Genomic DNA, 115343 nt, shown 5'->3' on the forward strand with positions numbered 1-115343 from the left:
CCGCCGGAGCTACTCAGGCCGATATTGCCAGCCACTTTGTTGCCGTGACCTCCAATGTAGCGAAAGCCACTGAATTTGGTATCGATGCGGCTAACATTTTCCCTATGTGGGATTGGGTCGGTGGCCGTTATTCACTGTGGTCAGCCATTGGTCTGCCTATTGCTATGTTGGTAGGCATGGATAACTTTCGCGCCATGCTGGCCGGTGCGCGGGAAATGGATGAACACTTCCTGAATGCGCCGCTGGAAGTCAACATGCCAGTGATCATGGGAATGTTGTCAGTACTTTATACAAACTTCCACAGTGCTCAGTCTCATGTGGTGCTGACCTATGATCATTACCTGCGCGGCCTGCCCGCTTACTTCCAACAACTTGATATGGAAAGTAACGGCAAGCATGTCACTCTTGATGGCCAAGTTGTCGATTACAGTACTGGCCCGGTAATTTGGGGAGGCGAAGGCACCAATGGCCAACATGCCTATCACCAATTGCTGCATCAGGGTACAGCACTTATCCCTGCTGACTTCATTATGCCACTGCAGAGCCACAACCCGGTCGGCGAACATCATGCTCAACTGGCGTCCAATTGTTTCGGGCAAACTCAGGCACTGATGCAGGGCCGAACCTATGAAGAGGCCTATGCAGAGCTGGCAAGCAGTACCTTGAGTGACGCAGATAAAGCCCTTATCGCCAAGCACAAAGAAATGACCGGTAATAAACCCAGCAACACTCTGTTGATGGACAAATTAACGCCTCAGACCCTGGGGGCACTGATAGCGCTTTATGAACACAGGACCTTTGTCCAGGGCGCAATCTGGGATATCAACTCTTTCGACCAATGGGGCGTCGAGTTGGGCAAAACCCTGGGTAACGATGTCCTCGAACGTTTGGGGAATGATACACCGGCGACTGAGCTCGACTCGTCCAGCAATGCGCTGATAAACCTGTTCAGACAGGGACACATTTAATTTCCCAAAAGCCGGCCATGCCGGCTTTTTCTTTATCCCCAGTCCGTTACCTGTCAACTTTTATATCCCAACGAACCCACAAATAACAATTTTGCAACACTTGTATTGCATCCTGTCCAGCGAGTGTGGTATTTAAATCCCAACAAGATGCAAAACAGGAGGTCGCCATGGACCGTTTGGATTATGGAAGTGCACTGGACTCTGTCGTTGAAAGACCAACTCGCTCCAGGGGGTCAAATAAAAAGCGTAAATGGCGTGAAATTGAGGCCCTGAAAGATAAGCAGCGTCTGTTGCGGGAACTTCAGGAAATCGACAGTAACCTGGATTACGACATCGACGAATTGTTCTGAATAGAAATAAAGCGCGCCTCAAGGCGCGCTTTTTGTCTCATCTTATATCGTATTTAATCAACAAACTCTGAACCTTTAATCAGGCTTCTGAGTTCTTGGCAGTCCCGCTTGATATTGTCTGAAAACAGCGGGTCATCCGTCAGTTGCTGTTGGCATTCATCGGCCAGACATTCCCAATCAGCTTCAACCAGATATTGCTTCAGCAAAGGAAAAATAATCTCCTCCTCATACCTCATATGGGAACGCTGCATACTGATATAGTTTTCCAGCTCTTCCTTTAATCTGTCTATTGGGACAGGATTATCATTCAGCACCAGATTGAGGGTGGTATGGAATGCTTCAGTAATCCGGGTAAGCTGCTTGTGCTCCTCAAACAACCGCTCAGATAGGTCATTCAAGGATGCCTGAGCAGCCAACCGGCGGTAAACAATATCTTCTACCGGGTGATGACTGTGTTCTGCATAGGATTGCATATAATCGAGCACATCCATCATGACGCGGTAATTAACCGCACCTCCTGTCGCCAACTGTCCAGATTGAGCGGCAAGAATATTTAACAACACGCTGATATTCTTATGGTCCAGTTGTAATCGCCTGAGCATATCTGGCCTCCTTGGCCACCATCTGTTGCATTGATATCGTTCAATATAACGGCAGCCAAAGAACATTCAGTTGACAGGGATCAACAAAGTTACAACAACATCGTCTACCTCATCTATCTGAAACTGTTCAAATTTATAAAGTAAAGCCGCCTTCAGGCGGCTTACATCATTAAGATTACTCCTGTCAGCACAAGGCGTTACTGCTTAGCCTCGATTTCACTGATCACGGAATTGAGAGAACGCTGCAATCTGACAAACGCATCACCGGCGGAGTTCGCTTCTTTAAGGTGCCGCTCAACCAGAGTGGAAAAGTAATCCTCTTGCTCCAGTGTCATATCCAGTACATGAAAACTGCTGCGAATATCCGTCGTAATATTGGTAAGCGCCTTACTGAAGCGTTTGTCGTTTTCCATGATGGATTGTTTCACCCCGGACAACAGGCTCTGAATTTTATCCAGCACCATCTGCAGAGTCTGCTGGCGCTGAATATCCAGCACCCGTGCTTCCAAACCTTCGATGATAACCGCAATCACATCTCTTAAGCGGCCATACAGCACCTCATCATCCAGCGGCATGTTTTTAATCAAAAAAGAGACATGCTTGTCGTTACATATCGTCCTGCTGCCAAAGTCAAACAACCGTCCCTGTTTATCCAGCAACTCGAAGATATTGGCTTCAATCGGACTTATCGCCGAGTTTTCCGGCACATAGTACTTTGGCTCTCCGACCCGAATTTCCAGACATGTCTTGAGGTTAAGCTGCTGCATCACGTCAAAAAACGCCTGTGCCAAGTCATCGTAGCTTTGACACAGAAAACACTGGCGAAAGAACTGCATCACACTGCCATACTGAGACGACTCAGTCATCGACTGAAACGCCATGTTGCGAGACATTGACTCTGACTGCATCAACATCTTTTTGCGACTCTGATACGCCGCTACTGCATTGGTCTTGGCAATGAGTTCCTTTAACTCAAAAGGTTTGGCGATGAAATCCACCCCGCCAGCATCGTAGGCCCTTAATCTTTCATCAAGCGTGTTCATCCCTGACACGAACAGTACCGAACTGTCTGTGCCGTTGGCGACCAGCTCCTTGCACAGAGTGATGCCGTCTTTATCCGGTAAGTTAATATCCATCAGTACCACTTCAGGATGAGCATCTTCCAGTGCAAGCTCATAATCCCTGGCCGCATGGAACGTTTTGACCTCAAAATCATCTTCCAGCACTTCTGCAATCAGCTGACAATAATCCCTGTCATCATCGACTACCCACACTGTCTGCTTGCTCATTTAATCACCCTCTCTTTCAACAAAGCTGATCCCGGCTTGTTTCAATGCTTTAGAAAAACTTTCCAAATCAAATGGTTTATTCAATACCTGATAGGGCATTTCCTCTTTTTTGGTTACCCCGATATCGTGAATAAAGCCCGAAATCAATAACACCTTCAGTCCTGGTGAATGATTGTGAACCGTCTTGGCCAACTCATACCCGTTCATACCACCAGGCATCAGCACGTCGGTGATGAGAATGTCCACACCCTGAGCTTCCTGACCGTATTTGGCCTTAACCAGAAGAGGATCACTGTAAGTTTCTACTTCAATACCGAGCATAGCGCAGTAGTCCGACAAGACCTGTAACAGCTCTACTTCATCATCAACAATCACGGCTTTAAAATGCCCTTCGACCCTGAACTTTTGAGTGGAATCCTCTCTGTGCCCGACCGTCGTTTTATTCACCTGCTCAACACCGGAAACCGGAAACCACATGCGAAACTCGGTCCCCTCCGGGCCGGTATCCACCACATTCATATAACCTTTGGAGCGCTTTACAAATCCATAGGTCATCGCCAACCCCAGGCCGGTACCCTTGCTCTTGTCTTTGGTGGTAAAGAAAGGATCGTAGATTTTCTCCAGAATTTCCTGAGGAATACCGGCTCCGGTATCCCGAACAGAAATCCATACGTATCGCCCCTGCCGGATATTGGTACTGCCACCGGGACCGGCAATGATGCCTTCGATGTTTTCCTCACCGGTACGGATAATCAACTCACCCTCACCATTCATGGCATCTCTGGCATTAATAACCAGATTCAGCAAGGCATCCTCCAGATCGCCTTTATCGACCCAAACTTCGGAAAGCACGTCGTCAGCCAGGTCAATGCGGATCTCAATGCTGCTGGTCAAAGACTTGGCAAACAAATCCTCCAGTCCCGAAATCACTTCGTTGACATTGCAATTGCAGGCATTGAATTGCTCCTGTCTGGAGAACTGCAACAAGCGCCGAGTAAGGTCAGTCCCCCGCTGACATGCTTTAAACGCGGTATCCAGATATCGCTCCAGCTTTTCATCCCTGTTCTTCAGCTCCATCAATTCGATATTGCCCTTAAGCACGCCCAGAATGTTATTGAAATCATGAGCAATACCGCCCACCAGCTCGCCAATTGCCTGCATTTTTTGAGTTCTGGCCATGGCTAACTGCATCTTCTTTTGCTCGGTTCTGTCCCGGCCAACCAAGGCAAACAGGCCAGATTGAGCGTCGTTACCCAATTGCACCAAATGAAAAAGCAATAAGGCTTTGTCACCATCAGCCCGCTGAATCCACATTTCGCCATCGAACTCTTCAAGCGCCCGCAATGAATCCATCAGATTAGCCTGCTCAGCACTTTCCTCTCTGGCAGAACCAAAAATGCAACTGACTGAATGGCCGATTAATTGACTGCGGGGATACAGACTGATTGCGGTTGCCGCGCCGTTGGCATATATGATGGTAGGTTCGCCACTGGCACCAACATTCAGCACCAATATCAGATCTTCGCTGTTACTGACCACTGAGCGAAAAATTTCAGCGTCATAACCACACAGATTGGTCGCATCACGCTGTTCACGCCAGCTTCGGGTTTGGGGGGCCAACATCCCCATCAGGCTGGCTGACAGGAGTTCATGATATTCGATCAGAAACTCCAGCAAGCCACTGCGGGGTTCTCGGAAAAACATTAACATACGTGAATTGGCCATGGGCCAGACAACAAAACGCTGCCAGCGATGCACCAGAGGTTGTTCTGCGGCGAACGGCCAATCACGGATTTCCTTCCACAACGATAAAAAACGCACGGAATCATGACACCAGCAGGCCGCACTCTCGGGCATTTCTGCCTCACCTACGGATTGGATATCGACCAACATTACCGAATTCGATTGGCTTATACCGGCAAACTCCTGACAGAGAAGCAGCAATACATCTTCTCCCTTTACAAATCTTGCCTGCAGTTTTCCAATAGTCGCAAACACAGTTGGCACCAACACAGCTTCCGCAGTTTGTGTCAAAGGTTGAATCGCGTTAGAGTCCATTCTGCCTATCCGTTAACTGTCCCAATGCAATAAGCATAGTTCAACTCTTAACCAACGCGACTTAATCAGGAAAAGTAATAAGCTTTACATGATATTAAATGCCTCTCTCAACGATTCCGCGTCTATATTGCCGATCGACCTTTTCGTTGGCGCCCACGTCAGCATGGCCGGCGGCCTGCATAACGCCATCATCAATGCAGTAGGTATAGGCGCCACAGCCCTGGCCCTATTTACCCGCAATCAGCGCCGCTGGCAGCATGAACCGCTTACCGGCAAAGAAATCGAGTTGTTCGTGCAGGCCTGCCTGCAATATGGCTTCAACAGCGCGCAAATTCTGCCCCATGACAGCTATTTGATTAATCTTGGACATCCGGACATAGATGGATTGACGCGTTCACGTCAGGCATTTTCTGAGGAGATGCAACGCTGCAGCCAACTGGGGTTGACCCTGCTGAACTTTCACCCCGGCAGCCATCTGAGGAAAATCAGTATTGATACCAGTTTGCGGCGAATAAGTGATTCCATCAATCTGGCACTTGAAGCCACGCCAGGGGTTGCCGCTGTGATCGAGAATACTGCCGGGCAGGGCTCAAATCTGGGTTACAGCTTCGAGCAACTGGCGCAGATAATTCACTATGTTGAAGATAAAAGCCGGGTGGGAATTTGTCTGGATACCTGCCATCTGTTTGCCGCCGGTTATGATTTACGCACCACCGCAGCCTGCGAGCACACCTTTAAGCAGTTTGACGAGGTCGTCGGATTGCACTTTCTGAAAGGAATGCACCTCAACGACAGCAAAGGCTCGATGGGCAGTCGTCTTGACAGGCATGAGTCACTGGGACAAGGCGATATCGGCAATAGCTGCTTCGAATACATAGTCAAACAACCCTGGAGTCGCGGTATTCCGCTTATTCTGGAAACCATTCGTCCCGAACTCTGGACAGAGGAAATTGCCCAGCTAAGACGCTGGGCAACATGAGCCAATCGAGCTGACTATAAGAGATTATTCGCTAAGCATTAGCCAAGTTTGGCGAACAAAAACTCCTTGAGAAGGTCAAAATCCGCCTGCAGACGCACCGATAATATTGGCTTGCCTGCCACGGCAGCCAACGCCGGTGGCAACGGCAGCTCAACCTGCAATTCGCGATCAACCACGTCTTTAAACTTGGCTGGATGAGCAGTGCCCAAAAACAGCCCCTTTTCATCACCGGTAAGGGTTTGTTTCAATGCCGCGCCCGCTATGGCACCGTGAGGCTCAGACTGATATCCCTGTACCAACAGTTGCCGCATCGCATCCTGGGTCTCTGCTTCAGTCAGGGCGACACCGCTGAGCGTTTCCTCACCCCAGCCCATCCGCTCACACAACGCAGCCACCCTTGGCCAGTTGCTGGGGTCAGACACATCCATGGCATTGGACATGGTGGCCTGAGTGGGATTGACCTGCCATTGCCCCGACGCCAGAAACCGCGGAACAGTATCATTGCTGTTGGTTGCCGCCACAAAACGCTTCACCGGTAAGCCCATCGCCCGGGCAAGTAATCCCGCGGTCAAATTACCAAAGTTACCACTGGGCACGGCAATCACGGGCGCCAGACCGGGATTGGCAACCTGGAACTGGGCAACCGCTTCAAAGTAATAGCACACCTGAGCCAGCAAACGACTGATATTAATGGAGTTAGCCGAATTCAGGCGCAGGCCATGACGGATATCGGCATCCTCGAAAGCCTGTTTAACCAGATCCTGGCAGGCATCAAAATCCCCGGCAATTGCCAAAGTATGAATGTTCTTACCCAGGGTAGTGAACATCTTCTCCTGCAGCAGACTGATCTTCCCTTCCGGATAGAGCACCACCACCTGCACTTTATCCAGTCCATAGAAGGCATCAGCCACCGCAGCGCCGGTATCGCCAGACGTGGCAGTCAGAATGGTCAGTGGCTCATCACCGGCCAGGTGATTAACACACTGAGCCATAAAGCGCGCGCCAAAGTCCTTGAATGCCAGTGTCGGACCATGGAACAGCTCCAGACACCAGCGACTGTCATCCACCTTATTCAGCGGCAAGTCGAAATTAAACGCCTCAGCCACCAGCGCATCGCTGTCAGCACGGTCCATCTCATCCCTGAGCCAAAGATGAACTATCTCCTGACTGCGTTTGACAAATGGCAGCGTCAACAGCGCAGCCATATCCTCAACGACAGGTACTTCAGTGGGAAAAAACAGTCCTCTGTCCTGCCCAAGCCCCAACTTTACCGCTTCGGCAAAACTGACTTTCTGTGACGGGTGCTTTAAGTTATACAGTTGCATTTTTAGTTTCCTTACACCCGTCGGGTGCCTTGCTTATCCAATTGACACACATGAACAAAACCCTCAGGCTCACAAACATAGTGTTCCCTGAGCCATTCGGCCGCGCGCTGCGCCAGTTGAGGGTCACGGGTGACAGAAAACAGGGTTGGGCCTGATCCGGAAATTCCGGTGACATCCATGCCCAGTTCAGCCAGACCTGAACGGGCCGATTCAAACCCCGGGATCGCACCAGCGCGGTAAGGCTCGGCGATCACATCTTTGAGTACAGACAAAGCCAGGGCTTCGTCCTGACGATAACTGGCATGAACAAACGCCGCCAGATTACGGCCAAAATCGATACAGGTTCGTCTGTCATAACTGGCGGGTAAAAGTTGCCGCATTCGCGCGGTAGACAGCGACACGCCTGAGTATGCGACTACCCAATACCAATTATCGAAGCTGGGCAAGGCTTCGCTGATGCGGCCAGACTGCTCCAGCATTAACTGCATGCCACCCAAATAGCAGGGAGCGACATTGTCATAGTGCACGGCGCCGCTGATTTTGCCTTCAAATTCCCCCATCAGCGCCAGCAGTGCCTGTGGCGGATAAGGTTTGCCAAAGGCTTCATTGAGGCCGGCAAACGCCGCAACCACAGAGCTCGCGCTGGATCCCAGTCCACTGCCAACCGGCAGATTTTTCTCCAGATGCAGCGCCACACCCGACTTTATCCCCTGAGCCTTTAAGAAGAACTCGGCGCACTGCCAAACGATGTTTTGTCTTGGCTCTGCCGGTAATTTGTCAGCCCAGGCCCCCCCGACTGTCAGCGTCAGACCATCATCCAGGTGGGTGACAGACACACAATCCCCCAGACGCGAGCCATCAACCGGTGCCAACGCGGCCCCCAGCAAATCAAAACCAACACTCACATTTCCCATAGACGCGGGAGCATATACAGTAACAGTCATTGGCCCACCTCCCGGTTCCAGTTCAGGGTTCTGAGAACATCGGCAAAGACTCCGGCAGCAGTGACCTCCGTGCCGGCGCCATAACCTCGAAGGACAAACGGAATAGGTTGGTAATAACGGCTGTAGAACGCCAGCGCATTCTCACCACCTTTGACACTGAATAAGGGATCGTGTTTATCGACGGCGGCAATAACCACTCTGCCGCCCTGCTCATCAATTTGGCCCACATAGCGCAGAACCTTGCCTTCGGCAGCAGCTTTCGCCACGAGTTTCGCCATCCAGGCATCCGCCTGAGGCAAATCAGTCATGAAGCTGTCGACATCACCACTGTCATCGAAATCCGGTGGCAAAACAGACTGCACCTGAATGTCGGCCAGCTCCAGCTGCATGCCTGCTTCCCGGGCCAGGATCAGCACTTTCCGGGCAACATCCATGCCACTCAAATCATCCCGGGGATCCGGCTCAGTAAAGCATTTTTCGCGGGCGATAGCGGTCGCCTCTGACAGGCTCATGCCTTCATCCAGCTTGCCAAAAATGAAAGACAACGATCCGGACAGAATACCGCTGAACCGCTGCAACCGATCGCCCGACATCAACAGCTTTTTGAGATTGTCTATGACAGGTAAGCCAGCGCCCACTGTGGTCTCATACAAAAACTGACGGCGGTGCTCCAGTGCCGACTGTCGCAGCTGGCGGTAAAAACCATACTCACGGGTATTGGCCTTCTTATTGGGAGTAACCACGTGTAATCCTGCTTTCAGCATCTCAGGATAACGTCCCGCGACCTCTTCGCTGGAAGTGCAATCCACCAGTACGGGATTAAGCAATTGCTGCTCCCGGGCAAACGACACCATGGCATCCAGATTGGCAGACAGCTGACTCTGTGCCAACTCGTCACGCCAGCTCTCCAGCGCAATACCTTCGGCGCGAAGCAGCATCTGTCTGGAATTGAGAATGCCGCATACCCGCACGCTGATGTGCTCCGCTTTTAGTGCTTCCTGTTGCTGACGTATCTGCTCCAGTAACCCGGCACCCACATTGCCACAGCCCACCAAAAATACGTCCAGGTAATGCTGCACATCGAAAAACTTCTGGTGACAGGCGCGGATCGCCTGAGGCACCTTGCGCTGCAGCACCACGGCAGAAATAGAGCGTTCAGACGAGCCCTGTGCCAGCGCGATAATATTGACACCAGCCTGCGCCAACGCCTGAAAGAAACCGGCCGCCACGCCTTTGTGGGTGCGCATGCCATCACCAATCAGTGACACTATCGCCAGCTGATGCTGCTGCGCCAACGGCTCCAGCAACTCGGACTTCAGCTCCAGTTCAAACTCCAGCTCCAGCGATTGCTTCACCCTGCCAGCGTCACTGGTCGCGACACAGAAGCTGATGCTGTATTCAGACGAGCTCTGGGTGATGAGTGAAACCGAAACGCCGATACGGGCAATGGCGCCAAGCACCCGGCTGGCCATCCCCACCATCCCCTTCATGCCTGGGCCGGATACATCAAACATGGTCTGGTTATCCAGATTGGAAATGGCTTTTACCTGCAGTCCGGTTTGATCCGGATCACTGGACACCAATGTGCCCGGCGCGTCGGGATTCATGGTGTTTTTGATATAACAGGGAATGTGATACTGGGCGATGGGAGAGATCGTTTTCGGGTGCAACACCTTTGCCCCAAAATAGGACAGCTCCATGGCTTCCTGATAGCTGAGCTGTGACAGCAGCTTGGCGTCCTGCACCAAACGGGGATCGGTATTGTAAACCCCATCAACATCGGTCCAGATTTCACAGGCGCTGGCATCGATACAGGCCGCGAGTACAGCTGCAGAATAGTCAGAGCCGTTACGACCCAGACAAAGCGGGTTACCGTCACCATCACCGGCGGTAAATCCAGGCATGACCCACACACTGCCATCTTGCAGCGATAAATTGGCAAAAGCGGGTTTGCTGGCATGAATATCCACCATTGCCTCTTTGGCATTGCCGACACCAGCCAGCAATTGACAGGGGTCGATCAGTCCGCCATCCAGCTGACGCTGAGCCATCAACGCCAGCATCAGTGCCGCCGACATGGATTCACCGGCTGTCACGATGCGGGCATACACGGCATCAGGACAGGCTCCCAATAAACTGATACCGCTAAGCAAATTGCGCCAGCGGGTGACCTGGGCAGCCAATTGATGTTGCAGCGTTTCAAAGCCTTCGAGGTCAATCGCCTTATCCTGCAGGGCGCCGGCAAACAGTCCGCTGAACAGAGATTCAACCCGGGCCAGAGCCACCGCATATTCCTGCGTACTTTGGGCAAGTTCCACCAATTCTACCAACGCATTGGTCACGGTGGCGGGAGCCGACAACACCAATGCCACGCCTTCAGATTGCGCCTGCTCCGCAGCCAGTTGGGCAACGGCGCTAAAGCGCTCCCAATTGGCCAGAGAGGTGCCACCAAACTTCATCACTTTCATTACTATCTCCCTATCCCACTCTGTCCAAAGTCACCAGCCCAAACAAAAAGGCCCGCTCCTTTGGGGGAGCGGGCCTGTATTTGATTTGTTGATTTCAGGGTGTTGTCAGCCCGCCCCCACTATGGTGATAGTGGTGGTTGTAATGGTGGTAATTACAACAACTGGCAGATTGAACATAACGGTAAATTTCACGCCCTGATAAAAAGTGATTACAGCATTGCTTGAAAGCTATTGTGCTGTCAACCCCCTAAAATGGATAAAACTTCACAAAAAGATAACCAGCGTAAAAATCACCAATCTGTTGCCATTTTTCGACAACTACAACACCTGATTTCCGGCAACGCCCGGGTAAAACAGCTTTTACGCTTACGTTAACAAACATCTCAATCCAATGATTTAATCTATAATATTCAATTCGATAGCTATCATATAATTTTAGAAAATGTCAAAAATAGGCGCTGACGTGAATTTTACTCATCATCAGTTGTTTGAACTTAAAAATACCACTTCTCAACATAGATGCCTCAATCTCAGTGACATATTCCAACTATCCTGAAGCGTGCAGCAACGCGCAGAAGTGTCGGGTTTCCATCGCCATTCCCCGAAAACCGGAGTATGATGCCGCCCAAAGTCAGATTGGAGGCATTATGAAAATCTCTCAACATACAGTTCCAAGCATTCACTATCGCCTGAGCAACCAACAGGGTGAAGTGCTGGAAAGCTCTTTTGATATGCAACCTATGGTTTACCTGCACGGTGCCAACAACCTGATCCCAGGTCTGGAAAAAGCACTGGAAGGCAAGGCTGTAGGTGAAGTCGTTGATGTAACCGTTGATGCTGAAGACGCCTACGGTCCATATCACGATGGTCTGCGTCAGGAAGTTCCACTGAGTGCCTTTGGTGATATCGAAGACATCGTTCCTGGCATGCGCTTCATTGCCGAAACTGAAATGGGCCAGCGTCCAGTTCAGGTTACTGAAGTCAAAGATGATACCGTTGTCGTTGATGGCAACCATCCTCTGGCCGGTCAGGCGCTGGTATTCCATGTTGAAATCATGGATATTCGCGAAGCAACCGAAGAAGAAATTGCCCATGGTCATATCCACGCTCACGGCGGCTGTGGCAGTCATGGCGGTTGCTGTGGCGGCGAAGGTGACGAAGGTTGCTGCAGCTCTGATGAACAGGGTGGTTGTGGCAGCGGCGGTTGTGGTTGTCACTAATCCGATATATAAAAAAACGCGCCCGAAGGCGCGTTTTTTTAGGCCTTATCAGGCAGAATCAACATCCTGATCTCGTCACGCCGCTCGGCAGACATATGCTTGAGGTAATTGGAACAACGGGTAATAGTGGCGATACTGATTTCATATTCAGAAGCAATCTGTCGCTGGCTCAACTTGCCATCCAGCAACAACTGAAATACTTTCAGTCGGCTGGCCACAGCACTGCGTTCCTCTTCCGTCAGCAACAGATGAAACAGACACTCCAATTCATCAAACTGGCTGTGATTCAGTATTTTTTCCAGGACCAGATCCCAACTTGCTCGCATGCAACGCCCCGCAGTCTCACTTTAAACGCAGACAGTGTATCGATTTAACGGCAAATCGCCAATTGGCCGGGTCACATTCGGTCAATCGTGCAGCAATCAGCTCAACCTATGCCCACAAACTTGTCACGTTATAAACATCTTCTGACAAAAATCCATATTGAACATCACATTACCGCAGGTAATATTGACACCGAAAGTCACAAATAACCCAATAAATGTGAGAATAACAATGAAAAAAATCCTGTTAACAGCGCTGGTCGCCGCCTCATTCAGTTCGGCTGTCATGGCAGACAACTTCAAAAATACCGAAGATGCCATTGAATACCGTCAGGATGTATTCGGCGTCATTGCCCACAATTTTGGCGACATGGGCGCCATGATGAAAGGAAAGAAACCTTTTGATGCCGCGGTATTCGAAATGCGAGCACAGAATGTCGCCGCATTGTCCAAATTGCCACTGGAAGGCTTCGTACCGGGCAGTGATAAAGGTGACACCGATGCCAAAAGCAATATCTGGAGCGATAAAGCCGAGTTTGACAGCAAGATGAAGCAGTTCCAGGTGGATGCCGCCAATCTGGCGAAAGTGGCGGCAACAGGCAACGAAGCGGACATCAAACAAGCCTTCGGAGCTACCGCCAAAAACTGTAAAGCCTGTCACGACACATTCAAAAAAGACTGATGCTCAAACCTGCTGATGTTTGCCTTAGACGGTAAATGGCGGCAGACATTAAAAACGCCGGCATCAGCCGGCGTTTTCACCTATCACTGCTGACGCCTGCTAAAGCGCACTGTAAACGGGCCAAATCAGAAAGTATCCTGATACCCCGCCAATACCGGCCACCAATACCCAGGCAAGCCAGGCCGGACTGAAACGCGCTGATTGGCTGACAATATCTCTTCTGCTGCCACTCAACATTGGCTTTAGCAATGAGTCGCCCTTTATCAGGTGAATGGCAACAGCCAGCAGATGCAGTGCAATCAAAAACAGCAGCCAGTTGACATTCTGCTTGTGCAGCCAGGTCATCCAATCTGCCACATCGGTGCTGACGTAACTATACAAGGGGCCCTCGACAAACACCTCGTCCGTGGCAAACAGCCCGGTGACAAACTGAACGGTCAGTGTCAGCAGCAATATTATCACCATATAACCGCCCAGAGGATTATGTCCAAAATGCGGTTTAATGCCGTTTTCGGGAAGAGTGGCTGCGTATTGCAGCACATCCTTTGGCGTTTGCAGAAAATGCGAGAACCTGGCGGTATCACTGCCAATCAGTCCCCATACAATTCTGAACATCAGCAGACTCCCCAGGCCAAAGCCGAGGATCATGTGCCACTCCATCTCTCCTTCACTGGCAGTCCACCACAGTCCACCGAGCAAACTGACCAAAGACCAGTGAAACAGCCGAATGGGCAGATCCCATACCTTCACACGTTTGTTCATTGCTATTCCCTTAAACATCAACATATGCAACGGCATTCTAATCAAGGTGGGGCGGAAATCTAACGAAATTTACCGATGGAGACGGCGTAAGATGGCTAAAAAATGCTGTTTGAGAGGATGAGTGGCGAGTGCCGGAAGAGTTATCTCATCGAATATGGCCTGTCCACATCGGGATTTCAAGCATATTTGGACGAATTTAGGCAAAACATGCGCAACTGCCCAAATACTCTGCAAACAGCTGCGATTAAGCAAGAAAACGTGATTTTGCGCACGACTTTCACTTTGGATATTGCTAGTCTGAATTCAGGGAAACAACAGAAGGTTCTAAATATGTTAAAAATTACCAGTAAGCACCTTGAAGTCACTGCTCCCATTCGCGAACGCGTTGAAAGTCGTTTGGCTAAGTTGGAGCGCTACGACATCCAGTTGATTAACCCACATGTTATTATCAGTGAAGAAAAACCCCTGTTTAAGATCGAGGCCACGGTAAAAGTGCCGCAGGGAGAGTTGTTTGCCCAAGCCAAACATGAAAATCTGTACAATGCCATCAATGCCATGGGCCAGAAACTGGAGAAACAGTTAAATCGCCTCGCCCACAAAGATGAAGCCAAACGCTATACCGGAAAGCTGCCTGACGATGAAATAACGGAGGATGAGGCAGAGCTTGAGGAATACGTTGCCTGAGCAGACTGAACCACATCAAAGCACGCCCGGCGGCGTGCTTTTTTGATCCTGTAATACAAGGATTTTTTGATTGACAGCAACGCCCCCTGTCCTTACCTTCTAACTCATGAACCGAAATACAGCACACTTTTTTATTTTCTTTTTTACACCCCAAACTCCGGAGGCGGCTTAAGGGTGTCCAAAAGAAAATAAAAGTCAGCCTCCCATCAGGGGGGCTTTTTTATGTCAAATTCAGAGGTAAACATGGATAAACCACCTGCGCTCACAGACATTCGCAATGCCATCAGTGCTATCGACAAAGACATGCTGGCACTGTTGGCACGGCGTAAAGACCTGGCGCTGGATGTCGCCCGCAGCAAAGAAGTTGATGTTCGTCCCATCAGAGATACCCAGCGGGAAAAAGAATTGTTGGCCAGACTGGTCAAACAGGGACGTGAGCAAGGACTGGATGCACACTTTGTACTGACTCTTTATCAAACCATTATTGAAGATTCAGTACTGAGTCAACAGGCATTCCTGCAGGGTCGGGCTAATCCGGAAGCACATAAACAGCAATATTGCATCGCCTATCTGGGTGCCCGCGGCTCGTACTCTCACCTGGCCGCAACCCGTTATTGTCAGCGCCGCACGTTTGAAATGCTGGATCTGGGCTGTCAGAGTTTTGATGAAATTATTCAGTCAGTCGAAAGTGGCCATGCTGACTATGGATTTTTACCGATTGAAAATACCTCATCGGGCTCGATCAACGAAGTCTACGATCTGCTGCAACATACCAGTCTCGCCATTGTAGGAGAAACCACTATCGAGGTTGGGCACTGTCTGCTGGCCAAGCCAGGAACCCGACTGGAGGATGTAACAACGTTATTTGCTCATCCGCAGCCCATCAGTCAATGCAGCCGTTATTTAAGTCAGCACAAAGGCTTCCAACTCGAATACTGTGCCTCCAGCGCTGATGCCATGGACCGCATCATGCAAAGTGAGCGCACTGATATTGCCGCTATCGGCAGTGCTCAGGGTGGAGAATACTATGGTCTGGAGGTACTTCAGCCAAATCTGGCCAATCAGAAAGTCAACCAGAGCCGCTTTATCGTCGTAGCCCGTAAGGCCATTGCCGTGCCAGAGCAACTGCCGGCAAAGACCACGCTGATCATGGCCACAGGCCATAAACCAGGGGCGTTGGTGGATGCTCTGCTGGTATTGAAAAAACACAGACTCAATATGAGCAAACTGGAATCCCGGCCGATTCCGGGTACGCCGTGGGAAGAGATGTTCTATCTGGACATCGAAGCCAATCTGGCCTGCGATGCCATGAAAGCCGCCCTGAAAGAGCTGGCGGAATTGACCCGTTTTATCAAAGTGCTCGGCTGTTATCCCTGCGAGACGGTAGAGCCTACCCAGCTCAGCCAACAACAACTGATGATCGAACCTGATACCTCCAGGGCGGCTTTCCCGTTAGAAACCACCACAGAGTTAAAGGTCAGGCAATTTGTCCTCGGTCAGGGGCATTTGGGGTTACTGGCTGCGTTGCCGGCAATCAATATCAGTAATCCAGAAGGACTGGCAAAGTCACTGAAAGAACAGGGATTTCAGGGGGTAATCATTAATCGTTCCGGCGAGCAGGAAGCAGCAGTCTTACAACAGGCCCTGACAAAATTTGATCTGTGCTGCGTCGCCGATGTTAGCCTTGGAGCCTCCCTGAATGGCACATCAACACCGGATCTGTGGTACGTATCAGCAGACAATATGTACAATACTTCCCTGCTCGAGCAAATAGGAACGCTACCGGTTCCGGTAATTCTCGAGCGCCACCCGGAGGCCGATATCAGCGCGCTGCAGCAAGCGATTGGTGCACTGACAGATAGTGGTAATCGTCAGATCATCATTTGTGAAGCAGGTTTCGAAACCCGCAGCGGTAAGCGCGTGATTGATGTTCTCCACTGCGACGCCATTAAGCAGGCAACCGGACTGCCTGTTATGCTGAAAACTGACAATCCAGTGGCTGCGGCACTGACCAAAGGAGTCGATGGATTGCTGCTGAACATTGCTGTTGATAGAGACTATCGGGAGCAACTGCGAGCACTGTACCGCTGACAGATAGTTCTGCCTAACGGAAATGGAATGTGAGCTGACAGCGATTTCGCTGGTTCATCGGGTGACAAGCTATCTTCGTGATGACAGGTCACAAGCATCAAAAAAGGAACCCTGAGGTTCCTTTTTTACTATTGTTGGCTTCGACTATGGCATTTCCAGCCCATCAACCAATCGCAACCACCCTTTGATAATCCGGTTAACAAACCAGAGGACTGCCAGAGTTATCACCGTCATGGCAAGCCACGCCTGAGGTAACAGCCAGGCTAGGATCCCGGCGCTCATAAAACCCAACATTGACCAACGTTGCCAGCGAAGGTGACTGCCAAGTAAACTCCCCCCTGAACGTTGAGACAGATTTATCACCAGCGCCAGCAGCACAGGTAATCCCGCCAACGCAAACGCCGACATCAATCCATACAGGAGGTGCGCAGGAGTCACATCTTCAGGTAGTGCATTTTCTGTTGTGCTGAATGCCATCCGGCCTCCAAATCTCACCTAAATAAAGATTCTGGTAAACCTTGGATTGGGTACCAAGTTCCTTTAACAATACGATTGAGACCGGAATTAAGCAACATCAGCACCCAAAAACCGTCATATCAGGGCAGCGCCAGCTCCACGTCTGAATGGAGTGTCGAAGCACAGGCCAGCACAATACCGGCATCCACCTCCTGCTCACTAAGCGTCGCATGACTGCTGCTTCTGACCTCGCCTTTAACGACCTTACAGCGACAAGCCCCACAAACACCTGAGCGGCAGGCACTGATGATAGGAAGCGCTAAATCTTCAGCAGCGTCAAGCACCGTGCTGCCTGATTCAACCTCAACTTTAGTGTCTCCCCAGCTTACCGTCACATCAGTGGTAGCTGCTGATGACTCTTGAGGTGTGGATGTGACCGGCGAAAAACTTTCCTGATGAAACTTGTGCATATCAAAGCCAGCATCATCCAATATACTTTGCACTGATTGCATATAACCTTCAGGACCGCAGACGAAAACCTCCCGCTCCAGCACATCAGGTACCAGATCATGCAGTTTTTGCCAGTCCAGTCGCCCATCCATGCACGTCACCCCGGCAGCCGTCAGGGATGAGCACTGCTGTTCAGTCAGCTGTTCCAGCACCAAGGCCAGGCGAAAAGATGGTTTACCGGCGGCCATTTTCAGCAACCGTTTTTTGAAGATAATGTCACTGTCAGAGCGCGCGCTGTGCACAAACGCGATATCACGAGCCAATCGGGTATCAGCAACAAAGGCAGACATGGACATCATGGGCGTAATGCCACTGCCTGCACTTAAAAACAGATACCTGTCAGCATCAAAGTCCGCCAGATTAAAGCTCCCGGCAGGCGGTAATGCCCTGAGTTCATCGCCAATATTGAATTCATCAACCAGATAACCGGATACCCGGCCACCGTCAACTTTCTTGATGGTGACCTCCAGACTGCTGGGACGTGTGGGGGAAGAGCTAATGGTGTAACTGCGCCAGATGCACTCGCTACCCACCGGGACCCCAAGGGTCACAAATTGTCCGGGTTTAAATCGAAAATTCAGGGGCATCTTTGCCTGCAACACCAGCGTGACCGCATCATGGGTTTCCTGGCGCTTATCCCGGCACACCAGTCTTTGCTCACCTTCACGCCACACAGGGGCATCCATCCATGACTGCACATCCGGCGTGGCAAGTGCTTTAGGCTGCTGCATCGCGGCTAGGGAAGCCGCAAAAGAAGATGATGTGAATGGATTCATAACTCAACTCTCCACAAAGGAAAAAGCGCTCGAATGAGCGCTTCGGGGCGAACATAACAATCAGGCGGTCTTCAGAATAGCAGCCAGATCTGACTCAACGTCTGTGGTCCCTTTAAGACCAAATTGCTGCTCAAGTATCTTAAGTAGATTGTCGGTCAGGAATGCCGGGGCGGTCGGACCTGTACGGATATTTTTAACTCCCAGTGACAACAGCGTCAGCAGGATCACTATCGCTTTTTGCTCAAACCAGGACAGCACCAGACTCAGGGGCAATTCGTTGATGTCGCACTCAAACACTTCCGTCAACGCCAGCGCCAGCTGGATCGCACTGTAGGCATCATTGCACTGGCCGATATCCAGCAATCTTGGAATGCCGTTAATGTCGCCAAATTCCAGCTTGTTGAATTTGTATTTACCACAGCCCAGCGTCAGGATCAGGCTGTCCTGCGGCACGGCGCGGGCCAGATCGGTAAAGTAACTGCGCTGCGCCTTGTCGCCGTCACATCCACCAATCAGGAAGAAGTGTTTGATATTGCCGGCTTTGACCTGCTCGACAACAGCGGGAGCCGCCTGCATCAAGGCATTGCGGGCAAAACCAATGGTGATCATATGAGGGATTTCGTCGTAGGGGAATCCATCCAGGCTCATCGCCTTATCAATCACAGATGAAAAATCGTCCCCTTCCAGATGAGTCACTCCAGGCCAACCAACAATGCTGCGGGTGAAAATCCGGTCAGCATACTGACCCACATTGGGATCAATAATACAGTTCGAGGTCATCACAATCGCACCGGGGAAAGTGGCAAATTCCTGCTGCTGATTTTGCCAGGCGCTGCCATAGTTACCAACAAGATGCGGATACTTCTTGAGCTCCGGATAAGCCAGTGCGGGCAGCATCTCACCATGGGTGTATACATTGATGCCCTTGCCTTCAGTTTGCTGGAGGATAAGCTCAAGATCTTTCATATCATGACCGGACACCAGAATCGCTTTACCCTTCACGGCTTTGGTATTGACCTGAGTGGGCTCCGGATGACCAAAGGCATCGGTTTCTCCCCTATCCAGCATGGTCATGATTTGGTAGTTCAGCTGACCGATCGCCATGGCGGTATCAAACAAGGCACCGGCATCAGCACTGTCAGTGGCGAGAAACGCCATCAAACGATGAAACTCGGCCGCTACGTCAGCATCAGTTTGATCCAGAACACGGGCGTGCTCCATGTAAGCAGCCGCGCCTTTCAGACCGTATAAACACAGCAGACGAAGCCCCATGATATCTTCATGTACCTCGGCGGCGCCCCGATTAGGTGCAGCCACAGCCGCCTGATTGAGAACTTCAGCCTTGCTGGTACCCAGCACCATGGAAGCGCTCAATGGCAAGTCAGTCTCAGCGCCCTCGCCCGCAGCTTGCAAATAGGCAGCTTTCAATCGGTCACGGTATATCTGTGCCTGGTTGGTGTAGGCCAGAATACGCTCATCATCGAAGTTTACGTTGGTCAGGGTCGCGAAAAATGCCTTCGGAACGAACGCATCAATTTCGGCATCGACAATGCCAAATTCACGCGCTTTGAGCGCGTAAAAAGAGACACCCTGCAGCATATAAATAAGTACATCCTGCAGATCTGAGGTGGCTGCCAGTTTACCGCACATCCCCTGAGAATATACACAACCGGCACCGGTTGGGGTTCTTACTGTTTGTTCACACTGAATACAAAACATCACAAAGCTCCTCTTTACATGCTTTTTATTTGCATGTTTTAAGAGAGCTTAATGCTGAGACGAACAGAACCCAAATTAAAGATTCAATTTACATGCTAGTTTAAGATCTGAGTCACAGATATGCGATCATTCATCAGGAAAAACAGCCTCTGATGGAGGCTGTATGTGTTGAGATTTGTGTCTGACTGCCGTATCTCGGCCTAACTGTGTGCGGGCTTCATATCATTGACTGACTGCAGCATCGCCCTACTCTCGTTACGAAATTGCGGTGCAAAATCACCAAACCATTGAGAAACTTCTGAAAACCATTGTTTAAAAGTTTCCCTGTCCCCCCGTTTAAGCAACTCCAGCGCCTGACGATAATTGTCCAGATAGTCACCGATCGCCTGTTGGCTGTGATCCTGCGCGAAGATAATATCAGCATAAAGCTCAGGACTCTGAGCGAATAGACGCCCGACCATGGCAAGCTCCAGCCGATAGATAGGCGAGCTGAATTGCAACAGCGATGCGATATCAGCCTCTTCCCTGCATAAATTGAGGCCGTACACAAAGGTTGAAAAGTGGCGCATGGCCTGTACCAGTTGCATCGCCTCATCGTGTTTCTCAGCCTCGGCCTCAACCAGTCTTGCGCCCCAAATGCCAATTTGATCGAGTAGCCACTGACATTGTTCCGGAGCCCGCCCCTGACAGACCACGACAACCTGTTTTGCCAGACTTCCCACATCAGGTCCAAACATAGGATGCAATCCAATAACCGGCCCTTTGTGAGTCTCGAGCATCGCTTTGAGTGGTGCCGCTTTGATGGAGGTTAAATCCGCAAGCACACAATGCTCTGGAAGTCCTGCCAGCTTCTGGCGAATGACTTCGCAGGTAATGCTAATAGGCACACTCACCAAAACCAATCCGGCACCATCTAGAATGGCATCGGCCTCAGCCCAGTCATCTTTGTCCAGTGACCTGACCTGATATCCTGACAATGACAGCATCTGAGCGAATAACTTCCCCAGCGCACCATTGCCGCCAATGATAACCACGGGGCCCAGATCGGGCTTAACCTGCTTAAAGCCCATATCCTTTTCATTGAGATAGGATTCGCGCATCAATCGCCGCAGAATATCTTCAATCAACTGTGGCGGGATCCCCATATCAGAGGCTTCTGCACGTCTTTTGGCCAACATATTGGCTTCCCGGGCCGGCGCATAGATGGGCAATCCGGCACCGTGCTTCACTACTCCGACCCGGGCAACTAAATCCAATCGTTTACGGATCAAATCCAGCAACTGCTGATCGACCTCATCAATCTTGTCCCTCAGCGCTTCCAGCGCCTGCGTGGTCTGCTCACTCATACTGCTAAAGTCCTGTTACTCATTGGCCGCCCTGAGCATAGCAAAACGCCCGGGTAAAATAGAACTGAGTTGTGCAGCCCCGTCTCGCAACACACTCTCGGTTGCAGGCCAGTCAATACAGGCATCGGTAACCGACACACCATATTTCAATTGTGAATAGGGCAAAGACGAGGATTGGTTGCCCTCATTCAGGTGGCTCTCCAACATAATGCCGATAATGGAGGTGTTTCCCCGCACTATTTGCCCAAACACATCCTGACACACCAAAGGTTGCCGTCTGTGGTCCTTATTAGAGTTGCCATGGCTACAATCCACCACCAAACGGGCATTCAGCCCCGCCTGATGCAGACGCTGCTCACACTGACGGATGCTCTGTGCATCATAGTTGGGTTGCTCACCACCACGCAGAATGACGTGTCCGTCAGGGTTGCCATTGGTTTGCAGCAGCGCGACCTGACCGGCCTGATTGATCCCCATAAAACGGTGCGAACTGGCTGCGGCCTGCAGGGCGTTGATGGCGACATCCAGCTTGCCATCGGTGCCATTTTTGAAGCCTACCGGCATGGACAGGCCTGAAGCCATCTCCCTGTGAGTCTGAGATTCAGTCGTGCGTGCGCCAATGGCAGACCAGGTCACCAGCTCTGACAAATATTGTGGACTGATCGGATCAAGTGCTTCGGTGGCCACTGGCAATTCCAGCTCTGCCAGATACAGCATCAGATCCCGTGCCAGATGCAAGCCCTTTTCGACATCAAAGGAGCCGTCCATATCCGGGTCATTAATAAGTCCCTTCCAGCCGACAGTCGTTCTGGGTTTTTCAAAATAGACACGCATCAGTATGAAAAACTGGTCCTGTAACTCATCATGCAGTTTTTTTAGCTTGTGGGCATATTCTTTAGCGGCATCAAGGTCATGAATTGAACATGGGCCGGCAACCACCAGGATCCGGTTATCCCTTTTATGCACTATGTCTGACACAGTTTTTCTGGAACGCAGCACAAACTGCCTGGCATGCTCTGATAAGGGCAAAGCGCTTTTCAACTCTGTGGGAGTAATCAACACATTTTCTGCGGTGATATGTACGTTTTCTATCTGTTCCTGACCCATACTAACTTCCTGCTACGACCTGACTACTGATAATTTATGACATTGCCCGCAACACCGTAATGCTACACCATTACACAATGCCTGAGTTGTTTGGGTTACTCAAGTGTTATTTTACTTTTGACAGAAATGGATCATTGCCTCCGGGCTATGAATGCACAGAGCCAGTTTGGTGAGCTGACACAATAGGCGATAGCTATTGAAACGATGGAACCTGGTCCTGGAACAGATTACTTGCATCCCAACGCATTACCGATGACGAAATGAAGCGATACAGAGAAAGCAAACCGAAACGCAGGCGGACAAACACAGTGACTGTAGCAGTATCAGGCCAATTCCCTCACATTAGCCGGGATTTGCAAATTCAATGCCCGAAGAAAGCGCTGTCCCGGATTTCACAGAGAAAAAATACCGGAATATTGCCCAAACAAAAACCCGCCACAAGGGCGGGTCTTCGTGCGAACACTTAACGTCTTTGTTGTACTGCGAACTAAGTAATTACTTAGCCAGCTTCTCACGGATACGTGCAGACTTACCTGAACGCTCACGCAGATAGTACAGCTTGGCGCGACGAACGCGACCACGACGCTTCACTTCAATGCTGGCGATCAGTGGGCTGTGAGTCTGGAAAGTACGCTCAACGCCTTCGCCATTAGAGATCTTACGAACGGTGAAACCAGAGTGCAGACCGCGGTTACGCTTGGCAATTACTACACCTTCGAACGCCTGCAGACGCTCTTTTTCACCTTCTTTAACACGTACCTGTACAACTACGGTATCACCAGCGCCGAACTCTGGTACGTCTTTTTTCATTTGCTCATCGTTGAGCATCTTGATGATGTTGTTCATAAACACTCCATCCTAGTAATAACTGAGCTACGACTGGATCAACGGTCCGTTTCATCAACGAACTGAGCCAACAGTCTCTTTTGTTCGTCAGTCAGAGCTAGATTTTCAAATAATTCCGGTCGTCTGAGGAAAGTCCTACCAAGGCTTTGCTTCAAACGCCAGCGTCTAATTTCTTCGTGGTTGCCGCTGAGCAACACTGCCGGAACGTCATACCCTTCAAGGCATTCAGGACGGGTATAGTGAGGGCAATCCAGTAAACCGTCAGAGAAGGAATCCTGCTCTGCACTAGCCTGTTTTCCCAGCACGCCGGGAACCAGTCTGGACACTGCATCGATAAGCGTCATTGCCGGTAATTCACCGCCCGAAAGCACGTAATCACCGATTGACCACTCTTCGTCCACTTCCGTCTGAATGATGCGTTCATCGATACCTTCGTAACGACCGCACACCAGGATCAGCTTCTGTGATGTTGCCAGCTCCTGAGCACCGCGCTGAGTCAGCTTGCGCCCCTGAGGAGACAGGTAAATCACTTTTGCCCCTTCGCCCGCTGCCGCTTTGGCAGCATGAATGGCATCTCGCAAGGGTTGCACCATCATCAGCATACCCGGTCCACCACCGTAAGGGCGATCATCAACCGTGTTATGTCTGTCATGGGTGAAATCACGGGGATTCCACGTTTGCAACTCCAGCAGACCGCTTTTAACGGCCCGACCCGTTACTCCGTAGTCGGTTATGGCACGAAACATTTCAGGAAAAAGGGTAACGACCCCTAACCACATGTGTTGTACCTCGACTTAAAAGTCCGGATCCCAATCCACTAAAATCTGTTTGGCCTCACGGTTCACCTCAAGGATGAACTGCTCGGTAACAAAGGGAATCATACGCTCCCCTTTGCCAAAGGCATCTTTGGCGTTGGCTTTGACCACCAGTACATCGTTGGAACCTGTTTCCAGGATCTGATCGACAGTACCCATGTTGTAGCCTTTGGTGTTAACCACCTCACAACCGATAAGGTCGCGCCAGTAGAACTCATCTTCCGGCAGGTTTTCCATCTGCTCGGGCAGGATGGCAATCTCACAATTTGTCAGTGCCTGTGCCTGCTCCCGGGTAGTGATGCCTTCGAGCTCAGCCACTACGGCTTTGCCACCATGAATGCGCCACTGGGAAACCTTAACCTCACGCCATTTCCCCTGTTCAAACAGCAACCAGGGAGAATAGTCAAAAATACCTTCCATCGATTCGGTATAAGCGGTGATCTTCATCCAACCTTTTACACCGTAGCATGCGCCGATTTTGCCCAGTACTATCGGTTGTTGTTGGTTACTGCTCATCAAGCTATACCTTTACGCAATCAAGCAGCTGCTTTACGAGCGTCTTTGATCAGTTTTGCTACGCGATCGGTAGTGCCGGCGCCGTTGGCAACCCAGTGCTCAACACGGTCCAGGTCCAGACGCAGAGTCTCTTCCTGACCACGAGCCAGAGGGTTGAAGAAACCGATACGCTCGATGAAACGACCGTCACGGGCGTTGCGGCTGTCAGCAACTACGATGTTGTAAAAAGGACGCTTTTTAGCGCCACCACGAGCTAAACGAATGGTAACCATGCGTTAGTAATCCTCTAATGATTTGCTTGAAGCAAAAATAAAAACTGGAACCCCGTGTTCGCGAAGAGTCCCAGCAAAGAAAGCCGGAAGATTTTACCTGACTTTTCAGCTAATGCAACCGCCGCGCTCGAAATTTACTCCGGCAGCACGGGGCTTTTTAAACAACGAGTCAGGCAGACAGGTCCGACACCTGCCAATGGCACTGCGCACAGGGCAGCACCGGTTATTCGATTAACGCCCCGGGAACTTCATGCCCGGTGGCATCATGCCTTTCATACCGCGCATCATCTTCTGCATGCCACCCTTGCCAGACATCTTTTTCATCATCTTCTGCATCTGGGTGAACTGCTTGAGCAAACGGTTAACGTCCTGAATTTGGGTACCGGAACCCGCCGCAATACGGCGCTTACGGGAGCCTTTGATGATATCAGGGTTGCGACGCTCTGCCGGAGTCATGGAGTTGATAATGGCTTCCATCTGGCCGGTCAGTTTACCGTTTTGCACCTGCGCCAGGGCTTCTGGTGGCAGCTGGCCAACACCCGGCAGCTTTTCCAGCATACCCATCATGCCGCCCATGTTTTTCATCTGCTGCAGCTGATCGCGGAAGTCTTCCAAATCGAATCCGCCACCGGATTTGACCTTGGACGCCAGCTTCATCGCCTTGTCTTTATCGACGCCACGCTCAACCTGCTCGATCAGGGAAAGCACATCACCCATGCCCAGGATTCGGGAGGCAACACGGTCTGGATGGAATGGTTCCAGCGCATCGGTCTTTTCACCCACACCCAGAAACTTGATTGGCTTACCGGTAATATGGCGGATAGACAGCGCGGCACCACCACGGGCATCACCATCGACCTTGGTCAGCACCACGCCGGTCAGCGGCAGTGCTTCATTGAACGCCTTGGCGGTGTTAGCTGCGTCCTGACCTGTCATGGCGTCCACCACAAACAGGGTTTCGACCGGATTCACCGCAGCATGCAATGCCTTGATCTCATCCATCATACCTTCATCAACATGCAGGCGACCGGCGGTATCCAGGATGACAACATCGATAAATTTCAGCTTGGCATGTGCCATGGCCGCATTAGCGATATCAATCGGCTTTTGGCTGACATCGGATGGGAAGAACTCAACATTCACTTCGCCAGCCAGAGTTTCCAGCTGTTTGATCGCGGCGGGACGGTATACGTCAGCACTGACCACCAGCACAGATTTCTTCTGGCGCTCTTTGAGGAACTTGGCCAGTTTGGCTACAGAGGTGGTTTTACCGGCACCCTGCAGACCTGCCATCATAATCACTGCAGGGGGCTGAGTCGCCAAATCCAGCGCTTCGTTGGATTCGCCCATGGCTTTTTCCAACTCGCTCTGCACAATCTTGATGAACACCTGGCCGGGACTCAGGCTTTTGGTAACTTCCTGGCCAACCGCACGCTCTTTGACGGCATTGACAAATTCCCGTACCACAGGCAGTGCAACATCTGCCTCCAGCAGTGCCATACGGACTTCGCGCAGGGTTTCTTTAATATTGTCTTCGGTTAAGCGACCACGACCGCTGATATTTTTCAGCGTCCGCGACAGTCTGTCAGTCAGGTTCTCAAACATCTTCCGGTGCAATACCTTGTCAGCATCTTCAATATTGGCCTGTATTATAGCGATGCCTGAGTATTTAGCTACTCCGGTAGCCTGCCGTGACCGCCACATTCGGGTCTGGGACGAAAAATATTGGCTAAGCGTCAGAAACTGCTTAAATTTGCCACTTGTATCACTGCCCAAAAGTCTGCGGCTCATGTTATTCTTGCCACATTAGTGTTCATTGCGTTTTTCAGGCTGCCCAGCCAAAACACAGACGATAGGTTATAACTCCATGGTTATCTATTCTGCTTCTGCCATGCTCTTTTACTGCATCGCCTTGGTGCTGGTGACCAGTCGCTTGTTCCATGCCGAAGGTCCCAATCGCACACTGGTTGCTGCATTTGCGTCGGTGGCAGTGCTGTTCCACGCTGTCGCCCTGTATCAGGCTATCAACACACCGGACGGCCAGAACTTCAGTCTGACCAATGTGATTTCATTGGTTAACTGGATTATCGCCCTGAGCTTCACCATCCTGATGTTCCGCCTCAAGGTCATGGTAGTGGTGCCTGTGGTATACGCCTGCTCGGTATTGTCAGTCGCTCTGCTGTGGCTGGTGCCGCCAAGGTTTATGTTGCACTTTGACCTGCACCCAGAAGTGTTGGTACATGTGGTGTTGTCACTGATGGCCTACAGTGCGCTGATGATCGCAGCACTTTATGCCATTCAACTGGCACTTATTCAGAATAAACTCAAGCAAAAGAAGTTAATGCTCAGCCCGGCAATCCCGCCGTTGCTGACCGTAGAGAAACAGCTTTATCACCTGGTGATTATCGGTGTGGCGCTGCTGAGTTTGTCACTGGCGACCGGTTTTATATTCCTGGATGACATGTTTGCGGAAGGCAAGGGCCATAAGGCTATTCTGTCGATGGTTGCTTGGGGCGTGTATGTCATGATGCTGCTGCAACACTATCGAGTTGGCTGCAAAATCCGCACTGCCGTCATCTATACCCTCACAGGTGCAACCCTGCTGTCGCTGGCCTATTTTGGTGCCCGCATCGTCAAAGAACTGATTATTCGCTGACGATACTTCGCGCCGGAGCGTTTCTCCGGCGCTGCTATTCCCCCTTTGGATGACTTGACACCCGTCATTTCTGCCAGTATTTAGTTAATCTCAGGCCATCGCATGGAGCGCCCTTTGTGGAAGACATACCCACAGGTATCCTTTTAATAAGCTTAGTCATTTTACTTATCATCTCCGCATACTTTTCCGGCTCAGAGACCGCCATGATGAGTCTCAACCGGTATCGTCTGCGGCATCTGGCCAATGAAGGACACCGTGGTGCCATGCGCTCCAGGCAATTGCTGGAGCGGCCGGACCGGCTGATTGGCCTGATCCTCATTGGCAACAACCTAGTGAATATTCTCGCCTCTTCAATTGCCACTATTTTGGGCTTGCGTTATTTCGGCGATGTCGGCGTGGCCATTGCCACCGGTGTTTTGACCCTGGTGGTATTGGTGTGCGCGGAGGTTACTCCAAAAACTATCGCCGCTTTGCATCCGGAGCGGATCGCTTTCCCATCCAGCGTACTGCTGCGCATTTTGCTGAAAATTCTTGGCCCGCTGGTGTCCATCACCAACTGGATTACTTCGCAATTTTTGAAATTATTGGGAGTAAACCATGCTACCGCCACCGATGCGTTGAGCCAGGAAGAGCTGCGCACCGTAGTGCATGAAGCGGGCGCCCTGATCCCGCAGAATCACCAGGAAATGTTACTGTCGGTACTGGATCTGGAAAAGGTCACAGTGGAAGACATTATGGTCCCCAGAGCTGAAATTTATGCCATCAACGTCAACGATGAATTCAAGGCCATTAACCGCCAGGTTATCCAGAGTCCACACACCCGGGTATTGGTTTATCGCGACAATATCGATGATGTGGTTGGCTTTATTCATCTGCGTGATGCGTTGCGGCTGCAATCCAAAAACCAGTTTTCCAAATCCTCATTGCTGCGGGCAGTAAAAGAGATCTACTTCGTGCCCGAAGGCACTCCCCTGAATGTTCAGCTGGCCAATTTCAAGCGCAATCGTGAACGTATCGGTCTGGTTGTGGATGAGTACGGTGATATTCAGGGACTGGTAACACTTGAAGATATCCTTGAAGAGATAGTCGGTGATTTCACCACCTCCATGACCCCGGCGCCCAGCGAAGAGATTATCCCGCAGCAGGATGGCAGTTATCTGGTGGATGCCAGTATCAATATCCGTGACATGAACAAAGAAATGAACTGGCTGTTTCCCATTGATGGTCCCAAGACATTAAATGGCTTGCTGCTGGAATATCTGGAAGAAATCCCCTGCGCCAGCACCAGTCTGCGGGTTGCAGGCTATCCGGTTGAGGTCGTTGAAGTCGCTGATAATATGATAAAAATGGTGCGCATTATGCCGGCTTTTTATCAACCGCCCAATGCGTGATATTCCTGTCAAACAACAAAGGCCATCAGTCACGATGGCCTTTTTAGTACTTATTTGTGCTACTTACCCTGCTTTGGCTGTCTCCAGCGCCATCCGCTTACGACGAGCAATCGGCGCGATTTCCTGCTCCAGTGATTTTTCCCATCCCAGCGCAAAATAGACCTCTGCCATCAAAAACAATGGGCCAATTAATAGCTGATTCAAATCATCAACAAAGGCGGGTTTGGCCTTCTCATACTGATGACCTATCAGCTGGAATATCCAGCCGACAACAAATACGCTGACAGCAATCCACAGCGCATGAGGTGAGGCCACCATAGCTTCAGAGGTGTAAAGCACCGGCAAAATGAAAACCACCATGCCGATTGCCAATCTGGCGTGCAGCCACAGGTAATACACCAGCACTATCAGAGTAAACACCATTGCCAAACTAACTTGACCTCCGGGCGTATCAAATCGCACCATACCCAGCAGCAGAAACAATGACCAAATGATCAACGGAATACCCACAAAGTGGGTTTTGATATTGGCCGGGTTCAGATGCACGCTTTTATATGAAGAAAGCTGCTCGACAACATCTTTCATAGCGGAGACTCCTGTCGTTAAAGGCTGAGATAGAAGCTAAGACAATCTATCGCCGTTCATATTTATCAAGTTGTGACTAACAAGTAAACAGACGTTCGACTCAAAATCCCGGCCATTAGCCAGCTTGAATTACACCTATTTTCGCGGTGCCTGAGTGATATTTCAGGTTCTGTATTCCGCCCGAAGAATTATGATATCCCATTGTTTATAAAGGAATAGAGATTCAATAGACATATAAACGTGAAAGAATCGACGCCCTCTCTATTGTTGCCCGCCTCCCGACTCCGTAAAACCAATGTTGCAAAAATGTTTATCGCAACTGATTCAGCAGCGAAACGCATTTTGGGAAGCAAGCAGCAGGCCTGCCCTTCCCCCGTCAAATCAATAACAAACCCCACAGACGGAAGAAAGGGAACATGATGAACAAGAAAAAAATTACCAGCGCGGTACAGGCAGTCATTCTGGGACTGTCACCGGCTATCGCTTTGGCCGCCGATGATGCCATTGAAGTATCCAGTATCGAAAGCAAGCAGCAAGTTGCAGGTCAGGCTGTAAAAGAAGAAAAAATCGAGAAGATTTCAGTCACAGGTTCACGTATTAAACGTGACAGCTTCTCGGTTGCCACGCCTCTGGCAACGCTGGACAAAGATGCCATCGAAGATGCCGGTATTGGTTCGCTGGCGGCCATCCTGGTCGATGAAATTCCACAGATTTCCGAAGGCACAAGTAACTCAAACTCCCAGTCAAGCGTGCAGAATACCGGTCTTTCCACCATTGATTTGCGTGATTTGGGAACCAACCGCACATTGACCCTGGTTGATGGTCGTCGCGTGGTATCCAACAGTTACTCGGGCAACTATGTCAGTCTGAGTACCATTCCCACCAGTTTCGTGGAAAAAGTGGAAATCATTACCGGTGGCGCCTCGGCAACCTACGGCTCTGATGCGGTAGCCGGGGTGGTGAACATTATCACCCAGCAGGATCAGGAAGGTTTCAGCTTCAACGTCCGTGGCGGTCGCACCGAGCAGGGCGGCGACGAGCTGGGTATCGATGCCGACTTCGGTACAACCTACGGCGATGGTGCCGGTTACCTGTTCTTTGCCACCTCCTATGACAAAGACTGGGGACTGGATTACTGGGACAGAAAACGCGCCCAACAGCAAAATGCCTGGGTGTATGATGAAAAACGCATGTGTAACACCATGCAGACTGCCATCTATGACGCTGAACTGAAAACCTCTTATCAGTGCATGAGAGATATTACCCAGGCTGACTGGACCAGTTTGGATGATTCATTGCCCGGCGGTGTATTCGATGAAAAAAGCAGCCTCAGACCCGATGCTGGCTTCTGGTATGACGGCCAGACCCTGAGGGATGACTGGCATGAAGAAAAATACGGTATTGATCTCAACCAATATGATTGGCTGCGGGTACCGGATGAAGCGATCTCGGCCGCAGTGAAAACCGAGTATGAATTCAATACCGGCATCGAAGCCTATTTCCAGTTGCAGTACAGCCGCAACAACTCCAAAAACAACAAATCACCGGAAACCACCGACGAGGGTGAAACTGTATTGGTACGGGATCCTAAAACCGGCGAGTTTTCTGAGTTTGTGGTAGGTCGAATATCTAAAAATAATCCTTTTGTTCCTGATGCCATCAGAGATAAAGCCAGCTCGAAAGGTATTACTTTTGACCGCACTTTCGCCGAAGTCGGCAACATCATCAACGAGAATACCCGCACCACTTATCGTACCTGGGCTGGTCTGCGCGGATATGTGTTTGAAGACTGGGAATGGGATCTGTCAGTAGGTTACGGTAACTTCAAGCAGGAACAGGTTCGCAGCAATGAAATCAACGCTGTGAAACTGCAACAGGCGCTGAATGCGGAAAAACTGGCGGATGGCACTATCCAGTGTAAAAATGAAGACGCCCGCGCCGACGGTTGTGTGCCTATCAACCTGTTTGGTGAAGGCTCCATTACTGCCGATGCGGCGAATTACATCCGCGCCACACCAACCATCGACACTGAAATAACCATGACCAATGTGGTCGGTTATGTCACCGGTGACCTGTTTGAACTGCCTGCCGGGCAGGTATCATCTGCCTTCGGCTTTGAATACCGTCGCGATACCCAAAGCGTTGCCACCAATGCCCCCAATGGCGGCATCACCTTCAACCATGTTCCTGACTTTGAAGGCAGCGTCGATGTGTATGAAGCCTTTGGAGAGGCCTCAGTACCATTGCTGCGCGATATGACAGCCGTGAAAAACCTGTCGCTGGACCTGTCATTGCGCTTGGCAGACTACAGTTGGTCAACCACCAGTCTGATGAACAGCTACAAAGTTGGTCTGGTATATGAGCCAGCTGAAGGTTATATGCTGCGCGCCAACTGGGCGACCGCTCAGCGAGCCCCCACCATCACGGAACTCTTGTCCCCTCCACGTGGTGACTATGACTCGTTCAAGGACATCTGTGGTGGTGTCACCGCTACGTCAACCGAGCCCTGGGCAGCCAACTGCCGTTCTATCCCCGGCATTGCTGAAACCATAGCGACCGAAGGCGAGTTCAAGGATGAGAACAGAGGCTACTCTCCAAATGTGGGCAATGAAGATCTCATTGAGGAGTCAGCAGAAACCCTGACACTGGGTTTCTCCATGGCACCGGATTTCCTCGATGGCTTACAGCTTGCGGTCGACTACTATGATATCCGTATCGACGATGCCATGACGTCACTGGATAACGAAGATATCATCGCATTTTGCTTCAACTCCTCGTTGCCGTTTGGCGAAAGTAACCCCTTCTGTAACGACGTCAAGCGTGATGCCACAGGCCAGATCACTGAAGTTCAGCAACGCGTCATCAATGCCGATGAAACCCGTACCAAGGGTTTTGATGTGGCGATGGCATACAAGTACGATTTGAATGACTGGGGTGATTTGAAGTTCAAGCTGGATTGGACTCACGTGATTGACTACAGCATCACGGCAACAGGTCCGGACGGTCAGTTCACCAAGGATTATGTTGGTCAATTGTCTGCCGATATCTTTGAAGACAAAGCATCAGCATCACTGAGTTGGTCTAAGGATAACTTGCGTTTACGTTGGAGCACCCGCTTCAAGAGTGCTATTCGCCGCAGTCAGGCAGATCATGAAGAGTGGGAAGGCTTTATTGCCGATAATGCCAAGAATTGCGCCGAAGGTGCCAGCACCTGTGTCGCCAATCCTGAGCCGCTGTGGGGTAATGAACTGCCTTCTGTGACCACTCATAACCTGTCAGCCTCCTATGACTTCGAGTTTGACGGCAATACTGAGCTGCGTCTGTACGGCGGTATCAACAACCTGTTTGATGAGAAAGGACCTTTCATCGTAGGCGGCACCGGCAACTATGACAGTGCCTACGGCGGCGGACTGGGACGCTTTATGTTCCTCGGTGCCCGGGTACAGTTCTAACAGCTACCGAGCATGAAGCTCATCCCAACACAAAGCCGGCGCAGTTGCGCCGGCTTTGTGTTATCAGTTCAATTGCTGCTATTTATGACTCAAGAATGACTGTCGCCATCGCATAGTGCTGCTCATCACTGATACTGATGTGCCCCAGATAGCCACCCATCAGCTCAAATCGCTGCGCGGCGCCTTCGGTAAAGCTCAGATTTGGCGCCCCCAACTCATTGTTGTCAATATGAATATGTTGAAATGACACGCCCCGGCCTATACCTGTGCCCAGTGCCTTGGCCGCCGCTTCCTTGGCTGCGAAGCGCTTAGCCAGAAACCGGGCTGGCTGACGACTTTCACGAAAACTCACCAGCTCTACCTCGGTCAGCACTCTGAGCGCCAGGCGCTCACTTTTGGCCAACTGCTCCTCAATACGGGCAACTTCAACAATATCCGTGCCCAGTCCAATAATCGCCATGGAGACTCCGTTTATAGTGAAGCTGACCGCTTATTCGCCCCGGCGACCTTCCAGCATCAGTGCTTTCATGTCCCGCACCGCTTTTTCCATGCCGTCGATGGCCGCGCGGGCAACAATAGCATGGCCGATATTGAGTTCGTACAGCTCAGGGATAGCGGCAATGGCTTTAACATTGTGATAGTGCAGGCCATGACCGGCATTCACCACCAGGCCTTTACCATGAGCATAAGCTGCCATGGTTTTAATGCGCTCAAGCTCTCTGAGTTCTGTCGCCTCATCATGGGCATCGGCGTAACAGCCGGTGTGAATTTCGATGTAAGGCGCGCCTACTTCGACCGTGGCATCAATCTGAGTTTTATCCGCATCAATAAACAGCGATACCTTGATGCCTGCAGCGGCCAGTCTGGATACAGCGGCCTTGATTTTGTCTTTCTGGCCGGCCACATCCAGTCCGCCCTCAGTGGTCAGTTCCTGACGCTTTTCCGGGACCAGACAAACGTAAGTAGGCTTGATTTCACAGGCAATATCCAGCATTTCCTCAGTCACTGCGCACTCAAAATTCATGCGGGTCTTGAGGGTTTTAGCCAGCAGATAGACATCTCTGTCCTGAATATGACGGCGGTCTTCACGCAGGTGAATCGTGATACCATCAGCACCGGCATGTTCGGCCACGGCGGCAGCGTGCACCGGGTCCGGATAGTCGGTGCCCCTCGCCTGACGCAAGGTGGCAATATGATCAATGTTGACGCCGAGCAAAATACCACTCATTCCCGCTCTCCTTCTCAAATACTGAGTTATATCGAATGCTGTAACTGGCGCCTATTGTACTCATACCACGGGAAAAAAATACCCGGCGTCGATTCACATAGCGCGCAATACAGACCACAGAAGTGAGGCAACCGACTCAACTGCCGGCAGAGGGAGAGCGTCGCCCGGCAAACAGCGCGCGACTGCGCAGCGGTTTGTCCCCCAGTAACGGATGCAGCAGCAATCGCATCAGGGCTTTAAGGGCGGGCAGATCTTCAGTCGAAATGTGTGAGTTTTCCAGCGCAAGCAACGCATTGCCACACCAGCAACGCACCTCACCGACACCGTCCATCAGCGGCCAGAATCCCTGCTCCGGCAGATATTGATAGCGTCCGTCAGGAATAATGCGCTGGCCGGCACCATCTACAGTCAATGACGGCATGCATCCCAGCTCTTTGAGCAGCGCAAGTTCCACTAACCTCAGCTGCGTCTCGCCAAACTCGCGAGCGAGCACCATCAACGCTCTGTGGTACACCAGAAATAACGACTCTCCACCATGTTGCAGTAGCCGAATCAACAGCTCATTCAGGTACATGCCGGCGTAAAGGCTGTCGCCATTAAGGGGGATTGCCGGTGACATAGGTTCAACCTGCGACAGGGTTTTAAGGTCGCCGCGGCCGGAAAGGGAAAACAGCAAAGGCTGAAAAGGCTGGATAATACTTTTCAGGCTGCGTTTGCCGCTGCCCAGACGGACAACGGCATCAACACGCCCTACACCGTCAACCAGCAGATTCGCTATCACACTGGATTCACGGTAGGGGCGGGAGTGCAGGACATAGCCACGTTCCATCAGCGCTGTCCCGGATGCAGGTTAGTCTTCGCCATAACCGAGACTGCGCAAAGCGCGCTCGTCATCGGCCCAGCCGGATTTGACTTTCACCCAGACTTCCAGGAACACCTTGTTATCAAACAGGCGCTCCATGTCTTTGCGGGCTTCAGTGGCGATGGTGCGGATACGTTCACCCTTGTTACCGATCACCATGCGCTTCTGACCGGTGCGCTCCACCAGGATCAGGGCGTTAATCTGGTAGACCCCGTTTTCCATCATCTTGAACTGCTCGATCTCCACGGTGGCATCGTAAGGCAGTTCATCACCCAGAAAACGCATCAGTTTCTCACGCACGATTTCTGATGCCATAAAGCGCTGGGAGCGGTCGGTCACATAGTCTTCCGGGAAGAAGAAAGGTGACTCAGGCAGGGATTCCGACGCCAGATCCAGCAAACGCTGAACGTTGGTGCCCTGCTTGGCAGAGATAGGCAGAATTTCATCAAACTGGAACTTCTCACCCAGTTCCTGCAGATAAGGAAACAGCGCTTCCTTGTCCTTAATGTAATCAACCTTATTGATTGCCAGCACAATTTTGCGATCGTCATTGCCACGGCGCAGCTTGTTGAGCACCATGTCATCATCAGCAGTCCAGGTCATGCCATCGACCACAAAGATCACCATGGACACATCCGCCAGAGAACTGGCTGCAGCACGGTTCATCAAACGGTTAATAGCGCGCTTCTCTTCAATGTGCAGTCCCGGTGTATCCACGAACACGATTTGCCGTGGACCTTCGGTATGGATGCCCATAATACGGTGACGGGTCGTCTGCGGCTTGCGCGAAGTGATACTGATCTTCTGACCCAGCAGGCGATTAAGCAGGGTGGATTTACCCACGTTGGGGCGACCGACAATGGCCACCATACCGCAGTAGGTCACCTCATAGTGAGGCGCACCACTGTGACCCTGATTCATCCTTGCCAGCAATTCATCCAGCGAAGGCTCGTTGGCCTGCGCGTCCGGCAATTCCGTATCCGGTTGCTGTGGCAAGTCTTTTTCACTCATTTCTTCAATAACTCCAGTACCTGAGCCGCCGCCATTTGTTCGGCTTTGCGGCGGGAACTGCCGACGCCAACCACAGACTCGGACAGTTCGATGACCCGGCACTCAACAGTAAATGTCTGGTCATGGGCCTCGCCCTCGACCTTCACTACCTGATAGTCAGGCAATGGCTTTTTGAATCCCTGCAGGTATTCCTGCAACTGAGTCTTGGCATCTTTCTGGTTCACACCTGGTTGAATGTGCTCCAATCGGTCACGATACCAGTTAAGCAGCAGCGCCCGACAGGTTTCCAGATCTGAGTCCAGATAGATGGCGCCAATAATGGCTTCCACAGCATCCGCCAGAATGGATTCGCGGCGATGACCGCCACTTTTCAGCTCACCCGGCCCCAGGTGCAAGTACTCACCCAGTTTGAACTCCTGGGCGATTTTCGCCAGGGTATCACCGCGCACCAGGGTGGCACGCATCCGGCTCAAATCACCTTCAGTTGCCTTGGGAAACTGATGGTACAAGGCATCGGAGATGACGATGGACAGAATGGAGTCGCCCAGAAACTCCAGGCGCTCGTTGTGTTTGTTGGCCGCACTTCTGTGGGTCAACGCCTGTGTCAACAGCTCAAGCTGGTTGAACTCGTAGCCGATAATACGACACAGACGGGGAAAATTTTTAATCGGTTCCATAACGCTTAATGAATTGCACCAATACGGTTAAATCTTACACCTGAAGGCACCCAGGTTGGCAGCAGATCGGAAGGCTGGCGATCAAACTCAAAGCTGATCCAGATAGCCACGGCCTTACCCACCAAATTGGCCTCGGGCACAAAGCCCCAGAAGCGGCTGTCACGACTGTTGTCGCGATTGTCACCCAGCACAAAGTACTGGCCTTGCGGCACAATCCACTCACCCACAGGCAAGTCGCCCTGACGGTAGAAGAACTGCTCCATCTCACCGCGGGCAGGGTTAATCAGAATATCATGGGTGACTTCACCCAATTGCTCTTTGTATTTCAGCAGCGGAATACCATCCTGCACAAACTCGCCGCGATTCACTTCCACCCTCGGTACCAGCTGAGGTGGTGGACAATCGGCACCGACTTCACACTTGGGCTGGATCCACAACTGCTTATTACGGTAAATCACCTTGTCACCGGGCAGGCCGATAACCCGCTTGATGTAATCAACCCGGGTATCTTCAGGAAACTTGAATACGGCTACATCACCACGCTCTGGCTCGCCGGTTTCCACCAGCTTACTGCGCCATACCGGATCGCGCAGACCATAGCTGAACTTCTCCACCAGAATAAAATCCCCAACCAGCAAAGTTGGCATCATAGAGCCAGACGGAATCTGAAACGGTTCATAAATGAATGAGCGCAGCACCAGTACAAACGCAATCACCGGAAATACTGAGTGAGAGGTTTCTACCAGTGTGCTTTCACGCAGAATATGCTGCTTTGCTTCATCGGAGATCTCGCCACCGGCCTCAGCCAATGCCAGCTTCTGCCGACGTTTGGGCGCCAGAAACGCGGCGTCATAAGCCCAGATAAGCCCGGTCGCCAGTGTGGCAATCACCAGAATTAATGAAAAATAGGCCGCCATATTATGAAATTACTCCTGCCATCAAAAAATAAGGTCACCCTGACCCGGTATCGGCAATATACCAATTGCATTAGACAGTTATCATTCAGGAATTTGGCTGATTAAGCAAAACCAAATACAACAATCCAATGCTATTGGCATAGCTGGCTCGCAGTTTGCGAAGCCAACTAACCAAAGCGCCGCTTATCGCGGCGCCAGTGTATCAAGCATCAATCGTTCAGCTTAAGTACCGCCAGGAAGGCCTCCTGAGGCACCTCCACGTTACCCAGCTGCTTCATGCGCTTTTTACCTTCTTTCTGCTTCTGCAGCAGTTTCTTCTTACGGGAAACGTCACCACCATAACACTTGGCGGTCACGTCCTTACGAAGCGCTTTTACGGTTGAGCGCGCCACAATCTGGCTACCCACCGCCGCCTGAATGGCGATATCAAACATCTGCCGCGGGATCAGCTCTTTCATCTTCTCCACCAGGGCAATCCCCTTGTGACGGATGTTGGAGCGGTGAATGATCATCGCCAGCGCATCCACACGATCACCGTTGATCAGTACGTCCAGACGCACCATATCAGCAGGTTCAAAGCGGATGAAGTTGTATTCCAGCGAAGCATAACCACGGCTGGTTGACTTCAGGCGGTCGAAAAAGTCCATCACCACTTCGGCGGCCGGAATATCATAGGTCAGCGCCACCTGGTTACCGTGGTAAACCATGTTCTTCTGTATACCACGCTTTTCCACACACAAAGTGATCACGTTACCCAAATACTCTTTGGGTACCAGAATATTGGCCTGCACGATCGGCTCGCGCATCTCTTCGATATAGTTCAGCGCCGGCAGATCAGACGGGTTGTCCACGTACACGGTTTCACCGTTGGTCAGCAGCACTTCGTACTCTACGGTTGGCGCCGTGGTGATCAGATCCAGATTGTATTCACGCTCCAGACGTTCCTGAATGATCTCCATGTGCAGCAGACCCAGGTAACCAATACGGAAACCAAAGCCCAGCGCCGATGACGTTTCCGGTTCAAAATGCAAAGAAGCATCATTGAGGCTCAGTTTATTGAGCGCGTCACGGAAGTTTTCATAATCATCGGTGGAGATGGTAAACACCCCGGCGTACACCTGTGGCTTGGCTTTCTTGAAGCCTGGCAGCGGCTTTTCTGCGCCATGCTTGGCCAGGGTCAGGGTATCCCCCACAGGTGCACCATGGATCTCTTTGATGCCAGCGATCACATAACCTACCTGACCGGTTTTCAGCTCGTCCTGATCTTTCATCTTGGGAGTGAAGATGCCGACGCGGTCCGCATTGTAAGTCTGACCTGTGCTCATCACCTTGAACTTGTCACCCTTCTTCAGGCTGCCATTCTTGATACGCACCAGGGAGACAACCCCCAGATAGGAGTCAAACCAGGAGTCGATGATCAGAGCCTGCAGCGGCGCTTCAGTATCACCTTCCGGAGCTGGAATGTGTGCAACGATGGTTTCCAGCACATCTTCCACGCCCAGACCGGTTTTGGCCGAGCAGCGCACGGCATCCTGAGCTTCAATGCCGACTATGTCTTCAATTTCTTTGGCGACACGCTCAGGCTCAGCCTGAGGCAGGTCGATTTTGTTCAGCACAGGCACCACTTCCAGATCCATATCCAGAGCGGTATAGCAGTTCGCCAGTGTCTGCGCTTCCACGCCCTGACCGGCATCCACCACCAGCAGAGCACCTTCACAGGCAGCCAGTGAGCGGGATACCTCGTAGGAGAAATCCACATGTCCCGGGGTATCAATGAAGTTCAGTTGATAGGTTTCACCATTTCTGGCTTTGTAGTCCAGGGTCACGCTCTGGGCTTTAATGGTAATGCCGCGCTCCCGCTCCAGATCCATGGAATCGAGCACCTGCTCTGCCATTTCACGATCGGTCAGGCCACCACATACCTGAATAAGACGATCCGACAGGGTCGACTTACCGTGGTCAATATGAGCAATAATCGAAAAATTTCGAATATTCTTGTTAATCATGGATTTCTTTTCACTCAACTTGAAAATCTCGGGCCTTGCTGTCAGTGTCACCACACCTGAAGACAGTTTCTTCACCCGGAAAAAAGAAAACTTTTTTGATCAGCAAGTTAGCTATAACCAATCGGTTTTCTTCGACTCCCGAACCACTGCAAAGGCTGAGCTGAAAAATGGATTCTTTGTAAAGGTGCGAAATTGTACCTGATTAGGGGGGCAATACCAATCACAATCAATGACAGGTCAGGAGTCCGACAACACCCGGGCAGCAACCGACCAGCGGCCGCCGCATCCATGGTTAGTGGGCGTTGGTTTCAGCCGCACAGCAGTCCGCTTCGGCCAGTTCTTTTCCCAGATAAGCCAGAATAACTGGCTGAGCATCCGCTTCCAGACGACGGGCGCCACGTTTACCCAGCCACCAGCAAAGCAAGGCACCGGTCAATCCGCCGAACATTGCCAGTGTGTTGGCTGACCATCCGTTGAATGTGGCCAGCCACTGTCCCATGAGACCGCCTGCCAGCAAGCCAAACAACGGCGGTAAATACACCAGCGCTGCAGACTTTAATACTACCGATTCCGGCAAGCCCAGTTTGAGCATATCACCCACTTGATATTGCCTGCCGGCCGGCACCGCAAACTGCTGCAATTTAGCTGAAAAAGCCTTGGCAACCGAGCCGGTTCCGCAATTGTCACTGTTATCACAATGGTTGCAGGCGCTTTTCATTTCGACCTCAACCAATACCCAATCGGGACTGTCCTGACCAATCACCCGGGCCTTTTGCTCCATCATGGCTGAGCATCCAGACGCAGACTATCGGCAATCCGCTTAAGGGTTTCAGGCGGCATTTTACCCATCACCACAATTTCAGCATTACCGCGACTTTCGGTCACCAGCGACAGCCCGCTGCGGGTCACCAACTCTTCGGGTAACTGTGTATCGGAGGCTCTGGCAACATACACGGATACATTCACCAGCCCGTCACTCAGACCGACGTACTCAACGGCTTCCTGGCTGCCGATAAGACGATGATGATCGCGCACAGTGACATCAAACCCGGCCGGCAACCAGGTGAACTGCCAGTTCTGGCCATCGGCACGTTCAGCGCTGTTGATCACCGCAGGCCACTCCTCTTCTGCGGCCTCCTGCAACAATGCCGGTGGCGTTTGCAGCAGGATAAGCTCGACGGCCATCATCTGTTCGATGAGTTGTTTATCGTCCGTCATCAGGTCATAACGTAATGGCAAATAGCTTTCCATATCGACCCACACCTGATGGGCGTAACGATGCTTATCCTTGGGAATAATACGGATCATCTGCCCCGGACGACCGGCAATACGGCTGCGACCACCCAGTACGAATTCATAGCCGGTTTCCAGCGCATCAATATTTTCTGAAAATGCGGCAGGCCAAACCCCCTGAATACGCGAAGCGGTCACGCTGTATGCGGGCTGATCATGTTCCAGAAAGGTCACGGTATCACCGACACGCACGGCATTTTTTGGTGGTCCGTTGAGATGTTCAAGGAAGGCGACGTCTTTGCCATCGACCTTACCATGAAGATAAACCAGTGGCCGGATATGATCCGCCTGAAGATGAATAAGGGAAACTTTGAACTGCTGTTGGCTGAGCGCATCACTCATATGCTCAAGCCAGGATTTGGCGGACAGCTCCTGTTGTGCAGAAGCCGCCGGGAAGGCGGCTATCAGCAGAGCCAGCAAAAAAATACGCAAAACGGCTCCTAAATCAATGTTGGTGGCCAGGCACGATAACGGTATTGTCATCCAGCGCAGTGCCGGAATTCAACCTTTGCTGCAACATATGATCCTGAATATAGGTATTGAGGCGGCGACGCTGCTCATACATCTGATCGTTACTCATACCCTGAGATGTCACCTGCTGTACCGGACCGGTTTGCAGACTCACGGGCGACGCACTGCCCACCAGTGGGCGGGTCGACAATACTGACAAAGGCTCCTGCTCAGTACCGGCTTGCTGATAATTTTGCACGCCAACCACAGCAACCAGTGCCACACTTGCCGCAATGGCATATTGACCAAACTGTTTAAACAGCGGGATCACTTTACCTTTGGGCTGTTCATCACTAGCAACCTGACTCACTGTCACTCTGGGAGCCACGATTGCAGGCTCATCATCCAGTGCCAAAGCAATACGGGCAGAAAGATCCAGATTGATTGTCTGAGGCAGCTCACCCCGCATGGCATCACCGATCAGATGATAGTTACGCCATTTCTCGTGAGATTCAGTATCGGCTGTTAGATCTGCTATGGCCTGTCCATCGACCTCGCCATCTACAGCTGCAGATACCCACTCCTGACCTGATTTATCCATTGTGCACCTGTTTGCTCTTCATCAATTTTCCAGCAACGGCTGGAGCTTTTTGTCTATCGCCTCCCGGGCGCGGAATATACGGGAACGTACCGTTCCGACCGGGGAGTCCATTACTTTGGCAATATCCTCATAGCTCATTCCGTCCAGCTCACGCAGGGTGATTGCCATTCTTAATTCTTCCGGCAGCGTTTCCAGGGTTTCAAACACTACCGCGCGTATTTCGTCCGATAACAACAGGCGCTCCGGAGAGTCCACCTCTTTGAGTGCATCGGCACCATCATAATATTCGGCTTCTTCCGCATCCACATCATTGGCCGGCGTTCTGCGCCCCTGTGCAGCCAGATGATTTTTGGCGGTGTTTACCGCAATGCGGTACAACCAGGTATAAAAAGCACTCTCGCCCCTGAAATTGGGTAAGGCTCTGTAAGCCTTAATAAATGCTTCCTGCGCCACATCGGCTACATCAGCCTGATTGCGAATATACCGGGCAATCAGATTAATCACTTTGCCCTGATATTTATGCACCAACAAATTGAATGCGTTTTTATCGCCGCGCTGCACCCGCTCTACGAGTTGCAGATCACTGTCTTGTCCACTCATCCGAGCCGACTTCTCCCGATTAACTTACTGAATTTCCAGTCGCTCGAATCTCATTCACTTATGTAGACTGACACCTGATGAAAAAGTTCTGGAATCTATTAAAAAAATTTCGCATCCCGAAGCGACAACATGGTTTACCATAAGCAAACCTACAACGCCATCATGATACCCGATGAAACAAGCAGTTGAACACCAATCTGACCTGCTGGTGATCGGCAGCGGTGCCGCCGGTCTGACTCTGGCTCTGCACCTTGCCGAACGCGCCAAGGTGATTCTGTTATCCAAAGGCCCACTGTCTGAGGGCTCAACCTATTACGCCCAGGGCGGGATTGCATCTGTCTTCGATGATGAAGAGGACACCATCGAATCCCATGTCGCTGACACCCTGGTCGCGGGCGCCGGACTGTGCGATGAAACTGTGGTGACCTACACCGCAGCCAACGCCAAAAGCGCCATGCAATGGCTTATTGAAACCGGCGTCGCCTTCGATAAAGAAGAAGGTTTTGCCAACCAGGACGATGCACCTTATCACCTGACCCGCGAAGGCGGCCACAGCCATCGCCGGATTTTCCATGCTGCCGATGCCACCGGCAAAGAAGTCCAGCTGACGCTGCAGGAGCGCGCGCTGGCGCACCCCAATATCACTGTGCTTGAACGCTACAACGCCATCGATCTTATCACTACCAAAAAGCTGGGCCGCAGCGGTAACCGGGTAGTGGGCGCTTACATCTGGAATCGCAACGCCGAACATGTGGAAACGGTCAGAGCACGTTTTGTTGCGCTGGCCACAGGCGGCAGTTCCAAGGTGTATCAGTACACCTCCAATCCGGACATTGCCAGCGGTGATGGTATTGCCATGGCCTGGCGTGCCGGTTGCCGGGTCGCCAATATGGAATTCAATCAGTTCCATCCGACCTGTCTGTACCATGCAGAAGCAAGAAACTTCCTGCTTACCGAAGCGCTGCGCGGTGAAGGCGCTTATTTGCGCCGCCCGGATGGCAGCCGCTTTATGCCGGAATTTGATGAAAGGGCCGAGCTGGCGCCGCGGGATATCGTTGCCCGGGCCATCGACTTTGAAATGAAGCGTCTGGGCGCTGACTGCGTCTATCTGGATATCAGTCACAAGCCGGAAGAGTTTGTGATTAAACACTTCCCCACTATCTATCAGCGTTGTATTGCGCTGGGCATAGACATCACCAAAGAACCTATCCCCGTCGTACCGGCCGCCCACTATACCTGTGGTGGAGTGATGACAGATCTGCATGGCCAGACCGATCTCAACGGTCTGTACGCCATTGGTGAAGTGGCTTATACCGGCCTGCACGGCGCCAATCGTCTGGCCAGTAACTCTTTACTGGAGTGTTTGGTATTTGCCCGCGCCGCCGCCGAAGATATTGAGAGTCAGCTGAATAAAATCCCAATGCCAGGTCCACTGCCTGCCTGGGATGAAAGTCAGGTGTGTAATTCAGATGAAGAAGTGGTTATCGCCCACAACTGGCATGAATTGCGGCTGTTCATGTGGGACTATGTCGGCATAGTACGTACTGACAAACGTCTGGAGCGCGCACTGCGGCGGGTACAGCTGTTACAGCAGGAAATTAATGAGTACTACTCCAATTTCCGGGTCAGCAACAACCTGCTGGAGCTGCGAAATCTGGTGCAGGTGGCAGAACTTATTATTCGCTGCGCCATGTCGCGCAAGGAAAGCCGAGGGTTGCACTGCAATCTGGATCATCCTGAAACACTGGCCAATCCTCAGCCAACCATACTTCAGCCGGTATAAGTCGGTACTGCATATAATTCAGGGAGCCTTGGTGCTCCCTGATTTTTTATGACTATAAAGCCAGCGACACAAACTGCGGTATTCACTGTCACTGAGCATATCCCTGAAAATAAAGCAGGCAGATGTCTGCTTACCATCACTGATGTGCAGCAGTATGATCAGCGGACTAATCCACACCGGCTTAATATCAAGCGGTTTACCATCGACACAAAAGGCACTGCCGTCGGCCGACACCGAAAAATCACACTGCCAGTTTTTCAGATGCTGCCAAAGCCACAGAAAATACCCGAGCGTCAACCCAAACAGCGCCCATTTCAGCCAACCAAACAGAGGAATATAAGCGACAGGCCAAAGCAGATAGCTGGCCAGAGCCAAGAGAGCAACGCCCAGCAGGGACAGGCGCTGCCACAAAGACGGGGTAAAATGAAACTTAAGGCGCGGCGCGACCACGGACTTCGTTCACCATCCTAGCGAGCTCTGGATCAGGACACTGCTCATGCCCCATAAACCAGGCAAACAACTCAGGATCTTCACAGGAAAGGAGTCTGGCAAACAGCTGCTTGTCTTCTGCCGACAGGTCTTCATAGCGATTTTCGACAAAAGGCTGGAACAACACATCCAACTCCAGCATCCCCCGGCGACAAGCCCATTTAATCCGGGAAGTACTCATTAAATCAGACACTTGAAAACTCCTTTTTATTATAGTGCAGCAAGTGTATCAACCTGACAGATGAAAATCGAGCCGGCGTCACAGGGATTTCACCCGGGCATCCTCACCCGCAAACAACACGTTGAATTCGGTACGCAACAAACGCTTCAGCGCAGGATGCTGGATCATTCGCTCGGCGAACATCACATGATACTCCTGCCGTACTTCAGAGGTCTCCCCAATCAGCGCAATATTTTGCTGAAAAATATCCTGTTTATAGATGGATGGTGCGACAAAAATCCCCTGTTTGAAGAAGCCGAAGGCCTTCATCATCGCTGAGTCGTCGAATTCGCCCAGAATGTTAACCTGCAATCCGTTGTCATCAAACCAGCGATAAAGTTGCTGACCAAGCGATGTCCGACGGCTGGGGATCAACAAGGGTTCACTTTCCAGACAAGCGGGAAAATCGCCCTCGACCGGATGAGCACAGAAAAAGCCAACACCGCACTCACCCAGTTTTTTGGACAGAATTTCAGGGTATTTGAGTGATTCTCCGGCACAATCGGACAGGATCATATCCAACTTGTGATCCCGCAGACGCCGCATCAAGTCTTCATGAGTTGACTCATAGCAGGCCAGGCGCAAACTGCCATCGGGTGGTACCACGGACAACAAAATCCGGCTCGACAGCGCTTTGGACAGTGCATCGGCAATGCCCACTTCAAACAGCACCTGCTCATCTTCCTGATAATTCAGCAAATCCAGCATTTCATAGCTGAGATTGAACATCTTATCGGCATAGCGAAAAACCAGCTCGCCCAGCTCTGTCGCCTCGAGATTACGCCCTACCCGTTTGAATAATTCGCCGTTCAGGCGGCCCTCCAGCGCACGGATCTGGCCGGTCACTGTTTGCGGCGTCAGACACAGTGCGTCCGCAGCTTTGGTAACTGACCCCTTACGTTTTACCATCCAGAAATAATACAGATGGTTATAGTTGAGATGTGACATTCCGTATTCCAGCGTCCTGACAGCAAAGAAAAAGCCGCTCAACTGAGCGGCTTGGATAATAGCCTATTCAGGCCCATCAGTTAAGGCGCTGACAATCCAGCAAACTGCGCACGGCCTGCTCAAGTGTCGAAACATCCTTGATTTCCCCGGAGGAGACCACCTCAGTGACCGCTGAAACCAGTGTATCGCGATTGGGCAATCGGTTGGCGCAGAACATGCGGTTGGCCTCCTGATAGCGCTTGCCCCCACGATATTTCAATGCCCTGGACTCATAGCCATCGGTCTCCAGACGAGCTCCCATCGCACTGGTTTTGTAGATCAGCGCACCATCGACAATTCCCTGCAGATAGGCCTGACATTCAGCTGATCTGCTGTCCTGATTACAGGCGCTTAAAGGTTCAGCCTGAGCCAGCGTTGACAGCCCCAACAAACAAGTCGCCGCGAGTATCCTTATTTTCATGCTTTTTCTCCTTGTTCAGGCAGTACTTTGGACAGCCACAGATAACCGATAATGGCTGCCAGCATAGAGCCCATCAGAATCCCCAGTCTCGCCAGATCACCATAGTTATCAGCGCCATGGGTAAATGCCAGTGACGCGATAAACATCGACATGGTAAAGCCAATTCCGCACATCACCGCTACCGGGAAGATGTGGCGCCAGGTGATACCTTCAGGCAATTCAGCCAGTTTCAGTTTCACCGCCGCGAAACTGAACAGCATCACCCCAATCGGCTTACCCAGCAGCAGCCCCATGGCAATCCCCATGGGAACCGGTGAAAACAACGTATCCAGGCTCATATTGACCAATGGCACCCCGGCGTTGGCAAACGCAAAGATCGGCAGGATCATAAAGGTGCTCCAGGGATGCAGGCTATGTTCCAGATGCTCGGACGGCGAACTGCCATCTTTGGCCCGCAGCGGAATGGCGAAGGCGATGATCACCCCGGCCAACGTCGCATGAACACCTGACTTAAGCACAGCGACCCAGAGGATCAAACCAACCACGCCATAGGGGGCCAGCGAAGTGATCCCCCGGCGGTTAAGGGCGAACAAACCTGTCATGGCGATTGCCGCAATCACCAGACTCAACATCGACAATTCGTTGCTGTAGAACAGTGCGATAATCACAATCACACCCAGGTCATCAATGATGGCCAGCGCCAGCAAAAACACCTTGAGCGCCACAGGCACCCGGCTGCCCAGCAGTGCCATGATCCCCAGCGCGAACGCGATATCAGTCGCGGCGGGAATGGCCCAGCCCACTCGGGTTACAGGATCATCAAAGTTAAACAGCAGATAAAAGGCTGCCGGCATCAACATGCCACCGATGGCTGCAATGGTCGGTAATGATGCTTTGGACACGCTGGACAGCGCGCCTTCAAGCAGCTCTCGCTTAACCTCAAGACCAATCAACAGGAAAAACAAGGCCATCAGACCATCGTTAATCCACAGCAATAAAGGCTTATCTATGTCCAGTGCACCAAAGCGCACCTGCATAGGGGTATCCAAAAAACCGGCATACAGCCATGAGAGGGGGGAGTTGGCCATTAACATGGCCAGCGCAACGGCAATCAGCAGCAGAATACCCCCTGCTGATTCCTGACTTAAAAAGTTCCTAATTGCCCTTTCCATAAGACACTCCGAAATTTCAACATGTTGTGAGTCTAGCTAAATTTTGTTTTTATCAAAAATCGCAAGTTTCTACGTAAAACATCGGAAATTCCGAGGTGTCCTCTGGCAGAACACCCAAAAATCAAATGGCGACCGGTGCCTTGATATGGGGATGAGGGTCGTAACCGGTCAGCTCAAAATCCTCAAAGCGATAATCAAAAATTGACTCTGGCTTACGCAGGATGGTCATGGTTGGCAGTGCTCTGGGCTCACGGCTCAGCTGCAACGCCGTCTGCTCCATATGATTTGAGTACAGGTGAGTATCCCCGCCGGTCCAGACGAAATCCCCCAGTTGCAGATCGCACTGCTGCGCCACCATCATGGTCAGCAGGGCATAACTTGCAATGTTGAACGGCAGTCCGAGAAACACATCGCAGCTGCGCTGATACAGCTGACAGGACAACTTGCCATCGGCAACATAGAACTGGAAAAACGCGTGACAGGGTGCCAGCGCCATCTTGTCCAGCTCAGACACATTCCAGGCTGAGACTATCAGACGACGGGAATCCGGCTGCGACTTAATCTGCTCAATCACCTGGCTTATCTGGTCGATGCTATCGCCACCAGGTGTCGGCCAGCTGCGCCATTGGGCACCATAAACCGGTCCCAGATCGCCTTTGTCGTCCGCCCACTCATCCCAGATCGACACCTTATTGTCTTTCAGATACTGGATATTGGTATCGCCATTGAGGAACCACAACAGTTCATGAATGATGGAGCGCAGATGGCATTTCTTGGTGGTCACCAGCGGAAAGCCTTTATTCAGGTCAAAGCGCATCTGATAGCCAAACACTGAGCGGGTACCGGTACCGGTGCGATCAGATTTGTCTGTGCCTTTGTCCAGAATATGCTGCATTAAATCGAGATACTGTTGCATTACTTCGCGTCCTGTTTACGGAAAATCAAGTACAAACCAAAAAGAATCATGGGGATAGACAGGATCTGCCCCATGGTCATAAAACCAAAATAAAAGCCCAGCTGAGAATCAGGCTGACGCACCGTCTCAACGATGCACCGGAAAATACCATATCCCAGCAGGAACATTCCTGAGATAGCGCCCGTCTGTCGTGGTTTGCGGCTGTAGAAATACAGCAGCAGGAACAAGGCAACCCCTTCCAGCGCGAACTGATATAACTGCGATGGATGACGTGGCAACGGGCCTGCGCCTGGGAATACCATGCCCCAGGGAACATCGGTCACCCGGCCCCACAGTTCACCGTTAATAAAGTTACCAATGCGGCCGGCTCCCAGACCAATAGGCACCACAGGCGCCACCATATCGGAGACCTGGAAGAAAGTCCGGCCCTGTTTGCGGGCGATGTAGAACATCGCCAGGATCACGCCGATAAGACCGCCGTGGAAGGACATCCCTCCCTGAGTGATCTGGAACAGATAGAAAGGATTGGCAAGAAACAGATCGAAATGATAGAAAATCACATAGCCAATCCGCCCCCCCAGGATCACCCCAAGGAAGGAATAAAACAGCAGATCTGACACCTGATCCCGGGTCCACTGACCATTTGACCTGTCGGCATAACGGTTCAACAACCACATTGCCGCCACAAACCCAACCAGGTACATAAAGCCATACCAGCGCAGGGCAGGCTCGAAACTGTGTCCAAAAATCTCAAATGGCCCAAAAGACACCATCACAGGGTCAATTTGAGGAAATGTTAACGCCATAATTCATCCAATCCGCCCAAAAGGGCAACACTATACCAAGATCAGCTAAAAATTAATTTAATACCGATCACCATCAATAAGACTGCAAAGATCTTCTTCAGCACAGGTGTCGGCCAGCTTGATGCCGCCGCTACCCCCAGCGGGGCCACCAACACTGAGGAGGTCACAATCCCGGCCAGTGCCGGCAAATAGATATACCCCAATGTGCCGGCAGGCATATCCGGTGCATTCAAACCGGCCACCACATAGCCCAGCGTCCCGCCCATGGCAATAAGCAGCCCCATGGCTGAAGAAATCCCCACGGCATAACGCATGGCCAATCCCCAGAAACTCAGCAGAGGGACCAGCAATACCCCCCCGCCAATCCCCATGAGTCCTGCGACCACAGCCACCAGCAGGGTCACCGGAAAGACTATCCAGTTCCCCGGCAAACCTTTGCCCTGCGTCGGCTTGAACGGGAAGGTCATCTGCAGGGCCATCAAGATCACAAATACCGCAAACGCCTGCTGCAGTGTTTGTGCCGGGATTAACTTGGCCACAAATCCGGATAACAGTGCACCACCCAGAATACCGGGGGCCAATCTGGCCAGGATATGCCAGTCTATATTGCCCCGCTTCTGATGTGCTCTGGCCGAGGAAAAAGAGGTAAGAATAATGGCCGCCAGGGATGTCGCAATAGCAACATGGGGTAAATGCGCCGAGTCGACTCCGGCAGAGGGTAACAGATAAAGCAGTGCCGGTACTATCATCAATCCACCGCCAATCCCCAGCAGACCCGCGGCAAACCCCACTATGCTTCCCAGCAGTACACACAGGGAAAAAATCCAAATCACTGTGTCCAATCCATTCCCCCAAATAATATTGTTTATCAAGCAGCGGTGTAATCAACAAACCGGTTGAGGTTATCCGTCAGTGATTGACCAGGTTACCCAAGCCCAAAGAAATCAGAAATGCCCGGACGACTTCACGCACATCCTGACCGTCAGTTTGAGACAAGACCTGCTGCAGAAGGTTCTGTAACTCTTCACAGGAAACCCGTCGCATCAGGTAGTTAATCATCGCCAGACTGCCCTGGTTCATACTCAGCCGGTCATACCCCATGGCCACCAGCAACAGCGCGCCCATGGGCTCACCCGCCAGCTCACCACAAACACTGACATCCAGGCCATATTTGTCACAGTCGATTCTGGCACGGCGCAATGCCCTTAAGATCCCGGGATGAAACGCATCAAACAGGCCGGAGACTCTGGGATTATTGCGATCCACCGCCAGCAGATATTGAGTCAGGTCATTACTGCCGACCGACACAAAATCCACCAGCTGGGCAATTTCCTCCAGCTGGAACAGCAACACCGGAACCTCGAGCATAATGCCGACTTTAGGCCGGGCAGTGCGGGCACCAAACTCCTGTTTGAGTTCGTCAAATGCCTGGTCAAAATAGGCCATCGCCATGTTGATTTCATCAATACTGGACACCATGGGCAGCAAAATGGACATTGCCGCTTTCTCCAGTGCCGAAGCGCGCATCATGGCCCGTAACTGGATCAAAAACAGTTCCGGATGATCCAGCGAAAAACGCACCCCACGCCAGCCAAGTGAGGGATTCTCTTCTTTGATAGGGAAATAAGGCAACGGCTTATCGCCACCGACATCCAGAGTCCGCATGACTACCGGACGATGGGAGGCCGCTTTCAGCACCTGGCGGTATACTTTGACCTGTGCCGACTCGCTGGGAAAACTGTGCTCCAGCATAAAGGGAATTTCGCTGCGATAAAGCCCTATACCATCCGCCGCCTCGGCCAGCTGATTCTCAACCCCGCTGAGCAGCCCAGCGTTGATAAACAGGTGAATGCGTTTGTTATCCAGCGTAACCGCAGGCTTATCCAGTTCCCTGGCAAATTCCTGCTGCTGCGCCTTTTCCGATGCGATAAGACTGCGGTATTCCTTAATCACCGACGGACCAGGCGCCACCAGCAACTGACCACGGTTGGCATTGATCACCATCAACTGCCCGTCGAGTGGACGACTGAAAATCTGTTCCATACCGATAATGGCCGGAACTCCCAGTGCCCGGGCAACAATCGCAGCGTGTGAGTTCACCCCACCAAGTTCAGTCACCACACCCGCGAGCTTTTGCCTGGGAAATTCGGCAAGCAAGCCGGTATCGGCTTCACGGGCGACCAGAATCACAGGTTCATCCGGGTGCAGCATCAACTTGTCGGGCTCGATGAGCTGACGCAGTACCTTTTGCCCCAGTTCCCGCACATCACGGGAGCGCTCTTTCAGATAAGGATCATCCATGGCGCTGAACTGCTCTATATACCGCAGCGACACCCGGCTGACCGCCGACTCAGCCTGCCAGCCACTGCGAACCTCCGCCAGATAATCGCCTCCCAGACTCTGCTCATCCAGCAGCGCCAGCAGCGCTTTCATTATGTGACCAACTTCGTCGTCTTCCCGCTCGAACCTTTGCAGCAAGGCGTTCAGAGCATCACGACTGCGGTGCAGCGCCTGTTGCAACCGCTTTTGTTCAGCTTCTGTATCGACGCAGGCTTTATCAGGCTGCTCCAGCGGAATATCCCCACCCAGCACCAATGCATGCGCGATGGCAATGCCGCGACTGGCACTGATACCTTCATAAATTACGGTTTGGTTCCCGCTGCTTTGATAGGAGACTTTCTTTTGCAGCGAATGGATAAGCACTGCCAATTGCGCCGCCAGTGTCATCAGAAAGGCCTCTTCCCCTTCGCTGAATTGACGGGCTTTGTTCTGCTGGACCACAATCACGCCCAGCACCTGCTTTTGATAAATAATGGGAGCCGCCAGAAAAGCCTGAAAATGCTCTTCTGCCGCCTCGGGGAAAATTTTGAACCTTGGGTGTAGATGCGCTTTGGCGAGGTTGACCAACTCTTCGCGCTGGGCAACCAAACCGACCAGACCTTCGGATAACGGCATTCTGACCCGGCCAATGGCCTCCTGCGCCAGACCGTCCGTTGCACTAAGCACCAGATCCTGCTGTTGTAGCAGGTAAACCGAGCAGCACTGGGTCATCATCGCCTGCTTGGTGCGCTGCACCAAAGACGTCAGGGCCTCTTCCAGGCTTGATGACATAGCAACCGACTGGGTGATATCCCTGAGTGTCGTCAGCACCGCTCGTTACCCTCTTAATTATGCACTTTTGGTTTTAGACCTTCGCCTACCTGGCTCGCGCGTTTGAAATGGCAATGCAGTTGGGGCGAACTCCTTCATTACTCTTCGGTACACGTCACGCTTAAAGGACACCACCTGGCGCACCGGATACCAATAACTGACCCAACGCCAGTCATCAAATTCCGGATGGCCGGAAGAATTCAGGTTGATGGCGTTTTCATGGCTTTTCAGTTGCAACAAAAACCACTTTTGCTTTTGCCCGATACATACGGGTTTACTGTCCTGACGCACCAGGCGCTTGGGCAATCTGTACCTTAGCCAGGAACGTGTAGATGTCAGAATTTGTACATGCTCAGGCCTGAGCCCGACTTCCTCGTATAATTCCCGGTACATGGCCTGCTCAGCCGTTTCCCCGTCATCCACCCCGCCCTGTGGAAATTGCCATGAATGTTGACCAAACCGCCGGGCCCACATGACTTGTCCAAATTTATTACAGATTATGATGCCCACATTTGCGCGAAAACCGTCGCTGTCAATCACATGGACTCCAGACACATAACTTTCAATAAGTTGATTGTTTCACAAAGCAGCATCCTCGGCAAACGTCTATTTTTAGGGAGCTTTTGGATAAATATTCCGATGTAAATACATTTATCAACAGATTCGAATTCACACGCCTGTGCATTATCCACAAAATCTGTGGATATCTATGTTCGAAACTTGGTGTATTGCTGGAAAAAGCCTCATGCGCGAATAAATAGCGTTCACAAGCGCCCACCACCAAAACACAGTATCAATATGAATTTTATGAATAAAATTACTTTTATGAAAGTTATCAAAACTCTCAAATGACGAAGAGCACACTTTTTGACCACCAAAGATTTTCCTGTGATTTGACCTCAAGCAATGCTCAATTTATTCACAGCCTTGTCCAACAAATGCTCACATCAGTCGTTATAAACCGTTATTTAGTTGATTGACATCGCAATAATTATGATGTTGAGCCTGGTCGGGAAAAGTTATCCCAAAAATCTGTGGATAAATTTGTGAGGAACACAGGGGAAAGCAGCGAGTAATTCGGCACAGAGTTGAATAAATCTCGTAAAAACCATGAATATTCCATATTTTTCATTACGTTACATCATCAGGAATTCAACTCTGCAACTGTTTTTGTGTGTGTTTAAAAAATAGCCACGCCAAGTTCCAGCCATCAACACCCTGAGTCACTCAGGTATCAGTGCCACAACCCCGGGACTTTCCTGATAGAATTGCCTGTCTCCTCCTATTCAAAGGAAAGCAATTTGAGCCAGCATCCCCCAAAAGACATAGATGAGCTGATGGACAGAGTGAACAACATGGCCGGGATCACACTGGGCCAGCTGGCAAACCACGTCGGCGTTCCAGTCCCCGCCAATCTGCGTCGGGATAAGGGCTGGATTGGTCAGCTGATCGAAACTGAACTTGGCGCGACCGCAGGTTCAAAACCCATGCAGGACTTCGCCCACCTGGGGGTTGAGCTTAAAACCATCCCTTTGAGTTATTCAGGCACCCCACTGGAAACCACCTATGTCTGTGTCGCCCCACTTATCAACATTCAGGGACTGACCTGGGAAAGCAGCCTGGTGCGCCATAAACTGCAGCGGGTATTGTGGATCCCCATAGAGGGTGAACGGGACATTCCGGTCGCAGAGCGACGTATTGGTACAGGCATCCTGTGGACCCCCTCGGCGCAGGAAGAAGCGCAGCTGCAACAGGATTGGGAAGAGATTATGGAGCTCATTGCGCTGGGTCAGGTCGAGCGCATTACTGCGCGTCATGGGGATGTATTGCAGTTACGTCCCAAAGCAGCCAACAGCCGGGTAATGACAGATAGCATCGGACTGGACGGGCAAGTCATACAAACCAATCCCAGGGGCTTTTATCTGAAAACAAGCTTTACCGCGAACATACTGAACCGGGCATTTTCGCCACACGCCTGAATTCAAGTCGCGCAAAGGCCTAAAACAGCGCCTTTTCCCGTCGTCTGACAGCAACATTCGGAATAAAGCGCAGGTGTATTACCTGGGAAGAATGTGATATTGCGTCTCCTCATGTTTCGTCATCCGAAGCCTGATATTTTATTGTTAATGTTGCAACTGCCCTAATCCCCTTTGCTTTTCTCAGTAAAGCGGCAGACTGGACCGGTGAATCATTAACGCCAGCGGCGGCATTCGACATTAGCTTGACCTGGATCACGAATGTTACTGGAAAAGCAGCCTTGATATGAATACACTAGCGGCTCCTCCGAGCAGTATCATATATAGAGTAATAATTAGTCAGTGAGAGCGAGTCGACAGGCCAAAAAGCTGGCGTTTGCAGTGCTTGCGTGGACAGCCGCCATGGCTGCCTTCGTATTTTTCAGATATGCGCAAACACCGGATCTTCCCCAATGGGCAGTTGGCTCTGCAGATCTGGCGACCTTAGCTATTTATATGGGGGTCATTTTTGGCAGTCTGCACTGGATGTCAAATCTGATCGCCGACTTCAGCGCCATCAACCGCCTTCCCTATCTGTTTTCCGTTATCTTCAAAGGTCTGTTCCTGCTGCTGGGCGCTACCACTCTGGCGTATATCACTCAATTCCTGAATATGTGGGCCATCGAAAACCATATGGCCACTTTGCGGCAGATGCTGACCGTTCATGTGCTGTACACACCTTCGTTTCAGGCACTGATCGTTTATCTGGTGGTAGTCAGAATAAGTCTGGCGTTTATTGAGCAGATGAGTCTGTTGGTGGGGCCCAGGGTTTTGATCAATATCGGTATGGGGAAGTACCACAAACCCAGATATGAACAGCGACTGTTTCTGTATCTGGACATGGTTTCCTCCACCGCTCACGCAGAGACTCTGGGCGACTATCGTTTCAGTCGGTTAATTCAGGACAGCTTCAGTCTGCTGGCTGAAACCGTTACCCGAAACGAAGCAGAAATCTATCGATATATGGGCGATGCTGTGCTGATCCACTGGCCATTGGAAGAAGGGATTGTGCAGGACCGCTGCATCAACATCTACTTTGAGTTCAGCCAGCAACTTAACTGGCAGCGCCAGTACTTTGAAGAACACTACGGCTTCGTGCCCAAGTTCAAAGCCGCCGCTCACTGTGGCCAGGTGGTTGCCGCCGTCGTAGGTGTCAACAAACAGGAAATCAGCTTCTTCTCCGACGTGCTCAATACCCTCGCCAGATTGCAGGATCAGTGTAATCCCCTGGGGCAACGTATGCTGCTGTCGGGCAATCTGGTCAATCGGCTGGAAACGGACGGCTCACACTATCAGCTGCATGATCTGGGTCAGGTGCAGTTAAAAGGCAAGCAACATACCACTCAGGTATTCGGGGTTTCCCCCAAGGGCCGTTAACGGCAAGTCAAAAAGAAAGCGGCCATCAGGCCGCTTTTTGTTGGGATGCTTTCAGCAGTTTCTCTATCTCAAGTCCCAGATTGCGGAAGGTCAAGATACGGCTGGTCGTCTGTCGCCACACCAGACCTATGTCCCGGTAAGGTGCTTCTCCGGGAGGATTGATCACCTGCAACTCAGTATCGTTAAGGATCCCGGCATCAATCGCCATCTGAGGCAGGAACGTTGTGCCAAGTTTACTGTTCACCATCTGTACCAGAGTGTGCAGACTGGTTGCGGCAAATGGGTTCACCTTGGCAGTATCACTCAACTGACAGGCGCTGATTGCATGTCCGGTGATGCAGTGCTCGCTTTGCAACAAGAAGATACTCTCATCCGGCAGCAACTGATAATCCACAGGATCATGGAACTCGGCCTGCAAATCTTTGTGCACCACCATTTTGAAGGGATCAACCCCGACTTTCATCTTGTGATAGCCACGGGTATCCACGGGCAATGCCAGCAGCAGCAAGTCCAGCTCACCTTTACCCAGGGACTCAAGCAATCTGTCAGTAGTGTCTTCCTTGAGCAGCAACGTCAGCTCCGGGTAGGTCTTCTGACAGTGTCGCACAACCCGGCTGAGCAAAAATGGCGCAATCGTGGGAATACAACCCAAACGGATCTCTCCGGTCATGGGTTCACCCTGGTTGCGAACCAGCTCAACCAAATCATCAACATCGGTGAGCAGTTTGCGTGAACGCAACACCACTTCCTCTCCGATGGCGGTGAACATAAACGATTTATGATCCCGCTCAATCAACTGATGTCCCAGTTGCTCTTCCAGATTCTGAATCCCACTGGACAGGGTCGACTGACTGACATGGCAGACTTTTGCTGCACGATTAAAGTTCTGTTCCTGATGCAGATTCACCAGGTAGAACAGGTTTTTCAGGCTGGGTAAGTGTTTCATTTAATCGATTACCTTTTGCTGTTTGCACCTGATTTTTTAACTCTTGGCACTCTAGCACATTTCATCTGCTGAAAAAGCCAATTCAGATCAAACTGACGGCCAAACAGGCATAAAAAAACGGCCCCGCAGGTGCCGTCTTCTTTTACTCATTCAGTTTCAGTGAAGCACTTAAACCTTGGCTTCCAGGTATGCCTTAAGCATCGCCAGATCTTTTTCACCATTTTCAACGATGACATTCAGCCAAATCGCATGCATTTCAGGCCAGTCTGACGCCTCGCCGTGTTGCAGCAACTGAGCATACTGCTGGATACGCTTCAGACCCACAGAGCCAGCGGCGCCTTTGAATTTATGTGCTTCTGAGCACAGTACTTCTTTTTCTGCATTCTTGCTGGCAGCCACCAGATTGCCAACATATTCAGGCATCAGCTGCTCAAACAATACTACGCTCTTGAGCAAGGTTCCGGCACCAATCGCACTGCAGTATTGCTCCAGTGTGTTCAGGTCCAGAATATTTTCCAATTCAGCTGTCGCCATCGATGCCCCCTCTGTAGAGTAATTCATATACGCCCACTGCATGCTGCGATCCAACAGACGCTTGCACTGCTTCGTTTCCCTTTGAAATGCAGGGTTGCAGGTTATTTTGTCTGAGCAATAATACCTGCTGCAGTGCGCCGTGCAACACAATAAGTGAAGATCGCCGCAGATTCATCCAGCAGTAACACAACAGCAACATTATGTTGAGATAAAACAGTGGCAGTGATCGAATTGGCAATTAATGCATCAAGTTGTAGCGCAATTAATCGGCAGCTGATGGCTTTTGCAGCGCAGCACCCTGGCCACCGAATTCCTGCAGATTGTTGACTATGGCTACCAGCCCATCCCAACGAGACGCACACCACTGTGGCGCCAGCAGCATAGGCTGTTTGGCATAGGCCGTTACCCGGTGTAACACCACTTCTTTTGGGATTGCGCGGATCATCTCACCCACACTGTAAACATACTGTTCCAAAGTGAGGGTTTCCATCCGTCCGGCACGCCATGCTTTTGCCATTGTGCTGCCTTCTACAATATGCAGCGGATGAATTTTCAATCCTTCGACGCCCAGCGTCAGCACCTGTTGCAGCGTTGACATATAGTCTTCGTGAGTTTCATCAGGCAGCCCCAGAATCAAATGGGTGCACACTTTAATTCCCTGTTGCTGCGCCCTTTTTACCGTGTCGGCATAGGCAGCAAATCCATGGCCTCGATTAATTTTCTTCAAGGTATGGTCGTGGGCTGATTGCAGTCCCAGCTCCAGCCAGACATCGACGCCACGTTGCTGATATTCAGCGAGCAGCGCCAACACCTCATCTGGCACACAATCCGGACGGGTGCCCACATGCAGTCCCACGATATCGCCGTCTGCCAGCGCCTCGTCATACCTTTGCTTGAGCAGCCGGTATTCATCATAGGTGCTGGTATACGCCTGAAAATAAGCGATGAATTTGTCTCCCGCCGCGCCTCTGGCACTGCCAACCTTTTGCAGCCTTTTGATATTCATACTGGTTTTACCGGCTTCAAGCTGCTCGGCTATGCTTAAAGGGCTCCCCATCTCGTGACTGAAAGAGGCTACATTACAAAAGGTACAACCTCCCTTTCCCAGGGTGCCATCACGATTGGGACAGGTAAATTTGGCGTCAATTGTCAGCTTTTTTACTTTGCTGCCATATTTGGTTTTACAGACAGCACCGAAAGTATTGGCGTATTTATCGAGTCCCACAGCGACGTTCCAGGAAAATGAAGGAGGGGTATTTTAGTCATTCCTAAGCAATACGTCCTTGGACAAGGTCAAATTTCAGCAGACTACCCGGCGGTCATGGTCATCATGAGTTTCATTCACTGTAGCTGCAAAAAAAATCATTATTCACAAAACCAAAGTAATCATCAAAAAAATCTCACACTGGATCACAAAAACTCAAATACATGTGGTTTCAATTGATAAAAACATCAGCAAACCCAATTTTTACCAGTTTACGTCAAGGTAATCATATTAAATTTCGCACCACTTTTATCAGCCAAAATTATATTTTTATGCAATCTATGTGATTGACGTTTTACTCATGTGCATATAGCTTGAACAGTTCGGGCAAAAGACATTAGAAGAAATGAGTTCTCCCGACGTAGTAAACCTTGAGCATTGAAGGGAGGTTGTTTGTATGAGCTTGTATCATCCCAGTTTTGAGCGGGACAATTGTGGCTTTGGCTTAATAGCCCAAATGGATGGCGAACCCAGCCACCGGATTGTGCGTACCGCTATTCATGGCTTGGATAGAATGAAGCACAGGGGTGGTATTGCAGCTGATGGCCAGACCGGCGACGGCTGCGGCTTGCTGATGCAATTGCCGATTAAATTTTTCGAAGCCGTGGCGGCAGAAAATGACTGGCATCTGAGCCGTAAATTTGCGGTAGGAATGCTGTTTCTGAGTCAGGATCCCCAAAAAGCTGAAGCCGCCCAGTACATGCTGGCCCGGGAACTGGAGCGCGAGACCCTGAGTATCGCCGGCTGGCGCAAAGTCCCTATCGATCCGGATGTGCTTGGCCCCATTGGCCGTGAAACCCTGCCGCAGATTTATCAAGTGCTGATCAACTCACCCATCGGCTGGCGGGAAAAGGATCTTGAGCGCCGATTGTATATGGCACGTCGCCGTCTCGAGCAACAACTGAGTGACGATAAAGATTTCTATGTGGCGTCGCTGTCCGGTCAGGTGATCGTCTATAAAGGCCTGATGATGCCTGCGGCACTGCCGGAGTTTTATCTGGATCTGGCCGATATTCGCCTGCAAAGCGCTATCTGCTTGTTTCACCAGCGATTCTCTACCAATACTTCACCTATTTGGCCATTGGCGCAGCCATTTCGGTATCTGGCTCACAATGGTGAAATCAATACCATTACCGGTAACCGCCAGTGGGCCCGCGCCCGCGCCTACAAGTTCAATTCGCCCCTGTTGCCGGATTTGCAGCAGGCCGCCCCCTTTGTCAATGAAACCGGCTCTGACTCCTCGTCACTGGACAATATGCTGGAGATGCTGCTCTCCGGTGGCATGGATCTGTATCGCGCCATGCGTATGCTGATCCCGCCTGCATGGCAAAGTAATCCTGAGATGGATGAAGATCTCAAAGCTTTTTACGACTTCAACTCCATGCACATGGAGCCCTGGGATGGCCCGGCCGGGATTGTGATGACCAATGGTCGTCACGCCGCCTGTGCAGTCGACAGAAACGGCCTGCGGCCATCGCGCTATGTGATCACCAAAGACCGCATCCTGACACTGGCGTCAGAGATCGGCATCTGGGATTACGGCGCCGATGAAGTGGTGGAAAAAGGCCGGGTAGGTCCGGGCGAACTGCTGGTACTCGATACCCTGGATGGTCGTCTATATCAGTCCTTTGAGATTGATAACGACCTGAAACGCCGCCACCCCTACAAGCAGTGGATGGCCAAGAACTCCAAAACCCTGACCCCGGCTTATATGCTGGCGGCCAATCAGCACGGTAACCGTGAGTTCAAACCCGATGCCCTGCTGCAATACCAGAAGCTGTTCGGCTATACCCGTGAAGAGCTGGAGCAGGTGATATGGGTACTGGCGCAAAAAGGCGAAGAAGCCATTGGCTCCATGGGAGACGATACTCCCATGGCCGTGCTGTCCAAACAGCAGCGCAGCCTGTATGACTATTTCCGCCAGAAGTTTGCCCAGGTCACCAACCCGCCTATCGATCCGCTGCGGGAAAAGCACGTGATGTCGCTGACCACCTGTGTCGGCCGTGAGCAGAATCTGTTCAACGAAACCACGGGCCATGCGTATCGGGTGATGTTTGAATCGCCGATTTTGCTGTTCAGCGATTTCAGTCAACTGATGTCGCTGGATAAAGCCAACTACCGCGCCGATACCCTGCAGCTGAATTACGACCCGACCGAAGGGCTGGAAAATGCCATTCGCCGGGTGACAGATGAAGCCGAGCGACTGGCCCGAACCGGTACCACTTTGCTGGTGTTGTCCGATCGCCTGATCACTGAATCAACCCAGCTGATCCCCGCCGCTATGGCGGTAGGCGCAGTACAGCAGCGTCTAGTGGAGAAAAGCCTGCGGTGTGACACCAACATCATAGTGGAGACGGCCACCGCCCGTGACCCCCACCACTTTGCCGTGCTGCTGGGATTTGGCGCGACCGCGATTTACCCCTTCCTGGTATACGAGTCCATTGCCGATCTGGCCGACCGCTTCGGTGAAGAGGACAGGATCAGCCTGATGCTGAACTTCCGTCAGGGCATCGAAAAGGGCCTGCGTAAAATCATGTCCAAGATGGGGATCAGTACCGTCGGTTCTTACCGCTGCAGCCAGCAGTTTGAAGCCATAGGTCTGGCCGATGACGTGGTGCAGCTGTGCTTTAACGGCGTAATAAGCCGGGTCCAGGGCGCCAGTTTCAGCCATATTGCCGATGATCAGCGCAAACTGCACCAACGCGCCTTTGCCCGCCACCAACCGCTCCCTCAGGGCGGATTGCTGAAATATGTTGAGGGCGGCGAATACCACTGCTTCAACCCGGATGTGGTCAACACCCTGCAGCATGCACTGCGGGAGCGGGATTATCAGGCCTATAAAACCTTCGCCAAACTGGTGGATGAGCGGCCAATAGCGACCCTCAGGGATCTGATTGGCATCCAGGGTGAGCAACCGGCCATTGCGCTTGATAAGGTCGAAGAGGCCACTCACCTGTATCCCCGTTTTGACAGCGCCGCCATGAGTATCGGCGCGCTCAGCCCGGAAGCCCATGAAGCGCTGGCCATCGCCATGAACCGTCTGGGCGGCCGTTCCAATTCAGGGGAAGGTGGCGAAGATGCCCGCCGCTTCAATACAGAGCGCAATTCTGCCATCAAGCAGATCGCCTCTGGCCGCTTTGGGGTCACCGCTCACTATCTGGTGAATGCCGATGTGCTGCAGATTAAGGTGGCTCAGGGCGCCAAGCCCGGAGAAGGCGGTCAGCTGCCAGGCGACAAGGTGAGTGTGGAAATTGCCGGACTGCGCTATTCGCGTCCCGGCGTCACCCTGATCTCACCGCCGCCGCACCACGATATCTATTCCATCGAAGATTTGGCCCAGCTGATTTTCGATCTCAAGCAGATCAACCCCACCGCCATGGTGTCGGTCAAGCTGGTGTCAGAGCCCGGGATTGGCACCATTGCCACAGGCGTGGCCAAAGCCTATGCCGATATGATCACCGTATCCGGCTATGACGGCGGCACCGGAGCCAGCCCCATAACCTCAGTCAAATACGCCGGCAGCCCGTGGGAGCTGGGTCTGGCAGAGGTGCATCAGTCACTGGTGGAAAATGGGCTGCGCCACAAAATCCGCCTGCAGGTAGATGGTGGGTTGAAGACCGGCCAGGATGTCATCAAAGCGGCATTGCTGGGCGCCGAGAGCTTCGGTTTCGGCACTGTGCCCATGATTGCCCTGGGCTGTAAATACCTGCGCATCTGCCATCTGAACAACTGTGCCACCGGGGTCGCGACCCAGAATCCAACCCTGAGGGACAAGCATTATCATGGCCTGCCTGAGCGGGTGATGACCTATTTTGAGTTTGTTGCCGCCGAAGTGCGCGAGTGGATGGCCAAACTTGGGGTCAGCGAGTTTGAACAACTGGTAGGCCGCACCGAGTGGCTGATCGCCCTTGAAGGCCAGAGCGACAAACAGCGGGGTCTGGATCTGTCTGCCATCCTGTACAATCCCAAACTGCCCGTGGGCAGTGCCGTTACCTGGCAGGAGCGCAATACCCCGGAAGACAAGGGTGAACTGAATATCAAACTGCTGGAGTCCTGCCGTCAGGCAGTCGATGACGGCAAAGCCTTTAAGGCCAAATTCAGCATCAGCAATACCGACCGCTCGGTGGGCGCGGCCTTGTCGGGCTATATCGCCAAGCGCTACGGTATCAAGGGCACGCCAGAGCCGATCAAACTGTCCTTCCAGGGCACTGCAGGCCAGAGTTTTGGCGTGTGGAACAGCCCGGGGATTGAGCTCAATCTAGTGGGTGATGCCAACGATTACGTCGGCAAAGGCATGTCCGGCGGCAGCCTGACCCTGTACCCGCCTGTGGGCAGTAACTTTAAAACTGAGCGCTCCGCCATTATCGGTAACACCTGTTTATATGGCGCCACCGGCGGCAAACTGTTTGCCGCCGGTCAGGCCGGTGAACGCTTTGCCGTACGCAACTCAGGCGCCATTGCCGTGGTTGAAGGCGTGGGCGATAACGGCTGCGAATACATGACAGGCGGCATAGTACTGGTACTGGGCAAAACCGGGGTGAACTTCGGCGCTGGCATGACAGGCGGCTTTGCTTACGTATTTGATCAATTCGGCAAGTTTGATAAACGGGTCAACCGTGAAATGGTGGATACCCAGGACTTGAGCAGCCCTATCCATCAGCAGCATCTGCAGGGGCTGATTGAAGAGCATGTTAAGCGGACTGGCAGTGAACATGCGCGGATGATCCTGAGTGATTTTGAAAACTGGCTCGACTGCTTTGTACTGGTCAAGCCAAAAAATGTGGCGCTGGCCGATCTGCTCAAGCATGAACAAGGCGGTCAGTTGTTGTCAGTGAAGGCGGGGTAATACGCAATGAGTAACGATTTTCAGTTTATTGATGTTGCCAGACAGGATCCTGCCAAGCATCCGGTGAAACGCCGTACCAGCCAGTTTATTGAGATTTATCAGGCCTTTGAACAGCCTCAGGTACAGCAGCAGGCAGATCGCTGTCTGGACTGCGGTAATCCCTACTGTGAATGGAAGTGTCCGCTGCACAACTATATTCCCAACTGGCTGAAGCTGGCCAAGCAGGGGCGTATCATGGAAGCGGTTGAGCTGGTGCATGAAACCAATACCCTGCCGGAAATTTGCGGCAGGGTGTGCCCCCAGGACAGATTGTGTGAAGGTGCCTGTACCCTGAATGAAGAATTCGGTGCCGTCACCATAGGCAATGTCGAGAAATACATCACCGACACCGCATTTGCCCAGGGATGGCGGCCAGATCTGTCCGCCGTGGTCGCCCGCAAGGAAAAAGTGGCCATCATAGGCGCCGGCCCTGCCGGACTTGGCTGCGCCGATATTCTGGCACGCAACGGCGTTCAGGCGGTGGTATACGACAAATACCCACAAATTGGTGGCCTGCTCACCTACGGCATTCCGGCGTTCAAGCTGGACAAAAACGTCATGGCCATTCGCCGCACAGTGATGGAAGGCATGGGCATAGAGTTTCGCCTGGGTGTCACCATAGGTCAGGACATCCCCTTCCAGCAGTTGTTGGATGAATATGATGCGGTGTTCCTTGGCATGGGCACCTACAGCGCCATGCAGGCTAATCTGCCGGGTGAGGATGCGCAGGGCGTGTACCAGGCACTGCCCTATCTGATTGGCAACACCCACAAACTCATGGGCACCCAATCAAGTGAGCATCCTTACCAGTCCATGAAGGGCAAAAAAGTCGTGGTACTGGGCGGCGGCGATACCGCCATGGACTGCGTGCGCACCGCGGTGCGTCAGGGGGCCGAGTCAGTCACCTGTGTGTATCGCCGTGACGAACAGAATATGCCCGGCTCGCGCCGTGAAGTGCAAAATGCCAAAGAGGAAGGCGTCCAATTTCTGTTCAACCGCCAGCCCATCGCCATTCATACCCAAGATGGCAAAGTGTCAGGGCTGGAATGTGTGGAGACCCAACTGGGCGAGCCGGATCAGTCAGGGCGTCGCAGCCCTCAGCCTGTGATGGGCAGTGAGCAAGTGTTGGCGGCCGATGCAGTGATCATCGCCTTTGGTTTCCAGCCAAGTCCTGCGCCCTGGTTTGCTGATTTTGGTATTGAACTGGATCAGTGGGGCCGGGTCAAAGCCAGCAAACTGGACGACAACCCCTTCCAGACCAGCAACCCCAAAGTCTTTGCCGGGGGCGATATGGTCCGCGGCTCAGATCTGGTGGTTACCGCCATCGCCGAAGGTCGGGATGCGGCCCTGGGTATACTCAACTTTTTAAGCTAACGGTGTGATTGCACTCAGTTATCCAGCTATCAAGCCCGCATTTAATGCGGGCTTGTCATTGAGACACACAGGCGCGCATCCAGGCTCAAGCCTGTGCTATAGTTAGCGCCAATTTCCATTCCCTTGTGAAGTCAAAAAGGTCTGATATGAAAATCGGTATTATCGGCGCGATGGAGCCAGAAGTCGCCCATCTGATCGCCTCTATGGAAGCGGCTGAGTCTCAAACCATCGCAGGTATTGAGTTTGTTGCCGGCAAGCTCAATGGCAAAGACGTGGTGGTAACCCGCTCAGGCATCGGCAAAGTCGCCGCCAGTATTGCCACTACCTTGCTGATTGAAAAGTATCAGCCGGATTATGTAATTAACACAGGCTCTGCCGGTGGTTTCGTCGACAGTCTGGAGATTGGCGATATTGTTATCTCTTCTGAAGTGCGTCATCACGATGTGGATGTGACTGCCTTTGGTTATGAAATCGGTCAGATGGCCCAGCAACCTGCGGCCTTCCTGCCCGATGCAAAACTGGTAGCTGCCGCCAATCAGGCCATCGCCTCACTGGGTGAAGTCAAAGCGATAGAAGGGCTTATCTGTACCGGTGACAGTTTTATCTGCGATCCGGCCCGCACCAAAGTGATGCTTGAACACTTCCCGACCATGGCCGCCTGTGAAATGGAAGGCGCTGCCATTGCCCAGGTTTGCCACCAGTTTGGCGTGCCTTTTGTGGTGATCCGCTCTTTGTCTGACAATGCCAACAACGACTCACCCGTGGATTTTGACAGCTATATCATCAAGGCCGGTCACCACTCTGCGCTGATGGTGATGGCGCTGCTGAACAATCTGTAAGGAACCGCAGGCAACGCCATGGACACAGGCTTATTATCCGGATTGCCGACCAAGGATGTTGCTCTCCTGGAAGTGTTTGCCCTCGTGACAGCAGCTTTGTTGCTGTCACGCATTCGTCCCCTCCCCTTACGCTATGACCCCTTCTACTGGCTTGCACAACTGGCCAGCCAGATAGCCGGGAAAGCCGCTCACACTCAGCGCTCCAATACCCAGCAATACACCGCCGGTACGCTGGCCACACTGCTGCTGGTGTTACCCTTCGGCAGCATAGTCGTGTTTATTCCATTGCTGGCGGCCTATCCCTGGTTTTTTGAGCTGGTCATTCTGTATTTCTGCTTCAATGACAGTGGCATCAATCGCCTTTGCAATCAGGTTGCTGACAACCTTGAGCGAGATGACAAAGCCAGTGCCAAAGCTCTGCTGGCTGAGCGGGTACCTCAATCGGTCTCACAATTATCCGCCACAGGTTTGAGTAAAACGGCTATCGAGCTGGTGCTCCATCGACCCGCAGTAAACCTGATAGGAGTATCGCTGGCATTTTTCGCCGGTGGGCTCACATTTGCCATTTTGCTGCGGATGCTGACAACCATCGCCGCCCAGTGGCCAGCTCACAGTCCAACCGGTCGCTTTGGTAAACCGGTCAATCTGCTCAGTGGCTTATTGATGTGGTTTCCCGACCTGTTATGGGCACTGTTGCTGGCACTGCAGGGCGGACCTGCAACGCTGATCACCTGGCTGAAACCTCGTCCCGTCTTTTTAAGCCGCAGTGTCACTACCGGCTCCCGGGCACTGGCTATTGAACTTGGTGGTCCGCAGATGTTTGGCAACATCAAAGTCAGCCGGGCGAAAACACCATTACCCGCCTTACCTGGCAGTCAGGATATTCGCCGTGCTGTGTCACTCAGTCGCACTGCCGCGGGTTATTATTCGGCGCTGCTCATCTGTTTGCCACTGCTGTGGATTCTCATCCGGCTGTATGCTCATTAATTGCGGTTCTGGCTATCGCAGTCACGCCAACAACTCGTTCGAAAGCCTGTCTGGAGTGCGGATTGGTATCCCGTTGATTCAAGTAGATGAAGTCATCCCTACAAATGCCTGATTGGCGGTAAAAGCTGCTTGATCATGAGTTTGGCAGAAGGCATTATTCAGCACTCGGGCCAGCCTCTGCTGCCACTGTGTCATTATTGGAATATCTGTAGCGAGCTGACATTGCGAAATATCTGGTTCTGTTTGATGTTATTGTCCTTTTCTGCCCTGGGAAACCAAGGGGAGATGCCCCGTGAGCAACAATTGGCAATGAACTATATGCAGGCTCTGACGACGCACAACTACAGCAAACTGGAACAGTTTTACGATCGGGAAACGGTATTTTCTGACCGTACAGCAGGCCGCAAATACACAGGCGAAATTCATATTCTGGACTTTCTGCGACGGGCCCATGAAGGGGTATTGGAATATCGCTTCAATCTGGAGCACATGTACAACTCAGGTTCACTGGTGGTGATGATCGGCAGTTACTACCTGAAAGGTCCCGGTGACCAATTTGGCAAGCCGGGAAAAATCATCGAAGTTGCAGTGTACGGTGTCACGACCCTGAAACTGGATATGGCCAAAAAACGGGTTAAGGAGCACATAGATCTGATCGACTATCAGACCATGGCGGATCAACTGGCGCCGCAATAACGGTCAGCAATCACATTTTTTCTTTCATCCGGAAACTTGCGACCATTTCATCACTCCAATGACATATGTTCATTAAGTGTCCGGAGGAAAGGCAAGAATGACCAGATTGCCTGCCCGTATTCTTCCTCTGCTGTGGCTATTGGCCGTCAGCGCATTTGCGGCAGAATTGCCCCCTATGGTGACTTCATACGCCGATAAACCGGTGCAGCACTTCAATCGCGAACTGGATGAAGCCAGACGTCAACAGGCAAGCTGGAGTGAATCGCCGGAACAAATCAGCCGTCATTACGCCGGTAATCAGTTCACTCTGATACGCACTGTCCAGCACCAAAATGAAACCCTGGCCTATTTATCCAAATCGTCGCTGGAAGACCACCAGCAGGTCTTGCTGATCCTGACCCTGAAGCAACAGGGAAATCACTGGGCCCTGAAGCGGGCACAGGTAAGCTGGCAATGTAAAAGGGGCCAGCACTTCAGTACTGATCCCTGTCATTGAATTGAGCTGAGCAAGTCAAACAGCAACACCTTGCCCCTTAATAGCAAAAGGCCTGCTGCCACCGGCATCAGGCCTTAAACTGATCCACTTGTACTCAGTCAGAAAACTGCTTAGCTGAGTGTGACCTTGGCAAACTTGCGCTTACCGACCTGGAATACCGCGCACACACCGGCGTTGAGCATCAGTTTGGCATCATCCAGCTTATCACCATCCATCTTGACGGCGCCTTGCTTGATCATCCGCATGGCATCAGAAGTAGACCCCACCAAACCAGCCTCTTTCAGCAGGTTTGCAATAGCCATGCCTTCACCGGCGGCCAGAGTAACTTCCTCGATATCATCAGGGATTGCGCCCTTCTGGAAGCGATCAATGAAATTCTGGTGCGCCTTTTGCGCCGCATCTTCATCATGGAAACGGGCAATGATCTCTTTGGCCAGCAGAATCTTGGTATCACGAGGGTTGGCACCAGCGTCCACATCAGCCTTCAGCTGGGCAATCTCTGCCAGTGGCCGGAATGACAACAGCTCGTAGTAACGCCACATCAATTCGTCAGAAATGGACATGATCTTACCGAACATTTCATCCGGTGCTTCACTCACACCAATGTAGTTGTGGGCCGATTTGGACATCTTCTTGACGCCATCCAAACCTTCCAGCAGCGGCATCATGATCACAGCCTGCGGCTTCTGACCAGCGGCTTTTTGCAACTCACGGCCCATCAGCAGGTTGAACTTCTGATCAGTACCACCCAGCTCAACATCGGCTTCCAGTGCCACCGAGTCATACCCCTGCAGCAGTGGATACATGAATTCATGAATAGCAATGGATTGACCGGATGCGTAACGCTTCTTGAAGTCATCACGCTCCATCATGCGGGCCACAGTCTGCTGCGACGCCAGACGGATCATCCCGGCTGCGCCCAAGTCTTCCAGCCAGCTGGAGTTGAACACGATTCGGGTCTTGGCCGGATCCAGAATTTTGTACACCTGCTCCTTGTAGGTCTCGGCGTTGGCCAGCACCTGCTCGCGTGTCAGCGGTGGACGGGTGGTGTTCTTGCCACTTGGGTCACCCACCATGCCGGTGAAATCACCGATCAGGAAGATCACCTCATGACCCAACTCCTGGAAAGTACGCAGTTTGTTGAGGATAACTGTATGACCCAAGTGGATATCAGGTGCCGTCGGGTCTGCCCCCAGCTTCACCTTGAGAGGACGTCCCTCTTTCAACTTTTCCAGCAGATCCGATTCGAGCAAAATCTCATCGGTACCACGTCTAATTTCTGCTAATACCTGGTCTAAGTCAGCCATCTCGGCAGTTACCCCTAAGCGCCTAATAATATAGAAAGAGACTTATGTTACTTGTTAGCCCTAATAAATGAAAGTGTGTACACTAAGGGATGAGTCATGGTTAGTCATTTTGGTACCGAGTTCAATGGGAAAGGTCATCACACTATTCAATTTATTGCCCAGATTGCATCAGGCACTGATAGGTTTGCTGCTCCTGATTATCTTTGCAGTAGTGCTGATACCCGCAGATGACGCCCAGGCTTCACGTCAAACACAACCGGTCGCCGTCTCTACCAGCGCCCAGGCAACGGATATTACCGTGCCGCTGGCTTTTCGCACCCCGGAAGCACCAACTGCGCCCCTAAGGGATAAGCCTGATGCCCCCCGGGATACCACATCAGAACCCCAAACCGCAGAAGCAGCCACACCAACAGCGCCACAATTAACCGAAGAAACGGTAACTGTGCGCAGCGGCGACACCCTGGCCGCGATTTTTAACCGTGTTGGCTTTACTGCCCGCGATGTATATGAGGTGACCCAACTCAAGCAGATGGGCAAAATCGTCCCCAAGTTGATGCCGGGCGACAGTATGGTGTTGATTAAGGACAGCGACGGTAAATTTGCCGGCCTCAGATACCAGCTGAGCAAGATTGATACACTGATCGTAAGCCGCCATCCGGAAGAGTTGAAAGAGTACACCCTGACCAAAGAGGTCACCCGGGAAGAAAAATTCGTCAGCGCTGAGATCACCTCCAATTTCTGGAACGCTGCCGCCAAAGCTGGTCTGACCCCGGCGCAGATTATGGAGCTGGCGACTATTTTCGGCTGGGATATGGACTTTGCTCAGGATATCCGTGAAGGTGACAGCTTTGCCCTTATCTATGATGAAGAATATGCCGACGATCAGTTCCTGCAAAACGGTAACATTCTGGCGGCCGAGTTTATCAACCAGGGCGAGCGTTTTACGGCAGTTCGCTATAAAGATGGCCAATACTATTCAGAAGATGGCCGCAGTATGCGCAAAGCATTCCTGAAATCTCCGGTTGACTTCAAATACGTCAGCTCCAACTTCAATCCCCGCCGCCTGCATCCGGTTACAGGCCAGGTAAAAGCCCACAGAGGCGTTGATTATGTCGCTGCCGTCGGTACTCCCATCAAGGCTGCCGGCGCTGGCCGGGTCATTGAATCCGCTTACAACAAATACAATGGTAACTATGTGTTTATCAAACACAATGACACCTATACCACCAAGTATCTGCACCTGAACAAACGCAAGGTGAAGCAGGGGCAATACATCAAACAGGGTGAAACTATTGGCACACTGGGCGGTACAGGTCGGGTAACGGGCCCACACCTGCATTATGAATTTATCGTCAATGGCGTGCATCGCAATCCACGCACGGTCAAGTTGCCCAAGGCTGAACCCATCGCCCAGAAAGAGCGGCCGCAGTTTGACAAGCTCAGCCAGTCTCTGATGGCCAAAATCGAATCTGAAAAACAAAGCAGTTTCGCACGGGAGAGCACCAACTAAATGAGTGGTCTGTTTATAGGACTCATGTCCGGCACCAGCATGGATGGCGTCGATGCCGTGTTGGTGGATTTCTCTGCTACCAGTCCAAGACTGATTGGCGGTCATTCCGAGCCAATGCCGGATCATCTGTTCAAAGGATTACAGCGTTTGTGCCAACCCGGCAGTGACGAAATCAACCGACTGGGCAGACTGGACCGGACCGTAGGCAAGCTGTTTGCCAAAGCCGTCAATCAACTGCTCGCCAGGACCGGAGTATCTCCCCTTGAAGTGGTCGCTATCGGCAGCCATGGGCAAACCATTCGGCATATGCCGAGTCTGGATACCGGCTATACCCTGCAGATTGGCGATCCCAACACCATTGCAGTCGAAACCGGTATCAATGTGATTGCCGACTTTCGCCGCAAGGATGTCGCGCTGGGCGGTCAGGGCGCCCCGTTGGTCCCGGCGTTTCATCAGGAAGTATTCGCGGCGCCGGACGCTGTCAGGGTGATCCTCAACATCGGCGGCATTGCCAATATCACTTTCCTGCCCGGTGACAGAAACAAGGTACTGGGATTTGATACCGGCCCGGGGAACACGCTTATTGATGTTTGGGTGCAGCAACATCTGCAGACCCCGTTTGACAAAGATGGCGCCTGGGCAGCATCGGGCAAAACCAACGATGACCTACTCAAACAGATGATGTCCCATCCCTACTTTGCCCAGAACTTCCCCAAGAGTACCGGTAAAGAGCTGTTTAATCAGGCCTGGCTTGAACATCAGCTGGCGCAGTTCAGTCATCTGAAAGATCAGGATATTCAGTCAACGCTGCTGGACTTAACCTGTCACACCATAGCCAAAGACGTACTCAAACTGGCCAAAGCGGGTGAACTGTACGCCTGTGGTGGCGGCGCGCTCAACGCTGAGCTGATGCGCCGTCTGCAGTTACTGCTGCCGGACTTCCGACTTGCGACCACAGCGCAGCTGGGGGTTGATCCCAAGTGGGTCGAAGCTATTGCCTTCGCCTGGCTTGCCATGCGTTTCGAGCAGGGACTTCCAGCCAATCTACCGGCCGTCACAGGCGCCAGTCGTCAGGCTGTGCTGGGAGCCCGTTACCCGGCAGCCTGACTACCTTTATCTTTGCAACAGCGGGTGACTCAGTCGCATGATATCCCGCTGCGGATAATCGGTCAGCGTCATCAGCAGGCGCTGCTCGGAGGGGATAAAGGCCAGCGTACCGAAAGAAGATAAATAGTTATTCGGAATACGCAAAATCCCCCGGGTCTGATTGGTCTGTCGATCCCAGAAACTCACCATATATTCTGCGCCGCTGGCCCGTTGCTTAAAATACACCCCCTGAGAACCCGCTACCCAGTTGAGGCCGTCTGCCAGATATACGCCGGCTGGCGCCGATTGCCAGTCAATTTTACCGCCCCGCCCCCTGATCAACGGAATTGCTGTCGGCAGCGCCTCGCTCTTTGTCAGCGCGACTTCATATGCCTCGATATCCAGCTGCCACAGGCCAGGCGCATCCGGACGACTGAACACCAGCAAACTCTCGTCAACGATCTGCCCGCGGGACATGCTCAGGCCCCTGAGAACCACAGGCTTGGCACCATCCAACGGGAATTTCACCAACTGATTGTCAATGGATGAATAAATGGCTTTATCGCCCGGTCCCCAAAACAGACGGGTGTGGTTACTGTAGGGCGACGCAACAACGGACATCTCACCATTGTCCAATTGCAACACATAGATCTGATTCCCCTCATTCAGCTCATCCGGGGCAATAAAAGCAATTTTATGACCATCCGCCGACCATCTGGGATAAAGCGCCCGCCGCTCGATAAAGGTATGTTGAATACGGTTGTTGCCCTGACTGTCAGACGTCCAGATCTCGTTGAAGCCGGTTTCATTGGAGGTATAAACCACCCGGCCGGCAGCAGCCGAATAATCCGGCAAGCGCTGACCATAACCTGAGTAAAACAGCGGATAAGGCGTCTGCGGAATGGATTTGTCCACATCCATATAGGCAATGTCGTATTGGCGGGCATAGTGGTTATAAACCAGATCCTGGCTGCCGGGAATAAACTTGGGATAGCTGAAACCAGGCACTGCGAGGTCCGTCACCTTCCCGCTGTCCAGATCCAGACTGAAGCCCCGCCTGACGCCAGAGGTCTCCACCCCGAACACCAGCTGCTTGCCACTGTGATGCCAGGTCAGGCCACGAATATCTTCCATGCCCTGAGTCAGGGCACGTTCCTCTCCGGTGTTCAAATCGTACAGAAAAATGTCTTCGGTGATATTACTCAGTCGTCTGGCGATGGCCAGATACCTGCCATCCGGGCTGAACGCCAAATCCCGTGCCACGCCGCTGCAGCCCTTCTGGCACTGGATTTTCTCAGGGATAGGCTCATTGCTCTCCACCCGGATAAGATAAACTTCATCGTCGCTGTCGCCGGGCACATTGTGGATATAGGCCAGCTGGCTGCCATCCGGCGAAATATCCAGAGCGCTGCGATGGGAATTACAGGGTGTCAGGTAACGCACCTGACCTGAACTCATCTGCATTTCGGTGAAAAAGCACCGTCGGTCTTCTGCCCGCCGACTGGGATAATAGAGATATTCCCCCCCCGGATGCCACACCGCCCTGGCCTCCTCGGAATCCCGGGGAGACAAACGTTTGGGCAATGCGCCTTCAACTGAAATTTCCTTCAGAAACAAACCGTAGTTGCTGCCATGGCGGGCACCGCCGTAAACCAGATAACGTCCATTGGGCGACACAGCAGGAAACCGCTCCGAGCCATCCTCTCGGGTTAAATAGCTGATTTCTTTACCTGTCTGAATTCCTGTCGAGGTCCAGAGCAAATAGCTCATGGCCACAGAGACCAAAGCGACCAACAACAGGGCGCTGAGCGAGCGGCGACGATATTGGCGGAAACTGACTTCAACCTGCTCGACATCGCTGACCAAGGGCTCATCAAACTGGGGGGCAATCAGCAATCGATAGCCGGTCTTGCGCACCGTATCAATAACAGTGTCATCTCCCAGTGCCGTCAGATGCTGACGCAAATGCCAAATTGCATTGGTGAGCGCCTTGCTGCCAACATACTCGTTGCCATCCCACACAGTCTCAATCAATTCATCCCGGGTGACCACCTCAGGATAGCCCCGGGCCAACTGCGCAAGCACTTCAATAAACTTGGGCTGCAACGACAGCTTTTCCTGCCCATCAAAGCTCAGGCTATTGTCAGACAGGTCAACCCTGCAGGTGCCCAGATTGAAATTGGATATTTTTGTTGTTTTTTCCATGTACTGGATCCGACGCTACCGATATGGGACAAAGGTCTTACGCCCACAATGTTAAACAATTAATTTACATAAAAATAGACATTAAATAGAGAACGAAACAACTGAGAAACGAGGGAGCAGCCCTTGCACCTGTCCTGTGCTTCCAATAGAAAACTGAAGTGAGTGAATTACAACAATTTATTGGCAGACCTTCCGCCCGGTCAAACTTCCCGGGTTAAGCCCAAGGACGACACAGATGAGAAGTATTTTCGCCCTGACAGCCACCCTGTTGCTGCTCAGCCCCTTCACCGCCGCCAGCGAATATCAGACGCCGCCCACGGCACTGCAACAGGTTGTTGAACAGCCCGGCAGCACTGATACGCTGTTGTCGAAGGACAAGCGCTGGCTGGCGGTATTGGGAAATTCCAGCTCCCCGGATATTTCAGTGCTGACTCAGCCTGAAGTGAGACTGGCGGGCCTGCGAATTAACCCGGTGAGCCTGACGCCAAGCCGCCCCGACAACAGTTACCAGTCACTGACCCTTATCCAACTGAATAACAAAGACAATCTCAGCACCGATATCCCGTTGCCGACAGGTATCACCCTGAGCCATGGCGGTTTTTCTCCCGATGGACGTTTCTTCTCTTTTACCGGTCAGAGTGACTCAGGCGCCTGGCCCTATATTGTCAACCTGACGGATTTTTCGGTCACCAGGCTGGGGCAGGCGAGATTAAATGCGACCCTGTCAGGTGCTGTTCACTGGCTGACTGATGGCAGCGCCATGCTGGTCCGCCTGACTGTTGCGGAGAACTTTATCCCCCGTGCAGCGGCAACAGACTCGCTGGCGCCCCTGATAAAAGCCACCTCCGCACAAAAGGCTCCAAGACGTACCTATCAGGACTTATTGAAAACCCCGGCTGATGCCGCCTACTTCAGACAACTGACGCTGACTCAACTGGCACTGCTCAGCCCTGATGGCGCTCTGCGTAAGCTCGGCAGTCCGGCGATTTTTAATCGGCTCAGCCTGTCGCCGGACAACCGCTACATCCTCACGGGCAAACTGACTGAACCCTTTTCACTGAGGGTGAAATACCAGGACTTCAGTCAGCAAATCAGTATCTTACGACTGAACGATGGCCATGAGCAGTTGCTGACCCAATTACCCAGTGGCGAGCATCGTCCCGCCGGCCCCGACTCTGTCACGCCAGGGGGCCGCAATTATCAGTGGCATCCGGCCATGGCGGCGGCAATCACCTGGATCAGCGCCGCCGATCAGGGTGACAGCACCCGCGCTGCGGACATCAGGGACAGGCTCAACCTGTTGAGCGCCCCCTTCGAAGGGGAGCCTGTGGAATTGACCGCTACGCCTCGACGCATTGCCGAAATCGACTGGATTGATGCCCAGACGGCACTGATTACGCAAACAAGCCGCAAGGCTCAGCAAATCACCGTAAGTCTGCTGGATAAGCGGGGCCTGACGCTTTGGCATCAACGGGCGCTGCGGGACAGCTACGACAATCCGGGAGTATTCCATACCCGGCGCAACGAATTTGGCCGTCAGTTACTTGCCGTTGAGGACGGACAGGTACTGCACTTTGGGCTGGGGGCATCAGATCAGGGGTATCGGCCATTTTTGAAGCGCACATCCCTGATTGATGGCAGGAGCAGCAAACTCTGGCAAACCCGGGAGGATAAATATGAACGGGTAAAATATGTGCTCAATGAGCAGCCGCTGCAACTGATCATCAGCAGTGAGAGTCGTACTGCGGCCCCTGCGCTGTATCAACTGGATGTTGAATCCGGCACACGCCGCTTGTTGTATCAGCAAGCCGATGCCCTGTCCGCGTTCAGGGATATTCAGAAGCAACTGATCAGCTTTCGCCGCGCCGATGGTCTGCCATTATCCGGCACTCTCTACCTTCCCGCGGATTATACGCCTGCCCAAGGTCCTTTACCTGTGCTGATGTGGGCTTATCCCAGAGAGTACAAAGACAAATCTGTCGCCGCCCAGGTCGCCTTTTCAGAGCATCAGTATCTGAACATCAGTCCCCGCAGCCCTATCGCCATGGTGTCACAGGGCTATGCGGTATTTGATCGGGTCGCCATGCCTATCATCGGCGAAGGAAGCAGCAAACCCAACGACAGTTTCAGACAACAGCTCATCGCCAACGCTGAAGCTGCGGTGAATGTTCTGGTGGAGATGGGGGTAGCCGATCCCAAACGCATCGCTGTCGGCGGTCACTCCTATGGCGCCTTTATGGTGGCCAACCTGCTGGCCCACACAGATCTGTTTGCCGCCGGTATCGCCCGCAGCGGTGCCTACAACCGCTCACTGACGCCGTTTGGGTTTCAAAACGAAGAACGTAATTACTGGCAGGCAACAGCGCTGTATCAGTCGATGTCCCCCTTTGCCCATGCCAATCAAATCAATGAACCTATCCTGCTGATCCATGGTGAGCTTGATGCCAACTCTGGCACTTTCCCCATGCAGTCAGAGCGTCTGTTCAACGCCATCGCCGGTCTGGGCGGCACCGCCAGACTGGTCATTCTGCCCTGGGAAAGCCACAGCTACGTGGCAAAAGAATCGCTCAATCATCTGCTGTGGGAGCAACTTAACTGGCTGGACAGCTATCTTAAGTCAACCCCGGCATCGGCAGACGCAGCAGTACCACAAGGAGCTTTATGAACCCGTATATCTACCGAATAGGACTCGTCCTGAGCCTGGGCTTTTCAAGCCTTGCCGCTCAGGCCGGGGCCTCCCCCAAAAATGTGGTGTTTCTGATCGGCGATGGAATGGGGCCAGCCTACACCACGGCTTATCGTTATTTCAGTGCCGGGGACCCAGCCACGCCACCGCAACCAACCGTGTTTGACTCACTGCTGGTAGGCATGGCAACAACTTTCCCCGATGACGACACCTGGGTGACCGACTCCGCCGCAGCGGCAACGGCACTGGCGACAGGCCACAAAACCTATAACGGCGCCATTGGCATAGATCGCAACGAGGTCCCGCTCACCAGCCTGATCGCCGAAGCCAGACATCGCGGCATGCTGACCGGGGTTATTGCCACATCGCAAATCAACCATGCCACTCCGGCGAGCTTTCTGGCCCATGACAGGCACCGTAAAAACTATAACGCCATCGCCGACGACTACCTGGGATCAGACGGCCACTCGCCGGTCGCCGATCTGTTACTGGGCGGAGGAACCAGCTACTTTATCCGGCCGGATGTCAATCTGATAAACCGCTTTCAGGAACGCGGCTATCAATATCTCAACCGCCTGGAGTCACTGGATAAATTGACACTTCCTGCAATCGGATTGTTCGCCCCTCAGGGCCTGCCTCCGGCACTGGGCAGCGCCCAGCCCAACAGACTGAGTATCATGACCAAAGCGGCATTGACACGCATGGAAGCGACAGATCGCCCCTTTGTACTGGTTGTGGAAGCCAGTCAGATAGACTGGTGTGCTCATGCCAACGATATCGCCTGTGCCATGTCGGAAATGGAAGACTTCGCCCGAACCCTGACACTGGTAAAGGAGTTTATCGACCGGCGCGGCGATACGCTGATGGTCGCCACCGCCGATCACTCTACCGGTGGCCTGACACTGGGCCGTGCCGGGATCTACCAGTGGCGGGCCGATCTGCTGAGAAAAGTCAACATGCTGCCAGACGATATCGCCCGGCTGTTATTGGCCTCCCCGGCGGAGTTGGACAATATTCTACAAACGCAAACAGGTCTGCAGCTGTCCGAACAACAGCGAACGCTGTTTGAACAGGCGCTGAGTGATGATCAGGACAGCAGCCAGGAGCAGCTTGCCGCCCTGGTCAAAAACCTGATTGATGAAGCCACTTACACCGGCTGGACCACCTCAGGCCACGATGCCATCGATGTGCAGGTGTTCGCTCACGGGCCGGGTGCGGCACTGTTTCAGGGCATGCAGGACAACACCGCCATAGGTCAGAAACTCAAGGCCCTGTTGCCCGGCAGACATATCGTTGCCGGTGCCAGTCCTGCACCCGGGTCATCCAGGTAGCGTAAGGCTGCGGGATAGGATATCCTCTCGCCTCATACCGCCCCCCGGCAGTTGCCCGGGGGCTTACCGGTATTCATCCGGGCCAGTTGGTCCGCATTGAAATGAGAAAACAGGCCATGACCAAGAAAAACAAATCCCTGGCTGAGCTGTCAGTCATGACTCCCGAAGCCCGCTACGACTTTATGGTCGCAGAAATCAAAGCCAGTGAAGAGATCTGGACACTGCAGGACACAGATGGCTGCGTCATGCTGACCACCGAAGATGAAGACTGCATTCCTATGTGGCCGTCCGAAGAAGCCGCCCAGGCGTGGGCAGTCGATGACTGGCAGGACTGTGAGCCGCTGTCGATCCCGGTTCGTGATTTTCTCGAGCGCTGGGTTCCCGGCATGGAAGATGACGAGTTGCTGGTCGCCGCATTCCCGGTAGAAGGCGATTTGGGTGTGGTTATCCCTCCCCATGAGCTGGAATCCAAACTGACCTCAGGCAAGCGCCACTGATCCGGAGCCGTTAATGTCAACCCCTACACCAATGGCGATGCCCAAACGTTTGATGCTACTGCTGGCCCTGCTGTCAGCGATTGCCGCAGGCGGACTTTGGCTGAACTGGTTGCCCCTGTTGTGGGTACTGGTACTCCTGCTGGTGCTGGGTTGCCTGGGCAGGCAAAAAGCCGGACTTATTCTGCTGCGCTTGCTGGGAATGGCCGGATTGGCACTGTTTGCCACTTTGCCTTTTATGCTGCCACAGCTGGCCGCGCAATTTGCCGGGGCATCGGCTCAATGGCCTGAGCAGCTGACGGGCCTGCCAAGCAGCGCAATTTGGCTGATATCCGGCACAGGCGCATTACTCTGTGGGTTCATACTGTGGGTAGCTTTTGGCAACAAAACAGCCCGCTTCTTCCGCCCGCAGATGCGCTTCAATATTCTGGGATAGTGTCTTTTTGAAGAAAGCCGCGCACTCCTGAGTGCTATCTCCCGGTATCACCGCCAAAACGGCGCCCCAACACCAGACTGCGAATACGAAAAAGCCGTCCTTTGGACGGCTTTTTAATTAATTGGAGATTGGCTTACACCGAGAAGCTGGCGCCGCAACCACAGGTAGTGGTGGCATTGGGGTTTTTCACGAAGAAACGGGACCCTTCCAGCCCGGAGGTATAATCCACCTCACCACCCACCAGATATTGCAGGCTCATTGGGTCAACAACCAGTTGTACCCCTTGCTTTTCCACGGTGAAGTCACCTTCGTTGACCTTTTCATCAAAGGTAAATCCGTATTGGAAACCTGAACAGCCACCGCCGGTCACATAGACCCTTAACTTCAGGGCGTCGTTCTGTTCTTCTTCCAGCAGGCTTTTCACTTTCGCAGCCGCCGCATCGGTAAAGCGGATGGGCAGAGCTGCATCAGCTTGTTCAGTCATTGCTACCTCTTACATCAGTTTGCTGTGCGGGATTATCCGTTACCTGACTATTTTGTTCAAGTATTACCCGCGGCTCTTTTTCACCCGAGGTTAACTCAGGTACGCTGAAAATCTGTTCAGACTCAGCCCCTTTGGTCCAGCGGCTGGCCGGTACCACGAGTTTGACCTGAACCCTCGCCAATTCAAAACCTTCTGGCAAAGCAAATTCACTGTCCAGCATCTGAAAATAGCGGAAGCTGAAGTTCAGATTGACGTCGGTCAACGACTTGAGCGTCAGCGTTTCCGCCACGCCATCCTGAGTACCTACCAGAAACACTTCAGCCCGGCCTTTGACAACCTGCTTGCGCTTTTCCAGTTGCATCAGCATCAGTTCCAGTCGCTGCTTACCCAGCTCCAGCCCCGGCAACAGTTCTGCAGAGTATATCGCTACCCCTTCGGCATTGTTTTCCGGTGCCATCACACTGCGGTAAAAATTCAATTCACGTTGCAGCTGCTTTTCCCGCTCCAGCTGATCATTGAACATCTTTTTCATATTGTCATTGGCTTCGCGCGCCACGACCAGCTCCATATTACGGCTGGCCAGGGTACTGGCGCGAGCCTGCAGCGCGTTCTCCAGGCGCTGTATCTGCTCGTCGGCAGCATCGTTGCTCTGTGGCTGGCGCGCCAACCACAGGTGATAGCTCAGGGCGCCGAGCGCAAACGCCACCAGCACCAGCAACAACAGATACCAGGAGGACGCCCGGTATCTTCGTTCTGCCCCTTGCAGGCGATCTGCCCAGCGATGATAATTCGACATTAATTAAACCTTAAAACAGCATATGGATTATGCGGAAACCCTAACGTGCAAATCAGCTTCGAAGAACTCAAAGAAAAATCACAGCGCTATTTGCGAACCGGGCTGAAAGATCAGCTGTCCGAAGCCAGAACCAGTGCCCAGTTGTGTGCACTGGCACTGGTGTTTGCCCTGATTGCCTCCGGGGTCATTCTGATGCTCAGAGTCATGCTCGCCTGGAGCAATGAACTGACCGGGGCACAGGAGCTGGATTTTACGGAGATCACCGCCGACTGGCGAGTTTTTCTGCCGCTGTTGGCCGCAATTTTGATCCGTGTGGCAATTAAACTGGGCTCCCGCAGGTACAAACGTCTGGGCATTGCTTATGTCCTGCATATGTTCAAGATGCACTACGGTAAACTGCCACTGCCCTCTGCCCCGGCGCAGTTCTTTCAGGCCTTTTTCGCTCTCGCCGGTAACTTTTCTGTGGGCCGGGAAGGCCCGGCCATTCATCTGGGTGCCGTCACCGCCAGTGTGCTGGCTGAGCGCCTCAAACTGCCGGACAACAGTGTCCGCATCATGTGTGCCAGCGGCATTGCCGCCGGCATTGCCGCGACCTTCAACGCGCCGCTGGCCGCGGTCATTTTTGTGTTTGAAGTGATCGTGCGCGAATACAAGATCCATTACTTCTTCCCTATTATGCTATCCGCTATATGCGGTGCACTCTCCAGCCAGTTGGTGTTTGGTGATGTTCACGAATTTGAACATATCAAGGTATTGGCAATTCCACTGGATCAATATCCCCTGCTGGCGATTGCCGGGCTGGCACTGGGATGCGCCGCGGCGGCCTTTAACCGGGTGCTAATCCTGGTCACGGAAAAAGCCGCCAACCGTTCGCTGACGCTCAGATTACTGCTGGCCGGCGCCATCACCACTGCAATAGGACTGGTCATGCCACAGGCATTGGGCACAGGTGACTGGGCCATCGAGGCGGCGCTGAATCAACACCCCACAGTATTGTTTCTTATGGCGCTGCTGCTGGCCAAAGTGATCGCCACCATCGCCGCTATCGGCCTTGGCATTCCCGGCGGTCTTATCGGGCCGCTGTACGGCATAGGCGCCATAGTCGGTACCCTGATCGCTATGATGAGTGCTCAGTTGTTTCCTGCACTCAGCCCCTATATTGGTCTGTACGCCGTCATCGGTATGACAGCCATGATGGGGGTGAGTCTTAATGCGCCACTGGCCGGTTTGGTAGCGCTGCTGGAGCTGACCAATGACACCAACATAATTTTGCCGGCCATGTTCGTCACAGTGCTGGCATTTCTGGTGTCATACCGGGGCTTTAACAGTCAATCTATCTTCCTGCGTCAACTGGATATTATGGGGCTTGAATATCGGGTGCCGGTGATCAACGCCGCGCTGCAGAAAACCGGTGTAAGAGCCCTGATGAATCGCCGGGTTGTAGTGGTCAACAACGATGAATCTCTACTGCTGGAAGTGCTGAAAAGGGCTCAGGGCCGTCCTGTGCTGGTGCGCAATGAACAGGGACGGTTTGAGAAGCTGAAGCTGGAAATGCAATCCTTCGAAGGTGATGAAACCCTTTACCGCCTGCCCATGCAGGGATTGCCGGACACCGCTACCCTCAATGAGGCCTATGAATTGCTGCTGCCCAAACGCAGCGGAGAAGTGTTTATCTGGCAGGATACACCGGACAACCTGGTGGGCGTGATCAGCTGGGCGAACCTGCAACAGGAGATCCGCTCAGGCAAGCTGTAACTCAGACTGATGACGAGAAAATCATCGGCAATTGTTGCTGTGCTGACATCCACATGAGTAGCTTGGATGAGTAGCCGGGATCAATACCAGGGTGCCGCAGCAGTGATCCCCGTTCGCACCGTCAATATGGGCAGCAAAGCTGTCACTGCTTGCCGCAATATCAGTCATCACTGATGGCAAAATCAGTGAGTTATCATGCACATCAACAATCAGATTTGACCTCAGGTTCTGCTTGGATTTCACAATAAGCGACACCGCAATCGTCAAGACTGAAAACGCTGAGTTTTTATCGGAATTCCGCCAAGCTAACAGGCGACAAACCCACGGCCCGCGCCGCTGGGCAGAATCACGGAGAGTTTTCTGCCATCATGTGATCCCCGCCATTGACATTGGCAGTCTTGGCCCCACAATTGGGCGTCTATGGGAAACATCTCCCTCACAGAATTCAGGATTTCCGCTCCCGGCGGGAAGCCCGGCATTGAGAACCAGACCGGCAATACCGGCATAACACGAACAAGGAAATAAGATGACCCGTTCCGAAGCGCTGTTTGAACAGGCGAAACAAACCATTCCCGGCGGTGTGAACTCCCCGGTACGTGCATTCAACGGTGTGGGCGGTACCCCACGTTTTATCGAAAAAGCCGATGGTGCCTACATCTTTGATGCTGACGGCAACAAGTACATCGACTATGTGGGCTCCTGGGGCCCAATGATCCTGGGTCACAACCATCCAAAAATCCGTGAAGCCGTACTGAATGCAGTACAAAACGGTCTGTCTTTCGGTGCCCCGACAGAGCTGGAAGTCCAGATGGCGGAGAAGGTGATCGAGATGGTACCTTCCATGGAAATGGTCCGTATGGTGAGCTCAGGTACTGAAGCGACCATGAGCGCCATCCGTCTGGCCCGTGGTTTTACCGGCCGTGACAAGATCCTGAAATTTGAAGGCTGCTACCATGGCCACGCTGACTGTCTGCTGGTTAAAGCCGGTTCAGGCGCCCTGACGCTGGGTCAGCCAAGCTCTCCGGGGATCCCTGAAGACTTTGCCAAGCACACCCTGACTGCGGTCTATAACGATCTTGACTCAGTCAAGGTTATGTTCGAGCAGTACCCTGATTCCATCTCCTGCATTATCCTGGAGCCAGTTGCCGGCAACATGAACTGTATTCCACCGGTTGACGGATTCCTGCAAGGTCTGCGCGCCCTGTGTGATGAGTATGGTGCCCTGCTGATCATCGACGAAGTGATGACGGGTTTCCGTGTTTCCAAGAGCGGCGCTCAGGGTTACTACGGCGTGAAGCCGGATCTGACCACTCTGGGTAAAGTGATCGGCGGCGGCATGCCAGTAGGCGCCTTCGGTGGCCGTAAAGACGTGATGCAGTACATCGCCCCGACCGGTCCGGTTTATCAGGCAGGTACCCTGTCCGGCAACCCAATCGCCATGTCAGCAGGTCTGGCGCAGATGGACGCCCTGTGTGAAGAAGGTCTGTATGAAGAACTGGCGGCCAAGACCGAGCGCATCGCCGAAGGCTTCAAGGCAGCAGCTGACAAGCACGGCATTCCAATGAGCATCAACTATGTAGGCGGCATGTTCGGTTTCTTCTTTACCGACGAGCCGCAGGTGACCCTGTTCGAACAGGTGACCAAGTGCAATATGGAGCAGTTCCGCGCCTTTTATCACGGCATGCTGGATGAAGGCGTTTATCTGGCACCCAGCGCCTACGAGGCAGGTTTCCTGTCCATGGCGCACGGCGAAGAAGAGCTGGCTGCCACACTGGCTGCCGCTGACCGGGTACTGGCCCGTATGGCTGCAGCATAATCCGCTGACAAATTTGCAAAAAGGACGCTCCGGCGTCCTTTTTTGTTTTTATCCCACACAGATGTTGCCTTAATGCAAAAAGCATGTTGCAATCCGCGCCGAGCACAGGTTGATTAATTCAACCTTAAAAGAACAACAATCGTCGTTGGAACACTGCCATGCTGACCCTGTTTCTTGTGAGTCTCGCTGTGCTGGCCCTGCTCAGCATCATTACGGAAGAGTTGACTCACATCAACAAAACCAAAACCACGCTGTTTCTGGGCTGTGTCGCCTGGATCACCCTGTTTATCGATGCCGCCGGACACAACAGCCAGCACATTGCCGCTGAGCTGAATGAAAACCTGCTGGAAATCGCTACCCTCTGGCTGTTTTTAATGTCCACCATGACCTTTGTGGCTTATCTCAATGCCAAGGGGCTGATCCAGGTGTTGATTGAAAAGCTGTTTCCGGCCGAGCTGTCGGTGCGCCAGCTAATGTTGATGATTGCCATCTTCTCGCTGTTTCTGTCGGCTATCTGTGACAACGTCACGGCCACTTTGGTGTCCATCGGCCTGCTGTCCAGCTTCAAACTGCATTGGCGCATGCGCAGACGCATCTCAGTACTTATTATCTTCGCGGTCAACTCAGGCGGTGTAGCACTGATCACCGGCGATGTGACCACCCTGATGATCTTTCTTGAGGGACATCTGAATATGTCGCAGCTGCTGCTATTGCTGCTGCCCGCCGTCAGCAGCGTGGCCCTGCTGGCCCTGCTATTCTCCCGCGGCGCCAGAGGTCAGGTGATGACCACACCGGTCAACTATACCTATACCGCGCTGGATTTGGTGATTGCCGGGGTGTTCGTGCTGACCATCATCATGACCATGGTGCTCAACCTGCTGTATGCCATCCCGCCGGTACTGACTTTCCTGACCGGTCTGTCGGTGATGTTCCTGCTGGGCCAATTCAGCCACTCCAACACCGAAGAGATGCGCATCCTGGAATATGTCCGCCGTATCGAGTTCGATACCCTGCTGTTCTTCCTCGGTATTTTGCTGTTGGTGGGCATGCTCAAGCAAATTGGCACCCTGGATATGCTGGCCTCAGCCTACAGTCAGGTATCGCCGACACTGGCCAATTACATATTGGGAATCGTTTCGGCACTGCTGGATAACGTGCCCATGACGGCCGCCCTGCTCAAGGCTGATCCACACCTGAATGCCGAACAATGGCTGGGACTGACCTACGCGGTCGGGGTGGGTGGTTCACTGTTGGTGATAGGTTCGGCGTCCGGTATCATCGCCATGAGTAAAATCAAGGAGCTGACGTTTGTCAGCTACCTCAAGTACCTGCCATCACTGCTGCTGTGTTACAGCGCGGGCTATGCCCTGACCATCTGGTTTGCCCGCGTCATGCTTTAAGCCATTAAATCGCCGGTACGATAAACTCAGTGCCGGCAATTTCCAGCACCACGTCCCGGGGGCGGATCTCCACAATTTTCAGTTTGCCACCAATGGTGTCGCCCTGCTGTAGCTCGCGGCCATCCACATTCAACCAGCGATTTTTAGGATTGCTGGCATACACATGGGCCACGATGTTGAACTCGGGCACCTGTTGCTGCAGTGCTGGTGACAGGTCGCCATATCTGGGAAAGTCAGACTCCGCCACCTCAGGGATCGGATCAAGCTTCGCCGGAGTCACTCCTTCTTTAACTGAATGTTGATACTCCACATCCTTGAGCGCCTGCTCAAAAGCCGCCAGCAAATTGTCCTGCGCAGCTTTGGCTTCCTGCCCCAAATCCGCCATGCCCTGCGGCGCATGACCGGTTTCACGGCGCAGTATCTCCAGCTGCTGGGGCGTCAAATCTGAGTTGGCACCCAGTACCAGAGGGGCCGCCGAAGCTTCGGGCTCAGAATATGCAGGCTGCACTGCAACCTTCACCGGCGCTGCAGCGCTGCTGCGCCCTGGTTCAGCGGCTTGCTGACTCAGCACCGGACCAGGCCTGGCCACAGGAATATTACCCCGTCCGGCAAGACGAACACCGGGGTCGTTAGCCACCTGGACAGCATGTGGCTGAGTGTACGACGCCGGTTGGTTCGTCTGTCCAGCCTGCATTGCTATCAGAGACGCAGGCTCGGCCTCCTGGGCTGGTAACACCATGGCCACAGGCTCTTCTTTATTGAGCCACAAATTCAGGCCAAAAGCCGCGCCGCCCCCGGCAAGCAGACTCAGCACCACAGCCGCCACAGCCTTGACCGGCCAACGCTGCGGATGATCAACATAAGGCCTTGGCGCCGTGGCAGGATCCGGCAGTTGTCCCTGCTGTTTGTTGCGGATCACCGCATCGAGCAAAATCGACATCAGCGTTCTCCCTCCCCGTTCAGTCTCGGGCCGCTCTGACTCAGATACAGACCCAGCTGAGTCAGGGTCTGACTGCCGGCAATGCCATCCGGGTTGAGACCGTGCTGGCGCTGGAAGGTTTTCAGTCTCTGCTCCAGTTGGCTGTCATACCCACTGATCAGTCTGGACGGCACCTTGTCCACCATCGCCAGCGAGTTTTCCAGCCACTGCAACTGGCTGGCGGATGAATGCGGACCTATGGGAGATGCCCCTTCCTGTTCGGGCTGCCACAGGATCTCAAACACCCCGGCGAAATGCCGGTCAAACCAGCTCCGGCTGACCCAGAACTGCTGCTCTCCCAGTTGTAACAGCAGCTCATCAGCATTACGGGAGATCAGCGTACCGTAGGACTCCTGCCCGGCAGCATCGGTCAGGTACACCACTGCCGGGTAATTGAGGCGCAAAATCGAGGCGGTACTGCCCTGCTGCTGATAACAGGCCAGCCCCTGCAGCGCGGCTGCCTGACAGGCACTCATCTGCTGATAGGGTGTACGATTCCATAATCCCAGCAGAGTGGCGAACGCGGTATCTATCCCGCGGCTGTCGGCCAGTGCTTTATCAAGCTGACGTTGTCCCAATGACGGGGCTGTCTCAGGCGCTGAGGCCGCTCCACTGGCGGGTCTAACAGCCGCAGGACCTGCGGTGTCACCGGGCGCCTGCCTGGTTTCGTTCACGGCGGCTGTCACAGTTGCAACCTGCTGTGCCGCACCGGATGTCATTTGGTCATCAGTCTGGATAAACCAGAACACCAGCCCAAAAGCCAGCACAAAACCCGCACCGGCCAGCAGTGGCCAGGTGTAACTCCGGGTAACCGGCTCCTCTCCCAGGACTTCGGCTGCGGCGCGCTGCACCATCTTATGATCAACAGGTACTTTGGACTGGGCATAAGCCGCCATCAATGCCCGCTCACAGATCAGATTGCTCAGCCGCGGAATACCGCCACTGGCGGCATGCAGCGCGTGGATGGCTCTGGCAGTAAACAGGGGCTCGTGGCGTCCGGCGACCTGTAGTCTGTGCTGTACATACAATCCCAGCTCCTGTTCATTCAGTGGCAACAGATGGTATCTGGCGGTGATGCGCTGCGCCAGCTGACGCAGTTCCTGACGCTTGAGCAGTTGCTGCAGCTCGGGCTGGCCAATCAATATCACCTGCAGTAATTTTTTGGTGTCCGTCTCCAGATTGGTCAGCAGCCGCAGTTGCTCCAGCACCTCAGGCCGTAAGTGCTGGGCTTCATCAATGATGAGCACAGTGTTGCGGCCCTGCTCATGGTTATTGAGCAGATATCGGCTGAGTAAATCCGTCAGTTGTTTAAGTGTGGGATTGTCACCGTAGGGGATATGCAGCTCGTCACACAGGGTTGCCAGCAGTTCCAGCTCAGTCATCGAGGGATTGAGAATGAATGCGGTATCGGTATTGTCCGGCAGTTGCTGCAAAAGGCAGCGGCTGACGGTGGTTTTGCCTGTGCCCACCTCACCGGTCAGCAGTACAAATCCGCCGGTATCGCCCAGACCATAGGTCAGGTGTGCCAGCGCCTCTCTGTGTCTGTCGCTCAGAAACAGATAGTGGGGATTGGGGGCAATCGAGAAGGGGTTGTCGTTCAACCCGAAAAAGGCTTTGTACATACCGCGCAAACACTTGCTCTGAAAAGTTTTGCCCAAGGTATAGTGCCAGCCGGAGGATGTCAAAATCGACCGTCCTGTGTGCCCTATTTTTTACTGCAGGTGTTATGCTTAGCGCAAATTTTCAAACAGGTGATCGGGCGTGCAAATCTATCTGGTAGGCGGCGCAGTACGGGATGAACTTCTGGGACTGCCGATAAAGGACAGAGACTATATGGTGGTAGGAGCCAGCGCAGCAGAAATGCTGGCGCTGGGCTATGAACAGGTCGGCAAAGACTTCCCGGTATTCCTGCACCCAAAAACCAAGGCTGAGCACGCCCTGGCGCGTACCGAGCGCAAAACCGCGGCAGGTTATGGTGGCTTTGAATGCCTTGCCGCGCCGGATGTCACCCTGGAGCAGGACTTGCTGCGCCGGGATTTGACCATCAATGCCATCGCCAAGGACGCCGATGGGCAACTGCATGACCCTTACGGCGGTCAGGCGGATTTGGCCGCACGATTGCTGCGCCATGTGTCACCGGCCTTTGTCGAAGATCCTCTACGGGTACTGAGAGTGGCGCGCTTTGCCGCCCGTTTCGCCCCACAGGGCTTCAAAGTAGCGCCGCAAACCATGACCCTGATGCAAGAGATCAGCGCCAGTGGTGAACTTGATGCCCTGAGCCCTGAGCGGGTGTGGCAGGAAATGGACAAGGCGCTGGCCACTGATAGTCCACAGGTGTTTATTGAAGTGCTCAGAGAATGCGGCGCCCTGAAAGTACTGATGCCGGAAATCGATGCCCTGTTTGGCGTACCCCAACCGGAAAAATGGCACCCTGAGATAGATACCGGCGTGCATACCCTGATGGTGCTTGAACAGGCTGCGGCATTGAGTGACGACAAATCGGTGCGCTTTGCTGCACTGCTGCACGATCTTGGTAAGGCGTTGACGCCGAAAGAGCATTGGCCCAAACACCACGGCCACGGTCAAAAAGGCCTGACACCTATCCGCAATCTATGTCAGCGCTTGCGGGTACCCAATGACTATCGGGATTTGGCATTGCTGGGCAGTGATCTGCATCAGGATTTCCATCATGCATTTGAGTTAAAACCGGAAACTGTCATTAGAAAATTTGATGCTGCGGACCTCTGGCGTAAACCCGAACGTCTGGGTAAATTACTGCTCGTGTGTGAAGCCGATATCCGTGGCCGGACAGGATTCGAGCACGCCAAGTACCCTCAGGCGGGCTATTTGCGTCAGTGTTTTGCATTGATGCATCGGGTTGATGTCCGTGAAATTGTTGATGCAGGCTTCAAAGGTTCGGAAATTCGTGATCAATTGCAAAAACAACGCATGAAAATGCTGTCAGAATTTAAGGCGAATCACACATTTAATGTAACGAATCGGTGAGTTTGCTAAATGATGCCAATTAATCCTTTGAAAAAAGGTGAATATTCGCTATCGTTTTGACCGATTCCATGATTTTTCATAGCAAATTAAATTGTCTATGACATAATTATGCGGTTGCAGTCGACTTAGGAGGACTGCGGCCTTTTAATCCACACTATCTTAAAGGGATTACTCCATGAACAAAAAGTTAATGATGGTTGCCGGTGTAGCTATGACTGCTATGCTGGGTGGCTGTGCCAACACCACTGCTCTGGAAGAAAGCGTTGCCAATCTGGGTAACAAAGTAGACCAACTGTCTGCTGAAGTTAGCTCTCTGAAAACTGAGCAAGGCAAAGTTTCTGCAGATGCAAAAGCGGCTAAAGCTGCTGCTATGGACGCTCAGGCTGAAGCCAAGCGCGCCAATGACCGCATCGACAACATGGCTACTTCTTACAAGAAGTAATGTGTTGATATCGGCGATGCTCCGGCATCGCCGCTATAGTTTTCAGGCTTTATCTCTTCCTGCTTTCCCTCGCACCACACTTATCTTTATCTTCAGCCGGTTAACGCTTTCTGGCAACTACCACCAAATAATCCAGCTCCAGTCCATCAATCGCTTCACGGGTAATATGCCCCTTGAGTTTGTCATTGGCCCGCCAGGCATATGGAGTCATCTCCAGTAAAGTCAGCGCCTGTTCACCATCAACATCCAACTGCCACTGCACTCTATGCTGTGCCACTAACTCCAGCTCTTTGGGCAAATTGACTGCCACTTCCTTTTCCGTCAAATCATCAAACAACCGACTGCGCAGCTGCCACAGGTGACGACTGGCAGGGATCACCATCAACGCCAGACCGCCGGTCTTCAGCACCCGTATAGCCTCTTTTCCTTTCAATGGCTTATCTACCACCGTCAGGAAATCGAAACTGTCATCGGCATAAGGTAAGCCCTTGGCTGAACACTGGGCGTAATACTCATCACTGCCGGCTTTGGCGGCGGCATACAAGGCATTGTCAGCTTCGCCAAAACCACAGCGTGTCAGATTCAGCTCAGGCATGGCCGCAACCAATGGCTGCGCCAGAGCTCTGAGATAAAAGCCATCACCGGATTCATAATCCAGCCAATTGATGCAGGCAGGCTGCGACAGCTCAGATACCAGCGCCTGATTCATGGCATCAAGCAAAGGCGCGTGGATACCGCTGCTGAGCAAGAACAAGCGCGATCGCATTTGGGCACGGGACAAAGTCTGTTGTTTTTTGCCTTTGCCAAACACCCAGTATCCCCGCCCTTCCTGGACTTCAACAAAAGGAAACTGATGTTTACTTTCACAGTGCAGATCTTTACTGGTGAGATATTGGCTGAGCGGCTTATGGCAGATGGGGCATTGCAGAGAAATGGTCATAACGTTCAGGTCCATAAAAAACATCGCCCCGACCTGAAGCCGGGGCGCTTGGCTGACGGCAGAGGTCAGCTTACAGGAAAATAAACCCGCACAGGAACAGGCCCAGTGCCAGTCGATAAATCACAAAAGGCGTCATGCCCATGCGGCTGATGATCTTCAGGAAGAAATGAATACATACATAAGCAGACAGGAAGGACAACAACACACCCAGCCCCATCGCCTGCCAATCAATGACATGACCTTCGCTGATAATATCTTTGCCCATCAGCAGCGCAGCGCCGAGGATCACCGGAATCGACATCAGAAATGAGAAACGGGCAGCCGCTTCCTTTTTCAGCCCCAACATCAGCGCGGCAGTCATAGTCACACCGCTGCGGGAAGTACCTGGAATTAATGCCAGCGCCTGCGCCAGACCGATCAGCAGTGCCTTTTTCCAGCCCGCCTGATACTCGGTCAGCTCACATTTGGCCATGCGGTCACCCAGCCACAACAATAAACCGAACACCACAGTGGTGATGGCGATAACTCCGGGACCACGCAGATAGTTTTCCACCCAGTCTTTGGCCAGAAAGCCGATCACCACTGCAGGAATGGTCGCCAGAATGATCCACCAGGCCAGCTTACTGTCGTCCGACTGCACACCTTTAAACACGCTGGCCAGCCAGGCCTTGATCATGGCAACAATTTCCTTGCGGAAATACAGAATAACGGCCAACAGCGAGCCGATATGCACGGCCACATCGAATGACAACCCCTGATCTTCCCAGCCAAATAACTGCGCGGGCAGGATTAAATGCGCCGAGCTGGAGATGGGTAAAAATTCGGTGAAGCCCTGGATCAGGGCCAGCAGAATAACCTGCAACGTGTCCATATTGTCCCTTGTTTCGTGTTAAAGAGGATGTATTGAATAATCAGGCAAACTCTGGCCAGCTATGGGCAATCGGCCAGAGTTTTTGCGGCTTGTCATAAGCCTGCCACAGCGCCCGATAGCTCAGTTTGCACACAGGATGCTCGAGCGTTGGCGCCAACTCAGCCAGCGGCCAGAGTACAAAAGCGTTTTCTGTGATCTCGGCTCTGGGGAGCGCTACTGGGGCATCACACACGAGATCGTCATACAGCAGCAGGTCCAGATCCAGCGTACGGGGTGCAAACTTTTTGGCACCGGGCAAGCGACCGTTGTCCAACTCAATTTGCTTGAAGATCCGCACCACCTCGGCCACGGGCAGTGCAGTCTGCGCAGCGGCGACCATATTCAGAAAATTGGTGCCATTAAAACCCACAGCCTCACTCTCGTATAAAGACGAAAGAGTCAACGGGCCAAAATGCCGCGACAGATCCTGCAGGCCGGCAGTCAGGTGCGCGAGTGGCTCAATGTTGCTGCCCAGGCTGATATAAATTGTTGCCATGTGACTTCTTATTATTGGAAGGAGCGTGACTCAGATATGCCCGCGTTCTATTTCAACACCCACAGATTGCGCGTGTTTTACCGCTCCGGGTTTCATCACCCGCACTTTCACCCAGGGGGCACCGAACTCATCCATCACGCAGCGGGCAATCATCTCCGCAATGGTTTCAATCAATTCAATGGGCTTTTCGGTAACCAGCGCCGTCAGTCGATTGGAGACGGTTTCATAACACAACGCCTGACTGTAATCATCGGTGGCAGCAGCAGCGCGGATATCCCAGGCCATGTCCAAATCGATCACCAGTGTCTGGTGGATCTGCTTCTCCCACTCATAGATACCGATCACAGTATCGATACTCAGTCCACGGATCAGAACCTTATCCATCGCATTCTCCAGATTTTTATGCTGAGGTCAGACAAGTTGACGGGCCATGACAGGTTACAATCCGCCGCAACCATCAAGATCTCTGCGCCCCGACATCAGACCGGGGATATACCCTTTGTAATAGCCTTATTCCTTGAGTAGGATACGGCAAGACAGTCTGCCCTGAAGGCAGGCATTCAGGGCGCAGATAATACCCCAGATCCATAAGGAAACCAATTTGAGCGAAGCTGCACTGACCATTTTTATGATATTGGCTGCCTATTTGGCCGGCTCAGTCTCCAGTGCCGTTTTGGTTTGTAAAATGAGGGGGTTGCCCGATCCCCGAACTCAGGGTTCCGGCAATCCGGGCGCCACCAATGTGCTGCGAATTGGCGGCGCGGGCGCTGCCGCCATGGTGCTGTTTTTCGATATGCTTAAAGGAGCGGCCCCCGCCTACCTGGCTTACCTCCTGGGTATCAACGCCATCTGGCTGGGGGTGATTGCAATTGCCGCCTGTCTGGGTCACATCTACCCGGTATTTTTCGATTTTAAAGGCGGGAAAGGCGTCGCGACTGCCTTTGGCGCGATGGCACCGATTGGTGATGATTTGGCACTGGCGCTGATGGGCAGCTGGCTGGTGATGGTATTTATCACCCGCTACTCATCGCTGGCAGCGATTCTCACTGCCTTGCTGGCGCCTGTCTATACCCATTATCTGGACGACCGGTTTACGATCCCGGTGGCCATGTTATCGACGCTTATTATCATCCGCCATAAAGACAACATAGTGCGGCTGGTGCAGGGCAAAGAACCCCGCTTTTCCATCCGCAACAAGTTCAAAAAGGCCCGCAGCAAAGGAGCGGCAGACAGCCCGCCGCCCAGTCTGGATTAAGCCTCAGTCCCAATCCAGTGGTAATGATTGTTAGCCTTTTTCCCCAGTTGACCACTGGCCAGCAACTCAGCAAACAGTGTATCCACCTCTTCGGTCATCAAGCCGAAGTGCTTCGCTACCGCCCTCTTGCTGCAGGGTAGCGCCCGATTAGCCAGTGCCTGACTGACCTGCTCGGACAGGCTCAGCTCCGGCTCATGGTTATCGCTGTCTGCGGGCATGGATTGCAGCGTCAGTACCGGCGTGATGCTGGGCAAAGGCTCGCTAATGGCATCTATGGTCAGTGGCCGGTGAACCCGCCAGAAATGACGGAATCTGAGTTCCTCGCCAATCACTCCCACAAAGAAAGCGGCAAAGAAATCCAGCAGCACAGACAGAAATACCACCAGTCCCAATTGTGCAGCACGGGTATCCACCCCCAGCAAGTTGGCCATCGAGTCGATAAGGCCAATGATCGAGCCCTGTGCTACCGGTGGCAGACTGTCGCGCTCTGCCGCCAGACGCTGCTGCTCTTCACGCAGACGCTTGTTCTGCTCCTGAATGCGGGTAACTCCGGTAGCGATCCGCTCCATCTCAATGTATTTTTCAGCCGCCAAATTATTCAGGGCTATCTGATTATCAATAGCGGCAATTTGCCGATCGTAGGCGTTGACCTTGGCCTGCTCAATGGCAATGTGCTCCTGCGCCGAATTGGTGGCACTGTTGATGCCTCCGATACTGCCACCAATGGAGATCACCGCCAGCACCAGATAAAACATCAGTGCAGAGAGTGCGCCAGGATAATTGCGGTGCGCCCGACGCTCACCAAACTCATACCAGGCGTAAAACTTACCGGCTTCAAAAATCACCGCCAGCGAACCAAACAGCCATTTCATCACAGGGTTATCGTCGATAGACAAAAATAACAACAGCGAAAAAATGGTAGAGGCCAGAATGGAAGCACCAGCCAAACTCCACACAGTAGTGGTGGCCAGCGGCCCCTTGGGATATCTCAAACCAATGGAATCTTGATAATGCATAACAAACCCGCATTCAGGTCCCGCGCAATGCCGGAACGCCGCAAAAAGCGGGCAGCATACCCCAAAGGCAGCGAAATATAAGGCAAATTACCATTCTGCCAGCTCAACTGGTGGCGATTCAGACAATTGACGGCAAAAGCCGGGGAAGGAGCATAAAAAAACGGCGCCGGTGCGCCGTTTCAATCAACAGAAATAACCAGTCAGTTCAGACTGACTCAAGGCGATTCAGACAGGCTCAAGGCTATCCAGTGGCCATCTTGGCTGACCTTTAACCGCGAGCGGTTCGACTTGACCCGCCTTCAGGCGCGCCAGACCCGCATACGCGATCATCGCGCCATTGTCGGTACAGAACTCCCCTCTTGGGTAATACACTCTGCCGCCAATAGATTGCATCAATTCTGCCAGCCCTTCACGCAAGCGCACATTGGCACTCACCCCGCCGGCAATCACCAGGCGCTTGTGTCCGGTTTGTTTCAGCGCACGGCGACACTTAATCGCCAGAGTATCTACCACAGCTTCTTCAAAGGCGCGGGCAATATTGGCACGGGTCTGCTCATCATCCGGCTCGGCAGCAATGGTATTGGCAGCGAAGGTTTTCAGACCGGAGAAACTGAAATCCAAACCCGGTCTGTCAGTCATGGGACGCGGGAACCGGTACTTTCCACTCTCGCCCTGAGCAGCCAGTTTTGCCAGACGTGGGCCACCGGGATAATCCAGCCCCATCAGTTTGGCAGTTTTATCAAAGGCTTCACCGGCAGCATCATCAATGGATTCCCCCAGCACTTCATACTGACCAATGCCTTTCACATCTACCAGCATGGAGTGACCGCCAGAGACCAGCAGCGCCACGAATGGAAATTCAGGTGCATCCTCTTCCAGCATAGGTGCCAGCAAATGACCTTCCATATGGTGCACGCCCACGGCAGGCACTCCCCAGGCATACGCCAGGGAACGACCAACACAGGCACCAACCAGCAAGGCACCTATCAATCCTGGCCCTTTGGTGTAAGCAACACCATCAATATCGTCAATGCGGGTACCCGAATCCGCCAGCGCCTGGCGAATAAGTGGAATAATCTTGCGAACATGGTCGCGGGAGGCCAGCTCAGGCACTACACCGCCGTAGTCGGCATGCAGTTTCACCTGACTGTACAGGGCGTGGGACAGCAGTCCTGCCTTGTCGTCATAAATGGCAATCCCGGTTTCATCACAGGATGTTTCTATACCTATAACCCGCATTGTGTCTCATCTCAGTATGCAAAGGCCGCCAATTCTACCCGCCCGAGGGCTTTCGTGCCAGCCCTGCCCTCGCCTTTACCTCAGCATCGGCAATCAACCAGCGACAGCAAGCCCGCGGTCCTATGACCGACCGACACACGGCTAAAACCGGCCCCTGAAACAGCCGGACGAGGATTACGTTCTTTTACGAACAGCGAACGACCTTCAACACCGCAAGTCCCGCTTTGTGACTCAGGCAATGACATTTTTTGAAGATTTTTGCTATCGACCGGACTATAATTCCGCCCTGCGAGATCAGGATGTTAATTTCAGCAGTTTGCATCCGCCCTGACCACCAGCCTGGAAGCCCCTAGGGGTTTACATCCGGGCGTTGTTTAGTATAAAATTTCGCACCATTTTAAATCTTGTTAAACACTCTTGGTGCGGGGTCCCGTCTTGTGACAGGAAGTTCCAATCCAATACAAACTTCCACCTAAGGGGTGATGGCGTATGCCAATTATTAAAGTACGTGAAAATGAACCATTCGACGTAGCTCTGCGTCGTTTCAAGCGCTCTTGTGAAAAAGCTGGCATCCTGGCTGACGTTCGTGCTCGTGAATTCTACGAGAAACCAACTACTGCTCGTAAGCGTGCAAAAGCTGCTGCAGTAAAGCGTCTGGCCAAGAAGCTTTCTCGCGAAAACGCGCGTCGCGTACGTTTGTACTAATCCCGCTATGAGCCTTATAGATCAGCTAAAAGCCGAGATGAAAGCGGCTCTGGTTGCCAAAGAAAAAGCGCGACTGGGAACGATTCGTATGGCCTTGGCCGCCATCAAACAGATTGAAGTGGATACCCGCGAATCTCTGGATGATGACCAGGTCATAGCTGTCTTAACCAAAATGGTGAAACAGCGCCGTGATTCCATTGCTCAATATGAAGCAGCGGGTCGCAGCGAGTTGGCCGAAGCAGAAGCAGCAGAGATCAAGGTCATTGAATCTTTCCTGCCAAAGCCTCTGACTGCAGAGGAAGTCGCGGCCATCATAGATGCCACAATTGCTGAAGTTGGTGCATCCTCCATGGCGGATATGGGCAAAGTAATGGGAGCACTGAAGAGCAAAGTGCAGGGTCGGGCAGATATGGGAGCCATTGGCGCTCAAATCCGCGCGAAGCTGCAGTAACTGTGACTCAGTGTACGAACAAGCCGTGCTTATGCGCGGCTTGTTTGTTTAACAAACGCAGTCCGTAATGTTTCGCTTATATAACCAGACGCTCCTTTGGGAGTCTCTCGTTATACAAGTCTGCATTCATTCTGGTGTCCTGAAACAGGTATCGAGTAGCAAAGACGTTCCATGGCAATACCCCGTGATTTTATCAATGAACTGATAGCCCGTACTGATATTGTCGAGCTTGTCGATCGCCGTGTACCGCTGAAAAAAGCCGGTAAGAATCACTCTGCGTGCTGCCCGTTTCACAGCGAAAAGTCGCCCTCCTTTACCGTCAGCCGTGACAAACAGTTTTACCACTGCTTCGGCTGTGGCGCCCACGGCAATGTCATTGACTTTCTGATGGAATATGACCGTCTGGAGTTTGTTGATGCCATTGAAGAACTGGCCGGGCAACTGGGGCTTGAAGTCCCCCGCGAGCAGGGTGGCAAGCGCCGGGATGACGGTCTGAGCCGGGATTTGTATCAGCTGATGGAAGAGGCCGGCAACTTCTATCGCCAGCAGCTGCGCAGCCATAGCGATCGAAAAAAAGTTGAAGAATACCTTGAAAAGCGCGGTCTCAGTACCGAGATAGTCGACAAGTTCGGCATTGGCTTTGCTCCCGATGGCTGGGATGGATTGCTGTCCCGTTACCGCAACAGCCAGGATGCTCAGGACAAGCTGCTCACCGCAGGTATGTTGATTGCCAAAGACAGCGGCAGTCGTTACGACCGTTTCCGCGATCGGCTGATGTTCCCAATCCGCGACCGTCGTGGTCGGGTGGTAGGTTTCGGTGGCCGGGTACTGGGTGACGGCACGCCCAAATATCTCAACTCACCGGAAACGCCGATTTTCCATAAAGGCAGTGAGTTGTATGGTCTGTATGAACTCAAGCAGGCTCATCGGGATCCACAGACCATCCTGATTGTGGAAGGTTACATGGATGTGGTGGCACTGGCTCAGTTTGGTGTCGACTATGCCGTGGCATCGCTGGGCACATCCACAACCGCTGAGCAGTTTCAGTTGCTGCTGCGTAATGCCAAAGAAGTCATTTGCTGCTACGACGGCGATCGCGCCGGATTTGATGCAGCCTGGCGCGCACTGGAAACCGCCCTGCCACTGATTAAACCCGGAGATCAGGTCAAGTTTATCTTCCTGCCCCAGGGTGAAGATCCGGACTCACTGGTGCGCAAAATCGGCAAAGCGGCGTTCGAGCAGTTGATTGCCAACGCCCAGAGTCTGGACGGATTTCTGTTCGACACCCTGACCGAACAATACGGTCGGGACAAAGGCAACTTTGCCAAGCAAGCAATTGTCTTAATTGAAAAAATTCAGGATACTGTGCTGCAGAACCTGCTGTTGGAGCAATTGGCTCACAAGCTCGGCATGAACAACGCCGAAGACGTGAAAAAGAAACTCGGCTTCACGGCCAAGCCACAGCAACCTGCATCAGCAGCCCAGGGACTCAAAGGTCGCGGCACACCGCTGCGTCTGGCTGTCGCCCTGCTGGTACAGCATCCAATACTGGGAATGGGGCTGCCCCCACAACCGGCTCTGGCACACCTGCAGATGAGTGGCGTTGACCTGCTGCTTGAACTGCTGGATATGACTCGACAGCACAAGCTGAACACCGCACAAGTACTGGAACATTTCAGGGAGCACGCCCAGTGGCCTGCCCTGAATAAACTGGCTCAGTGGGAGCATCAGGTCGCGGATGAGAATCTTGAGCAAGAGTTCAGAAAAGCTCTGGTTTGGTTAACCAACCAATATATCGAACAACGGTATCAGGAGCTGAGTCTGAAACAGACTCACACTAAGGAAGAACGGATTCAGTTGCAGAAACTGATCTCTGTCATGAAATCCCGGGCTTAGTTGATTACCCCCCGGACAATTTCAGGACTGGCACAGGGAATCGTGCACAAGTATAATCGATGATTTGCACAGCAATCAGCATTGGCAATTCGCCCGCTGCCGTGCGATTCGTTGACAGTAAACAGTTACCCAACTTGGATGATATCTATGGATCAAACTCCGCAGTCGCAACTTAAATTGTTGCTCGCCAAAGGTAAAGAACAAGGTTATCTAACCTATGCAGAAGTGAATGACCACTTACCTGCAGATATGGTCGATTCCGATCAGATCGAAGATATTATCCAGATGATAAATGACATGGGTATCCGCGTGTTTGAAGAAGCACCGGACGCCGATGACATGATGATGTCGGAAGACAACACAGACGAAGATGCAGCGGAAGAAGCCGCAGCCGCGCTGGCCACAGTAGAAAGTGAGCTGGGCCGCACCACCGACCCAGTGCGCATGTACATGCGCGAAATGGGTACCGTGGAACTGCTGACCCGCGAAGGCGAAATTGTTATCGCCAAGCGAATCGAAGACGGTATCAATACTGTTCAAAGCTCAGTGGCCGAATATCCACAGGCCATCGCCATGATCCTGGAGCAGTACGACCAGTATGAAGCCGAAGAGCTGCGTCTGTCTGATATTATCTCTGGATTTGTCAATCCTGATGAAGAAGACGTTGGCCCAAGTGCCACTCACATCGGCTCTGAGCTGTCCGACGAAGATCTGGACGACGAAGATGACGATGAAGACGAAGACGAAGATGAAGAAAGCGATAGCAGCGATGACGACGGCAACAAGGGTCCGGACCCTGAAGAAGCCCGTGAGCGTTTCGCCCAGCTGCGCACTGCCTACGAATCTGCCCTGCAGATAATCGACACCAAAGGCCGTGACCACCCTGAGTCTGTACGTGCCCTGTTTGAAATCGGCGAAATCTTCAAAGAGTTCCGTCTGGTACCCAAGCAGTTTGACCGTCTGGTCAAAAGCATGCGCGAGATGATGGACCGGGTTCGTGTTCAGGAACGTCTGATCATGAAGCTGTGTGTTGAACAAGCCAAAATGCCGAAGAAAAACTTCGTCAAGGTGTTCACCAACAATGAAAGCAGCCTGGAGTGGTTCAAAGCCGAACTGAGCAGCGGTAAGTCTTATTCTGAAGGCCTGAAAATGGCCGAGGATGACGTGCAGCGTTGCAGTGCCAAACTGCGTGCCATTGAAGAAGAGACTGGCCTGTCCATCTCCTCCATCAAAGACATCAACCGTCGCATGAGCATCGGTGAGGCCAAAGCCCGCCGCGCCAAGAAAGAGATGGTTGAGGCCAACCTGCGTCTGGTTATTTCTATCGCCAAGAAATACACCAACCGCGGCCTGCAGTTCCTGGATCTGATCCAAGAAGGTAACATCGGTCTGATGAAAGCGGTAGACAAGTTCGAATACCGTCGTGGTTACAAGTTTTCGACCTATGCAACCTGGTGGATCCGTCAGGCCATTACCCGCTCTATCGCGGATCAGGCCCGTACCATCCGTATTCCGGTACACATGATCGAAACCATCAACAAGCTGAACCGTATTTCCCGCCAGATGCTGCAGGAAATGGGTCGTGAGCCATCTCCTGAAGAGCTGGCAGAGCGCATGATGATGCCGGAAGACAAGATCCGCAAGGTACTGAAAATCGCCAAAGAGCCTATCTCCATGGAGACACCTATCGGTGACGATGAAGATTCGCATCTGGGGGATTTCATCGAGGATACAACCCTCGAGTTGCCACTGGACAGCGCCACCTCCGAGAGCCTCAAGCAGGCCACTCACGAAGTGCTGGCCGGTCTGACTGCCCGTGAAGCCAAGGTACTGCGTATGCGTTTCGGTATCGACATGAACACTGACCACACCCTGGAAGAAGTGGGCAAGCAGTTCGACGTGACCCGTGAGCGTATTCGTCAGATCGAAGCCAAGGCGCTGCGCAAACTGCGTCACCCAAGCCGTTCAGAGATCCTCAAGTCGTTCCTGGACGAGTAGTCTTAAGCCGGTTTAACAATCAGTCCTGAATTGGATTTTCAAAAGCCCTGTACTGCAGGGCTTTTTTGTGTTCACTCACCCAGCAACCTCTGGTTAACAGATAAGCAGTTGAACCAACTTACCGAATTTCAACGCATTTCACGGGTGACATTGAGTTTGAAACTTCGTATACTGCCACTCGCTCGAGAGAGCTCGGCCCCTTAGCTCAGTTGGTTAGAGCACACGACTCATAATCGTTAGGTCCACGGTTCAAGTCCGTGAGGGGCCACCATCAAATTCTCTGACAAAGCCCATCCCTGTGATGGGCTTTGTTGTTTTTCAGGCTTGTTGGCACAACCATTTACATTTCAATACGTTGTTCCCCTCTCTCCATCGTTCAACAATTAACCACATCAGCAATAAACTGATAACAAGGTGTTTTTCAATGGAGGAAAAACAATGAATCATAAACTGCTTGCCGGGATTGGCATGGTGATACTGGTGACTTCAGGCTGCGCCTACAATCAAAAGCCTGTGGTCGATATGACAGGTGTCGATACCGCTCAATATCAACAGGATTTCGAGTACTGCCAACAGTTTGCCAGCCAGGTTGATAAGGGCGAATCAATGCGCACGGCCAGCGCCAATGGTGCTGCCGTCGGTGGGGTTTCAGGTGGTGTATGGGGCGCTATGGAAGACGGTGGTGAAGGCGCGTTGACCGGCGCTCTTGCGGGAGTCGCCGTCGGGGCATTGAGTGGCGCAATGGAAGGCGCGGTATCCGCGAAGGATGCTCAGGCCAGAGTGTTGCGTCAGTGTCTGCTGCAAAAAGGCTATCGGGTCTATGACCTCTGATTTTTACCCCTTACCGGGCCGGTCATTGCACCGGCTCATTAAGTTGTTAACCCCAACTGCTATTTCTTCTCAAAAATTTGACCTACACCTCATAAAATCAACTGTTTGCGCATAAAACGCACCAGTTCAGATTGCCACGATCCTAGCGGCAGGTATACTGCTGCAACGATTTCGTATTCCTCAACCCGATGATTACATTCAAACTGAGAACAGGGCTTGGAGGACTGCTGAAACACATAGGGATATGTATGGTGTTGCTCCTTGGCGGGATCAGCACTAATCTTGCTGCCCGCGATCTGGCAGAAATTAAGGAAGACGGCGTCCTGCGACACATAGGCGTTCCCTATGCCAATTTCGTCACGCAATACACTGAAGGCAACAAGGTTGTTCACAGTGGATTGGATATCGAGTTAATGCAGCTTTTTGCCGAGCATTTGGGGCTGGAGTATCAATTTATTCCTGCCACCTGGAACAATGTTTTTGGCAAGTTGACCGGTATCAATGGTCAGTACATTGATAACCAGGTGGTATTGGGTCCCCCCCAGGCCATTGAAGGCGATGTGATGGCCCATGGTGTTACCATTCTCGATTGGCGCAAACAGCTGATTGATTTTTCTGACGATTACTTCCCCTCTGCGGTCTGGCTCATTGCCCGTCGTGACTCCCGACTTCAACCGATAGTCCCTTCCACCAATCTGCAATCAGATATTTTTGCCGTGAAGCGGCTGTTGCCAGGTCTGGAAATACTGGCGATGAAACAATCCTGTCTGGATCCTGATCTCTACCGCTTATATGACACAGGCGCCCAGGTGATCCTGCCCACCAAGCAGCTGCAGCTCAATGAGATGGTTCCGGCCATGCTCAACGACGAAGCCGAAACGACGCTGCTGGATGTGGCCGACACTTTGATCGCACTGGAGAAGTGGCCCAATGACATCAAGGTCATCGGGCCGATTTCAGAAGAGCAACTGATGGGCGTGGGCTTTCGCAAGGACTCCCCCAATCTGAGGCAGGAATTTAACCGCTGGCTGGCGACACTGCGAGCCGACGGTCGCTTCAACCAACTGGTGAATAAGTATTACCCAGGCGTATTCCATTATTACCGCCACTACTTTGAGCCTGTCGCCCCGACTGAGTAATTCATGAAATTTTTAAAGCGCATCAACGGCCGCACCGCCATCATAGTGGCGGGAGGACTGCTCACCGCCTATCTGGCGCTGATCCTGACAGTGACCAACCTTGGGCAGAGCAAGCTGGAAGACTCCCAGCGTCAGTCACTGTCCCTGAAGATCCGGAATTATACAGATAATCTCAGCTTCTTCTTTGATGCCAGCGGCCAGAATCTGGCCAACCTGGCCGCCAATCAGGCGACCACCACTTACTTTTCCAACCTGGCGGCGGGCATGTCCGTCAAATATGGTTTGGGCTCCAGTCTGTTCAATCTGGAGCAAACCATAGGCGGCTTTATGCATTCCAGCAAAATCGATAATCTGCCGATCTACAAACGGGTCAGGGTTATTGGTCTGGGCGGCACGCCGATTATCGATACCGGCGCGGGGATTTTGCCACCGCCGCCACTGCTGCCGCTCAAAGAGATGGAGAAGGAACGGCAACGCATCGAGATCACTCAAACCCCCGAAGGGTTGCTGATCAACCTGCTGCATACAATTTATCATCAGAATAAACCGGTGGCCGTGCTTGCTGCCGAGGTCAACAATGATGTTCTTATCTATCAGCTGTCGATTCAGGAGCATAAGAGCAGCAAGAGCTGCCTGTCGCTGATCACTCCATTGGGTGGGATCCCGGTATGGAATACCCTGGATGATGCCAACACCGGGCAGCACTCCCATGCCAAGATGGAAGGCGACGCTCAGCTCATCTATCTGGAGAAAGTGGTCAAACAGACCCCATTCAAACTGATCAGCTGGTATGAGCCGGTTAACGATCAGGATATCTTCACCTCAACCTGGTTTATTGCCGCCATTTCCCTGCTGGCGGTTCCGGTGCTGGCCGGTCTGCTGTATCTGATGCGGGTCTACAATGCCAACCTGGTACTGCAGACTCAGGTCAGGGTCTCTGCTCAGCAGCAAAAACATCTGGCGGATAAAAATGCCTTGCTGAGCGAAGAAATCGACAAGCGCATCGCATCTGAAGCCGAGCTGGCATATCTCGCGACTCACGATGATCTGACCGGGCTTGCCAACCGCGCCGCCGGCATGGTGGCGCTGCAGCATGCCATTGACGGCGCCCGCATCAGTGGAACCCTGGTTCTGGTAGTGTTTCTGGATCTGGATAACTTCAAACAGGTCAATGACACGGTCGGCCATCCCGCCGGCGATGAGTTGCTGGTGCAAACCGCAGGCCGATTACAGCAGGCCATGCGCAAAACCGATACCCTGGCCCGCTTCGGTGGCGATGAGTTTATGCTGATCATCCCCGAGCTTCGCAGTCAGGATGCCGCCAAGGTGATTGCCCACGGCATTCTGTCACTGTTCGATGAACCCTTTACGCACGACAGTCAGGAGTTTTTCGTGTCCACCAGTATTGGTATGTCGCTGTATCCCAAAGACGGTGATACTCCGGCCAACCTGCTGAAAAAGGCCGATACTGCGCTGTACCGCGCCAAAGAGAGCGGACGCAACGGTTACAGCTTCTACGACAGCAACATGAATCAGGACCTGCAGCGTAAACTGGCGTTGAATGTGCGCCTGCATCAGGCACTGAGCAATGATGAGCTGGATATTCATTATCAGCCTATTCTGGATCTGCAAACCGGCCAAATCGTGGCGGCAGAAGCACTGGTGCGCTGGACTGACCGCGAGCTTGGGTTTATTTCACCGGCCGAGTTTATTCCGCTGGCGGAAAAGAACGGGCTGATCCACCGTCTGGGCGATATGGTGCTGCAAAAAGCCTGTCGTCAGGCCGCTCAGTGGCAGCCTATCTCGCCGCTGACCATTGCCATCAACTTCTCCAGCGTACAGTTCAGACACAGCGAACAGCTGCAACAGCGTATTTTGCAGGTACTGGCTGAGACCGGCCTGTCACCGGACAAGCTGGAGATGGAGGTGACCGAGAGCATCTTCATCGAGCAGGACGCCTGTCTTATCAACAGCCTCAACCATCTGAAGTCAGTGGGTGTCAAACTGTCTATCGACGACTTTGGTACCGGCTACTCGGCGCTGAGTTATCTGCAGCGCTTCTCGTTCTCCAAGCTGAAAATTGACCGCAGTTTTGTGAATGGCATGACCGACAATAAAGCCGATCTGAGTCTGGTCAACGCCATGTTGGCCATGGCCAAGTCACTGAATCTCAGAGTGGTTGCCGAAGGAATTGAAGAGCAGGAGCAGGCCGACTATCTGGCCGGGAAAGGTTGTGAGTATGGCCAGGGCTATCTGTTCAGCCGGCCACTTTGCGCAGCCGACTTTACCCGCCTGCTGCAAGCACGGCAGAGCACACCGAAGCAACTGCCCGCCTGAGCCTGATGCCTGCGGGCGCTTCGGCATGAACTTGCAGTACAACAAAAAGGCCCGCTTTAGCGGGCCTTTACCTATTAACCGGCGGTCAAACTATCAGGCCAGTTGACGGTATACCCGCTTCATGGCGCGTACCAGACCCAATACATCGTCTTCGTCATGGAACAGGTGCGTGGAGATACGAAGCGCGTAAGTATCCTGGGCATCATCAGGATGCAGCTTGAAGTTGGTGGTACGGATGATATAGCCGTAGTCTTCACGCAAGCGATCACGGAATTCAGTCAGCAGCACACCATCAGTCTTGTCCCAGAAAGGGTTGAAGGTAGTCAAACCGGACGACAGCTCAGCCACATCAGGAGAGTAGTAAGTCGCATCGCTGTCGAATGAGTATCTGAGCGCGGCTTTACACATTGCGCTGAGCTCAAGAATACGGCGCTCAATGCGGTCACGGCCGATGGCATCCCACATCTGACAACATTCCACCAGTGCCTGCTTGGCAGGATAGTTGTCCTGTCCAACATACTGGAATCTTTGATGGAACATCACAGGATCATTGTAGGCATCTTCCACATCAGTACCTGATGGGTAAGAGGAGTTCACGAAGAACAGTGGCTGTGGACGGTCGTACCAGAAATCACGCAGGCGCTTGGCGCAGTCGCGAACATACAGAATACCGGTAGAGCCGGGACCACATTGCCACTTGTGGCCGGAGCCGGCATAGAAGTCACAGTCAATATCGTGGAAATCCAGCGCAAACATACCCGGGGTGTGCGCGCCATCCACCAGTGTTGGAATACGGTTTGGTACCGCCACTTCCTTACAGATACGTTTGGCCGGCAACGCCACACCAGTTTTGTAGGAAACGTGAGAGAAGCAGATAAGACGTACCCGGTCACCGTACAGTGCCACCGCATCGGCAAACAGTCGGACATAGTCATCTTCGGTGACAAATTCATAGCCGGTGTAGGTTGGCAACGTCAGCTCGACCACTTCCACATCATAGCGCTGGGCGACGATCTTCATTGGCATGGCGCCGCCAACGTGTTCCTGGTTGGTGGTCAGGATCACATCACCGGCCTGGAAGTTCAAACCGTGAATAATACTGCACATACCGTCAGTGGTATTGCGGCTCAGAATAAGCTCATGGGCATCGGCACCGAAGCTGGCAGCAACCTGCTTGGACAGTTCAGTGGTGGACACCTGAGTCCCCCAGGGGTGCTTGGAGATGTATTCGTTATTGTCTTCGTAGTTTTCCAGCACACGCTCAGGAATAGAACCCGTGGTTCCCACATTCATGTAGGTTTCACGCTTGCTGAGGACAAACTCCTTACGCACCTTTTGCCACAGACGGCGATCATTGCCATGATGTCTGAAGCTGCTGATGTGCTCTCTGTCATCATCTGCCAGTGCAACACCGGGCAACATGCTGCTGCCGACACCGGCCAATGCTGCGCCGGTTGAAAGTTTTAAAAATCCGCGACGATTAAGTTCTGCGCCCGCTTTATTCTTCTTTGAATCCATATACTTCTCACCTTTTCAGTGAATATTCATCATCCGCTGGCGCTCCATGTGGCACGTCAGCACCCAAACGGGCGCACCCAATATACAGAGATCCCGCCACAGGTAACTGGGCGACAGAAAAATTCGTGATCTGCACCTCGTGAACAAAAATTCACGCTGTGATAGTGACCTCTGTCTTTGACGGCGCGCCGGGAATATGATTGGAAGCTGAATTATTCGGGGTAATAAAAAACCCGCCGCAGCGGGTTTTTTAACAGAGATTGACTTTAGAACACGTAGTTCACACTCACATTAACGTAACGCCCGGGTTGGGTGAAATCGTCATAATCCATGTTCATGGTGGAGGACAGCAGGAATACTGACTGGCCGGCCACGTCAGCATAGTCCACATACTCTTTGTCAAACAGGTTGTAGACACCGGCACGCAGGTTCCAGTGGTCATTGATCCGCAGGCCGAAGGTCAAATCCATCACCGCATAACCTGAGGTTCCGTACACTTCGTTGAACTTCTCTTTGGGAATGCACACGCCCATGGCGCAGACGTCTTCATCAGCCAGGTTGATATCGAAGGTACGGCTCATGTGATCCGCCCAGCGCACCACGGCACCGATATCTGCTTCCATATTGCCAATGTCGGTGTACCAGTTGATACCGGCGTTGCCCTTCAGCGGGCTGACACTGTTAAGGTGCTCTCCGTTTTCATCCACGCCGTGGGTATAAGAGATATTACCCCACAACTCCAGGGTATCGGTCAGCCAGTGATTCACCTGTGCTTCGGCGCCGTACAGCTGCACCTCATCCCGGTTGAAGTATTGATACTTGAACTCCATCGGCTTAATCGTTGGCGGGAAGCCCGGAATAAACACCGGTGGCTGGAAGCTCACATACTGCCAGTCAATAAAGTCCTTAGCCTGAGTGTAGAACAGCGTCAGCTCATACTGGGTGTCGGTATGGTTGCCGCGCACGCCGATTTCCCAGGTGTGGGACTGCTCGGATGCCAGATCATAGTTGGCCTGGATCAGCACATCCGTCATCGAGCCGGCATCCACCTCCAGCTCCCCCCATTTCTGATCCGGAGTCGGCATTTTGTAACCATAGGCATACTGACCATAAACACTGACGGAATCGCTCAGCTGATATACCAGTCCCACCTTGGGCGACCAGAAGTTATCGCTCATGGACTGGAAGTCAGCGGCATCTTTACCGGCTTCGACCGCCTGCTGCTGATCCGGGGTATTGCGGAAATAGTCATAACGCAAACCGGCAATCAGGTTCAGGTCACCATTGAGCAGAGTGACATCATCCTGCACAAAAACACCCAAACGCTGGCTGTCGGTATCGGCAAAAGTAAAGGGATTATTGGTCTGTCCGGTCAGCGTATCGGTCACGGTGCGATGACGTGACATGGTAGAGAACTCATAGTCCACACCATAGGTGATCTGGTGACCATAGTGCGCATTACCCACATACTTACTGAAGGTTGAGTTCACACCAATACGCTGATCTTCAAAGTTATAATCACGCACTTCGGCCAGACCATACTGAGTCTGGGCTTTGTTCCACTCGAAATAGTCCCGGTGTTCCAGCTGCTCAGTATGACCGAAATAGGCGGTCACTGTCAGGGTATCGTGCATCCTAGTTGGCTTTTTGGACACCAGCTGCAGCGCCCCGTTGACCACCTGAGTATCACGGTCGGTATCCAGGTTTTCTTCCAGTGCACCGGCCTTATCAAACTCATATTCCCAGCGCTTGAGGGTCTGCTCCAGATAATCCAGCGTCAGCTGCACTGAGGTATATTCATTGAAGTGATACTTACTCTTGAACAGCACACTGTCCTGAGTCAAATCGCTGTCAGGCTGGGTATCAAAGAAGTTGGGCAACTCCTCACCTTCGCGGTGCTGATAGGTCAGCAAATTTTCAAAACCACCGTAGGCTGCTGCGCTGGTAAACCCGGCGGCGTACTCATCGTTGATACCGGCATAACCGGCATTGAGCGACACATAGTAATCTTCACCCAGCAGATAATCGGCAGCATCCTTGGTGCGCATCACCACCACACCGCCCAGCGCATCGGAGCCGTACATAGTTGAGGCCGCGGCTTTCACCACTTCCACCTGCTTGAGGCTCTGCACTTCTGTCAGACCACGACCGGTACCTTCCGCGCCGGGGCCCAGTGGTGAGGCATACTGGTTGTTGACCCGCACGCCATCTTTCACCATCATCACCCGGTTGCCACCGATACCACGAATGGTCACAGAGGTTGGCTTGCCGGCTCCCCCCTTGATACCAATAGCGGATTCATTGCGGAAAATACTGCCAAAGTCATTGCTCATGGTCCGGCCGATGGCTTCTTCATCGATCACCACAATAGAGCCGGCAACCTGCTCTATTTTCTGCTCCATCCGGGAGCCGGAAATCACTATGACTTCATCAACTTTCTGGGTGGCCTGCTCCTGCGCGGCAGCCGCAAATGCGGATCCCACGGCCAGTGCCAATACACTCATCTGCAGCGGTTTCATCTATCACCTTCAGTCTCAAAAATGAGAATAATTCTTATCTGAAATTGCGCGTTAGCTTATAGTGGATTGACTTTGTGATCAGGTTTATCTGGCGACATTTTGCGCAACCGGAAAAAGTAAATCGCAAAAATCAACAGTGGATCACGGGACATTAATCTCTGTTCATAAAAATGCCCCATCGACAGGCTACCTTTGGTCCGACAACCGACAAAATTAACTGCGGATAATGCCGACTGATGGGTTGACACCCGACGCGGTAACATCAAGTATTGAGTGATATTGATAACATTCCGGTGGTTGGCGCTGATGTCTCTGTATTCCCTGCTCAAAAATCAACAAATGCACCATGGCGTCTGCCCTGTGGCTGTTGTTTTTGACTGGAATTCACGCGCCCGCCCCTGACATTGAATCAATCCCGGTCGCAACAGGTGACCGGAGAATCTGGTCCTTGCCACCGCTGTTTATTCCCCCATTGCAAGGAGCCGTTATGTCATCACCGCAAGAGCCCCCAATTCCACCTATGGTTCCCTTTGCCTTTGTGCTGGGGGTGATCATCTGGTCTACCACGCCACTGGGAATTGTCTGGAGCAGCGAGTCAGTCCATCCCACCATGGCGGTATTGCTGCGCATGTTGATCGCGCTGGTACTGGGACTGGTGATGATTCTGTGCTCCCGTATCCGCCTGCCGGTCACCCCCAATGCCCTGAAACTCTATGCCTTTTCGACCATAGGCATGGTCGGTGGCATGCTGCTCAGTTATTTTGCCGCCCGTTATATTGGCTCAGGCACCCTGTCACTGATTTTCGGGCTGGCGCCCATCATTTCTGGCCTGCTGGCGCAGCGTATGCTCAACGAACCGGCATTCAGTAAAATACGTTTGCTCGCCTTTGCCATTGCGTTTACCGGCCTTGGCGTAGTCTGTTTTGACCGCCTGGGCAACGACAACAATGCCTGGCTGGGTATCAGCCTGACGCTGGGGGCGGTGACCCTGTTCAGTCTCAGTGCCGTACTGGTCAAAACCATCAGTATCAGCATTCATCCACTGGCCAGCACTGTGGGCACCCTAAGCTTCTCAACCCCATTATTTGCCCTTGCCTGGCTGGTTTTCGACGGCACACTGCCTGTGGAAACCTGGCAACCAAAGTCTCTGTACGCCATTGTTTATTTGGGAATTATTGGTTCACTGGTAGCCTCGGTGGCCTACTTCTACATCCTGCAGCACCTGCGAGCCAGCACAGTGACGCTGGTGACCCTGATCACCCCGGCGTTTGCCATGATGCTCGGGACACTGCTCAATGGCGAGACTATTTCGCTGCACCTGCTGGCCGGGGCGGCCCTGGTACTGAGTGGTCTGACACTGTATCAGTTCGGGGAGCGCTGGATACCGATGGGCAGAGACAAGAAGATGTCCCACAGACCCGGCTGAAAACAACGGTCGGCAACAATGCAGAGCTAACTGCCGTTAAATTTAGCATCCACTTAATTTCATTGATTTAAACAAGAATACTTGCAATCAATTCAGGGACATTGCATGTTGAATATATGATCAATTTTTGTTCATTGGTTGATAACCGGCGATCTGTGGTTATCAGACCTCAAATTGTCACAGCCTGATGGTTAAGTGTGAACGTTCAGCGTGAGTGATCAGCGGTTACCAGTACAGAGGATGTCACCATGAAATTGAATACCCTTGCAGTGTTAATGTGCGGTGTGGCGCTGAGTGGCAGCGCACTGGCGGGAAGTACCGATTCGTCCCAGAAACTCAGTCAGGCTTATGGCCATATCATGCCAGCCAACTCGACGCTGGTGCATTCCAAAGCCTCCAGTCTGCCAGCCGGCGCCAGCGACCAACTGGTACGCTCACTGCGGGAAGAGTGGTACAAAGACCGCGAAGGCCACAACTGGTACACCTGGGAAGAAAAACAGCAGCAACCTGATGGTCACTGGGCCGCTATTGGCTCAGGCATTGCCAAACAGGGCAGCGATGCCTACAAACCACGCCCATAATTCCGGGTTATCACCGGCACTGTGCCCAGGCACATCCCCCACACAAAGCAGCCAACAGGGCTGCTTTGGTTTTCCCCGGGACGGTTTTCCCCTGTATGGTCATCAACGGTCGCGGTTGTCCGCTGCGCGGCGCTTACGCTGATGAACGGGACATCCTGAAGCGGCGACTCATCAGGCGATAGAATCCGATACCAACAAGCACGGACAGCGTGGCCAGCACAGCCCCAATCAAGGTTGAAGCCAGCACGTCTCCGGGCCAGTGCAGTCCAAGCAACATGCGACTGAGCCCCATGGCCGCGGCCCAACCGGCAAAGCCTGCCGCCCAGCCATAGCGTCCATCACTGAGCAAAAAGAAGCACAGGATCAGCGCAAAAGAGACCGCAAATTGCGTATGCCCGGATGGGAAGGAATAACCCAGTTCATGGCGCCAGTGCTTTTGCAGATAACCGGGCACCGGCAGTTCAGATGATCTGGCCTGCAGCCACTGATTCATCTGCTGCCGTTTCTGCGCTTTGGGCAATTGATAAAATGCCTGGGCTGCACTTTCACTGCCGGCCAGCCAGACGATATTCGGCCTGGCCTCCTCAAATACCTGCTTAAGCTCATGATTGAGCACTATGCCCACACTCTGGCTGAAAGTGACCGCCACCAGCAAAGGTAAAAACAATCTGGTCGGCAGCAATCGCCAGCACAGTAATAAACACAGCAGGATAAAACCTATCCCCCAGGGCACTGTACCGCTGAAGGTCACCAGATAGAGGGCATGCGCTGCGACAGAGGACAAGTCCAGCAAGGGAAAAAGTGGCACGGGCAGCAGCAACCCCAGCAGCGGGATGGTTAACAGTGCCAGCAGGATAAAAATCATTCGTTTGACCACTAACATCAGGGTCACTCCGATGCAAAAAGCCGCTATTCTGGCACAGCATATCCTGAACCCGGATAATTGTTTCCAAGTTTTAATCAACGCAACCCGCTACCGCGACCTTGCAGTGGCGATTGCACTAAGGAGCCGCCATGAAAGTTATCGCTTTTGCTGCCAGCAGCAGTCGCCATTCCATCAACAAGCAGTTGGTCAGCTATGCCTGTGGATTACTGCCCAATGCCCAGGTGACAGTACTGGATCTCAATGATTTTGAACTGCCGCTGTTCAGTGAGGACAGAGAAAAGGAGCTGGGGCATCCGCAACTGGCACAGGACTTCTTCGCCCTGCTGGGCAGCGCCGATGCACTGGTGATCTCCTTTGCAGAGCACAACGGCTCTTATACCGCCGCCTATAAAAATCTGTTCGACTGGACGTCACGCATCAACCCAAAAGTGTTTCAGGGCAAACCTGTCATTGCACTGGCCACCTCCCCCGGCGCTGGCGGTGCCGCCAGTGTGCTGGCAACGGCGGTCAAATCGATGCCATACTTTGGCGGCGAGGTAAAGGGTCAATTTTCCCTGCCGGCCTTCAACGATAACTTTGACCGCACACAGGGTTGCGTAAAGCCCGGACCACTGGCCGACCAATTGGCCGCCACAATGGCGATGCTGTAAGCCTTCTGTAAAACCAGTATCCTGCCGCCCGGCCTGCTGCGCCGGGCATCTCCCAACCGCGACTGACGCCCCGTTATGGCGCCCTGACGATGCCAGTTGTTTCCTACCCTTTTCAGGGTAAACATTTTAATTTATTTAATAAAACAAATAACTTACAAACATCCTACTGATGCATTAAGCTGCCAACTCTACATCTGCACAATAAAGGGAATGATTATGCGCACACTGTTGCTTGCCACCAGCCTGATACTTCTGTCGGGCTGCGCATCAACCTACCGGGAAGACAGTAGGACGACACAAACCAATTACCTGACTCAGGCAACGCTGGTTGCCGATTTGTCCAACAAAACCCTTGAGGCTCAGTACATTCAGCAAAATACTCAGGTCGTTGGCGCTGGCGCACTGGGAGGACTGATTGGCGGGCTGGTCAATGCCGGGATCAACGCCTACAACGCCAGCAATGCCGAAGATACAGTCGAGCGATTACGCACACTGATGGGAGAGGATGCTCTGCACAGAGCATATCAAGGCCAGTACCAGCTGCTGCTTGAAAGCCTGCCCGAGTTACAGGGTCGGCCGGTACATGTATGGCAGGAAATACCCGATGGCGGCATTACCAGTCTGGGACTGAAACCAGGAGAAGTCGCGCTGCTGCTGGTCCCCCAGTACAGCCTGACGGTGTCCAAACGTCGCCTGCATGTTGAGCTGGACGCTCAGTTGCTGGAACAAATGCCATCCAAAAAATTTCCAAAAGTGATTTACAAAAATCGCTTTGTCTACCAGTCACCGGCCATTGAATCCGCGCCTGTATATCGCAGTCAGGAGGAGATCGCTCAGCTTCGGGCTGCCATTGAAGCCGATTTTGGCCCGCTGCCCAAGGATGAATACAACCGCATTAAAGAAAAAAATAAACGCGCCAAGAAAATTGAAGCCCTGAGCAAGCCGCTGCAGGGTCAGGAGTATGATATGCGCCAGGCGGCACTGTGGCTGAAGGACGATGCCAGTCAACTGCGTCGCCACTTTCGCGAAGGGGTTGACGAGATTTTTGCCATGTTTGCCCATGACTATGCCACAGTCAGTACCGGCAAAAAATTTCAACCCAGCGCGCCCCAAAATCGTTCAACGGGGCGGCAATGGATCAATGTGGCAAGCGGCCCACTGGCGGGCAGTTGGATGTCACTGCTGAGCAATGAGCAACTGGAGCTCGCCACGCCGGTCGGTGGCATGATTTACATGGCGCCGGCAGGTTAGTCACGGGGAACATTTATCCCTTTCCCTTGGCAGGAATTCTTCTTACACTCTGGCCACGATTTTCAGGCGGAGCATAAAGATGCCACATTTTCGATTCCGGGCCATTGAGGCCAATACAGTACAGGCGCTGTCAACCCCTTTGGTTGATGCGCTGGAAACCCTGATGAAAAGCCCACGGGCGCATTTCACCATTGAGCATATTGGGGCGCAGTTTTATTTCGAAGGCCAGGCCTTTGCTGCCTATCCCTTTGTGGAAGTATTGTATTTTGACCGTGGTCAGGAAGTGCAGGATGAGATTGCCAAGCGTGTCACTCAGGTGGTGCGCGATGCCATGGGTAAGCCTGAGCAGGATGTGGCGGTGATCTTCACCAAGCTCACCCCATCTGACTACTACGACAATGGCCGTCACTACGGCTGAAGCCAACTTCAGTTAATCGTTGAACGGTTTCTGCCGGAGCGTGTCAGGCAGATATGAAAAAAAACGGCGACCATCCCTGGTTGCCGTTTCTTTTGGACGGTTGATTAGTGATGCGAAATCACAATCTACTGCCCATTACCCTGGCTGTTATTGGTTTTGGTTTTCAGGGCTGAATTTGTCCAGGATGACCGCGCAGGCCGCATCACCTGTGATGTTCAACGAGGTGCGGATCATGTCAAATACCCGATCCAGCGCGAACAGCAGTGGCAGACCGTCAATCGGGATACCTGCCGCCAGCAGCACAGCCACCACCAGGAAAGATGGGCCCGGCACCCCGGCCTGACCAATAGCGCCCAGGGTTGAGGTGAAGATGATCGCCACATAGGCCATCACGGTCAGATCCACGTTGTACATCTGGGCGAAGAACATGGCGACCAGCCCGTAGTAAATCGCGTTACCGCTCATGTTGATAGTGGCACCCAGTGGCAGCACAAACGCGGTGGTCGCTTTGGATACACCCAGTTCTTCCTCACAGGTTTCCATGTTAATTGGCAGGGTCGCCATGGAGGAAGCCGTTGACAGCGCCATCACCTGCGGCTTTTTCATCGCCGAGATGAACTTACGGGCAGGCACGTTAGAGAAGGTTTTTACCAGCAGCGGGAACACGATAAAACCGTAGATCAGAATCGCTACCACAAACACCAGAAACAGCTTAATCACCACTTCCAGCGCCTGGAATCCGAAGGTCCCCACTGAATCAGCCATCAGGCCAAACACGCCGATAGGGGCAATCACCATCACACAGTTGATCATCCATACAAAGGCATCAACCACAGTGTTCAACCCACTGATAATTGGCTTGGCGCCATCGCCTTTGACTTTGGTCAGCGCGATACCGAAGAAGATGCTGAACACCAGGATCTGCAGAATATTGCCACCGGTCAGGGACTCAAA

102 protein-coding genes and 1 tRNA gene (2 of these 103 cut by a window edge) are annotated in these 115343 nt (G+C 52.6%); 44 read left to right on the plus strand and 59 right to left on the minus strand.

What is annotated here, in order from left to right; all coding sequences use genetic code 11:
* Positions 1-968, plus strand: the 3' portion of a protein-coding gene (pgi, locus tag ACRRUX_RS00245) for a glucose-6-phosphate isomerase (protein WP_432526174.1). It extends 670 nt beyond the left edge of the window; the window shows 968 of its 1638 coding nt (coding positions 671-1638); its start codon lies off the left edge, out of view; it ends in the stop codon at positions 966-968.
* 167 nt (positions 969-1135) lie between these two features.
* Positions 1136-1318 (plus strand): DUF3545 family protein, encoded by a 183-nt coding sequence (locus ACRRUX_RS00250; RefSeq protein WP_432526175.1) that lies wholly within the window; start codon positions 1136-1138, stop codon positions 1316-1318.
* 53 nt (positions 1319-1371) lie between these two features.
* Here ACRRUX_RS00250 and ACRRUX_RS00255 read toward each other — a convergent pair whose 3' ends face one another.
* The 3 genes from ACRRUX_RS00255 to ACRRUX_RS00265 all read right to left on the minus strand — a co-directional run bounded on the left by ACRRUX_RS00255 (position 1372) and on the right by ACRRUX_RS00265 (position 5267).
* Positions 1372-1986, minus strand: coding sequence for a hemerythrin domain-containing protein (locus ACRRUX_RS00255; protein ID WP_432526176.1), 615 nt, complete (start codon positions 1984-1986; stop codon positions 1372-1374).
* Positions 1987-2117: 131 nt separating this feature from the next.
* The gene (locus ACRRUX_RS00260; RefSeq protein ID WP_432526177.1) at positions 2118-3209 is read right to left on the minus strand and encodes a response regulator transcription factor; all 1092 of its coding nucleotides are present in this window, start codon (positions 3207-3209) and stop codon (positions 2118-2120) included.
* Positions 3210-5267 carry a hybrid sensor histidine kinase/response regulator gene (locus ACRRUX_RS00265; protein ID WP_432526178.1) on the minus strand — a complete coding sequence of 686 codons (2058 nt, stop codon included), beginning with the start codon at positions 5265-5267 and terminating at the stop codon, positions 3210-3212.
* Positions 5268-5400: 133 nt separating this feature from the next.
* On the opposite strand from ACRRUX_RS00265, the gene nfo reads away from it, so the two are divergent.
* Positions 5401-6246, plus strand: a complete 846-nt coding sequence (gene nfo, locus ACRRUX_RS00270) for a deoxyribonuclease IV (protein WP_432526726.1) — start codon at positions 5401-5403, stop codon at positions 6244-6246.
* 38 nt (positions 6247-6284) lie between these two features.
* On the opposite strand, the gene thrC is transcribed toward nfo, so the two are convergent.
* Genes thrC through thrA form a run of 3 tightly spaced genes read right to left on the minus strand, consistent with a single transcriptional unit; the run spans position 6285 to position 10983 of the window.
* Positions 6285-7571: a threonine synthase gene (gene thrC, locus ACRRUX_RS00275; protein ID WP_432526179.1), complete on the minus strand. Its 1287-nt coding sequence runs from the start codon at positions 7569-7571 to the stop codon at positions 6285-6287.
* An 11-nt stretch (positions 7572-7582) separates the two neighbouring features.
* Positions 7583-8515, minus strand: coding sequence for a homoserine kinase (gene thrB, locus ACRRUX_RS00280; RefSeq protein WP_432526180.1), 933 nt, complete (start codon positions 8513-8515; stop codon positions 7583-7585).
* Entirely contained in the window at positions 8512-10983 is a 2472-nt protein-coding gene (gene thrA / locus ACRRUX_RS00285; protein ID WP_432526181.1) for a bifunctional aspartate kinase/homoserine dehydrogenase I, read from the minus strand. The genes thrB and thrA overlap by 4 nt, the downstream gene beginning before the upstream one ends.
* 647 nt (positions 10984-11630) lie before the next feature.
* On the opposite strand from thrA, the gene slyD reads away from it, so the two are divergent.
* Complete coding sequence (slyD, locus tag ACRRUX_RS00290; RefSeq protein ID WP_432526182.1) at positions 11631-12203, plus strand: peptidylprolyl isomerase; 573 nt, start codon at positions 11631-11633, stop codon at positions 12201-12203.
* 38 nt (positions 12204-12241) lie between these two features.
* On the opposite strand, the gene trpR is transcribed toward slyD, so the two are convergent.
* Positions 12242-12529, minus strand: coding sequence for a trp operon repressor (trpR, locus tag ACRRUX_RS00295; protein WP_432526183.1), 288 nt, complete (start codon positions 12527-12529; stop codon positions 12242-12244).
* Positions 12530-12758: 229 nt separating this feature from the next.
* Here trpR and ACRRUX_RS00300 point away from each other — a divergent pair, with 229 nt between their 5' ends.
* A complete protein-coding gene (locus ACRRUX_RS00300) occupies positions 12759-13208 on the plus strand; it encodes a c-type cytochrome (RefSeq protein WP_432526184.1) in 450 nt (149 codons plus the stop codon).
* A gap of 99 nt (positions 13209-13307) precedes the next feature.
* On the opposite strand, the gene ACRRUX_RS00305 is transcribed toward ACRRUX_RS00300, so the two are convergent.
* On the minus strand, positions 13308-13970 hold the full coding sequence (locus ACRRUX_RS00305; RefSeq protein WP_432526185.1) for a cytochrome b/b6 domain-containing protein: 663 nt from the start codon (positions 13968-13970) through the stop codon (positions 13308-13310).
* Between the two features lie 330 nt (positions 13971-14300).
* On the opposite strand from ACRRUX_RS00305, the gene hpf reads away from it, so the two are divergent.
* Entirely contained in the window at positions 14301-14654 is a 354-nt protein-coding gene (gene hpf, locus ACRRUX_RS00310) for a ribosome hibernation-promoting factor, HPF/YfiA family (protein ID WP_432526728.1), read from the plus strand.
* Between the two features lie 243 nt (positions 14655-14897).
* Positions 14898-16745, plus strand: coding sequence for a chorismate mutase (locus ACRRUX_RS00315; protein WP_432526186.1), 1848 nt, complete (start codon positions 14898-14900; stop codon positions 16743-16745).
* Between the two features lie 144 nt (positions 16746-16889).
* Here ACRRUX_RS00315 and ACRRUX_RS00320 read toward each other — a convergent pair whose 3' ends face one another.
* The 10 genes from ACRRUX_RS00320 to ffh all read right to left on the minus strand — a co-directional run bounded on the left by ACRRUX_RS00320 (position 16890) and on the right by ffh (position 26713).
* Positions 16890-17222 (minus strand): hypothetical protein, encoded by a 333-nt coding sequence (locus ACRRUX_RS00320; protein WP_432526187.1) that lies wholly within the window; start codon positions 17220-17222, stop codon positions 16890-16892.
* Between the two features lie 119 nt (positions 17223-17341).
* Positions 17342-18487, minus strand: coding sequence for a 2Fe-2S iron-sulfur cluster-binding protein (locus ACRRUX_RS00325; RefSeq protein ID WP_432526188.1), 1146 nt, complete (start codon positions 18485-18487; stop codon positions 17342-17344).
* Positions 18488-18547: 60 nt separating this feature from the next.
* Complete coding sequence (hcp, locus tag ACRRUX_RS00330) at positions 18548-20206, minus strand: hydroxylamine reductase (RefSeq protein WP_432526189.1); 1659 nt, start codon at positions 20204-20206, stop codon at positions 18548-18550.
* Positions 20207-20406: 200 nt separating this feature from the next.
* Complete coding sequence (gene tyrA, locus ACRRUX_RS00335) at positions 20407-21552, minus strand: bifunctional chorismate mutase/prephenate dehydrogenase (protein ID WP_432526190.1); 1146 nt, start codon at positions 21550-21552, stop codon at positions 20407-20409.
* Between the two features lie 15 nt (positions 21553-21567).
* Positions 21568-22659: a 3-deoxy-7-phosphoheptulonate synthase gene (locus ACRRUX_RS00340; protein ID WP_432526191.1), complete on the minus strand. Its 1092-nt coding sequence runs from the start codon at positions 22657-22659 to the stop codon at positions 21568-21570.
* A 495-nt stretch (positions 22660-23154) separates the two neighbouring features.
* On the minus strand, positions 23155-23505 hold the full coding sequence (rplS, locus tag ACRRUX_RS00345) for a 50S ribosomal protein L19 (RefSeq protein ID WP_432526192.1): 351 nt from the start codon (positions 23503-23505) through the stop codon (positions 23155-23157).
* A gap of 38 nt (positions 23506-23543) precedes the next feature.
* Complete coding sequence (gene trmD / locus ACRRUX_RS00350) at positions 23544-24284, minus strand: tRNA (guanosine(37)-N1)-methyltransferase TrmD (RefSeq protein ID WP_432526194.1); 741 nt, start codon at positions 24282-24284, stop codon at positions 23544-23546.
* Positions 24285-24299: 15 nt separating this feature from the next.
* Entirely contained in the window at positions 24300-24836 is a 537-nt protein-coding gene (gene rimM / locus ACRRUX_RS00355) for a ribosome maturation factor RimM (protein WP_432526195.1), read from the minus strand.
* Between the two features lie 20 nt (positions 24837-24856).
* The gene (rpsP, locus tag ACRRUX_RS00360; RefSeq protein ID WP_432526196.1) at positions 24857-25108 is read right to left on the minus strand and encodes a 30S ribosomal protein S16; all 252 of its coding nucleotides are present in this window, start codon (positions 25106-25108) and stop codon (positions 24857-24859) included.
* Between the two features lie 231 nt (positions 25109-25339).
* On the minus strand, positions 25340-26713 hold the full coding sequence (ffh, locus tag ACRRUX_RS00365; protein ID WP_432526197.1) for a signal recognition particle protein: 1374 nt from the start codon (positions 26711-26713) through the stop codon (positions 25340-25342).
* A gap of 262 nt (positions 26714-26975) precedes the next feature.
* Between ffh and ACRRUX_RS00370 the strand changes: the two genes are divergently transcribed.
* Together ACRRUX_RS00370 and ACRRUX_RS00375 are read left to right on the plus strand one after the other, a co-directional pair.
* Positions 26976-27764 (plus strand): cytochrome C assembly family protein, encoded by a 789-nt coding sequence (locus ACRRUX_RS00370; RefSeq protein WP_432526198.1) that lies wholly within the window; start codon positions 26976-26978, stop codon positions 27762-27764.
* Positions 27765-27880: 116 nt separating this feature from the next.
* Entirely contained in the window at positions 27881-29155 is a 1275-nt protein-coding gene (locus tag ACRRUX_RS00375) for an HlyC/CorC family transporter (protein WP_432526199.1), read from the plus strand.
* A gap of 63 nt (positions 29156-29218) precedes the next feature.
* On the opposite strand, the gene ACRRUX_RS00380 is transcribed toward ACRRUX_RS00375, so the two are convergent.
* A complete protein-coding gene (locus ACRRUX_RS00380; protein ID WP_432526200.1) occupies positions 29219-29740 on the minus strand; it encodes a DUF962 domain-containing protein in 522 nt (173 codons plus the stop codon).
* A gap of 419 nt (positions 29741-30159) precedes the next feature.
* Here ACRRUX_RS00380 and ACRRUX_RS00385 point away from each other — a divergent pair, with 419 nt between their 5' ends.
* Positions 30160-33192, plus strand: coding sequence for a TonB-dependent receptor domain-containing protein (locus ACRRUX_RS00385; protein WP_432526730.1), 3033 nt, complete (start codon positions 30160-30162; stop codon positions 33190-33192).
* An 82-nt stretch (positions 33193-33274) separates the two neighbouring features.
* On the opposite strand, the gene acpS is transcribed toward ACRRUX_RS00385, so the two are convergent.
* The 11 genes from acpS to rpoE all read right to left on the minus strand — a co-directional run bounded on the left by acpS (position 33275) and on the right by rpoE (position 42837).
* Entirely contained in the window at positions 33275-33652 is a 378-nt protein-coding gene (gene acpS, locus ACRRUX_RS00390; protein ID WP_432526201.1) for a holo-ACP synthase, read from the minus strand.
* Positions 33653-33682: 30 nt separating this feature from the next.
* On the minus strand, positions 33683-34420 hold the full coding sequence (pdxJ, locus tag ACRRUX_RS00395) for a pyridoxine 5'-phosphate synthase (protein WP_432526202.1): 738 nt from the start codon (positions 34418-34420) through the stop codon (positions 33683-33685).
* 136 nt (positions 34421-34556) lie between these two features.
* Positions 34557-35249 carry a DNA repair protein RecO gene (gene recO, locus ACRRUX_RS00400; RefSeq protein ID WP_432526203.1) on the minus strand — a complete coding sequence of 231 codons (693 nt, stop codon included), beginning with the start codon at positions 35247-35249 and terminating at the stop codon, positions 34557-34559.
* Between the two features lie 21 nt (positions 35250-35270).
* Positions 35271-36293 (minus strand): GTPase Era, encoded by a 1023-nt coding sequence (era, locus tag ACRRUX_RS00405; RefSeq protein WP_432526204.1) that lies wholly within the window; start codon positions 36291-36293, stop codon positions 35271-35273.
* Positions 36290-36970, minus strand: a complete 681-nt coding sequence (gene rnc, locus ACRRUX_RS00410; RefSeq protein ID WP_432526205.1) for a ribonuclease III — start codon at positions 36968-36970, stop codon at positions 36290-36292. The genes era and rnc overlap by 4 nt, the downstream gene beginning before the upstream one ends.
* Positions 36971-36975: 5 nt before the next feature.
* Complete coding sequence (gene lepB, locus ACRRUX_RS00415) at positions 36976-37887, minus strand: signal peptidase I (protein ID WP_432526206.1); 912 nt, start codon at positions 37885-37887, stop codon at positions 36976-36978.
* A gap of 209 nt (positions 37888-38096) precedes the next feature.
* Complete coding sequence (gene lepA, locus ACRRUX_RS00420) at positions 38097-39893, minus strand: translation elongation factor 4 (RefSeq protein ID WP_432526207.1); 1797 nt, start codon at positions 39891-39893, stop codon at positions 38097-38099.
* A 292-nt stretch (positions 39894-40185) separates the two neighbouring features.
* The gene (locus ACRRUX_RS00425) at positions 40186-40677 is read right to left on the minus strand and encodes a SoxR reducing system RseC family protein (protein WP_432526208.1); all 492 of its coding nucleotides are present in this window, start codon (positions 40675-40677) and stop codon (positions 40186-40188) included.
* Positions 40674-41618 carry a MucB/RseB C-terminal domain-containing protein gene (locus ACRRUX_RS00430; protein ID WP_432526209.1) on the minus strand — a complete coding sequence of 315 codons (945 nt, stop codon included), beginning with the start codon at positions 41616-41618 and terminating at the stop codon, positions 40674-40676. Before ACRRUX_RS00430 ends, ACRRUX_RS00425 begins: the two co-directional genes overlap by 4 nt.
* Before the next feature lie 13 nt (positions 41619-41631).
* Entirely contained in the window at positions 41632-42237 is a 606-nt protein-coding gene (locus ACRRUX_RS00435) for a sigma-E factor negative regulatory protein (protein WP_432526211.1), read from the minus strand.
* A 21-nt stretch (positions 42238-42258) separates the two neighbouring features.
* Positions 42259-42837, minus strand: coding sequence for an RNA polymerase sigma factor RpoE (gene rpoE / locus ACRRUX_RS00440; RefSeq protein ID WP_432526212.1), 579 nt, complete (start codon positions 42835-42837; stop codon positions 42259-42261).
* A gap of 172 nt (positions 42838-43009) precedes the next feature.
* On the opposite strand from rpoE, the gene nadB reads away from it, so the two are divergent.
* Positions 43010-44620 (plus strand): L-aspartate oxidase, encoded by a 1611-nt coding sequence (gene nadB, locus ACRRUX_RS00445; protein ID WP_432526213.1) that lies wholly within the window; start codon positions 43010-43012, stop codon positions 44618-44620.
* Positions 44621-44638: 18 nt separating this feature from the next.
* Here nadB and ACRRUX_RS00450 read toward each other — a convergent pair whose 3' ends face one another.
* The 10 genes from ACRRUX_RS00450 to rppH form a co-directional block, all read right to left on the minus strand.
* Entirely contained in the window at positions 44639-45070 is a 432-nt protein-coding gene (locus tag ACRRUX_RS00450; RefSeq protein WP_432526214.1) for a protein YgfX, read from the minus strand.
* The gene (locus ACRRUX_RS00455; RefSeq protein WP_432526732.1) at positions 45051-45290 is read right to left on the minus strand and encodes a succinate dehydrogenase assembly factor 2; all 240 of its coding nucleotides are present in this window, start codon (positions 45288-45290) and stop codon (positions 45051-45053) included. The genes ACRRUX_RS00450 and ACRRUX_RS00455 overlap by 20 nt, the downstream gene beginning before the upstream one ends.
* A gap of 78 nt (positions 45291-45368) precedes the next feature.
* On the minus strand, positions 45369-46277 hold the full coding sequence (gene nhaR, locus ACRRUX_RS00460) for a transcriptional activator NhaR (RefSeq protein ID WP_432526215.1): 909 nt from the start codon (positions 46275-46277) through the stop codon (positions 45369-45371).
* Between the two features lie 76 nt (positions 46278-46353).
* The gene (locus ACRRUX_RS00465) at positions 46354-46737 is read right to left on the minus strand and encodes a hypothetical protein (RefSeq protein ID WP_432526216.1); all 384 of its coding nucleotides are present in this window, start codon (positions 46735-46737) and stop codon (positions 46354-46356) included.
* Positions 46734-47909: a Na+/H+ antiporter NhaA gene (nhaA, locus tag ACRRUX_RS00470; protein WP_432526218.1), complete on the minus strand. Its 1176-nt coding sequence runs from the start codon at positions 47907-47909 to the stop codon at positions 46734-46736. Before nhaA ends, ACRRUX_RS00465 begins: the two co-directional genes overlap by 4 nt.
* A 121-nt stretch (positions 47910-48030) precedes the next feature.
* Entirely contained in the window at positions 48031-48825 is a 795-nt protein-coding gene (thyA, locus tag ACRRUX_RS00475; RefSeq protein WP_432526219.1) for a thymidylate synthase, read from the minus strand.
* Positions 48825-49631 (minus strand): prolipoprotein diacylglyceryl transferase, encoded by an 807-nt coding sequence (gene lgt / locus ACRRUX_RS00480; protein WP_432526220.1) that lies wholly within the window; start codon positions 49629-49631, stop codon positions 48825-48827. The genes thyA and lgt overlap by 1 nt, the downstream gene beginning before the upstream one ends.
* 41 nt (positions 49632-49672) lie before the next feature.
* On the minus strand, positions 49673-50473 hold the full coding sequence (locus ACRRUX_RS00485) for a sulfite exporter TauE/SafE family protein (RefSeq protein ID WP_432526221.1): 801 nt from the start codon (positions 50471-50473) through the stop codon (positions 49673-49675).
* Between the two features lie 67 nt (positions 50474-50540).
* A complete protein-coding gene (gene ptsP / locus ACRRUX_RS00490; protein ID WP_432526222.1) occupies positions 50541-52781 on the minus strand; it encodes a phosphoenolpyruvate--protein phosphotransferase in 2241 nt (746 codons plus the stop codon).
* Positions 52782-52799: 18 nt separating this feature from the next.
* Complete coding sequence (rppH, locus tag ACRRUX_RS00495; protein ID WP_432526223.1) at positions 52800-53321, minus strand: RNA pyrophosphohydrolase; 522 nt, start codon at positions 53319-53321, stop codon at positions 52800-52802.
* 761 nt (positions 53322-54082) lie between these two features.
* On the opposite strand from rppH, the gene mutH reads away from it, so the two are divergent.
* On the plus strand, positions 54083-54760 hold the full coding sequence (gene mutH / locus ACRRUX_RS00500; RefSeq protein ID WP_432526224.1) for a DNA mismatch repair endonuclease MutH: 678 nt from the start codon (positions 54083-54085) through the stop codon (positions 54758-54760).
* Between the two features lie 339 nt (positions 54761-55099).
* Positions 55100-56173: an adenylate/guanylate cyclase domain-containing protein gene (locus ACRRUX_RS00505; RefSeq protein ID WP_432526225.1), complete on the plus strand. Its 1074-nt coding sequence runs from the start codon at positions 55100-55102 to the stop codon at positions 56171-56173.
* Between the two features lie 25 nt (positions 56174-56198).
* Here ACRRUX_RS00505 and oxyR read toward each other — a convergent pair whose 3' ends face one another.
* From oxyR to ACRRUX_RS00520, 3 genes are all read right to left on the minus strand, one after another.
* Positions 56199-57119 (minus strand): hydrogen peroxide-inducible genes transcriptional activator OxyR, encoded by a 921-nt coding sequence (gene oxyR / locus ACRRUX_RS00510; RefSeq protein ID WP_432526226.1) that lies wholly within the window; start codon positions 57117-57119, stop codon positions 56199-56201.
* Between the two features lie 168 nt (positions 57120-57287).
* Positions 57288-57653, minus strand: coding sequence for an Hpt domain-containing protein (locus tag ACRRUX_RS00515; protein WP_432526227.1), 366 nt, complete (start codon positions 57651-57653; stop codon positions 57288-57290).
* A gap of 262 nt (positions 57654-57915) precedes the next feature.
* Positions 57916-58878 (minus strand): TIGR01212 family radical SAM protein, encoded by a 963-nt coding sequence (locus tag ACRRUX_RS00520; RefSeq protein WP_432526228.1) that lies wholly within the window; start codon positions 58876-58878, stop codon positions 57916-57918.
* A 436-nt stretch (positions 58879-59314) separates the two neighbouring features.
* Between ACRRUX_RS00520 and gltB the strand changes: the two genes are divergently transcribed.
* The 6 genes from gltB (at position 59315) to ACRRUX_RS00550 (ending at position 68194) form a co-directional block, all read left to right on the plus strand.
* The gene (gene gltB / locus ACRRUX_RS00525) at positions 59315-63763 is read left to right on the plus strand and encodes a glutamate synthase large subunit (RefSeq protein ID WP_432526229.1); all 4449 of its coding nucleotides are present in this window, start codon (positions 59315-59317) and stop codon (positions 63761-63763) included.
* A gap of 6 nt (positions 63764-63769) precedes the next feature.
* The gene (locus ACRRUX_RS00530) at positions 63770-65176 is read left to right on the plus strand and encodes a glutamate synthase subunit beta (protein ID WP_432526230.1); all 1407 of its coding nucleotides are present in this window, start codon (positions 63770-63772) and stop codon (positions 65174-65176) included.
* A 146-nt stretch (positions 65177-65322) separates the two neighbouring features.
* Positions 65323-66015, plus strand: coding sequence for a 5'-methylthioadenosine/adenosylhomocysteine nucleosidase (locus ACRRUX_RS00535; protein WP_432526231.1), 693 nt, complete (start codon positions 65323-65325; stop codon positions 66013-66015).
* A gap of 18 nt (positions 66016-66033) precedes the next feature.
* Positions 66034-67002, plus strand: a complete 969-nt coding sequence (locus ACRRUX_RS00540) for a cobalamin biosynthesis protein (RefSeq protein WP_432526232.1) — start codon at positions 66034-66036, stop codon at positions 67000-67002.
* A 246-nt stretch (positions 67003-67248) separates the two neighbouring features.
* Complete coding sequence (locus tag ACRRUX_RS00545; RefSeq protein WP_432526734.1) at positions 67249-67698, plus strand: nuclear transport factor 2 family protein; 450 nt, start codon at positions 67249-67251, stop codon at positions 67696-67698.
* Between the two features lie 97 nt (positions 67699-67795).
* A complete protein-coding gene (locus ACRRUX_RS00550) occupies positions 67796-68194 on the plus strand; it encodes a hypothetical protein (RefSeq protein WP_432526233.1) in 399 nt (132 codons plus the stop codon).
* 110 nt (positions 68195-68304) lie between these two features.
* On the opposite strand, the gene tyrS is transcribed toward ACRRUX_RS00550, so the two are convergent.
* Entirely contained in the window at positions 68305-69501 is a 1197-nt protein-coding gene (gene tyrS / locus ACRRUX_RS00555) for a tyrosine--tRNA ligase (protein ID WP_432526234.1), read from the minus strand.
* 124 nt (positions 69502-69625) lie between these two features.
* Between tyrS and ACRRUX_RS00560 the strand changes: the two genes are divergently transcribed.
* Both ACRRUX_RS00560 and ACRRUX_RS00565 read left to right on the plus strand, forming a co-directional pair.
* Entirely contained in the window at positions 69626-71011 is a 1386-nt protein-coding gene (locus ACRRUX_RS00560) for a peptidoglycan DD-metalloendopeptidase family protein (RefSeq protein WP_432526235.1), read from the plus strand.
* Positions 71012-72118 (plus strand): anhydro-N-acetylmuramic acid kinase, encoded by a 1107-nt coding sequence (locus tag ACRRUX_RS00565; RefSeq protein WP_432526236.1) that lies wholly within the window; start codon positions 71012-71014, stop codon positions 72116-72118.
* 6 nt (positions 72119-72124) lie between these two features.
* Here ACRRUX_RS00565 and ACRRUX_RS00570 read toward each other — a convergent pair whose 3' ends face one another.
* Entirely contained in the window at positions 72125-74302 is a 2178-nt protein-coding gene (locus ACRRUX_RS00570) for a winged helix-turn-helix domain-containing protein (protein WP_432526237.1), read from the minus strand.
* A 235-nt stretch (positions 74303-74537) separates the two neighbouring features.
* On the opposite strand from ACRRUX_RS00570, the gene ACRRUX_RS00575 reads away from it, so the two are divergent.
* The 4 genes from ACRRUX_RS00575 (at position 74538) to ACRRUX_RS00590 (ending at position 79249) form a co-directional block, all read left to right on the plus strand.
* Positions 74538-76967, plus strand: coding sequence for an alpha/beta hydrolase family protein (locus ACRRUX_RS00575; RefSeq protein WP_432526238.1), 2430 nt, complete (start codon positions 74538-74540; stop codon positions 76965-76967).
* On the plus strand, positions 76964-78319 hold the full coding sequence (locus ACRRUX_RS00580; protein WP_432526239.1) for an alkaline phosphatase: 1356 nt from the start codon (positions 76964-76966) through the stop codon (positions 78317-78319). The genes ACRRUX_RS00575 and ACRRUX_RS00580 overlap by 4 nt, the downstream gene beginning before the upstream one ends.
* A gap of 116 nt (positions 78320-78435) precedes the next feature.
* Positions 78436-78816 (plus strand): DUF2750 domain-containing protein, encoded by a 381-nt coding sequence (locus ACRRUX_RS00585; RefSeq protein ID WP_432526240.1) that lies wholly within the window; start codon positions 78436-78438, stop codon positions 78814-78816.
* Between the two features lie 13 nt (positions 78817-78829).
* Positions 78830-79249 (plus strand): hypothetical protein, encoded by a 420-nt coding sequence (locus ACRRUX_RS00590; RefSeq protein ID WP_432526242.1) that lies wholly within the window; start codon positions 78830-78832, stop codon positions 79247-79249.
* A 133-nt stretch (positions 79250-79382) separates the two neighbouring features.
* Here ACRRUX_RS00590 and erpA read toward each other — a convergent pair whose 3' ends face one another.
* Both erpA and ACRRUX_RS00600 read right to left on the minus strand, forming a co-directional pair.
* Entirely contained in the window at positions 79383-79733 is a 351-nt protein-coding gene (gene erpA, locus ACRRUX_RS00595; RefSeq protein WP_115135815.1) for an iron-sulfur cluster insertion protein ErpA, read from the minus strand.
* Positions 79726-80529, minus strand: coding sequence for a DUF6776 family protein (locus ACRRUX_RS00600; RefSeq protein ID WP_432526243.1), 804 nt, complete (start codon positions 80527-80529; stop codon positions 79726-79728). Before ACRRUX_RS00600 ends, erpA begins: the two co-directional genes overlap by 8 nt.
* Positions 80530-80574: 45 nt before the next feature.
* Here ACRRUX_RS00600 and ACRRUX_RS00605 point away from each other — a divergent pair, with 45 nt between their 5' ends.
* The 3 genes from ACRRUX_RS00605 (at position 80575) to nhaD (ending at position 85500) form a co-directional block, all read left to right on the plus strand.
* The gene (locus ACRRUX_RS00605; protein WP_432526244.1) at positions 80575-82284 is read left to right on the plus strand and encodes a chloride channel protein; all 1710 of its coding nucleotides are present in this window, start codon (positions 80575-80577) and stop codon (positions 82282-82284) included.
* A gap of 526 nt (positions 82285-82810) precedes the next feature.
* On the plus strand, positions 82811-84100 hold the full coding sequence (gene hemL, locus ACRRUX_RS00610; protein WP_432526245.1) for a glutamate-1-semialdehyde 2,1-aminomutase: 1290 nt from the start codon (positions 82811-82813) through the stop codon (positions 84098-84100).
* A 158-nt stretch (positions 84101-84258) separates the two neighbouring features.
* The gene (gene nhaD / locus ACRRUX_RS00615) at positions 84259-85500 is read left to right on the plus strand and encodes a sodium:proton antiporter NhaD (protein WP_432526246.1); all 1242 of its coding nucleotides are present in this window, start codon (positions 84259-84261) and stop codon (positions 85498-85500) included.
* 4 nt (positions 85501-85504) lie between these two features.
* On the opposite strand, the gene ACRRUX_RS00620 is transcribed toward nhaD, so the two are convergent.
* Together ACRRUX_RS00620 and ACRRUX_RS00625 are read right to left on the minus strand one after the other, a co-directional pair.
* Positions 85505-86440: a general secretion pathway protein GspB gene (locus ACRRUX_RS00620; protein WP_432526247.1), complete on the minus strand. Its 936-nt coding sequence runs from the start codon at positions 86438-86440 to the stop codon at positions 85505-85507.
* Complete coding sequence (locus tag ACRRUX_RS00625) at positions 86440-88101, minus strand: ExeA family protein (protein ID WP_432526249.1); 1662 nt, start codon at positions 88099-88101, stop codon at positions 86440-86442. The genes ACRRUX_RS00620 and ACRRUX_RS00625 overlap by 1 nt, the downstream gene beginning before the upstream one ends.
* A gap of 139 nt (positions 88102-88240) precedes the next feature.
* On the opposite strand from ACRRUX_RS00625, the gene ACRRUX_RS00630 reads away from it, so the two are divergent.
* Entirely contained in the window at positions 88241-89485 is a 1245-nt protein-coding gene (locus ACRRUX_RS00630) for a multifunctional CCA addition/repair protein (protein ID WP_432526251.1), read from the plus strand.
* Positions 89486-89660: 175 nt separating this feature from the next.
* Positions 89661-89927, plus strand: coding sequence for an Lpp/OprI family alanine-zipper lipoprotein (locus tag ACRRUX_RS00635; protein WP_432526252.1), 267 nt, complete (start codon positions 89661-89663; stop codon positions 89925-89927).
* A 100-nt stretch (positions 89928-90027) separates the two neighbouring features.
* On the opposite strand, the gene ACRRUX_RS00640 is transcribed toward ACRRUX_RS00635, so the two are convergent.
* The 4 genes from ACRRUX_RS00640 to folB all read right to left on the minus strand — a co-directional run bounded on the left by ACRRUX_RS00640 (position 90028) and on the right by folB (position 92657).
* Complete coding sequence (locus ACRRUX_RS00640) at positions 90028-90867, minus strand: SAM-dependent methyltransferase (protein WP_432526253.1); 840 nt, start codon at positions 90865-90867, stop codon at positions 90028-90030.
* A 70-nt stretch (positions 90868-90937) separates the two neighbouring features.
* The gene (locus ACRRUX_RS00645) at positions 90938-91738 is read right to left on the minus strand and encodes an undecaprenyl-diphosphate phosphatase (protein ID WP_432526254.1); all 801 of its coding nucleotides are present in this window, start codon (positions 91736-91738) and stop codon (positions 90938-90940) included.
* A gap of 40 nt (positions 91739-91778) precedes the next feature.
* Positions 91779-92273 (minus strand): 2-amino-4-hydroxy-6-hydroxymethyldihydropteridine diphosphokinase, encoded by a 495-nt coding sequence (gene folK / locus ACRRUX_RS00650; RefSeq protein WP_432526255.1) that lies wholly within the window; start codon positions 92271-92273, stop codon positions 91779-91781.
* A gap of 30 nt (positions 92274-92303) precedes the next feature.
* Positions 92304-92657: a dihydroneopterin aldolase gene (gene folB, locus ACRRUX_RS00655; RefSeq protein ID WP_432526256.1), complete on the minus strand. Its 354-nt coding sequence runs from the start codon at positions 92655-92657 to the stop codon at positions 92304-92306.
* Positions 92658-92874: 217 nt separating this feature from the next.
* Here folB and plsY point away from each other — a divergent pair, with 217 nt between their 5' ends.
* On the plus strand, positions 92875-93528 hold the full coding sequence (gene plsY, locus ACRRUX_RS00660) for a glycerol-3-phosphate 1-O-acyltransferase PlsY (protein WP_432526257.1): 654 nt from the start codon (positions 92875-92877) through the stop codon (positions 93526-93528).
* Here the strand turns inward: plsY and ACRRUX_RS00665 are convergent.
* Positions 93525-94544 (minus strand): Preprotein translocase subunit SecY, encoded by a 1020-nt coding sequence (locus ACRRUX_RS00665; protein ID WP_432526258.1) that lies wholly within the window; start codon positions 94542-94544, stop codon positions 93525-93527. The two genes, plsY and ACRRUX_RS00665, sit on opposite strands and share 4 nt — an antisense overlap.
* Before the next feature lie 225 nt (positions 94545-94769).
* Positions 94770-95783 carry a tRNA (adenosine(37)-N6)-threonylcarbamoyltransferase complex transferase subunit TsaD gene (gene tsaD, locus ACRRUX_RS00670; RefSeq protein ID WP_432526259.1) on the minus strand — a complete coding sequence of 338 codons (1014 nt, stop codon included), beginning with the start codon at positions 95781-95783 and terminating at the stop codon, positions 94770-94772.
* 489 nt (positions 95784-96272) lie between these two features.
* On the opposite strand from tsaD, the gene rpsU reads away from it, so the two are divergent.
* The 8 genes from rpsU to ACRRUX_RS00710 all read left to right on the plus strand — a co-directional run bounded on the left by rpsU (position 96273) and on the right by ACRRUX_RS00710 (position 105140).
* The gene (gene rpsU / locus ACRRUX_RS00675) at positions 96273-96488 is read left to right on the plus strand and encodes a 30S ribosomal protein S21 (RefSeq protein ID WP_006080725.1); all 216 of its coding nucleotides are present in this window, start codon (positions 96273-96275) and stop codon (positions 96486-96488) included.
* A 7-nt stretch (positions 96489-96495) separates the two neighbouring features.
* Positions 96496-96939 carry a GatB/YqeY domain-containing protein gene (locus ACRRUX_RS00680; protein ID WP_432526260.1) on the plus strand — a complete coding sequence of 148 codons (444 nt, stop codon included), beginning with the start codon at positions 96496-96498 and terminating at the stop codon, positions 96937-96939.
* A gap of 171 nt (positions 96940-97110) precedes the next feature.
* On the plus strand, positions 97111-98835 hold the full coding sequence (gene dnaG, locus ACRRUX_RS00685) for a DNA primase (protein ID WP_432526261.1): 1725 nt from the start codon (positions 97111-97113) through the stop codon (positions 98833-98835).
* Between the two features lie 147 nt (positions 98836-98982).
* Positions 98983-100833, plus strand: a complete 1851-nt coding sequence (gene rpoD / locus ACRRUX_RS00690) for an RNA polymerase sigma factor RpoD (RefSeq protein WP_432526262.1) — start codon at positions 98983-98985, stop codon at positions 100831-100833.
* Between the two features lie 194 nt (positions 100834-101027).
* Positions 101028-101104: transfer RNA gene (locus ACRRUX_RS00695), tRNA-Ile, on the plus strand.
* A gap of 167 nt (positions 101105-101271) precedes the next feature.
* Complete coding sequence (locus ACRRUX_RS00700) at positions 101272-101664, plus strand: glycine zipper family protein (RefSeq protein WP_432526263.1); 393 nt, start codon at positions 101272-101274, stop codon at positions 101662-101664.
* A gap of 248 nt (positions 101665-101912) precedes the next feature.
* Entirely contained in the window at positions 101913-102803 is an 891-nt protein-coding gene (locus ACRRUX_RS00705) for a transporter substrate-binding domain-containing protein (RefSeq protein WP_432526265.1), read from the plus strand.
* Between the two features lie 3 nt (positions 102804-102806).
* Complete coding sequence (locus tag ACRRUX_RS00710) at positions 102807-105140, plus strand: putative bifunctional diguanylate cyclase/phosphodiesterase (protein ID WP_432526266.1); 2334 nt, start codon at positions 102807-102809, stop codon at positions 105138-105140.
* Positions 105141-105233: 93 nt separating this feature from the next.
* On the opposite strand, the gene ACRRUX_RS00715 is transcribed toward ACRRUX_RS00710, so the two are convergent.
* Both ACRRUX_RS00715 and ACRRUX_RS00720 read right to left on the minus strand, forming a co-directional pair.
* Positions 105234-106658, minus strand: coding sequence for an aminotransferase class V-fold PLP-dependent enzyme (locus ACRRUX_RS00715; RefSeq protein ID WP_432526267.1), 1425 nt, complete (start codon positions 106656-106658; stop codon positions 105234-105236).
* Between the two features lie 266 nt (positions 106659-106924).
* On the minus strand, positions 106925-109177 hold the full coding sequence (locus tag ACRRUX_RS00720) for a TonB-dependent hemoglobin/transferrin/lactoferrin family receptor (protein ID WP_432526268.1): 2253 nt from the start codon (positions 109175-109177) through the stop codon (positions 106925-106927).
* 487 nt (positions 109178-109664) lie between these two features.
* Here ACRRUX_RS00720 and ACRRUX_RS00725 point away from each other — a divergent pair, with 487 nt between their 5' ends.
* Together ACRRUX_RS00725 and ACRRUX_RS00730 are read left to right on the plus strand one after the other, a co-directional pair.
* Positions 109665-110603, plus strand: coding sequence for a DMT family transporter (locus ACRRUX_RS00725; protein WP_432526269.1), 939 nt, complete (start codon positions 109665-109667; stop codon positions 110601-110603).
* 248 nt (positions 110604-110851) lie between these two features.
* The gene (locus ACRRUX_RS00730; RefSeq protein ID WP_432526270.1) at positions 110852-111184 is read left to right on the plus strand and encodes a hypothetical protein; all 333 of its coding nucleotides are present in this window, start codon (positions 110852-110854) and stop codon (positions 111182-111184) included.
* 133 nt (positions 111185-111317) lie between these two features.
* Here ACRRUX_RS00730 and ACRRUX_RS00735 read toward each other — a convergent pair whose 3' ends face one another.
* The gene (locus ACRRUX_RS00735) at positions 111318-112067 is read right to left on the minus strand and encodes a phosphatase PAP2 family protein (protein WP_432526272.1); all 750 of its coding nucleotides are present in this window, start codon (positions 112065-112067) and stop codon (positions 111318-111320) included.
* Positions 112068-112198: 131 nt separating this feature from the next.
* Between ACRRUX_RS00735 and ACRRUX_RS00740 the strand changes: the two genes are divergently transcribed.
* From ACRRUX_RS00740 to ACRRUX_RS00750, 3 genes are all read left to right on the plus strand, one after another.
* Positions 112199-112720: an NADPH-dependent FMN reductase gene (locus ACRRUX_RS00740; RefSeq protein WP_432526273.1), complete on the plus strand. Its 522-nt coding sequence runs from the start codon at positions 112199-112201 to the stop codon at positions 112718-112720.
* 216 nt (positions 112721-112936) lie between these two features.
* Positions 112937-113971 carry a hypothetical protein gene (locus tag ACRRUX_RS00745; RefSeq protein ID WP_432526274.1) on the plus strand — a complete coding sequence of 345 codons (1035 nt, stop codon included), beginning with the start codon at positions 112937-112939 and terminating at the stop codon, positions 113969-113971.
* Between the two features lie 79 nt (positions 113972-114050).
* Positions 114051-114389 carry a DUF1904 family protein gene (locus ACRRUX_RS00750; RefSeq protein WP_432526275.1) on the plus strand — a complete coding sequence of 113 codons (339 nt, stop codon included), beginning with the start codon at positions 114051-114053 and terminating at the stop codon, positions 114387-114389.
* Between the two features lie 147 nt (positions 114390-114536).
* Here ACRRUX_RS00750 and ACRRUX_RS00755 read toward each other — a convergent pair whose 3' ends face one another.
* Positions 114537-115343: the 3' portion of a dicarboxylate/amino acid:cation symporter gene (locus ACRRUX_RS00755; RefSeq protein ID WP_432526276.1), read on the minus strand. Its footprint extends 420 nt past the window's final position; the window shows 807 of its 1227 coding nt (coding positions 421-1227); its start codon lies off the right edge, out of view; the stop codon is at positions 114537-114539.

Origin of the sequence: Shewanella sp. GXUN23E (assembly GCF_050865035.1) — a bacterium.
Classification (GTDB): Bacteria; Pseudomonadota; Gammaproteobacteria; order Enterobacterales; family Shewanellaceae; genus Shewanella.

Excerpts from the sequence above, each read along its gene's own strand:
- ACRRUX_RS00250 (WP_432526175.1), top strand. The coding sequence starts at position 1,136 with ATGGACCGTTTGGATTATGGAAGTGCACTGGACTCTGTCGTTGAAAGA.
- ACRRUX_RS00255 (WP_432526176.1), bottom strand. The coding sequence starts at position 1,986 with ATGTTCTTTGGCTGCCGTTATATTGAACGATATCAATGCAACAGATGG.
- ACRRUX_RS00260 (WP_432526177.1), bottom strand. The coding sequence starts at position 3,209 with ATGAGCAAGCAGACAGTGTGGGTAGTCGATGATGACAGGGATTATTGT.
- ACRRUX_RS00265 (WP_432526178.1), bottom strand. The coding sequence starts at position 5,267 with ATGGACTCTAACGCGATTCAACCTTTGACACAAACTGCGGAAGCTGTG.
- thrC (WP_432526179.1), bottom strand. The coding sequence starts at position 7,571 with ATGCAACTGTATAACTTAAAGCACCCGTCACAGAAAGTCAGTTTTGCC.
- thrB (WP_432526180.1), bottom strand. The coding sequence starts at position 8,515 with ATGACTGTTACTGTATATGCTCCCGCGTCTATGGGAAATGTGAGTGTT.
- thrA (WP_432526181.1), bottom strand. The coding sequence starts at position 10,983 with ATGAAAGTGATGAAGTTTGGTGGCACCTCTCTGGCCAATTGGGAGCGC.
- slyD (WP_432526182.1), top strand. The coding sequence starts at position 11,631 with ATGAAAATCTCTCAACATACAGTTCCAAGCATTCACTATCGCCTGAGC.
- trpR (WP_432526183.1), bottom strand. The coding sequence starts at position 12,529 with ATGCGAGCAAGTTGGGATCTGGTCCTGGAAAAAATACTGAATCACAGC.
- ACRRUX_RS00300 (WP_432526184.1), top strand. The coding sequence starts at position 12,759 with ATGAAAAAAATCCTGTTAACAGCGCTGGTCGCCGCCTCATTCAGTTCG.
- ACRRUX_RS00305 (WP_432526185.1), bottom strand. The coding sequence starts at position 13,970 with ATGAACAAACGTGTGAAGGTATGGGATCTGCCCATTCGGCTGTTTCAC.
- hpf (WP_432526728.1), top strand. The coding sequence starts at position 14,301 with ATGTTAAAAATTACCAGTAAGCACCTTGAAGTCACTGCTCCCATTCGC.
- ACRRUX_RS00315 (WP_432526186.1), top strand. The coding sequence starts at position 14,898 with ATGGATAAACCACCTGCGCTCACAGACATTCGCAATGCCATCAGTGCT.
- ACRRUX_RS00320 (WP_432526187.1), bottom strand. The coding sequence starts at position 17,222 with ATGGCATTCAGCACAACAGAAAATGCACTACCTGAAGATGTGACTCCT.
- ACRRUX_RS00325 (WP_432526188.1), bottom strand. The coding sequence starts at position 18,487 with ATGAATCCATTCACATCATCTTCTTTTGCGGCTTCCCTAGCCGCGATG.
- hcp (WP_432526189.1), bottom strand. The coding sequence starts at position 20,206 with ATGTTTTGTATTCAGTGTGAACAAACAGTAAGAACCCCAACCGGTGCC.
- tyrA (WP_432526190.1), bottom strand. The coding sequence starts at position 21,552 with ATGAGTGAGCAGACCACGCAGGCGCTGGAAGCGCTGAGGGACAAGATT.
- ACRRUX_RS00340 (WP_432526191.1), bottom strand. The coding sequence starts at position 22,659 with ATGGGTCAGGAACAGATAGAAAACGTACATATCACCGCAGAAAATGTG.
- rplS (WP_432526192.1), bottom strand. The coding sequence starts at position 23,505 with ATGAACAACATCATCAAGATGCTCAACGATGAGCAAATGAAAAAAGAC.
- trmD (WP_432526194.1), bottom strand. The coding sequence starts at position 24,284 with ATGTGGTTAGGGGTCGTTACCCTTTTTCCTGAAATGTTTCGTGCCATA.
- rimM (WP_432526195.1), bottom strand. The coding sequence starts at position 24,836 with ATGAGCAGTAACCAACAACAACCGATAGTACTGGGCAAAATCGGCGCA.
- rpsP (WP_432526196.1), bottom strand. The coding sequence starts at position 25,108 with ATGGTTACCATTCGTTTAGCTCGTGGTGGCGCTAAAAAGCGTCCTTTT.
- ffh (WP_432526197.1), bottom strand. The coding sequence starts at position 26,713 with ATGTTTGAGAACCTGACTGACAGACTGTCGCGGACGCTGAAAAATATC.
- ACRRUX_RS00370 (WP_432526198.1), top strand. The coding sequence starts at position 26,976 with ATGGTTATCTATTCTGCTTCTGCCATGCTCTTTTACTGCATCGCCTTG.
- ACRRUX_RS00380 (WP_432526200.1), bottom strand. The coding sequence starts at position 29,740 with ATGAAAGATGTTGTCGAGCAGCTTTCTTCATATAAAAGCGTGCATCTG.
- ACRRUX_RS00385 (WP_432526730.1), top strand. The coding sequence starts at position 30,160 with ATGAACAAGAAAAAAATTACCAGCGCGGTACAGGCAGTCATTCTGGGA.
- acpS (WP_432526201.1), bottom strand. The coding sequence starts at position 33,652 with ATGGCGATTATTGGACTGGGCACGGATATTGTTGAAGTTGCCCGTATT.
- pdxJ (WP_432526202.1), bottom strand. The coding sequence starts at position 34,420 with ATGAGTGGTATTTTGCTCGGCGTCAACATTGATCATATTGCCACCTTG.
- recO (WP_432526203.1), bottom strand. The coding sequence starts at position 35,249 with ATGGAACGTGGCTATGTCCTGCACTCCCGCCCCTACCGTGAATCCAGT.
- era (WP_432526204.1), bottom strand. The coding sequence starts at position 36,293 with ATGAGTGAAAAAGACTTGCCACAGCAACCGGATACGGAATTGCCGGAC.
- rnc (WP_432526205.1), bottom strand. The coding sequence starts at position 36,970 with ATGGAACCGATTAAAAATTTTCCCCGTCTGTGTCGTATTATCGGCTAC.
- lepB (WP_432526206.1), bottom strand. The coding sequence starts at position 37,887 with ATGGCGGCCTATTTTTCATTAATTCTGGTGATTGCCACACTGGCGACC.
- lepA (WP_432526207.1), bottom strand. The coding sequence starts at position 39,893 with ATGATTAACAAGAATATTCGAAATTTTTCGATTATTGCTCATATTGAC.
- ACRRUX_RS00425 (WP_432526208.1), bottom strand. The coding sequence starts at position 40,677 with ATGATGGAGCAAAAGGCCCGGGTGATTGGTCAGGACAGTCCCGATTGG.
- ACRRUX_RS00435 (WP_432526211.1), bottom strand. The coding sequence starts at position 42,237 with ATGGATAAATCAGGTCAGGAGTGGGTATCTGCAGCTGTAGATGGCGAG.
- rpoE (WP_432526212.1), bottom strand. The coding sequence starts at position 42,837 with ATGAGTGGACAAGACAGTGATCTGCAACTCGTAGAGCGGGTGCAGCGC.
- nadB (WP_432526213.1), top strand. The coding sequence starts at position 43,010 with ATGAAACAAGCAGTTGAACACCAATCTGACCTGCTGGTGATCGGCAGC.
- ACRRUX_RS00455 (WP_432526732.1), bottom strand. The coding sequence starts at position 45,290 with ATGAGTACTTCCCGGATTAAATGGGCTTGTCGCCGGGGGATGCTGGAG.
- nhaR (WP_432526215.1), bottom strand. The coding sequence starts at position 46,277 with ATGTCACATCTCAACTATAACCATCTGTATTATTTCTGGATGGTAAAA.
- ACRRUX_RS00465 (WP_432526216.1), bottom strand. The coding sequence starts at position 46,737 with ATGAAAATAAGGATACTCGCGGCGACTTGTTTGTTGGGGCTGTCAACG.
- nhaA (WP_432526218.1), bottom strand. The coding sequence starts at position 47,909 with ATGGAAAGGGCAATTAGGAACTTTTTAAGTCAGGAATCAGCAGGGGGT.
- thyA (WP_432526219.1), bottom strand. The coding sequence starts at position 48,825 with ATGCAACAGTATCTCGATTTAATGCAGCATATTCTGGACAAAGGCACA.
- lgt (WP_432526220.1), bottom strand. The coding sequence starts at position 49,631 with ATGGCGTTAACATTTCCTCAAATTGACCCTGTGATGGTGTCTTTTGGG.
- oxyR (WP_432526226.1), bottom strand. The coding sequence starts at position 57,119 with ATGAAACACTTACCCAGCCTGAAAAACCTGTTCTACCTGGTGAATCTG.
- ACRRUX_RS00515 (WP_432526227.1), bottom strand. The coding sequence starts at position 57,653 with ATGGCGACAGCTGAATTGGAAAATATTCTGGACCTGAACACACTGGAG.
- gltB (WP_432526229.1), top strand. The coding sequence starts at position 59,315 with ATGAGCTTGTATCATCCCAGTTTTGAGCGGGACAATTGTGGCTTTGGC.
- ACRRUX_RS00530 (WP_432526230.1), top strand. The coding sequence starts at position 63,770 with ATGAGTAACGATTTTCAGTTTATTGATGTTGCCAGACAGGATCCTGCC.
- ACRRUX_RS00535 (WP_432526231.1), top strand. The coding sequence starts at position 65,323 with ATGAAAATCGGTATTATCGGCGCGATGGAGCCAGAAGTCGCCCATCTG.
- ACRRUX_RS00540 (WP_432526232.1), top strand. The coding sequence starts at position 66,034 with ATGGACACAGGCTTATTATCCGGATTGCCGACCAAGGATGTTGCTCTC.
- ACRRUX_RS00545 (WP_432526734.1), top strand. The coding sequence starts at position 67,249 with ATGTTATTGTCCTTTTCTGCCCTGGGAAACCAAGGGGAGATGCCCCGT.
- ACRRUX_RS00550 (WP_432526233.1), top strand. The coding sequence starts at position 67,796 with ATGACCAGATTGCCTGCCCGTATTCTTCCTCTGCTGTGGCTATTGGCC.
- tyrS (WP_432526234.1), bottom strand. The coding sequence starts at position 69,501 with ATGGCTGACTTAGACCAGGTATTAGCAGAAATTAGACGTGGTACCGAT.
- ACRRUX_RS00560 (WP_432526235.1), top strand. The coding sequence starts at position 69,626 with ATGGGAAAGGTCATCACACTATTCAATTTATTGCCCAGATTGCATCAG.
- ACRRUX_RS00565 (WP_432526236.1), top strand. The coding sequence starts at position 71,012 with ATGAGTGGTCTGTTTATAGGACTCATGTCCGGCACCAGCATGGATGGC.
- ACRRUX_RS00570 (WP_432526237.1), bottom strand. The coding sequence starts at position 74,302 with ATGGAAAAAACAACAAAAATATCCAATTTCAATCTGGGCACCTGCAGG.
- ACRRUX_RS00575 (WP_432526238.1), top strand. The coding sequence starts at position 74,538 with ATGAGAAGTATTTTCGCCCTGACAGCCACCCTGTTGCTGCTCAGCCCC.
- ACRRUX_RS00580 (WP_432526239.1), top strand. The coding sequence starts at position 76,964 with ATGAACCCGTATATCTACCGAATAGGACTCGTCCTGAGCCTGGGCTTT.
- ACRRUX_RS00585 (WP_432526240.1), top strand. The coding sequence starts at position 78,436 with ATGACCAAGAAAAACAAATCCCTGGCTGAGCTGTCAGTCATGACTCCC.
- ACRRUX_RS00590 (WP_432526242.1), top strand. The coding sequence starts at position 78,830 with ATGTCAACCCCTACACCAATGGCGATGCCCAAACGTTTGATGCTACTG.
- erpA (WP_115135815.1), bottom strand. The coding sequence starts at position 79,733 with ATGACTGAACAAGCTGATGCAGCTCTGCCCATCCGCTTTACCGATGCG.
- ACRRUX_RS00600 (WP_432526243.1), bottom strand. The coding sequence starts at position 80,529 with ATGTCGAATTATCATCGCTGGGCAGATCGCCTGCAAGGGGCAGAACGA.
- hemL (WP_432526245.1), top strand. The coding sequence starts at position 82,811 with ATGACCCGTTCCGAAGCGCTGTTTGAACAGGCGAAACAAACCATTCCC.
- nhaD (WP_432526246.1), top strand. The coding sequence starts at position 84,259 with ATGCTGACCCTGTTTCTTGTGAGTCTCGCTGTGCTGGCCCTGCTCAGC.
- ACRRUX_RS00620 (WP_432526247.1), bottom strand. The coding sequence starts at position 86,440 with ATGTCGATTTTGCTCGATGCGGTGATCCGCAACAAACAGCAGGGACAA.
- ACRRUX_RS00625 (WP_432526249.1), bottom strand. The coding sequence starts at position 88,101 with ATGTACAAAGCCTTTTTCGGGTTGAACGACAACCCCTTCTCGATTGCC.
- ACRRUX_RS00635 (WP_432526252.1), top strand. The coding sequence starts at position 89,661 with ATGAACAAAAAGTTAATGATGGTTGCCGGTGTAGCTATGACTGCTATG.
- ACRRUX_RS00640 (WP_432526253.1), bottom strand. The coding sequence starts at position 90,867 with ATGACCATTTCTCTGCAATGCCCCATCTGCCATAAGCCGCTCAGCCAA.
- ACRRUX_RS00645 (WP_432526254.1), bottom strand. The coding sequence starts at position 91,738 with ATGGACACGTTGCAGGTTATTCTGCTGGCCCTGATCCAGGGCTTCACC.
- folK (WP_432526255.1), bottom strand. The coding sequence starts at position 92,273 with ATGGCAACAATTTATATCAGCCTGGGCAGCAACATTGAGCCACTCGCG.
- folB (WP_432526256.1), bottom strand. The coding sequence starts at position 92,657 with ATGGATAAGGTTCTGATCCGTGGACTGAGTATCGATACTGTGATCGGT.
- ACRRUX_RS00665 (WP_432526258.1), bottom strand. The coding sequence starts at position 94,544 with ATGCATTATCAAGATTCCATTGGTTTGAGATATCCCAAGGGGCCGCTG.
- tsaD (WP_432526259.1), bottom strand. The coding sequence starts at position 95,783 with ATGCGGGTTATAGGTATAGAAACATCCTGTGATGAAACCGGGATTGCC.
- rpsU (WP_006080725.1), top strand. The coding sequence starts at position 96,273 with ATGCCAATTATTAAAGTACGTGAAAATGAACCATTCGACGTAGCTCTG.
- ACRRUX_RS00680 (WP_432526260.1), top strand. The coding sequence starts at position 96,496 with ATGAGCCTTATAGATCAGCTAAAAGCCGAGATGAAAGCGGCTCTGGTT.
- dnaG (WP_432526261.1), top strand. The coding sequence starts at position 97,111 with ATGGCAATACCCCGTGATTTTATCAATGAACTGATAGCCCGTACTGAT.
- rpoD (WP_432526262.1), top strand. The coding sequence starts at position 98,983 with ATGGATCAAACTCCGCAGTCGCAACTTAAATTGTTGCTCGCCAAAGGT.
- ACRRUX_RS00700 (WP_432526263.1), top strand. The coding sequence starts at position 101,272 with ATGAATCATAAACTGCTTGCCGGGATTGGCATGGTGATACTGGTGACT.
- ACRRUX_RS00705 (WP_432526265.1), top strand. The coding sequence starts at position 101,913 with ATGGTGTTGCTCCTTGGCGGGATCAGCACTAATCTTGCTGCCCGCGAT.
- ACRRUX_RS00710 (WP_432526266.1), top strand. The coding sequence starts at position 102,807 with ATGAAATTTTTAAAGCGCATCAACGGCCGCACCGCCATCATAGTGGCG.
- ACRRUX_RS00715 (WP_432526267.1), bottom strand. The coding sequence starts at position 106,658 with ATGGATTCAAAGAAGAATAAAGCGGGCGCAGAACTTAATCGTCGCGGA.
- ACRRUX_RS00720 (WP_432526268.1), bottom strand. The coding sequence starts at position 109,177 with ATGAAACCGCTGCAGATGAGTGTATTGGCACTGGCCGTGGGATCCGCA.
- ACRRUX_RS00725 (WP_432526269.1), top strand. The coding sequence starts at position 109,665 with ATGTCATCACCGCAAGAGCCCCCAATTCCACCTATGGTTCCCTTTGCC.
- ACRRUX_RS00730 (WP_432526270.1), top strand. The coding sequence starts at position 110,852 with ATGAAATTGAATACCCTTGCAGTGTTAATGTGCGGTGTGGCGCTGAGT.
- ACRRUX_RS00735 (WP_432526272.1), bottom strand. The coding sequence starts at position 112,067 with ATGTTAGTGGTCAAACGAATGATTTTTATCCTGCTGGCACTGTTAACC.
- ACRRUX_RS00740 (WP_432526273.1), top strand. The coding sequence starts at position 112,199 with ATGAAAGTTATCGCTTTTGCTGCCAGCAGCAGTCGCCATTCCATCAAC.
- ACRRUX_RS00745 (WP_432526274.1), top strand. The coding sequence starts at position 112,937 with ATGCGCACACTGTTGCTTGCCACCAGCCTGATACTTCTGTCGGGCTGC.
- ACRRUX_RS00750 (WP_432526275.1), top strand. The coding sequence starts at position 114,051 with ATGCCACATTTTCGATTCCGGGCCATTGAGGCCAATACAGTACAGGCG.